Consider the following 99,479-nt stretch of genomic DNA (forward strand, 5'->3'; position numbering starts at 1 on the left):
TTTACAAAGAGTGCCCAACATGAGCGTTCTGCGGCCTAAGTTCATCACCTTCGACTGCTACGGCACCTTGACCAACTTCCAGATGAGCCATATGACGCGGGAATTTTTCGCCGACCGTGTATCAGGCGAAAACATGGACACATTCATCAAGGATTTTTCTGCCTATCGCCTGGATCATGTAATGGGCAGTTGGATACCTTATGACGAGGTGATCAAAACGGCCCTGGCCCGTACTTGCAAGCGCTGGGGCGTGGAATACCGCGACGAGGGCCAGCACCTGCATGAGGCGCTGCCGACCTGGGGCCCCCATGCGGATGTGCCCGCCGGGCTTTCCAAGATCGCCGATAAAATCCCCCTGGTGATTTTCTCCAACGCCAGCGACAGCCAGATCATGTCGAATGTGGAAAAACTGGGTGCCCCTTTTTATAAGGTATTCACGGCTGAGCAGGCCCAGGCGTACAAGCCACGCTTGGCGGCCTTCGAATTTATGCTCGATAACCTGGGCTGCGGCCCGCAAGACGTGTTGCATGTATCTTCGAGCTTTCGCTACGACCTGTTCTCTGCCCACGACATGCACATCAAGCACAAGGTGTTCGTTGCCCGCGGCCACGAAGCGCCTGCCGATGCCTCGTACAACTATCACCAGATTCAAGATATCAGCGGCTTGCCAGCGCTAGTCGGCCTTTAAACGCGCTTAATACGGGCTGGCGGTGGGCCGCACCACGATCTCGCTGACGTCCACGTCGTCCGGTTGTTCGATGGCGTAGGCCAGGGCCCGAGCGATCGCGTCTGGGGCCAGGGCGACTTGTCGAAAGCTATTCATTGCCTCCCTGGCAGCGGCGTCGGTGATGGTGTTGGCCAACTCCGAGGTGACTACCCCTGGGCACACCACGGTAACCCGCAAGCGGTCGGTTTCCTGCCGAAGGCCATCGGAAATCGCCCGTACCGCGAACTTGGTGGCGCAGTACACCGCCGCCGTGGGCGAAACCGACAGGCCGCCAATGGACGAGATATTGATTACATGGCCCTGCCCCTGGGCCTGCAGGGTGGGCAGCACCGCGGCGATGCCGTACAACACGCCGCGCACGTTGACGTCCAGCATCCGGTCCCATTCGTCGAGCTTCAGGGACGCAAGGGGCGACAAGGGCATTACCCCGGCGTTATTGATGATCACGTCGATCTTGCCAAAGGCGGCCTTGGCGAAATCGGCGAAACCTTGCATGTCGCTGGCGTTGGTCACATCCAGTGCGCGGAACCTGGCCGACCCGCCCTGGGCGGCGATGTCCGTAGCCAGTGCCTCCAGCCGGTCGACCCGGCGAGCGCCCAGTACCACATGGGCGCCCTTGGCGGCGATCAGCCGAGCCGCCGCTTCGCCGATGCCGCTGCTGGCACCGGTGATCAGTACCACTTTGCCTTGCATGTTGGACATGGTGCCTTGCTCCTTGTGCGGTCGAGGGCCCCCTAAAGGGGACGTTTCGAATGCTAGAGCAAGGCCTGCGCCAGCAGGTGTCCATACCTGCTCGGCGCTTGCCTATTACTGCCGGGCTGCAGTGCGGTTGGCAACCAGGCCAGCGGCCTTCCCTTAGACGCTATAGGTAAAGCCGGCCGGCCGGCCCGGCGCAAGCGTTGCGTTTAGCTGCCTCAGCAACGTTAAGATAGTTCCGCCAGCCTCACCGCCGCTGCGCTTCTACATAAGCCGCCGCTTGCCGCTCCAGCTGATCAAGCCGGTAATCCCGCTGTTTTTCAGCCTGCACCATGGCCCTGCGGCCCAGTTGCTTGAGCAGGTAGGTATGGATCTGCTGCACCTCCAGGGTGCGGTAGAGCGGGGCTACATCCAGCAAGCGCGCCTCGCCCAAGGCGTGCACAGCCCGTGTGTTGACCACCACCTGCGGCCCCCGCGCACTCAAGACGTACCAGCCCTGCATCTCGAACCAATCCACCACCGCCAGCGCGCAGGCCGCTTCGGTATGGGGGTAGCGCGCAGTCACGCCCTTGAGCAACGCCTTGCCAATGCCCCGACCACGGTGGTCAGCAACCACCACCAGATAGAGCAAGGTGCAGGCACCCGCACCGCCCTGCGCGGGCAGGTAAAGGACAAACCCCAGCACCTTGGCAGGCTGTGCCTCGTCCAGCGCCAGCAGCAATTCAACTTGCAAACCCGTATCGCCACTCATGGCTTGCAGGTAATGATGCACTTCCAGGCCCAAGCCGTACTGATACAGGGGATACAGCGGGTTGCTTGGAGCAAGCGAAACGCTGCCGAGCAGGGTGAGGTGATCGATCGCAAGCTTTTGAACTTGACTGGCGAAAGCTTCCGGGGGAGGGGTAAGCAGCAAGCTAAGGCTGAACATGGGCGCGCCGATAATCAAAGGGCGGCATCATAACCCAGTAAGCCATACAGGAAGAGCGGCCCACGCAAACCAAACCCGGCTCAAGGCCGGGTTTTGTCAGGCTAACGCAAGCAGGGTAGGTGGGTTAAACCATCCGGTTAATGCTGCGATCCGAGCCATCTTGGGCAACGCTGTTCAGGCTGCGATCCGAACCATCCTGAGCAACCGCCGCGGCCGGTGCCTGGGTTTGGGCTACATCGTGGGACAGGCTACGGGCTTGAGCGCTTTGCAGGCCAAGGGTGCCGATCAGGGCAATGGACAGGGTGAGAGCGAGTTGAGTGCGTTTCATGGTCGAGTACTCCGTAAGGGTTGTTTGGCTACAGGCACGAGTGTCGCGCGATGAGCTTGGCCGGAGAACTCGATTGGGGTGATGGTAGGGATTGATGGCATTGATCGTGGGGTGGTTGAGCAGGGTCAGGTTTTTGTAGGAAATGAATTCAGCATTTCACTGATTTTGTGGGCAATCGCGTCGAGGGCGAAAGGTTTGGTAATGAGTTCCATATTGGAAGCTAGATAGTCGCTCGCATTGGAGCCCTCGGCATAGCCCGTAACGAAGAGCACCTTCAGGTTAGGCCGGCTCGACTGGGCAAGATCGGCCAGCTGCCGTCCATTCATACCGGGCAGGCCGACATCAGAGACCATCAGATCGATGCGCTGCTTGCTTTCCAGAAATGGGATGGCCTCATGGGCATTTGCTGCCTCAAGCGCCTGATAACCCAACTCGCCCAATACCTCCATGATGAGTGAGCGAACCACGGTCTCGTCTTCGACGACCAGAACAGTCTCGCCCCTGCCCAGAGGCGCTGCACTATTTTGCTCCGGCAGGATGCTTTCATCGCCTTCATAGCAGGGCATGTACAGTTCGATACAGGTGCCTTTTCCGGGTTCCGATAGGATCTGGATAGCCCCTTTAGCCTGGCGCAAGTATCCGTACACCATGGAAAGTCCCAACCCCGTTCCCTGGCCTATGGGCTTGGTTGTATAAAAGGGCTCGAATACCTTGGCCATAACGTCGGCGGACATTCCCACGCCGGTGTCCGTCACCGTCAGCTTTATATAGTCCCCTTCCTTGAGGTGAATCAACTCGCTTTGGTCGCGTTCTAGCCGAACCAGGGCGGTCATGATGGCAATCGTACCGCCTTGCGGCATTGCATCGCGTGCGTTGATAACCAGGTTGAGCAAAGCACTTTCGAGCTGATTGGCATCCATGCGGGCCAGCGACAGGCCGGCCGCCAACCGGGTGGAAATCTGGATATTTTCCCCGGTTGTGCGCTGGAAAAGGTCCTCAAGCGAGGCCACGAGCTGGTTGACGTCAATCGGCTTAAGGTCAAGCGTCTGCCGGCGGGAAAACACCAGCAGGCGCTGAGTGAGCGCTGCCGCTCGTTGAGCCGAGGTCACCGCTGCGTTGATGTAGCGTTCGTCATCCATGGTGTTACCGGCACGATGACGTCGTTGCATTAGCTCAAGGCTGCCAATAATGCCGGTGAGCAGGTTATTGAAGTCGTGCGCAATTCCCCCTGTGAGCTGACCGACCGCTTCCATCTTCTGCGCCTGATGCAGTGCATGTTCAACCTGCGTGCGCTCGGCTACTTCAGCAGCCACTCGGGCTTCCAGCGTCTCGTTGAGTTCGCGCAGTGCCTTCTCGGCCTGCTTGCGGGCGCTGATATCTACGCACGTACCGGTCACATAGGAAGGCGTGCCCGCGGCATCCCGGAATACCTCGCCCTTGCACATCAGCCACTGTTCTTCTGTACGTCGATGGAGTCGGAACTCTACGGTAAAGGGCTTTCCGTTAATGCACTCAGCCAGTGACAGACGTACCTGCTCCCGGTCATTGGGGTCCACGTAGTCGAGAAAGCGTTCGACAGGGTTGGACGTTAGTACATCCGGCAATCCGAAAAGCTGCTGCAGCGCATTGTCGAAGTAGAGCCGATCCTCATCGATATACCAGTCGAAAATCCCCGCTTCCGAAGCCAGTAGCGCGGCGCGGAAGCGTTCATCGGTGGTTTTCAAATTGGCGCGCTGTTGGTCGAGCACCTGCTTGGTTACATCTTCGGTCTGGTGAATGATACAGGTGACCTCACCTCTGTCATCGAGCACCGGTGTGTTCAAGGGGCTCCAGTATCGCACTTCGAAACCGCCCCCCTCGCTGTCCGGGCGAGGGATGTCATATTTGGTAACTGCCATACGGTCCGGCTTACGTGTGTGTACTACGCGCTCCAGCGAGGCGCGTAATACACCGGCACCGAATTCTGACTGCTCATCCGGGTTGCTACCGAATACTTCAAATATCGAGTAGCCGATGCAATCCTCTCGCCGGGTATTGGTACCGCGCAAGCGCGCTTCATTGGCCGCCAACATGATGAAATCGGGGCCGGTAGACAGCACCAGCACAAGGTGGGGAAGGGATTCGAACAAGACCTGAAAATTGAGCTCTTGAATCATCGGTGCCTGCATATGTCCGTATCCGCGGTTAGTAAGCCAATGTTCAACACCGAGAAGCAGTAGGTATCAGATCGATGCACCTGGCGAAGTAGAGGGTGCATTGCGCTAATGGCTTATCTATCGATGATCAGACACGGACATCAGTTCAATTGGGCAACGGACGGGATTGTGCTCGGCATGTAGAGCGTTATACAGGGGCCTCATGACAAGCGTATCAGCAGGCCCTGCCTGGTGCTCGCGGAAAACGTCTCTGGTGTAAGCTGCCTTTGTCCCTACACTCCGGCAAAAATCAACGTATGTAGGGTTCCAACCGGTACACCAGCACGGCTCTCGAGCCGCCCACCGAGCTGAGTAGCCAGGGCCCGAGTCAACTTTTTACCCAAGCCCCCTTGACGCGGTTTCATAGCCTGAGGCGTTTGCTCTGTCATCCCGATACCGTCATCCGCCACGGTGAGGCAATAGCCTGCTTCGTTGTGAATGAAGGTAATAGTAATGCTGCCTGCCCTGTTATCCGGAAACGCATGCTTAAGCGCATTTGTTACCAGTTCGTTGGTGATCAAACCGACAGGGCCGGCGATGTCGAGGGGAAGGGTATGAGGTTGAGCCTCAACGAACAAGCTGATAGGCCGGGTTCCTGCCATGGTGGATTTAAGCCCTAAGACAAGATCATTTAAATAATCGCCCATGGCAACGGCCACATCGCCGTCTCGGTGAGCAAGCCGGTCATGCATGGAAGCGACTACATTTATCTGGTTGGCAGCTTCCTTCAACGCTGCTGCCACCTCGGGTGTGGATTGCGCTGCCTTGAAGCCAAGCGTAGCGATCGTACGCTGCATGTCATTCTTGACCCGATGGCCAAATTCAACCAGCAAAAGCTCGCGCTCCCGCTCCCCCGCTTCAGCTTCCAGTCGCGCTTCATTGGCCCTGATATAAGCAGCGGCAGTCGCGCGCTGCAGTTTTTCGGCGTCACGGTAGGCGCTGCGTAGGGCCGAACCCATAAGGCTAATGAGCAGCCCGGTTGACAGAAACAACAGTAGGCTAAGCACCGCATTGGGCGCTGCAATAGCAAAGGATTTCATAGGCGGGAGGAAAAAATAGTCCGCTATAGCACCGCTGAGTACTGTCGCCAGTACCCCAAACCCCATCCCGAAAAAAATGGCGGAGAAAAGAATCGCTGGGAGGAAGAATAACAGTGGGAGGGGGGGAAGCGAGGTAAAAACCTCCGCTCGTAGAAGATAAGCGATCGCTACCACTATAAAAGTGGTACACAATTTGAAGGGCCAAGGAAACCTGCGAAGTATCAATGATCGAAGGCTGAATTTTTCTGGGCTCATCGGTATTCCTATGGAAATGGGTAGCACTTGAATTTTTAAAGCCCCACCTGAGCTTCAGCCTGCCTATAAACTATCGGTAGAGCGTGTAGTGGTCTACTAACCCGGACACCTTTTTAGGCGAAAATGATCGCCCCATAAAGGGGTTCGATGAGCAGACAACGACGTACCTTCACCACGCAGAGCAAGCGCGAGGCTGCCTGCCTGGTGCTTGAATACCCGTCTGCCAGGTACTGGCCGACCAAGCCGTGTTCCATGGGTGACTGGAAAACCGGACCGGCTAACGATTACGGGTATAGCCCGCTGCCCCAAGCCTCTATTTGCAGCGTATACCTCGGCGACATACGCGCTGCCCGTTTGGCGTCAAATTGTTGCACCTTAGAAGCAATACTCCTATGGTAAATGGCAATTGGGCGAGTACGTTGAGGGAAGGAAAATGAGCCAGGCCACACCCGCTTCAGTCACGTCGGGGACCGCAACGCTTCACGCTTCAGTCATGCTGGATGACAAACTTCTGGAGTTCGTACCAGGTGCGGTCTGCGTTTGTGATCTGGATGGGGTGGTCGTTCGCTACAATCGGCGCGCTGGCGAGCTGTGGGGGCGTCTTCCCATTCCGGGAGACCCGAAGGAGCGGTACTGCGGCTCTTATCGCCTCTACAAAGCATCTGGCCAATTTATGCCCCATGATGAAACGCCCATGGTCGATTCGCTACGCCAAGGTAATAGCTATCGCAACCTTGAGGTACAGGTGGAGCAGCCAGATGGTCGTCGGCTTTGGGTGCTTGTGAATATTGACCCTTTGCGAAACGAGGCTAACGAGATTGTAGGCATCATTAATTGCTTTCAAGACATCAGCGAAAAAAAAATAGCTGAGGAGCGTCAGAAAACGCTGATCAACGAATTAAACCATCGGGTCAAAAATACCTTGGCCACCGTACAGTCAGTTGCCACGTATACATTCCGCAGTGAAAGTGGAACTGAAGCGATCGAAAAGTTCGAAGCTCGCCTCATATCCTTGTCAAGGACACACAACCTCCTCACTCAAACGAATTGGGATGGCGCAGACCTGAAAAGCATTGTTCGGGATACGGTCGACACTGTTACCAAAGGGTCTGATCGGCTTTATTGCAGCGGCCCTTCAGTGTATCTTAAACCACAACTCGCCCTCTCTATCGCTACTGTGTTGCATGAACTCTGCACAAATGCTGTGAAGCACGGCGCACTTTCTTGCATCAATGGGTGTGTAAACCTAACATGGCAGTTCCTAGGCACTATACCGGAACAGACATTACAGCTCAAATGGCAGGAGAGTGATGGCCCTGAGGTAGTTGCACCCCTGCGTAAGGGTTTTGGCAGCCGTGTAATTGAGCATGCCCTACTGCATGAACATAACTCTCGAGTAAAACTGAATTTTCTGGCAACAGGCGTTCACTGCATTATTGAAATTCCAGTGCGAGAGGTACAATAGCTTGAAGGTCATGCTGGTCGAAGATGAGTTCATCATATCGATGTTAACCGCGGAAATGCTCGCTGAACTAGGATATGAGGTAGCCTTGCTGGCATCAACACTTGAGCAGGGGCTTCAGTACGCCATGGAAGCAGACTTCGATTTAGCCGTATTAGATATCAATCTTAATGGCGTTACGTCATATCCTATAGCCGATGTATTGCAAGAGCGATCTATTCCTTTTGTATTTGCCAGTGGTTATGCCGCGGAAGGCATTGAAACCCGCTATACAAATGTCAATAAACTGCAAAAACCTTTCACGCTTTCTGGGCTTGAATCCATTCTACTTAAACTATTTTTATAAAAGTCTGGAAGTTCTTTCTTGTCTTCTGACGTCTTGGTTCCGGTATTATGAGGCAGGCAGATAAAAAATTGACTCATGAGTAATAAAAAGTCGTAGAGCGCTATAAACAATAAAATACTATGCCGTGTGCTATCTGGATCCACCAGCAGAGGAGGATCGATGCCGATGTCCGGCCAACCCCCCTCCCTTCAGATACAGGACTCGACCATGACTGCTGCTTTCAATGTGAAGGACTACGGTGCCAAAGGTGACGGCATCACTGACGACACCTACGCCATCCAGTTGGCCATAAACGCAGCCTTCAAGGCCGGCGGTGGCGAAGTGTTCGTCCCGCAAGGCACCTTCGTGGTCAGCGGCACCAACGCCGACGGCGGCGCGCTTACCCTCAAAAACTACGTAGACCTGGTGGGCGATGGCCAGGGGCGGACCACCTTGAAACTGGCCGACGGCTCCAGCGATGACATCGACGGCATTGTGCGCACTTCAGCGCAGTTCCAGACCAGAGGTGTAACGGTACGGGACCTCACCATCGACGGTAATCAAAGCCACACCACAGGCACCGTGCATGGCTTGGTCAGTGGAACCGAAAGCAACGCCAAGGCCCTGGCCCTGTCGCTGACCGTGGATGCAGTGACCTTGACCAATTGCAGCGGCTCAGGCCTGGTGGCCGACCCGCTCACGGCCCTGCTCACGGTCAAGGACAGCCTGGCCACCTACAACGGCGGCGACGGCTTCAGCACGCGTTTTGCCAATGACGCCTCCGCGGTTTACGGGGACAGCGTACTCTTCTACGACAACGAAGCCGCGCACAACGGCGGTGACGGCTTTGATGTGCAGTACACTGACGCGTCCATGTTGATTGGCAGCCGGTCCCATGACAACGCCGGTAACGGCTTGCTGCTGGAGCGCCTTGCCCCGCCCAACCCCAACCGCTACGCCGGGGATGTGTCCTATGGCGTGGTCTATGGCAATGGCGGCGCTGGTATCATCGAACGCGGCTTGATCGGCACCGTCGACGGCGTGGTTGTTCACGACAACCAGGGCCCAGCGATCATCCTCGAAGGCGGCACGGGCGCTTTTATCACCCACAGTACCCTGTCGCAGAACGCACTCGCCGGCACAGGGCCGCAAGTGCTGGTCAAAGGCTATCTGGATGCAAAGGGCGTATTCCACAACGCCGACGATGCCTTCGAGATTTCCCACAACCGCATAAATGCTCAGCCCAATGCAGGGGCGGCCATCGTTGAGCAGGACAACCCGCCCGTTGAGCAACACCTGATTGAAGATAACCTGTTCACCGGGTTCGGCTCCGCGCAAAGCGGGGTGGGCGCCCTTGAAATTGACGCCCGCCCGCCGAACCGCCAGTACGGTAGCGAGGCAGCAGATACCCTGACGGCCACCGCAGGCGCCACGGCGTTGTTCGGCGGCGGCGGTAATGACAGCCTGTTTGGCAGCGCCGGGGCTGATCGCCTGGCAGGCGGTGCCGGTGCTGATACCCTTACCGGTGGCGCCGGGCGTGACACTTTTGTGTTCACCCAGGCCAATGAAAGCACCGGCGGCCGCCTGGCGACATTCGACATTATCCGCGACTTCCATGCAGGTGTGGACCGCCTCGATATGACCGGGCTAGGGCTGTCGGATATCGGCAGCGGCTATTACGAGACCCTCGCATTGAGCTATGACGCCGACACAGGGCTGACCCACCTGCGTTACCTGGATAACACAAGGGCAGCCCGCGGCTTCGAAGTAGCGTTGCAGGGCGACTACCGGGGCGTACTTAATAGTCAGGATTTCGTGGCGCTGCACCAGGGCAACAGCGCGGCAAACACCCTGGATTTTTCCGGTACCACCGATGATGCCGCCCTGGCAGGGCTGGGGGGAGATGACCTGCTAATCGGAGGCAGCGGCGATAACCGCCTCGAAGGCGGGGCGGGCGCCGATACCTTGACCGGCGGCGCCGGTGCTGATGTGTTCCAGTACAGGTACATGGGTCACAGCATGGCCAGTGCGTCAGGCGGGGGCGATAAAATCACCGACTTCAATTACAGCGAGGGTGATCGCATTGACCTTAGTGCCCTGCCGTTCACCGGCCTGGGTGATGGCTATGACGATACCCTTGCCCTGAGCCGCGCCGCCGATGGCACCTACACCCTGCAAAACTTCAAGACTGATAGCAGCGGCAATCACTTTTCCTTGGACATCACCACACCCACGCCAGAGTACCTGGCCTTTGCCCAGATTGCCGACGGCCTGGTGCTTGGGCCTACTCTTAGCCTGGCGGGAGAGGTGGATTACGCCCAGGTCACGGAGCAGTTTCACCAGGCTTATGGAACTGACGGCGCCAGTTACCTGATGGGCGGCGATACGGACGACATGCTCTATGCGCGTGCCGGTGACGATGTGCTCAACGGCGGTGGCGGCCGCGACAGCCTGACCGGCGGTACCGGCGCCGATACCTTCGTGTATGACAGCCCCCTCTCAAGCTACCGAGGCGCCAATGACCAAATCCTGGATTTTTCGCCAGCAAAGGACGTGATTGACGTCAAAGCCCTCGGTTACTCAGGTTTGGGCGATGGCATGGGCGGTACCTTGAAAGTGGCCTACAACGCCGACACCGACCGTACCTACATCAAGGACCAGGATGCCGACGCTTCCGGGCATCGCTTCGAAATTACCTTAATGGGCGACCTCAGCCATCAGCTTGACGACAGCAATTTCCACTTCGCCCCCAGCACCCCAGCTGCCGCTGACACAGAAGTGACGCTGCTGGGGCATAACGGCCTGGCGGCCTGAGGTAATAACAGTTGCCGCGCAAGGCCTGAGTGCGCTGGCGGTCTTAAGCCCCCAGCGCACTCTGATCAAGGGTACCGCAGCACGGCCTTGATCCGCGCGAGATTGCGTTCGACCCAACCACGGTCGATTGCGCCCCAGTCGCGGATCCGGTAGTGGCCGATATGGTTACGCTCGCCCTCGGCCTGCTCGAACGCACACACGATATCCAGCTCCGCCAGCGCTGCCACGGTGTCCTGGGCGGTGCGCCTCGGCATGCCGGTCACCTCGGTCAAGGCGGGGATGCTGCTGGCCAAGCCGCTGTCGATCAGGTAAGCCACGTACAGGCGGCGATAAAAACTGGTGCGGGTTTTGCTGACATCCATGGACAACTTCCGGTCAGGTGGCAAGGTCACGCCAGGTAAGGTAGACCCGCAGGTCGAATTCCAGTTGGTGGTAGCCGGGCTGCATATACTCGCAGAGTTGGTAGAACGCCTTGTTGTGGTCGGATTCCTTCAGGTGCGCCAGTTCGTGCACCACGATCATTTTTAGAAACTGCGGCGCGGCCTCCTTGAACAGTGAGGCAATACGAATTTCTTTCTTGGCCTTGAGTTTGCCGCCTTGCACACGGGAGATTGCCGTGTTCAACCCTAGCGCGCGATGGGTCAGGTCGAGCCGGCTATCAAACAACACCTTGTCGGGGCTAGGCGCGTTACGCAGATGCTCCTGCTTGATGCCCAGTACATAGCCATACAGCGCCTTGTCGCTTTGTACAGTGTGTCGCTCTGGATAGCGTTGCTGCAGGTAATCGCCCAGGCGTTGCTGCGCGATCATCCACTGCACTCGGGCTTGTAGATCGGCGGGGTAGGCTTGCAGGTATTTAAGCGCAGGCATGATGGTAGCGCGTTTGAAGAGGCAGCCGGCAGTGTACCTCAGTTGATGACGCGAGGCCTCCAGCTGCCGCGCTGATGAACGACCACTAAGTAAAAGCCTGGGCCGCCCAGGCTACCCAGGGTTGCCTACGGCGGTTAACCTATAAACCGAACCGCCGCTCAACCTTTCCACGGCTCAAGAAACGTCAGCAGCAGCCTGTTCACTTCTTCCGGCTGCTCTTCATGAGGCAGGTGGCCGCAGTCTTTGATGGCATGGGTTTCTAGGTTGTCAGCCATTTCAGCCCAGATGGTGGGCATGTCGAACAACCTGGCAACCGCAAGGAAATCCGCGCCCCACAAAGACATGGTCGGCACGGCAATCTTCGTGTCTTCGTCTTCGAGGTCTTGGGCGACGTCTGTGGCGTTGGCACGGTAGTCGGCCATAGCTCCACGCACTGCGCCTGGGGCCTGATAGGCCTTTACATAAGTGTCGAAGGCCTCGCCGATAATCGCTTGTGGATCGTGGCACCAGTCAGAGAAGAAGTGGCGCAGCCAAATATGCTCGCGTCCGGCAATCAATGCCTCTGGTAGATCTGGAACGAGGTGGAACATAAAGAACCAGTACGCTTTCGCAATCTTGGCATCCAGGTCACGGGCAACAACACGGGTTGGCACGTTGTCCATCACCACCAGACGATCGAGCAACTCCGGAAAGTCCTTGGAAAACCGTGTGGCCACCCGCGCCCCCCGGTCATGGCCCACCAGTGCGACTTTTGGAATGTCCAGCGCCCGCATCAGCTCGCGGATATCCAGGGCCATGTTGCGTTTGTCGTAGCCTGTGGCAGGCTTGTCGGTCTCGCCATAACCCCGAAGGTCGGGAACGATGACTCGGTAGCGTTCGGCGAGCACCGGGATCTGAAAGCGCCACGCGTAGCCGGTTTCCGGGAAGCCATGGAGCAGGATAACCGCCGGGCCTTCGCCGGCTTCGACGATATGCTGGCGAATGCCGTTAGCGTTAACCGAGTAGCTCTTTAACTTGGACACGACGCCCCCTATGAGCACTGTGAAACAGTGATTGCAATCCAACGGTCGGCGATCGAATTGGCCTCGATCAAGCCACGATAGATGCCGATCATGATGATCCCTACGACGGAAACCCGGATGGGATCGTTCAGTAAAATCTTTGTGGGCCGCGCCACGGTGCTTGGCGCCGACTACCTACGCACGCTGTGCTCCTAGCTGCCTTACCCACCAGTCATAACCCCCATTAGCCCATTCGTCTGGCGGTAGCTGCGTTTTCAGGAAGAAGTGGCAAGATGCCATCTTCCTTGACTCATCCTGGTTTTTCCATGAACACCTACGATGCAAAGCACCTTCAACTCCTGAACCTTATCGACGCGGGTCAACTAGAGCAGCTGTCCGAAAACGACCTGCATGAGCTGCGGGTACTGGTGGTGTGCAAGTACGTGTCTCTGAGCGAAGCCAAGGACGGTAAGCCTTTGATCGCCCTGAATCAAGAAGGCCGCCACTACCGTCGTCAGTTGGCCCAACTGACCGCGCTTAAGAGCGCAAATCAGGCTCAGCCCATGGCAGCTACGGCTTAAACCGCCCTAAAACGCCAAAGCCCCGACCAAGTCGGGGCTTTTGGTTATAGCGGCAGCAGCCGATTTAGCCATTGGCGTTGTCGTCGTAACCGCCTTCTTGCAGGTACTGGAGCTTGTGCAGGGCGCCTTGGCTGTCTTGATACACCATGGTCACCGGTACTACGCCGCTCTTGTTGCTGACATCGGTTTGAGAGATGACTTTCTTCACGTCCAGCTTCATGCCGTAGTGGTAGGTTTCCACCGGTAGGGTGCTGGCCACGCTGCGGTCGGCGCCATCTTGGGCGAAAGCACCCGTGGCGATAACGGCGGTCAGGGCGGCAAAGGCAAAGCGGGCGTTCATTTGAGTTCCTCGGGGTAGGTCAGTGGTGTGCTGTGGGTTCAGTAGACGCCCATCGTCACTGCACGAGAAATTGATAGTCATGCTGCCGTGCATCATCAATTTCGATAGTTGCCTACCGGCCCGGTTAACTACCTACCACTCGTGCAGGCTTTACTGCCGTTTTGCGCCCGATCACCACCGTGCCTACCACTGCCGCGGCGAACACCCAGGTGAGCGTGTCGATCTGCTCGCCGAAAAAGGCCGCCGAGAACGCGATGGTGAAGAAAATCTGCAGCAGTTGCACCTGCCCCACCCGGGCAATGCCGCCCATGGCCAAGCCTGCGTACCAGGCAAAAAACCCAATAAACTGCGAAAACAGCGTGGTGTAACCAAAGGCCCACCATGCCTGCGTGGAAATAGGCCCTTCTTGCCGCCACGTTAGCCAGGCCACGGGGCCCAGCAGTAATGGACTGGCGATTACCAACGCCCAGCAGATCACCTGCCAGCCGCCCATCTCCCTGGCCAGGCGCCCACCTTCGGCATACCCCAGCCCGCCCAAGGCGATGGCCAGCAGCATCAGCAAGTCCCCGGCGCTGATGCTGCCCGCGCCTTGTATGACCGCATAGGCCAGCACTAACAGGCTGCCCACGCCCGCGCATAGCCAAAATTCACGGGAAGGGCGCTCGTGGGACAGCCAGGCGGCAAACAGGGCCACCACCAAGGGTTGCAGACCGTTGACCAAGGCGCCGTGGGAAGCGGGCAGGGTTTGCATGGCCCAGGACGACAATACCGGAAAGCCTAGGATCACCCCCAGCACCACCAGGCACAGGCCTTTGAACTGGATGAGGGTAGGCCGCTGTTGCTGGCGCCAGAGCAAGAGCGCCGCCGCCGGCAATGCCGCGAGTAATGCTCGCCCGAGGGCGGCCAACACAGGGTTGAGGTCCTGCACCACCACGCGCGTCATGGGCAGGCTAAGGCTGAAGATCATAACGGCCAGCAGGCCGAGGGCCATGCCTTGGTTTTCGCGAGGGGTCATGGGATTCGCTTAAGTTATTTTTGCGCCAGTGTGGCATGCCGAGGCGCCAAGCCAGTGCTACAGCTTGGGGCAGGATAAGCCGTACAGTTCAAGCCTGCCCGCAACCAGCCTCACGACTGAGTTAAACCCGGTCGCGGGCAAGCCCTGCTGCTACGGGATGTATGGCTCCACTTGTGAGGTGAGGATCAAAACGGTATCTACGGGGCAGCACAGCATACGGCGTGTGGGGGTACCAGGGAATAAACCGCCCCCAGGGCACGTCAGGCTGGCTCACTTCTCACCCCCGGAGCGCCGCGCCATGGCAAAACCCCCACCCCTGAGTAGAGCGGCTGCATTCGGCCGGTTTGGTTTGATTGGCGTTGTGGTCGTGATACTAGCGGTTGCCTTCGCCTATGTGCGCGCTTGGCTCGACCCTGGCCGCATCACCCCTACACGGGTGGTGGACACCCTGCAGATCAACGGCGGCGAGCATGTGGGTTACCGCCGTAACCATGCCAAGGGCGTGTGCGTCAGCGGGTGGTTCGAAAGCCGTGGGCAGTTGGCTGGGGATTCGAAAGCTGCAGTCTTCGCTCCAGGGCGCACCCCGGTGGTGGGGCGTTTCGCGTTGCCCGGGGTTAACCCTTACGCGCCAGACAGCAGCGTGCCTATCCGCAGCCTGGCCCTACGCTTTACCCAAGCCGATGGCCAACAATGGCGCACCGGCATGAACAGCATGCCGGTGTTCCCGGTGGGTACCCCTGAGGCGTTTTTCGCAAGCCTGCAGGCCAGCCGCCCCGACCCAGCCACAGGTACACCCAACCCGGCGGCCCAGCAGGCCTTTTATGCCGGCCATCCAGAGGCTGGGCCTTTCCTGGCCTGGGTGAAAACCGCCAAGCCTTCGGCCAGCTATGCCACCGAAGCCTATAACGGCCTCAATGCGTTTTACTTGGCGACCGCCGATGGCCGCCGCCAGGCCGTGCGCTGGGCGCTGGTGCCCATAGGCCAGAGCGCTGCCGCCAGCGCCGGAGAGGGCGCCGACTATTTGGCCAAGGATCTGCGGCAGCGGCTGTCGGTTGGCACCTTAAGCTGGTCGCTACGGATGACCTTTGCCAACCCTGGGGACCCGGTGGACGACGCCAGCAAGCAATGGCCTGAGGACAGGCGCACGGTCGAGGCGGGCACCCTGGTGCTGGATAAGGCCGCGCCGCAAATGGATGGGCCCTGCCGAGACATCAACTATGATCCGACCATAGTGCCAGACGGGATCGAAATCTCTGGTGACCCCCTGCTGCCGGCGCGTTCGGCGGCTTATGCCGATTCGTACCTGCGCCGCACCCGTGAAGTCGATGCCCTGCACGCCCCCCAGGAGGCCCGCCCATGAGCAAGCCATTGCAACATTTCGTTCCCCTGGCCCGCTGGCTGCATTGGTCCATGGCCTTGGCGCTGCTGGCCATGCTCTTTATTGGCGCGGGCATGGTGGCGTCAGTCTCGGCCCGGCACCAGTGGTTGGTGCAACTGCATAAGCCGCTAGGCATCGCCCTGCTGGCATTGGCGGTAATCCGCTTGGCGGTACGCGTGTCTACCCGCCAGCCGCCGTTACCGGCGGACCTGCCCTTGGTTCAGGTGCTGGCGGCCAAGGGCTCTCATAGGTTGCTCTATGCCCTGATGCTAAGCCTGCCTTTGCTGGGCTGGGCGATGCTGTCGGCGGCAGGTGACCCGATCGACCTGGGCGCGGGGGTACGCTTGCCGCCCTTGCTGGCACCCGATGCCAGCATTTTTGCCTTATTGCGCAGTACCCACGGCTACCTGGCGTATCTGCTGTTCTTGACCGTACTGGTTCATTTGGCCGCGGCGCTGTACCACGGCTTGATCCGCCGTGACGGCGTGTTGCGCGGCATGGCCCGCGGGCGCTGATAATCGGGCGCGGGGCCGTTGGCCGCTGCGGGGCATTGCACTGAACCCCTCACGCGGCCCCCGGTCTGCTGCTCTGTCATTTGCCCGGAGCCCACGTTATGTCCCCGCATCAAAGCCTCGTTATCTTGGCGCGCACCGGCTATGCCGCCCGAGGCGTCATTTACCTGATCATCGGCATTTTTGCCTTACTGGCTGCCCGCGACTCCAGTAACCCAAAAGACAGCCATAGCAGCTTGACCGCCTTGTTAAGCCAGCCCTTTGGCCACACCCTGGTGGGCCTGGTGGTCGCCGGGCTGCTGGCGTTCGCCGGCTGGCGCGTGCTGCAAGCCACCCGGGACGTGGACAACCACGGTACTGAAGTCAAAGGCCTGGTCATCCGCGCAGGGTTGTTCGCTGGGGGAATCGTCAATGGTGCTTTGGCCTTCTTTGCCTTGGGGTTGTTGATCAGTGGTTTGAACAGCTCAGGCGGTTCCGGTGGCGGGCAAGCCCAGGACCTGCTGGCCCGCCTGTTGTCCTGGAAACACTCGAACCTGCTGGTGTACTTGGCGGCGCTGGTTCCGCTGGGCGTGGGTATTGCGCATATTTTCAAAGGCTGGAAAGCCTCGTTCGAAAAATACTTCGAGGCAGACGACGAGGTGATGAAGTACGTGCGGCCCGTGTCGCGCTTTGGGCTGATCGCGCGCGGGGTGGCTTTTATCGAGATCGCCGTGCTTTTGGCTATCAGCGGTTCAAGCTACCAAGCCATGCACCCACCGGGGATGAAAGAGGCGCTCAATGCCTTGCAGGGTCTACCAGCCGGTGGCCTGTTGCTGATGGTGATGGGCTTGGGGCTGATTGCGTTTTCGGTATACAGCTTCGCTGAAGCGGTATTGCGCAGGATCAATATGGACGTACCGGGTTTGGCACTCAACCGGGGCTGACACCTGTTGTCATCGCCATTTGTCGACGCAAGTTAAAAAAATTTTTACCCACCTATAGGGCCTGTCTGTTTAGTTAGAAAATTTTATAAAGCGTTTTCAAATCAACGATTTGATAGGTTGGTAACAGCCTGTTGCTGGACCTGCTTTGTAGGAATTATCTAATAGCGTTTTGTACTAACCCTCCATTTTTAGTTTGCTTCCCCTGCAAAATTCATGGTTATTATCCGTCGCGCGCCGGGCCACAAGCCTGGCGCCAATGGATCGCCGACCGTGCAACAGCGCGGTGATCACAGCCGAATGGGTCCACCCTAGCGCTGACAGGCGCATAGGTTGCGCTCGCGGTTAACCCTCAAACTACAGGGGAAGTTGTAATGATCGCGCGGTACGCACGCTTGACCGTCGCCCATGGGGCGCATGCATCTACCCTAAGTCTTGCCGGCGTTAAAGCTGGTACTTCCATCCTCTGTTCAACGGCACCCTCATGCCTTTTCGGGCGGCTGCCCAGTGGCCCCCACGCGCGCATTGCCTCATCTCCCTGATGGTGCCCGCGGGCCAACCTTGGCCGCCACCTGATACCTGCGCCTCGACACACTTTTAAAAATAACCTGGTCATGGACGGGATACGCCGATGCTCGACCGTTTTTCCTTGAAAGGGGCGACGCCGCGCGCTCACGCCGCTGAATCCACCCTGTCCACTCACCCACTAGGCGCTGATCACTTGGCCCTCTGGCGGCAGGCTTTGGTTGGGGCACCGGCACTGTTGAGCCTGCCGTTAGATCGGCCTCGGCCCGCGCAACGTGACGGGCAGGGTGCGGCAATGGCGATCACCCTGGCTCCTGCCCTTAGCCAAGGTCTCATGGCCCTGGCCCAGCGCGCGCAAGTGGGCCTAGATACGGTGCTATTGGCCGCTTGGGCTGTGGTGTTGGCCCGGTTGGCCAGTCAACCTGAGGTTACCCTCGCGGTGTTTGCCGCTGAGCATGGGCAGGGCTTGGCGGTGAACATACCCTTAGGGGATGCCGCTTCACTCAGCGGTAAGCAGATGCTAGAGCGGGCCGCCCAAGCATGGCATAACGCAGAGCGGCTTCAAGGCATGCCGTTCGAGCAGTTGATCGATACCCTTGGATTAGACACCAGCCCTGCCTATCCACCCCTGGCTCAGGCGGCCTTTGCGTGGAATGGCGGTGGCCGGCGCCCCGAGGCCTTCGAGCTGAGCCTGAGCCTGGCCGAAACCGGCGGGCAGGTCAGTGGGCAGGTGCATTACGCCTCGGCCTTGTTTAACCCACTGACCATCGAGCGCATCGCAGGCTACTTCACCCGCCTGCTCAGCGCCTTGGTCGCCGAGCCTGAGCGCTCGGTGCTAGCGCTGAACCTGCTGAGCGAGGCCGAGTTCCAGCAACTGGTTCACGCGCGCAACGCCGCCCAGCTACCCTTTGACGCAAACCTTTGCGTACATCAGTTGTTCGAGGCCCAGGCGGCGCGGCAACCGGGCGCCGTGGCCGTGCGCATGGGCAGCGAAACCCTAAGCTACGCCGAACTCAACAGCCAGGCTAACCGCTTGGCTCATCATTTGCGCAGCCTGGGTGTAGGCCCAGACAACCGGGTAGGGCTGTGCTTCGAGCGCTGCCCGCAGATGCTGGTCAGTGTATTGGCGGTGCTTAAAGCCAGCGCTGCCTATGTGCCGCTGGACCCGACCTACCCGCGGGCGCGCCTGGCCCATATGCTCACCGACAGCGCGCCACCCGTGGTGCTGACCCACGGGCCGGCCCACGCACCACTGGCCGCGGCCTTGGCCGACACCCCGCTTGAGCCTGCGCTGTTGACCCTGGACGATACTGGCCCATGGGCAGGCGCGCCCGCCAGCAACCCCGAAACCGAGGCGGTGGGCCTAACGTCCCGGCACCTGGCCTATGTGATCTACACCTCAGGTTCCACCGGCACGCCTAAAGGGGTGATGGTAGAGCACCACGGCCTGGTGGCGATAAGCGCGGCCTGGGCGCAGTTGTATTCCCTTGACCCGCCGCTGAATCACCTGCAAATGGCCGGGTTTTCCTTCGACGTGTTCAGTGCCGACCTGATTCGCTGCCTGGGTTTTGGCGGCACCTTGGTGCTTTGCCCTCAGGCCGCCTTGCTTGACCCGCCAGCACTTTACCGGCTGATGCAGGAGCAGCAGATCGGTTTCGCCGACTTTGTGCCCGCGGTGCTCAACCCATTGCTCGGCTGGCTGGAGGAGACCGACCACCGCCTCGGCTTTATGCGCACCCTGGTGTGCGGCTCGGACGTGTGGACGGCCCACAGCGCCGAACGCTTGCGCCAGCGTTGCGGCGAGCATGTACAGATCGTCCAGGCCTACGGCGTGACCGAAGCAAGCATCGACAGCACCTGCTATGTGCTGGGCAGCGGGGAGATCAACGACGGCGTGCTACCCATTGGCCAGGGCTTGCCCAACTGCCGGGTGTACCTGCTCGACGCCCTGGGCGCCCCTGTGCCCAGCGGCGTGGTTGGGGAGTTGTACCTGGGTGGCGCCGGGGTGGCGCGGGGTTACCTGAACCTGCCTGAATTAAGCGCCGAACGCTTTATCGATAACCCCTTCGTGGCCGGTGAGCGGTTGTACCGCAGCGGCGACCTGGCTCGCTATCGCGCCGATGGCAACCTGGAGTTCCTCGGCCGCAATGACTTTCAGGCCAAGTTGCGTGGGTTGCGCTTGGAGTTGGGCGAGATAGAGGCCCAATTGGCGCGGTTGCCTGGCATCGCCCAAAGCCTTGTAGTGCTGCGCCAGGATGGGCCGGGCGAGCCGCGGCTGGTGGCCTATTACCGTGAACGCCCGGGCGCAGGCTCAACCCCTCGCAGCCTGCGCGAGCAACTGGCTGAACACCTGCCCGGCTACATGGTGCCCACCGCCTTTGTGCGCCTGATGGCCATGCCTTTGACCGCCAACGGCAAGGTAGACCGTACCGCGCTGCCCGAGCCCGGCGCCGATGCCTTCGATCAGCGTGAGTACCACGCCCCCAAGGGTGAGCTGGAAACGCAATTGGCAGCCATCTGGGCGCAGGTGCTAGGGGCCGAGCGGGTAGGGCGCGAGGACCATTTTTTCGACTTGGGTGGCCATTCGCTGCTGGTGATGCGCGTGTTGGCTCATGTGCGTCAGCAGTTGCACCTGGAGGTGGCACCGGCGGCCCTGTTTACCGCGCCTACCCTGGCAGGCTTTGCCCAGCAGTTAGCCAACGGGCGGGGTGCGCAAGCCCAAGCCCGTGACCGCGCGTTGGAGGTGATCCCCCGGGGCGAACATGACGGCCCTCAGCCGCTGTCATCGGCTCAGGAGCGGCTCTGGTTCCTGGCGCAAATGAAGGGCGGCAACGCGGCCTATCACATGCCCTTGAACCTGCGCCTGCGCGGCCCTTTGCACCAGGCTGCGCTAGCCCAGGCGTTCGAAGCCTTGGTGGCCCGCCATGACGCCCTGCGTACCACTTTCATTGAGGTGAAGGGGGAAGGGCGCCAAGTAGTCGCACCGCTGACGCCCGGCTTCTCGCTGCCATTGCTCGACCTGAGCGGCCAGGCAGACGCCCAGGCGCGCTTGGCGCGGTTGATTGCCGAAGAGGCCGCCAAGGCCTTCGACCTGGGCCAAGGCCCCCTGCTACGTGCCAGCCTGGTACGCCTGGATAGCGACGACCACGTGTTGTTGCTCACCCAGCACCACATCATCTCCGATGGCTGGTCGGTGGGGGTGCTCACCCGTGAACTGGGCCTGTTGTACCAGGCCGCGGTGGACGGTAGCCAGGCTCACTTGCCGCCGCTGCCCCTGCGTTACCTGGATTACGCCGCCTGGCAGCGGCAGTGGTTGGCCGGGGCGGAGCTGGCGCGGCAGACGGACTACTGGCGCCAAGCCCTAAGCGGCGCGCCGGTATTGCTGGAGCTGCCCACCGACCACAAACGCCCGCCCACCCAGAACTACCAAGGCGGTTTCGTGCCCCTGGTGCTGGACCAGGCCTTGACCCGTCAACTCAAAGCCCTGTGCCGTGCCGAGGGTGTGACCTTGTTCATGACGCTGCTGGCGGCCTGGGCGCTGGTGCTGCAGCGGCTGTCTGGGCAGGCGGATGTGGTCATCGGTGTGCCGTCGGCCAACCGGGCGCAACCTGAGCTGGAAGGCTTGCTCGGGTTTTTTGTCAATACCCTGGCCCTGCGCATGACTGAGCACGGTAACCCCTCGGTCAGCAGCTGGTTGCACCAAGCCCGGCAAGTGGCCCTGGACGCCCAGGCCCACGAAAGCTTGCCCTTCGAGCAGGTGGTCGAAGCCCTTAACCCGCCCCGCAGCCTGGCCCATAGCCCGGTGTTCCAGGTGCTGTTCGCCTGGGAACAGGACCAAGGCCCTGATCTTACCCTGGCAGGGCTTGAGGTGAGCCCTGTTACGGCTACCCAGCACGGGGCCAAGTTCGACGTGCAACTGGCCCTGAGCGAACGAAACGGCCAGATCGTCGGCGGCCTGGAGTACGCCTCCAGCCTGTTCGAGGCGGCCAGTGTGGAGCGCTTCGGCCAGTACCTGCGGCGCACGTTGGCGCAAATGGTCGAGGACGCCCAGCGCCCCCTTGGCAGCCTTGAGCTGCTTAGCGCCGAGCAGCGTCAGCAGGTGCTCTATCAATGGAACGACACCGCGTGGGACACCTCGGCCTGGCTTGGCTGCGTGGCAACCTTCGAGGCGGTTGCCGAACGCACCCCTGAGGCCCTGGCCTTGATGGCCGGAGAAGAACGCTGGCGGTATACCGACCTGAACCAGGCCGCCAACCGCCTGGCCCATCACCTGATTGCCTTAGGGGTTGGCCCGGAGCAGCGGGTAGGGGTGTGCCTGGAGCGTTCCCCGGCCATGGTCATTGGCGTACTGGCCATCCTCAAGGCTGGCGCGGCCTATGTACCCTTCGACCCGGCTTACCCGCGCGAGCGGCTGGCGTTTATGTTCGGCGATGCCGCGCCCCAGGTGTTACTGACCCAGGCGAAGCTGCTTGATGGCCTGCCCTTGAACGAGGCCCTGGTGAGCGAACCGGCCAAGGTGTTGTGCCTGGACAAGGGCACCGCGGCCTGGGCCCACCAGCCTGGCCGCAACCCCCAGGTCGCGGTAACCCCCGCCAACCTGGGCTACGTGCTGTATACCTCCGGCTCCACGGGCCGGCCCAAAGGGGTGGCGCATAACCGCGCCGCGCTGGACAACCTGATCGCCTGGCAATTGGAGAGCGCTGCCCAACAGGGGCCGCGGCCCGCGCGGGTGCTACAGTTTGCCTCGCTGAATTTCGACGTGTCCTTCCAGGAAATCTTCAGCACCCTCTGCCAAGGCAGCAGCCTGGTATTGATGACCGAAGCCAGCCGCAAGGATTTAGCCGCGCTGCCGGCCATGCTGGTGGCTGACGGCATTCAACGGGCGTTCCTGCCCTTTGCCGTGTTGCGGCAACTCGCCGGGCTGGGCAACAGCTTTGCGCCCGCTGGCGGCTGCGAGATCATCACCGCCGGTGAAGCCTTGCAGGTCAATGATGAGCTGCGCGCGTTCGTGCGCGGCCTGGGTGGCGCCTACCTGCACAACCAGTATGGGCCCACCGAAACTCACGTGGTCAGCCAGTTCAGCCTGGCCTGCGGCGCGGCTGAAGACTGGCCCGAGGCCCCACCCATCGGCCGCCCCATCGCCAATGCTCGCCTGTATGTGCTGGACGCGTACCTCAACCCGGTGCCCGTGGGTGTAGCAGGGGAGCTGTATATTGGTGGCGCCTGCGTGGCCCGGGGTTACCTGAATCAACCCCAGCTTACCGCCGAACGCTTTATCCACGACCCGTTCAACAGCACCCCCGGTGGCCGCCTGTACCGTAGCGGCGACCTGGCCCGCTTCAGCCCTGACGGCACGGTGCATTACCTGGGGCGTATCGACCAACAGGTAAAGGTGCGCGGTTTCAGGGTGGAGTTGGGCGAGATCGAGAGCCTGCTGCAACGCCAGCCCGGCGTGAACGAGGCTGCGGTGTTGTTGCGCGAGGACGTGCCTGGCGACCCGCGCTTGGTGGCCTATGTAGTGGGCAATGCTGCCGAAGGCCCACTGCGCGCAGCCCTCATGCAGCACCTGCCTGAACATATGCTGCCCAGCGCCTGGGTAAGCTTGGCACGGCTGCCACTGACCACCAACGGCAAGCTCGACCGCCGCGCCTTGCCGGCCCCGGAGCGTGCCGCTGGCGCCGATTATGTGGCCCCGGCCAACGAACTGGAGCGGCAGATGGCGCAGATCTGGGCCGAAGTGCTCAAGCGCGAGCGGGTAAGCCGCGAGGACAACTTCTTCGACCTGGGCGGGCATTCGTTGCTGGCAACCCGCATGGTCTATGCCATCAACCAGCGTCTGGGCGGCCAGGTGTCCTTGAGCGACCTGTTCGAAGCGCCGGTGCTCAAGGACCTCAGTGCTCGGGTGGTAGCGGCTCCGGCGGGCACGGAGGGCGAACAGGCGCCCTTTGCCCTGGTGCCGGACGTCGACGCGCGCCACGCGCCGTTCCCTTTGACTGATATCCAGCAGGCCTACTGGTTTGGCCGCGAGGCCACGGTAGGGCTGGGGGGCGTCAGCGCTCATGGCTACGAAGAGCTGCGCATTCCTGCCTTGGACGTGCCGCGTTTTGAAGCCGCTCTCAACCGCATGATCGAACGCCACGACATGTTGCGGGTGGAGTTTCGGGGTGACGGTACCCAGCAGGTACTGGCCCAGGTGCCGCGCTACCGTATGCCCTGCCATGACCTGCGCGGCATGGCCCCCGGGCAGGCACGCCAGGCCCTGGAAGCAATCCGCCAGCGGCAGTCGCACCAAGTGCTGGACGCCAGCCACTGGCCGCTGTTCGAGTTTGCCGTGAGCCTGCTGGATAAAGGCGTAAGCCATCTGCACATCAGCCTGGATGCGTTGATCGTCGATGCCGCCAGCACCCAGATCCTCGCCCGAGAACTGATGGCCTTTTACAGCGAGCCGTCCCTGGTGCTACCAGCGCCTGGGTTGACCTTCCGCGATTACGTGCTGGCCGAGCAGCGCCTGCGCGAAGGGGCGCGCTACGAGCGGGCCCTGGCTTACTGGCGCGAGCGGGCCGTGGAACTGGCCCCGGCCCCGGAGCTGCCCCTGGTGCGCCAACCGCAAAGCCTGACCAACCCGCACTTTACCCGGCGTGACCGGGAACTGCCCGAGGCCCAGTGGACGCAGCTCAAAGCGGTGGCCAAGCAGTTCGCGGTCACCCCTTCGGTGATGTTGCTGACCGCCTTCAGCCAGGTGCTGGCGCTGTGGAGCCGCCAGCCGCGCTTTACCCTGAGCCTGCCGCTGTTCAACCGCCTGCCGCTGCACCCGGATGTGGATGCGATCATCGGCGACTTCACCTCGGTGGCGCTGCTGGAAGTGGCCATCGAAGGCCAGGGCAGCTTCAGCGACAACGCCCGGGCCGTGCAGGCGCGGTTGTGGCAGGCCATGGACCACTCGGTAGTCAGCGGCGTACGCGTGCTGCGCGAGCTGTCCCAGGCCCGTGGGGTTCAACAAACCGCCATGCCTATCGTGTTCAACAGCACCTTGTCAGAGGCCGCGCCTGAGCTTGCCGAATTCAACCTGGCCCAGGCCTTGGATGCGACCCACGAACACAGCATCACCCAAACCCCCCAGGTGTGGCTGGACCACACCCTGCTCGAACTGGAAGGGCGCTTGCTGTTCAACTGGGACAGCATCGACGATCTATTCCCCACGGGGATGGTGGAGGCCATGTTCACCGCCTACAACCAACTGCTGGACTGCCTGGCCGAGCCTGCCAGTTGGGGCGCGAACACGCCCGCGCTGCTGCCGGTGGCGCGCCTGCCCGCGGCCGAAAACCACCCCGCCACCTGGCCTTTGATGCACGAGCTGTTCGAGCGCCAGGCCCAAGCCACCCCTGGGGCTGTGGCCGTAATCGACCCGCAACGGCAGCTGAGCTACGGCCAATTGCGCCAGGAGGCCCGCGCCCTGGGCGCTCGGTTGCAAGACTTGGGCGTGGTGCCCAACCAGTTGGTAGCCGTGACCATGAACAGGGGCTGGGAGCAGGTGGTGGCGACCTTAGCCATCCTCTACGCCGGTGGCGCCTACCTGCCGCTGGACCCCAGCGTGCCCGCCGAGCGTAAGCGGCATATCTGCGAGCGCGCCGGGGTAAGCCTGGCGCTGACCCAGCCGACCTTGCTGAGCACCCTGGAATGGCCGGAGGGGCTCACCCCCCTGGCGGTGACACCTGCTGCCGAACACCAGCGCAGCGCTGATAGCCTGCGCCCGGTGGCCCTTGCCCCCAGCGACCTGGCGTATGTGATCTACACCTCCGGCTCTACCGGGCTGCCCAAGGGCGTGGCCATCGACCACCGAGGCGCGGTCAACACCTTGCTGGACATCAACCAGCGCTTCGCGGTAACCCCGGAGGACCGGGTGCTGGCGATGTCCTCCTTGAGCTTTGACCTGTCGGTGTACGACGTCTTTGGCACCCTGGCCGCGGGCGCGGCGGTGGTGCTGCTTGAGCCCCAACTGGCCTTGGACCCGGCCCACTGGCAGGCCCAGGTACAGCACCACGGGGTGAGCCTGTGGAATTCGGTTCCCGCGTTGTTCGGCATGTGGCTGGAGTACCTGGAAAGCGAAGGCGCAACGCTCCCGCCACGCCTGCGCCTGGTCATGATGTCCGGTGACTGGATTCCCCTGAACCTGCCCCAGCGGGCCTGGGCCCTGGCGCCTGAGGTGCGGTTGATCAGCCTGGGCGGCGCCACGGAAGCGTCGATCTGGTCGATCTACTACCCCATCGAGCGGGTCGACCCGGCCTGGCGCAGCATCCCCTATGGCGTGGCCCTGGACCGCCAGCGCTTCTATGTGCTGGACAGCGCCTTGCAGCAGCGGCCCACCTGGGTGGCGGGGCAGCTGTACATCGGCGGCATCGGCCTGGCCAAGGGCTATTGGCGGGACGAAGCCCTCACCGCGGCCAGTTTCTTCCCCCACCCGCTGACCGGGGAGCGGCTGTACCGCACCGGGGACCTGGGCCGCCTGTTGCCCGACGGCAATATTGAGTTCCTTGGCCGGGAGGACAACCAGGTCAAGGTGCAGGGTTACCGCATCGAGCTGGGCGAAATCGAGGCTGTGCTCAATCGCCACCCCGGTATAGACAGCGCGGTGGTGCGGGTGCTGGGCCAAGCGCTGGAGGAAAAGCGCCTGGCCGGTTACGTGCTCACGGCCGACCCTCAGTTGCAGGCCGGTGACATCAGCCGCTACCTGGCAGGCAAACTGCCGCCGTACATGGTCCCAAGCAGCTTCACCTTCGTGGACAGCTGGCCGCTCTCGGCCAACGGCAAGGTGGACAAAAAACGCTTGCCCGAGCCGGCCTTGCAAGGCAGCGAAGGGCTTGAGGCTGGGGCGGCCATGGCGGTCGAAGGGCCGCAAGAGCAGGCGCTGGTGACCATCGTGCAGGGCGTGCTCAAGCGCGAGCCCATTGCGGCGGACGCCAACCTGCTGAGCCTGGGCGCCACGTCCATCGACATCGTGCGCATCAGTAACGCGCTCTCCAGTGCCCTGGGCTTCCGCCCTCACGTGGCGCAGTTGTTGGCCCAGCCCAGCGTGCGCCAGTTGCTGGCCATGTACCGGGCGCAACGGGCAGCGGAGCCCGGCACGCCGCCCGCCGTAACCCCGGCTGCGACAACAGTGATCGAGGACCCGGAGCAGCGCGCGCGCTTCAAGGCCGAACAGCGGGGCCGCCGTCGTTTCGAGGGGGCCCCTGCCGAGGTGGCCTTGAGTCTCCCCTCGACGCCAGCGTTCGCTCAACGTTACAGCGACTACCGCTCGGTGCGCCAGTATGCGCCCGAGCCCATCGCCACCCAGGCCTTTGCCGAACTGCTGGCGCCGTTGGCCCAGGCGCGGCTGGGCGGTGGCGGCAAGTATCAATTTGCCTCCGCTGGCGGGCTGTATCCCCTCCAGGCCTACCTCTATGTGAAGCCTGGGCGGGTCAGCGGGGTAGCGGGTGGGGCCTATTACTACGACCCGCAAGCCCACCGCCTGCTGGCCTTCGAACCGGCGCCCGAGGGCAAAGGTGGGCTGGACCCCGACGCCTATGACTACTTCGTCAACCGGCCGATGTACGAGGGCGCGGCCTTCGCGCTGTTTTTGATCGCCGACATGGCGGCCATCGAGCCGCTGTATGGCGAGCGCAGCCGGGACTTTTGCCATATCGAGGCTGGCGCCATGGCGCAACTGCTGACCATGGCCGCCGCGCCTCACCAGTTAGGCCTGTGCGGCGTGGGCACGCTGGAAGACCAAAGCCTGACCGAACTGTTTGCCCTAAGCCCCAGCCACCGTTTGATTTACTCGCTGGTAGGTGGCCTGCGGGGCCCAGACCAGGCGCCAAGGGCACAAGCCGAACGCTTTGCCCCGGCACGCCCGCGGCAGAGCGCCGAGCCTGCGCCCGGTGACGACAGCGACATGGAGGAGATCGAGCTATGAACCCCACTCAACTGCTGGAACGCTGCGCTCAGCATGGCGCCACCCTGGAAGTAGACGGCGACAAACTGCGCTGCAAGGCGCCCAAGGGGTTTCTCGACGAGCCAACCCTGGCCGCGCTCAAGGCCCACAAAGAGGCCCTGATTGCCTTGCTCAATGAGCGGGCGGGCCATGGTCAAGGGGCCATCTTGCGGCGGACTGGGCAGGGGCCGTGGCCGCTGTCGTTTTCTCAGCGCCAGCTGTGGTTCCTCGACCGTTTAGAACCTGGCAATGCGTTCTACAACGTGCCCACGGCAATAACCCTTGAAGGCGAGCTGAACGTTAGCCTGCTGGAGCAGGCGCTGAACCTGCTGGTGCAGCGGCATGAGGTGCTGCGCACGCGCTTTTGCGACCAGGACGGCGAACCGGGCCAGGTGGTGCTCCCGGCCATGCCGCTGGCGTTGCCAGTGGTGGACCTGCGTGGTTTGGCGCCCCAGGCACTGGAGCAAGAGGTGGCCAGGCGCGTGACCGACGAGGCCCGGGCGCCCTTTGACCTGACCACCGGGCCCATGCTGCGCGCCGCGCTGCTGCGCCTGGCCGATGACCGCTACCTGTGGCTGTACACCGTGCACCACATCATCGCCGATGGCTGGTCCATGGGCATTGTGCTGCAGGAAGTGGCCCACCTGTACACGGCCTTGGCCGAGGGCGCGCCGGCCCAGTTACCGACTTTGCCGGTGCAATACGCGGACTACGCCGCCTGGCAGCAGCAGCGCCTGGCGGGCGACGCCCTGGAACGCCAACTGGACTACTGGCGCCAGGCCTTGGCGGGTGTTCCCGCGCTGTCCACCCTACCTGGAGACCGGCCACGGCCGCAGGTGCAGCGCTACGCAGGCGCTACCTTCAGCCGCACGCTGGAGGGGACCACCTTGCGCGAGGTACAAGCCCTGGCCCGCGACACCCAAAGCACCCTGTTCAATGTGCTGATGGGGGCGCTGGCGGTACTGGTGTGGCGCCATAGCGGCCAGGCCGACCTGTGCCTGGGCACGCCTTTCGCCAACCGCGGCCATACCGAGCTTGAGCCGTTGATTGGGCATTTCGTCAACACCTTGGCCATTCGCCACCGGCTGGCGCCCGAGCAGCGCTTTGCCGAGGTATTGCGGGACCTGCGTCAACAGATGCTGGACGTACACGCCCACCAGGACGTACCGTTGGAGCGCGTCGTAGAAGCGGTCAACCCGCCTCGGGATACCGGGCATTCACCGCTGTTCCAGGTGATGATGGTGTTGCAGAACACCCCAGGCGGCGCGGTGCACATGCCAGGCCTGAGCATCAGCCCCTATGCCACCAGCAGCGCCACGGCCAAGTTCGACCTGGCCTTTGAATGGGCCCAGCGTGACGGCCAGTTGAACCTGCTGGTGGAATACAACACCGACCTGTATGACGCCGCCACCATCGAGCGCGTGAGCGGCCATTACTGCCAACTGCTGGCAAGCATCGCCCAGGCCCCGAAGCAGCCCATCGGCGCACTGTCGCTGTTATCGGCGACGGAGCGCGAACAGGTGCTGGTGGAGTGGAACCGCGGCGCGCCGCTGCCGCAACCGGCCGGCTGCGTGCACCGGCTGGTGGAAGCCCAGGCTGCCCGCCACCCTCACGCGCTCGCGGTGGCGTTCGAAGACGAAGGCCTGAGCTATGCCGAACTCAACGCCCAGGCCAACCGCCTGGCGCGGCACCTGCGCCAGCTGGGCGTGGGCCCGGATCTGCGGGTGGCGGTTTGCGTAGAGCGTTCGCTGCCCTTGCCGGTGGCGTTGCTGGCGGTGCTCAAGGCCGGCGGCGCCTACGTGCCCCTGGACCCTAACTACCCGGTGGGGCGCCTGCGGCATATGCTCGGCGACAGCGCCCCTGTGGTCATCCTCACCCTGGGCACCGCCCGTACGGTACTCAACGAGGCCCTGGAGGGCCTGGCAGGTACCGCGCCTGTACTGGATCTGGCCACTGATGCGCCGACCTGGGCAGGGTATGCCAGCCATGACCTGGACCCCGGAGAGGCGCCAGTCAACCCAGACCACCTGGCTTATGTGATTTACACCTCCGGCACCACCGGCGTGCCCAAGGGCGTGATGGTGGCCCATCGCGGCCTGAGTAACCTGCTGCTGTGGTGCCTGCAAGTGTGCGGGGAAGCTGGGGCCATGCTGCACAAGATCCCCTTCGGCTTCGATGCCTCGGCCTGGGAAACCTTCTGGCCGCTGGCTACCGGCGGGCGCCTGGTGATCGCACGGCCCGGCGGGCACTTCGAGCCGGCCTACCTGGCCCAGGTGGTGCGCGAGCGCGAGGTGACTGCCATGGTCTTCGTGCCCGCCATGCTGCAGTTGTTCCTGGAAGAGCCCGAGGTGAGCCGCTGTACCTTCCTGGTCAATGTGTTCAGCGGCGGTGGCGAATTGCCCCCTTCCCTGGCCCGGCGCTTGCGTGAACGCCTGCCCCATGCGCGCCTGCACAACGTGTACGGCCCCACTGAAACCACGGTAATCAACAGCTTATGGACGCTGGAGCCCGGTGCCGAGGTGCCGCCGCTGCACGTGCCTATCGGCCGCCCCATTGCCAATAACCGCTTCTATGTGCTCGATGAACAGGACGCGCCCGTGCCCGCCGGGGTAGCCGGGCAGTTGCACATTGGCGGGGTGGGCGTGGCCCGGGGCTACCTGGGCTTGCCGGAGCTGACCGCCGAGCGCTTTATCGATAGCCCCTTCGTGCCGGGGGATCGGCTGTACCGCAGCGGTGACTTGGCTCGCTACCGCCCCGATGGCCAACTGGTGTTTTTGGGCCGCAACGACTTCCAGGTCAAGCTGCGCGGGGTGCGCCTGGAACTGGGCGAAATCGAAGCCCGGCTGGAAGCCTTCTCCGGTATTCGCGCGGCCGTGGTGCTGATGCTCGGCGATGCCGCGCAGCACCAACGGCTGGTGGCCTGCTGCGCCCTGACCACGGAGGTGGCCGAGGCGGCGGTGCACGCTCACCTGGCGCAAACCCTGCCCATGGCCGTGCTGCCCAATGCCTACCTGTGGCTCGACAGCCTGCCGCTGACCGCCAATGGCAAGGTAGACCGTACCGCCCTGGCCGCCCAGGCCGACGCCGACCTGGCCAATCACCAGGTGAACCTTGCCAGCCCCCGGGACCATATCGAGCTGGCGCTGTACGGCATCTGGAAGGACCTGCTGTTGGCGCCGCAGATCGGCATCCGGGATAACTTCTTCAGCGTGGGCGGTACTTCCATCGCCGCCATTAAAATGGCCCACCGCATCGGCCAGGCGTTCTCGGTAGAGGTGCCGGTACGGGTGGTGCTTAGCCACCCCACCATCGAGGCCTTGGGCGGCTGGTTGCGGGCCGGTGCCACGCCCCCCGCGGCCCAGAGCAACCTGATTGAATTCCGCCCCAGCCAAGGCGGGGCATCGGTGGTGTGCATCCACCCGGCCGGCGGCACTGCCTTTTGCTACCTCTCCCTGGCCAAAGTGCTACCCCAGGCGGTGGGGGTATACGGCGTGCAGGCCCCAGGTTTGAACCCTGGCGAGGCCACCGAGCCCACTGTAGAGGCGATGGCCGAGGCCTACCTGCGGCTGATCGAGCCGCTGGCCGACAAGCCACTGGTATTGACCGGGCTGTCCTTCGGCGGTCTGGTGGCCTATGAGATGGCGCGGCGGCTGGAAGCGGCAGGGCACACCCAGGTAAGCCTGGTGCTGCTCGATACCCGTGGCTCGGACGACCCAGGTTTTCGCGAGCAGATCGGCACCGTGGACATGGCGGAGTTTCGCGACAAGCTGGTGCGCTTCAACGGCATGTACCCCGGCATCGAAGACGCCCAGATCGAGCGTTATTTCAACCTGTACAACCACAACCGCCTGGCCATGGCCGCCTACCCCTGCGCGCCCCGGGCCGGGCGGGTGGTGTTGATTCAAGCGCGGGAAGACTTCACTCGGGTACAACTGCAGGCGCTACGGGGCTTTTGGCGCCGACGCGCGGGTAACTACCTGGCCAAGCTGGTCAACGGCGGCCACTGGGACATGCTTGAAACCACGGAAATCCAGCGGGTATCGCAGATCATCGAGGGCGAGCTTCAGCGCTTGCAGCCCGTCGATACCCGCCACGCGTTGCCTCAGGAGGCACAATGATGGGTGCGTACACCGCAGTACCCGGCCAGCCGCTGACCCTGCTTGGGCGTTTTGCCCAGCAAGTAAGCCACGCCCCCGACGCCTTGGCCGTGATCGACCCAGCGCGCAACCTGACCTATGCCCAACTGGCCGAGGCCAGTGAACGTATCGCCCGTGGCCTGCTGGCCCAGGGCGTGACCTCAGGCCAGGCCCTGGCGCTGTGCCTGCCCCGCGGTTGGCAGTGGGTGGTGGCGATCCTCGGCGCCCTCAAGGCCGGTGCTCGGGTAGTGCCCTTGGACCGCGCCAGCCCTCTGGAGCGGCGCCAGCGCATGCTGCAAGACGCCGCCTGCGTAGGCCTGTTGGGCCTGGATGACGACGCGCCCTGGCCGCTGCCCGCGCCCTTGTGGTACGCCAGCATCGACGCGTTGCTCGACCACCCGGCCGGCCCGCCACAGCCCCAGGCCAAAGACTGTGCCGAGGTGATGTTCCTGTTCTACACCTCTGGCAGCACCGGGGTGCCCAAGGCTGTGGAGGTGGGCGAGCAGGGCCTGTTGCGCCTGGCCGAGCCTGAAGGGTATATCCAGATTCGCCCAGGCGAGCGCTTCGCCTGCCTGTCCAATACCGCCTTCGATGCCTGTAGCTTCGAGCTGTGGGCGCCACTGCTCAACGGCGGCGCCTGCGTGATCATCGATGACCAGGACCTACTGGACGCCGAGCGCTTTGCCCGCGTGCTGGAGGCGCAGCGGGTGGATACGCTGTTTATGACCGTGGCGCTGTTCAATACCCTGGCCGCGCAATGGCCCGCCTGCTTTGCCAGCCTGCGCCAGGTGCTGATCGGCGGTGAGCAGGTCAGTGCCGCGGCGGTAAAGGCCTGGTATGCGGCCAACCCGCGAAGCGCCTGCCAGCTGTTCAACGTTTACGGTCCCACCGAATGCACCACGTTCGCCCTGAGTTACCCCATCCCGCGAGCATTCGAGGGCACTGTGGTGCCCATTGGCAGGCCGCTGCCGGGCACCGGCGCGCGGGTACTCGATGCCCAGCAGCAAACAGTGCCCGCAGGGGAGGTGGGTGAGCTGTACTTGAGCGGCAGCGGCGTTGCCCGGGGGTACCGCCTGCGCCCCGAGGAAACCGCCCATGCCTTCGTACACCTGCCAGGCCGGGAAGACCTGCATTACCGCACCGGCGACTTGGTGCGCCAAGGCGCTGATGGGCTGTTCGACTACGTGGGTCGGCTAGACCGGCAGGTAAAGGTGCGCGGCTTTCGTATTGAGCCGGGCGAGGTGGAACAGTGCCTGGAGGCTCACCCGGCGGTGGCTCAGGCCTATGTGTGCACTGCCCGTCGGGCTGCCGAAGATCACCAGCTGCTAGCGTTTATTGTGCCGGGCCAAGGCTTGGACCATTCCCGCTTCAGCGCCCACCTCAAGGCCACCCTGGCCCCCTATATGCGGCCCCACCGGGTCTTTTTGGTGGAGCGCTTGCCGTTGACCGCCAACGGCAAGGTGGACCGCCAGGCATTGCTGGCACAGCCCCTGGAGCCCTGGCATGGCGACGCTCAGGCCGGCGAGGTGAGCGACATGCCTGTGGACAGCGCACTGGGGTGGCTGTTGCACGAGGCCCGGGCACGGCTGGCGCAGCCTGCGCTTACGGCCCAGGATGATTGGCTTGGCAGTGGCGGGGATTCACTCAGTGCCTTGCGCCTGCGCTCGGCGATTCGGGAGCGGTGGCAGCATGAGTTAGCTGTTACGGCCCTGCTCAACGAACCCTTCGAAGCCTTGGCCAAGCGGCTAGAGGGCGCCGGCTCGGGGGGTGCTTCGGCGTATCCGCCGGCCCCAGTCGAGCAAGCGACCCTGCGCGCCCCGGCCACCGCTGAACAGCGGCGGCTGTGGCTGATCCAGCAACGCACGCCCGCGGCTACGGCCTATAACGTGCCGCTTATCGTGCGCTTGCCCAGCGTGACTGACCTGCACGCACTGGCCGCGGCCCTGGACCAGTTGGTGCAGCGCCACCCGGCCCTGCGTACCGCCTTCGTACCTGGGGCGGACGGCCTGGATCAGGTGATCGCCCAGCAGGGCAGCGAATGCCAGCTGTTCCCTGCGGGCAGGTTCGATGAAGCCAGTTGGCCGGCCTTTGCTGAACTGCTGTTTGCCACGCCTTTCGATCTGGCCCAGCCGGGGCTCTTCCAGGCTTATGTGCTGCCGCTCAGCGAGGGCGGGGCGGTGATGTTGCTGCACCTGCACCACATCATTATCGACGGCTGGTCCATGAACCTGCTGTTCGCCGACCTGGCACACCTGTATGCAAGCCTACAAGCGGGCACTCCAGCCGTGCCCGCTCAAGCGCCCCTGACCACCCTGGCCTTCGCCCTCTGGCAGCAGCAATGGCGGGGCAGCGCGGCCTACCAGGCCCAGTGCCAGGCCTTGGTTCAGTGGCAACGCCAGCAGCCCCAGGCCTCTTCGGCGCTGGTTCCGGTTCTCGCCAGCGCGCCGACGGCCCGGCTGTCTCGCCATGCCCTGGGTACCCAGCGCGGTGCCCAGTTGGAACAGTTCTGCGCCCAGCAACGCCTGACCCGCTTCGAAGTGCTGCTGGCCGCGTTCAGTTGGAGCCTGTACGCGGTCACCGGGGTGGAGCGCCCGCGCATCGCCAGCCCGGTGTCGAACCGCCCATTGGCGGCCTTTGAGTCCACCTTGGGAATGTTGGCCAATACCGTGCTGGTGCCTGCGGCCCTGGACCCCGCCTTGACCCTCGCGGCCCAGTTACGCCAGCAGGTGGCCACTGTGCGCCAACTGCTGGCCTGGCAAGACATTGCCCTGGGGGACCTGCTGGAAGCCTGGGGCGACGAGGCCCGGCTGCCCTCCGGCACGGGCCTGTTTGACTTTATGTTCGTGCTGGAGAACACCGATTACGCCGCCTTGGGCGCCGGCCCGCTACACGCCAGCCTGGCCCTGCCAAGCGTGGTGGAGAGCAAGTGCCCCTTGACCCTGACCATGGTGGGCGAGGGTGGTGAGGTGGAAAGCTGGTGGGAATACCAGTGCAGTTACTTCACCGAGGCACAGATAACGGCTCTGGACCACCAGTTGCGCCACGGGCTGGACCTGCTAATGGCTCAGCCTACAGCCACCCTGGCGCGGTTGATCGGCCCTTACCGCGCGGCCCTGCCCGCGGCCAGCGAAGGCGCGCCTGCCCAGTTGCCCTTCACCGCTGTGGCAGAGTGGTTCGAGTACCAGGCCCGGTGTGCCCCAGCCGCGCTGGCGGTGGTAGGCCGCGAGCGGCAAGTGACCTACGCCCAGCTCGATACCCTGGCCAACACCCTGGCCAGCCACCTGCTGCGACAGCACCCTGGCATAAGCCAGTACAACACGCCGCTGCGCATGCTGTTGTTGCTCGAGGCCTCTCTGGAACATGTGGTGGCGCTGCTGGCCCTGGCCAAGCTCAATGTGACCGCGGTGCCGCTGGACCCAGCCTACCCCCTGGCCGTGCAGCGCCAGGTGCTGGAGCAGGCCCAGCCTGAGTGCGTGCTGTTCCATGGCCCGACCGAAGCGGCCTTGGAACGTTTGGACGGGGCGCGGTTTACCTGCCATCGGGTAGACCTGCGCCTGCCCGAAGCGCCCTTGCGGCGCCCAGTTAACCAAGGCCAGCGGCCGCTCTATACCTTGTTCACCTCCGGTTCCACCGGCACCCCCAAAGGCGTTCAGGTGTTGGACCGTACCCTGTGCAACCTGCTGCACTGGCAGCGCGGCGAGGGCGGGCTCGGCGCCAAGGCGACCACCTTGCAGTTTTCCATGTTGTCGTTCGATGTGGCCTTCCAGGAGCTGTTCAGCACCCTGTGCGGTGGTGGCTGCTATCACCTGATCACACCTGCCTGGCGGCAGGATGCCGAGGCGCTGCTGGGGTATTTGATGCAGGCGCGCATCGAGCGGCTGTTCCTGCCCTGCGTGGCCCTACAGCACCTGGCGCAAACCGCGGTCAGCCGCGGGCTATACCCCAGCGCACTGCGCGAGGTCATCACCGCCGGCGAGCAATTGCTGTGCAACCAGGCCCTGCGGCAGTGGTTCGAGGGCATGCCCAAGGCCCGGCTGTTCAACCACTACGGCCCCACGGAAACCCATGTCATCAGCGCCTATGCCTTGCCCGCTATCCCCGCTGACTGGCCACTGCGGGCGCCCATTGGCCAGGCAGTGAGCAATACCCGGCTGCTATTGGTCGACGCCCACGATCGCCCGGTACCCGTTGGTCAACAGGGCCAACTGCTGGCGGCGGGGCCCATGGTCTTTCACTGTTACCTCAATGACCTGGCGCTGAACGCGGCGCGCTTTCTGGATTACCGAGAGGCTGACGGCAGCCAGCGGCTGTATTACCGCACCGGCGACCTGGCCTGGGCCGATGGCCAAGGTTGCCTGCACTACCTGGGCCGGGACGACCAGCAGGTCAAGCTCAGCGGCCACCGCCTGGAGCTGGGCCAAGTGGAAGCGGCGCTGCTGCAAGTGGCTGGGGTCGTTAACGCGGTGGTAGGCCTTGACGGTGAGCCCGCCCGGCTGATCGCTTACTTGCAATTGGGCAGCGCCGCGGTGACCCCCGAGGCCCTGGACCGGCAGGTGGCCCAGCACCTGCCTACACAGGTGCGTATCGACCAATACCGCCAGGTAGAGCACTGGCCACGCACGCCCAGCGGCAAGGTAGACCGCAAGGCGTTAAAGCAAGGCGGTGAACCCCTTGCCCGGCCCCAGGCCAGCGCGCCATTGGCCGAAGCCAGCGCTCTGGAGCGGCAGCTGTGTGGGTTGTTCAGCGAAGTGATCGGGCGTGACATCGGCCTGGATGACACCTTCTTCGAGGCCGGCGCCACAAGCCTTGGCTTGATGCGTTTGCAGGTGCGCTTCAATCAGGTACTGCCCACGCCGGTGGCCATGGCCGCCTTGTTCGAGCACGTTACCGTTCGGCGCCTGGCGGCTCACCTGAGCGCCAGCCCTGAAGCCAGCGCCACGGGCGCCGCGCCAGCATCCGCTCAGGCGCTGCCAAGCGCTGCGCCTATCGCCATCATTGGCATGGCCGTGAATGTGGCGGGTGCGCCGAACCTTGGCGAATTCTGGAGCCTGGTGCAGCAAGGCGAGCGGGGTATCGAGCACTTCAGCGCCGCCGAGGGTTTGGTCGGCGCGCGCAGCCAACTGGACGGCCTGCTGGCCTTCGACCCGGAGTACTTCGGGCTCAGCCGCCAGGAAGCGCGCCTGATGGACCCACAGCAGCGCCACTTGTTGATGGCCTGTGTGCAGGCCTTGGAACATGCCGCCATCGTGCCCGGGGGCGAGCAACGGATTGGCCTGATTGCCAGCGGCGGCGAAGCGACGTACTTCCAGCAGATGCTCAAGGGCGCCGCTGAAGGCGACCTGCCCGATGGCTTTCAGATGGCCTTGCACCACGACAAGGACTACCTGGCCACCAAAGCCGCCTACCACCTGGGCCTGACCGGGCCGGCCATTGCTGCCCAGGCGGCCTGTGGCAGCTCGTTGATCGCCACCCACCTGGCCAGCGCCTTGCTGCGCCAGGGCGACAGCGATGTGATGCTGGCCGCCGGCGTGTTGATCGACCCCACCCTGACCGAGGGCTATCGCTACCGCCCACAGCATATTTTTTCCAAGGACGGCCTATGCCGCCCGTTCAGCGAAGATGCCAGCGGCACCATTGGCGCCAGCGGTTACGGCGTGGTGGTGCTCAAGCCCTTGGCCCAGGCCCAGGCGGACGGCGACCGGGTGTACGCGGTGCTGGAAGCCTCGGCGCTGAACAACGATGGCGGCGACAAGATGAGCTATACCGCGCCCTCGGTGGCCGGGCAGCGCGCGGTCATTGGCCAGGCCTTGAGCCGGGCAGGGCTGCGCGGGGCAGACATCGGTTACGTGGAGGCCCACGGCACCGGCACCTTGCTGGGGGACCCTATCGAAGTGGCCGCCTTGCGCGCAGCCTTCGGCGAGGCCCCTGCCGACAGTTGCGCCTTGGCCTCGGTCAAGAGCCAAATTGGCCACCTGGGCGCGGGGGCTGGCGTGGTGGGGCTGATCCGCGCGGCCTTGGCGGTGTATCACGGTGTGATACCGCCCAACCTGGGGTTCTCCCGCCTCAACCCGCAGGTAGACCTGAACGGCTCGCCTTTCTATATACCCACCCAGGCCCGCCCTTGGGCCGGGGAACGGCGGCGCCGGGCAGGGGTGAGCAGCTTCGGCATTGGCGGCACCAATGCCCATGTGATCATCGGCCAAGCTCCGGTGCCACCGGCCACAACCCGTGCCGAGCCTTGCGCGTGCCTGCTGGTCTCGGCCCACAGCCGCACGGCCTTGTTAAAGGATCTAGAAGCCATCGCACAGTACCTGAACGCTTACCCCGAGCGCCGCGATGAGCTGCTGCGGTACCTGCAAGGCGGGCGGCCACAACAGCGCTGGCGCTTCGCGATGCCCTTCACAGTGGGCAGTACCGTGCCCGAGGCGCCGCAGGTGCGGGAGGTTACGCCTACCAGCGTGCGACTTAACCCGGCCGAACATGCCGTTGCCGAGCTGATCGAGGGTTGGTATGGCGGGGCCAGCCTTCACTGGCCTGGCCATGCGGCCCCGCCGCCATGGGACCTGCCGCCGTCGGCGTTCGACCTGGACACCTTCCGTTTCCAACCCTCAACCGCCGCCGCGCCAGCGCCTGCCACCGCCGAAGCCCTAATGCGCCAGCCCCTGACGCACTGGTTCTACCAACGGCAGTGGCAGCGGGTCAGCCGTTTGAGCCGAGTGGCCGCTCACCACCGGGAGCTGTTGGTGGTGTGCGCCCATGGCCCCCTGGAGCCTTCGCTGGTCGCGCAACTGGCCGGTGTTTACCGCCGGGTGGTACAGGTGCGCGCGGGTAACGGGTGGCAGGCGTTGAGCGCGGATCATTACCAGCTCGACCCACTGGACCCTGGCGCCATCGCCCGGTTGCTGGATGCGCTAGCCGCCCCCGCCGGTAGCGAGCTGGACTGGCTGCATGCCTTGCCCTTGGCGGTGACCGGGGCGGTGGATGAACGCAGCCTGGCCGCCGCCCAATGGGCGTGTTTGGACACCACCAGCGCCCTGCTGCAAGGCTGGGGCCAGCGTGCCCGTGGCGCGCGCCTGCGGCTTTGGCTGATGTCCTGGCAGGCTTGCCCGGTGCAGGGTGACGTGGCGCGGCCCGAACTGGCGGCCCTGGCCGGGCCTACCGAGGTGGTGCCACAGGAATACCCGGTGCGCTGCCATTGGTTGGACTGGCCAAGCCCGAACCTTGCCGAGCAGGGCGCGGAACTGGCCGCGTTGCTCGCGGCCCCTGACGCCTTGCCACGGCGCCTGGCGGTACGCGACGGCTACCTCTGGCAACCGCGGCTGCTGCCTAGCCCGTTACCGGCCCGAATGCCAACAGCTCAGGTGCTACCCGAGGAAGGCACGTTCCTGGTGCTCGGCGGCAGTGGGGGGATTGGCCGCACCTTGTGTGACTACCTGCTGCGCGAACCTGGGCGGCGGGTGCTGCTGCTCTCCCGTACCGGTGAGGTGCCGCAGGCGTTGGCCCGCCATGGCGAGCGTGTCGAAGCCATTCGCGCAGACCTCGGCGACCTGGCGCGCTGGCCCTCGGTGCTCGATGCCTTGGCCCAGCGCCACCCTCGCCTGGCTGGGGTGGTGCATGCCGCCGGGGTAGGTGCAGGCAGCCCGATCCGCCAGCGCGACCCTCGCGCCCTGGGCGATGCCATGGCCGCCAAGACCCGCGGCATGCTCGCGGTGGAAGCGCTGATCGCCCGCCTGGCGCCCTCGGTGGTGGTGTATTGCTCGTCCATGTCGGCGCTGTTCGGCGGCGCCGGGCACATGGACTACGCCGCCAGCAACGCGCTGCTCGATGGCTTTGCCCACTACTCAGGCCAGCCAGGGCGGCGCTGTCAGCGGCTGTGCATCGATTGGGACATTTGGCGTGAGGTGGGCATGGCGGTGGGCGCCAGCGCCGGTGATGCCGCGCACCAACAGCACCTCACCCTGGGCTTGACCGTAGACGAAGGCTGCGAGGTGTTCGAGCGTGCGCTGGCTGCCGGGCTGCCCCAGGTGCTGATTTCTACCACGGCCCTGGAGGTTGCCCGGCGCTTCTATCCCGTGCGCCATGCCGGGACGGCCGCCGCCGAACCTGATACAGCCCCGGCGGTGGAGGGGCTGGAAGAGACCGCCAGCGCCGAACCTTTGCAGGCCCGTTTGCAAGCCAGCCTGTGCAAGTGGCTGGGAATCGATGCGCTGGCGCGAGAGGATAACCTGTACGACCTTGGCGCGGACTCCCTGACCCTGCTGGACCTGATCGACGAGCTGCAAGCGGCCACTGGCCAGGCCTTCCAGCTGTCTCAGTTCAGCCACCAGGTCAGCCTTGCCGAGGTGCTGGGTTTGGTGGACGCAGCCAGCCAGCGAGCGCCAGTGGCGGCCAGCGACGATTGGGCCAGCGCGGTGTTACTCGATCCTTGGCATGCCGGGGCCGGGAAGCAATGGCTTTACTTGATTCACCCGGTGGGTGGCGATGTACAGGCGTACCGGGAGCTGGTTGCGGCCTTGGCCCCGGACATTGGCGTGTGCGTGATCGCCGACCCCGCCCTGCGCCTGCCCGAGCTGCCGGCCATCAGCCTGGAAGCGCGTGCCGGCTTTTACCTGAAGGCCATCCAGGCACGCCACCCCCAAGGCGCGCGCTGGCAGGTGGCGGGATGGTCGTTCGGCGCCTGGGTGGCGCAATCGGTGTGCGCCCAGGCGGCCCAGGCCGGGCTCGAATCACCCAGGCTTTACCTGATCGACCCACCGGCGCCCGACGCAGGTGCCGAGCTGGCGCAAATCGACGAGCAAGCCATCGAGCAGGTATTCCAGCGCGAGTTTGCCCTGCGCTGGCCAGGCGCCGTGGACGGCACGCTACCGACCGACCTACAGGCCTACCTGCAACGCTTGACCCATTGCTGCCGCAATAACATCGCCAGCATGGCGGCCTTCCAACCCCCAGCCCTGGCCGCTACCCCGGCCCAGGTGTTTGTCGCCCGCCAGGCAAACCCCTATGGCATCGGCAACGCCTGGCAGTTGGAGGCGCTACGGGCCGCCTGGCAGGGCCTGCTACCCCAGCTGCAAGGTTGGCATGCCCTGGACACGGACCACTACGGCATTGTCACCGGCCCCTGGGCGCGGGACATCGCCCGGGTAATCAGCAGCGATGCCAAGGGCCATGCAGCGGAGGGCGCCCATGCCTCACAAGCCTGAGCGAGTTTCTCACGCCGTTGAACCCCCGTGGATGTGGCCGCTGGCCGAGGCGTTGGCCGAGCACGCCAGCAGCGAGGAGGCCGAGCGCTTGCGTTTAGCCACCGCTCGCGTGCAGTGGCCGGTGCCGGTTGGCTTGGGGCCCATTCACCGCTGGTGGGCTGACGGGGTATTACCGATGCTGGCCGATACCCTAGCGCCGCAGCGGCCAGCCTTGGCGCGGCTGCAACAGCTGCACCAGCGGGCTGCCCTGGGGGTAAGCGGGAGCCTGGGTGAGTGGCGGGCCGCGTTGGCGCTGGTATTGTAACCGGTGTACCGGCGGGCCTATGCCTATGACGCGGCCTACGCCCAGGCCCATGCCAACGCGGCCTTGGAGCTGGCCGCGCGGGCCTATGCCACCGGTGATGGCGTGGCGTATGCCAGCCTGGCTGGCCCCCTGGCGCGGGTATGCGTTTGGGCGTGCAGCCCCGGGCAGCACGCACGCCCCACGGTTTACGCCCACTTGGCCAAGCAACTGCTGGCAAGCCTTGTACCCAATGTTTCGAACCGCACAGCACACCCTGATGCTGGCGCGACTTTCCCACTCAAGAGGTGAAGGACCATGGACCAACTGGCACTTGACGCCATTGCACGTATCGCGGGCGAAACCCGTGCGCCCTATCGCAGCCTGGCGGTGGAGCGCTTGACCCCGGTGATTGGTGCGCAGATCAGCGGCGTTGACCTGGCCCGGCCGCTGAACGATGGGCAACTGGCGGAGATCCACCGGGCGCTGCTGGAAAACCATGTATTGGTGTTTCGCGACCAGCACCTAAGCGTTGAGCAACACAAGGCCTTCGGCCGCCTGTTCGGCACGCTGCGGGCGCTGCCTCTGGAAGACATTGACGGTGACGACCCGGAGCTGGTGGTGATCCGCGCCAACGCCCAGTCCCGCTATGTGGCCGGCGAAGCCTGGCACACCGACGGTACCGCCGACCGGGAGCCGTCCATGGGCTCGATGCTGTACGTCAAGGAAACCCCCGCCATTGGCTGCGGTGGCGATACCCTGTTCGCCAACATGCACCTGGCGCTGGACATGCTGTCCCCGGCGATGCAGCGCTTTCTCGAAAGCCTGACCGCTATCCACGATGGCGAGCTGCCCTGGAAAGGCTTTACACCGCCGCCGGGCCTGCCCAAGACCGAACATCCGGTGGTAGTACGCCACCCGGACACAGGGCGCAGAACCCTGTTCGTCAATTCCGGGTTTACCTCGCACATCGTGCAACTGTCGGCGGGCGAAAGCCAAACACTGCTCAAGATGCTGTTCGACCTGGTCTCCCACGAGCCCATCCTGCATTGCCGCGTACGCTGGGCGCCCAATACCTTGGTGGTGTGGGATAACCGCTGTACCCAGCACCATGCGGTATGGGACTACTTCCCCCATTCCCGCTATGGCGAGCGCGTCACCGTGCTGGGCACCCGGCCCGAGGCCTGAGCGGGCGTAGGCCGCGACCGGGTTCAACACCGTGGCGTGGCTGGTCGCGAGCAAGCTCGGCTGCTACGCCGCGATCGGGTTCAACACCGTGGCGTGGGCGGTCGCGAGCAAGCTCGGCTGCTACGCCGCGATCGGGTTCAACACCGTGGCGTGGGCGGTCGCACAACCCGTAGCAGCAGGCCTTGGCCGCGACTAGGTCAACACCGTGGCATGGCCGGTCGCGAGCAAGCTCGGCTGCTACGCCGCGATCGGGTTCAACCGTGGCGTGAGCGGTCGCACAACCCGTAGCAGCAGGCCTTGGCCGCGACTAGGTCAACACCGTGGCATGGCCAGTCGCGAGCAAGCTCGGCTGCTACGCCGCGACTGGGTCAACACCGTGGCGTGAGCGGTCGCACAACCTGTAGCAGCAGGCCTTGGCCGCGACTGGGTTCAACACCGTGGCATGGCCGGTCGCGAGCAAGCTCGGCTGCTACGCCGCGACTAGGTCAACACTGAGTCAGGTAGTAGTCTTAGGAACCCAAGCGCCGGGGTCGGCGCTGTGGTGTCTTGTTTCAGCGCACCGCCACTGCCGCCGCCTGCGGCTGACTACCGCGCAACACCCGATACCCCACCAGGCCAATGGGCACACAGCTCAGCGCCAGCAGGGCGAACCAGAGCGTGCCGCCGAAGTGGGTGATGGCCAGGGCGCCGAGCCAGGGCGCGAGGGCCGAGCCCATGCCGGCGAGCATGGAGATGCCGATAAAGCTGCCGCGCATGCCGGGAGGCGCCAGGCGGTCAATCAGGGTACCGAATAACGGCATGACCACGATCTCGCCCAGGGTGGCGAACATCACCGCGACGACCCAGCCGACCCACCAGGCCTGTGTATTGGCGGCAATCAGCCCGTGGGCGATCAGCATGCAAGCCAGGGCCAGCAGGTAGGCGGTTTTGTCGGCCATCGCGATCAGCCTGGGCATCAACCACAGGTGCGCGACCAGCACCACGGCGGCGTTGGTCACGCTCATCATGGCGATCAAGTGATTGATGTCCTCGACCTTGAGCTGCAACAGGTAAAAGGTTAGCGGTTCATCCAGTTGCGCGTAGAGCAGCACCAAAAAGAAATTCATCAGGATGATTGCCAGCAGTAGGCGGCTGCCCAGCACGGCGCGCCATACCGTTAGCAAGGGGGCGGAGGCGGGCTTGGTGGCTTGATCGTGACGGCGGGTCGCGGCCTTGAAAATCGCCCAGGCCAGCAGGGTATTGGCCGCTACGGCAATGGCGAACACGCCGTCGTTGGCGTGGTTGGCGAACCACAGGCCGATCAGCGGGCCCAGGGCGGCGGCGCAGTTGACCACGTAGTAGCGGATATGAAAAACGAAGGTGCGCTGGCTGTCGTCGGCCACCGTATCGCTGAGCAGCATGCGCAGCAGGGGTTCGAGAATGCTCTGGGCCAGGGCGAAGATAATGATCGCCACGAAATAACTACCTTGGGCCGGCCACAGCCCCATCAACCCATACCCGCACACGCAGAGTGCGCAGCCGGTGAGCATCAGGTTGCGGGCATCGAAACGGTCCCCTAGTAGGCCGCTGACCGGCGAGAGCGCGATGGAAATAGTCGCCCCCAGCGCTACTTGGGCGCCGATCTCGGTAATGGGGGTGCCGAAGCGGGTGTTCATCGACACGGCAATGAACGGCCAGATCATAAAAGACGCCACCCGCGCGACCCCCATGACCAGCAACAGCCGCAGGGTGGAAGGGGGCAGGGCGCGGAGGGCGGCCCAAGTGCTGGTCAACGGCGGCTGATTCATCGAGCCTCGCGGCGGCTAGGGGGGGCGTGGCCGAGCCAGGAACGTCGCGGCTCACAGGCTGTAATGGTAGATCAGGTCGTCGAACCACTGTTCGCCGATCTGATAGGCCCGGGGTTCGCGGCGGGCGAACACAAAGCCGCATTTCTCCAATACCCGGCATGAGGCGATATTGCCGTCGGTGACCGTGGACTCCAGTGAGGTAAGGCCTAGGCCGCGGGCGTAGTCGATGATCACCTGACGGCAGTCGGTGCCGTAACCGCGGCCCTGATGCTCAGGCAGCAGCAGCGTACCCACTTCGGCATGCCCTGGGGACATGATGCGTAAGCCGGTCACGCCCACGGCCGGGCCGGTGTCAGTCAGGCTGGCGACCAAGCACAGCCAGTGGTCCGAGTTCGGGCCCCACGCGGGAAGACGATGCTCGAAGCCACGGCGGATCTGGGCTTCATCAATCTCGCCGAACACGTATTGCATGGTCTTGGGCTCCTGATGAAGCCGCAGGAACAAGGGCCAGTCGGTGCTTACCAAGGTGCGAAAGCGTAACCGTTGAGTGTGTAGCTCCAGCATCCGACGCCTCCCGTTGTGCTTTAACAAGAACAAGGGTTGTAAGCGTTGGGGCGAGAAAGATCAATGGCCTGGCTGCTACGGCTGCACAGGCACCTATGATGTTCTGTTCGCCAGCTTTGCTGGCTCCTACGGCAGTTGGAGCATCACCGGCTATTTCATCGCCGCCACCAGGGTGTCGACGTTGTGCCGGAACATCGCGATATAGGTAGGCGCGGGCCCGTCTGGTGGGCTTAGGGATTCGACATACAGCTCACCCCCAGGCCGCGCGCCGCTGGCCGAGGCGATCTGCTTGACCAGGCGTGGGTCGCTGGAGTTTTCGAAGAAGTACGCGCTGACCCGCTCCTGCTTGATCTGGCGAATCAGGGTGGCTACCTGAGCGGCGGACGCTTCATTCTCGGTGGAAAACCCCAGCGGCGCGAGGAAGGCCACCCCGTAGGCCTCACTGAAGTAGCCAAAGGCATCGTGGGAGGTCAGCACCTTGCGCCGTTCCGGCGGGATGCTTTGCACTTGCGCCCGCGCATACTGGTCCAGCGCGCTCAGCTCGGCCAGGTAAGCCTGGGCGTTGCGCTCGTAATCGGCCTTGTGGGCTGGGTCTGCCTGGTCCAGGGCCTGGGCGATGTTGCGCACGTACTGCATGGCGTTGCTGGCGCTGTTCCAGGCATGGGGGTCGACCACCTGCTGGCCGTCCTCGCTCATGCCGCGGGTCGCGATCCCGCGGGTCAGTACCACGGGTTCGTGGGCGTACCCCGAGGCCTGGATCAGCCGGTCCATCCAGCCTTCCAGGTGCAGCCCGCTGACAAAGGCAATGTCCGCCTGGCCCAGGGCTTTGGCATCGGCGGGGGTAGGCTCGTACACATGGGGGTCGCCGTTGGGGCCGATCAGTGAGGTGACCTGCACATGTTCGCCGCCCACCGTGCGCACCATGTCGGCAATCACGGTGAAGGATGCCACGGCCTGCACTGGCTTGGCCTGGGCCAGAAGGGGCGTGCCTGCCAGCGCAAGGCCTGCCAGCAGGGTTAACAGCGGGGGAAGGTTCATAGGGTCAGCTCGTTAAATGGGCGCAGGGAAGGGCCCGGCGCAGCACGCCGGTACGGCCGAACAACAGTGACAAGGCGTAGAAAGCGCTGGCGCTGAGCACGATGGCCGGGCCCGACGCCACGCTCAGGTGGTAGGAAACGATCAGGCCGATCAGCCCGGAGAGGGTCGCGATCAAGGTGGAGGTCAGCATCAGGCCAGCCAGGCTGTGGGCCCAGAAGCGCGCGGCGGTGGCCGGCAGCATCATCATGCCTACAGCCATGAGCGTGCCGAGGGCTTGAAAGCCTGCTACCAGGTTGAGTACCACCATCAGCAGGAACAACACGTGGTACACCGACCCACGCCCGCCTACCGAGCGCAAAAAGCCTGGGTCGAAGCATTCCATCACCAGGGGCCGATAGATAAGCGCCAGCAGTAACAACGTAAAGGAGGCAATGGCCGCTACCAAGGTAATGGCGGGGGCGTCGATGGCCAGGATGCTGCCGAACAGCACATGCAGCAGGTCTACGCTTGAGCCATGGGCCGAGACGATCATCACCCCGGCCGCCAGGGAGGTAAGGTAAAAGCTGGCAAAACTTGCGTCTTCGCGCAGCGCGGTAAAGCGGCTTACCAGCCCCGCCAGCAAGGCCACTGTAAGCCCAGCGACCAACCCGCCGAAACCCATGGCCGGCAATGACAGGCCGCCGAGCATAAAGCCCACCGCCGCACCGGGCAGCACGGCGTGGCTCATGGCATCGCCAACCAGGCTCATGCGCCGCAGCATCAGCAGCACCCCCACCGGGCCCGAGCCCACCCCCAGGGCCAGGCAGGCCACCAAGGCGCGTCGCATAAAGCCAAACGCCACAAAAGGCTCCAGTGCCAGTTGATACAGGGTCATGGCGCCACGCTCGCCAACACCTCGGCCGAGCAGGTCACCGCGCCTGGGCTCCAGTGCTCGGCCATGACCTGTGCCCGACGTAGGTTTGCCTCACAGAGCACGCTCTGGGTGGGGCCCCAGGCGATGGTGGTGCGCGCAAGTAACAGGGTGCTGGGAAAATGCTCACGCACCTGTTCCAGATCGTGCAGTACCGCGATGACGGTGCGGCCCTGGTGGTGCCAGCCGTGTACCAGGCGCAGCAGGTCGGCGGTAGTTCGCGCATCCACCGCAGTGAAGGGTTCGTCCAGCACAATCACCGGCGCGTCTTGCAGCAGCAGGCGGGCGAACAGCACCCGTTGCAATTGCCCGGAGGACAACGACCCCACCCCTCGCGCCTCGAAACCGGCCAACCCCACTGCCTGCAGACAATCCATGGCCCTGGCGGCAAGGCCCTCGCTCAACCGGCCCAGGCTACCGATGCGCTGCCAGGCGCCCATGGCCACGGTATCGAACACCGTAAGAGGAAAACTACGGTCCAGCTCGGCGGCCTGGGGCAGGTAGCCCAGGCACTGCCGGGGTAGCCCACCCAGGTCCACCCGGCCCTCGGCCGGGCGAAGAAAGCCTGCTAGCGCCTTGAGCAGCGTCGACTTGCCGGCCCCGTTGGGCCCAACGATGGCCGTAAGGCTGCCTGCGGCAAAGCAACCGGTCACATGGTGAACAGCCGGGCGCCGGTCGTAAGTGACGGTGAGGTTCGATAGGTTCAGGTCAGCGCTCATGGAATCAGGGTCGCCCAATAGACAGCCGCCCATAATGGCGCCAGAGCAAGCATCGCGAGCAGCGCTCGCTGGCCGGCCGACGCAGCCATTAGCGAAAACGGGCGGGGCTTTATATCAGCCATAAACGGCGGGCTCCAAGGCAAGAGGCAGCAAGGCTAGCACTAAATGTTATCTTATAACATTAAAAAGTGTTTACCTTGTCGCGCTTGGAGCCTTTACTTGGGTAGGGGTACCTGGGTGGCCGCTAGAACGCGCCAGTCAGCGGGTATTCAACGGCCAAACGTAGCTGATCGGCATCCAGTTCGGCCTGGGCAACGTTGCCCCGGTGCACGTTGTGCCGCACCGAAAACGTGGTGCCCTTGGCGGCGCCGCTCTGCACCACATAGCGTGCTTCAAGGTCCCGTTCCCAGTGCTTGCCGCCTTCGCCGTAGCCCAGGTAGGCATAACCACCACGTGGGTCCACATGGCTGCCGTCGATCTGGCTGCCCCTGATATAGGCCGCGCTCAACACCAGCCCTGGCCAGCCCCAGTTGGCCATGGACAGGTCATAACGGGCCTGCCACGAGCGCTCGTTAGGGGCGTTGAAGTCCGACAGCTGCACCGCGTTGGCCAGGTAAATAGCCCCACGGCTTACGTAGTCAAAAGGCGTATCCCCGTTCACCGCCTGGTAGGCCAGGCTGAAGCTGTGGGCCCCCTGGGCGTAGGTGGACATCAGGCTCCAGGTGGTGTTGTCAATCTGCCCACTGAGCGCCTTGCCGGTATCCTGGGTGCGGTAGAGGTTAAGGTTCAGGGTGAGTGAGCGGTCCTGGTCCAGGGCGTTGACGAAGGTGCCGCCCAGGTAATGCTGCTGCCAGCTGTCTTCATAGCGGGAACTGTAAAGGCTTGCGCTTATGCCTTTGCTGGGTGACCACACCACCCCGGCCAGGTCCAGCGTATCGCCCTTTACCGCATTGGAATAGTTGACCACCAGGCCCCGGTTATGGCTGCTGGCATTGCGGTCGGCGCTTTCGGTGAAGTGGCCGCCCACGAACTTAAGCCCTTGCAGTTCGTTGCTGGTCAGAAACCACCCGGTAGCGGTCTCCGGCAGCAGGCGGCTGTCCGAGGCGCTGAACACCGGAGTTTTGACTCGCTGTTCACCATACGTCAGCACGGTGGAGCTAACTCGCAGCTTGGCCGCCGCGCCCCCGCGGCTGTACTCGGTTTTGGGGTGGCCGTCGTTATCCAGGCCGAGCAACCTAGCCTTGCCTGCTCGGCCACCCCCACTGTCCAGCTGGGCGCCCAAGTAAGCATGGGCGTCCAGGCCAAACCCCACCAGCCCCTGGGTAAAGCCGGACTGATAACTCCCCATCAGGCCATAGCCCCATTCCTCGGCGAAGCCATTGCGCTGAGCGCGGGGTTTATAGGCATTGCGCGCGCCGCTGTTGCGGCCGCCATGGCGGTACTCACGGCTGTCATACACGCTGCGGTTAAGCAGGCTCCAAGTGCTCTCTTCGATAAACCCTCGGGCGTTGGACTGGGCCGAATCGGCCAAGGCAATGGGGCTCACCAGGCTGGCCAGGAGCATCGAACGAATAGGCAATACGGTCATAAGGGTCTCGGTTCAGGCTTGCGCGGTGGCGTGAGCAGGGTGGGCGAGGGCAGAGGGTTGTGCGCAGGTGGGCGTGGTATCGCCCAGGGCAATGCGTTGATCGGACACCGCCTCGATCAAGGCCTGGTCGTGGCTGACCAGCAGCACGGCGGTCTGGTGCTCCCGGGCCGTTTCCACCAGCAGCTCAATCATTTCCTTTTGGGTAATCAGGTCCAGCCGCGAGCTGGGTTCGTCGGCGAAAATAAACAGCGGCTTGAGCAACAGCACCCGCAGCAACGAGAACCGCTGCAACTCCCCACCGGACACGTTCCCAGGCAGCCGCTCCAGCAGCGCAGGCTCCAGCCGCAAGCGCTGCATCAGCCTGTGGATACCGCTGGCGTCCAGGCGGTGCAGGCGTACCAGGTCGGCCAGGTTGCGCGCGAGGGTAATGGTGGGTGGGAAGGCCGCCACCGGGTCTTGATACAGCTTCTGGAAGGCCACTCGTGGCGCGTCGCTGGGCTTGACCACGCTGCCTTCGCTGGCGGGCAACAGGTTCAGCAACACGTCTCCCAAGCTGGATTTGCCGCAGCCGGACGGGCCGGTCACGCCGACGATCTCGCCCCGGCGCACGTCGAAGGACAACCCCTTAAACAGCGTACGGCCTCCTCGTTGCGCGGCCAGGTCGCGGACCTTCACCACGATTTCGGCCTGGGAAGGCGGGCGCGGCCGCCGAGGCCAGCGGCTAGGGTCGGCGTCGATCAGCCGGCGGGTATAGGCGTGGGTGGGCCGCTCCAGTACGTCCTCGGCGCTGCCGCTTTCGATGATTTTGCCCTTGAGCATGATCATCACCTGGCCGCCCAGGCGCCTGGCCACATCGATGTCGTGGGTAATGATCAGCAAGGCGCCGCCATGGGCAACGCCGGCTTGCAGCAGGCTGATAATCTCGCCGATACGGTCGCGATCAAGGCCCTTGGTGGGCTCGTCGGCAATCATCAGCTTGGCGCCCCCGGCATGGGTGGCGGCGAAGGCCAGGCGCTGGGCCATGCCGCCGGACAGCTCAAAGGGGTAGCGTTGGGCAGCGTGGCCCAGGCCCAGTGCGTTAAGGGCCTGGCCCGCGGCGCCCCGCGCCTGGGGCCAAGGCTTGCCGGCCACATAGTGATGGCTTTCGGCGACCTGCGCGTGGGCCTGCATGGTGGGGTTCAGGCTCAGCCAGGGCTCTTGGGGCAACACAGCGATGCTCCGGCCCCACAAGCGATGCCGCCCGCTGGCTTGGCCGTCTTCGCACAGGCCGTCCCCGAACTCGACCTTGCCCTGGGCGTGCAGGCCGGGCGGCAGGTTGCCGACGATGCCCTGGGCGAACAGGCTTTTACCCGAGCCGGTTTCGCCAATGATGGTAAGCACTTCACCGGCTCGCACTTCTAGGGACAGCGGCTCTACCAACTGGGCATCTTGGGTGCGAATGTGCAAGGCATGGGTTTTAAGCAGAGGTTTCACGGCTTGCGCCCTCCGGCAATCAGCATGAGCGAGAGCACAATCAGGAAAATCACCACAATAGGCAGGGCAATGATCAAGGGCGCTTCGGCAAAGTAGGGGAGCAGTTCGGTGATCATCAGGCCCAACTCGGCGGTGGGCGGGCGCACGCCCACGCTGACGAACCCAAGGGCGGCGATGGCCATGATGGCCGAGGCCGCGCCAAAGGCGGCGAGGGTCAGCAGTACCCGGGCAAGCGCTGGCCACAGGTGCCGGCGCACGATGTACAGCGGGCCAAAGCCCAGCAGCCGGGTAGCGGCCACCGCAGGGGAGGCCAGCACCGTACGGGCCAGGGCGCGGCTCATGCGGAAGTACTCGATCCACAGCACCAAGGCCACGGCGCCATACAGGGCCACAAACGAGCCGGGGAAGATCGCCACGATCAACAGCACCAGCAACAGCCCCGGCAGCGCCAAAAAGGCCTCGGCCACCAGCCCCAGGGCTTTGTCGGTCAAACCGCCTTTCCAGGCCGCGAGGATACCCAGCAACACGCCCGGTATCGCGGCGGTGGCCACGCTCACCAATGCCAGGCCCAGTGACAGGCGCACGGCAGCGGCCAAGCGGGCGAGCATGTCCCGGCCCAGGTGATCGGTACCCAAGGGGTGCTCCGCGCTGGGTGCGGCTAAAATGGCGCTGTAATCCTGCTTGGCCAGGTCCAGGTTCCACAGCAGCGGCACGGCGATGGCGAATACGGCCAGCACCATCAGCAGTGCCAGCCCCGCCAGCCGGGGCAGCGCAGGGTTGGGCGCACGGGTGTACGCCACGCTAGCGTCCAGGTTCATGCGTCGCTCCGGCGTGGGTCGATAACGTGGTTAAGCACGTCTACACAGGTGTTGAGCAGCACGAACATCAAGCCCATGGCCAGGGCCGCACCTTGCACCATGGGCACGTCGCGCTGAACGATGGCGTGTACCAGGCCGTGGCCGATGCCAGGCCAGGCGTAGAGGGTTTCCACCACCACCACGCCTTCGATCAGGTACACCAGTTGCACCCCCAGGTAGGTCACCACCGGTACGCTGATATTGCGCAGGCCGTGGCGCAGGAAGAGCGTTGCGCCCTTCAGGCCCTTGAGCCGGCCAAAGGCGTAGTAAGGCGAGGCGGCCACCGCCAGGGTGGCATCCCGCGCCACCCGTGAGGACACTGCCGCCAAACCCAACGCCAGGGTGACCGTGGGCAGCACGGTGTGAGCGAAGGTGCCGTGCCCGGCCGAAGGCAACAGCGCCAGTGAGACCGAGAAGATCAACACCAACATCACCCCCAGCACGAAGTGGGGCACGGCGCGGGTGGCCAGGCTTAGCAGCAGTAGGCTCCGGTCCAGCAGGCTGCCTGGGCGCAGGCCGGCGACGATCCCCAGTGGCGGGCCAATCAGCAACGACAGCAACACCGCGCCGATGGCCAGGCGTACCGAGCTGCCCAGCTCATGGGCCACCACCGCCGTGACCGGGTTGCCGGACACCAGCGACGTGCCCAGGTCCAGGGTCAGCAAGTCACCGATCCAGCGTAAAAAACGGCCTATCAAGGGCTGATCCAGGCTCAATTCGGCGCGTACCGCATCAGCCGCGGCACCGCTGACCATGTCATAGCCGTAACGCCCGGCAGCGATGCGGTAGGCCGCGTCCCCTGGCAGCAAGGCCATCAGCGCGAAGGTCAGCGCGCCGATCAGCACGGCCACCATTACCGCCTGAAACAAGCGAACCCCCAATAGCCGGATCATGGCGCCCACCGCAGGTCAGCCAGGCCGAAGGTCCGCTCGAAAGGGTCGATGCGCGCGCCTTCAACACCCGGCGCTACCGCGATGGATTGCCGGTACCAGGCAATAGGGATCAGCGGCAATTGCTCCTGCACCAGGCCGATCAGTTGATGGCGCAGCCGTTGCTGTTCAGCAGCGTCATCAGTGCCCACCAGCGCGGCCAGGCTTTGGTCGAAAGCCGGGTTGCGCCAGCCCATGGGGCCCCATTCGGTACCGCCTTGGCCAAAATCACCCAGGAGGGTCACCAGCGGATCTGGCGCGAGGGCGTAGTTGCGCCCATACAGGGCCAACTGCAGGGTGCCGTCATTGTGCGCGGCCGGAATGGCACTGGCGTTCTCCACCGCTACCTCGACGCCCACGCCCACTTCGCGCAACTGGGCCTGCACGGCCGTGGCGATCAGCGGAAGCTCAGGTCGGTCGGAATAGGTCAACAATTTGAGCTGAAGCTGTTGCCCGTTTTTTTCTCGGATGCCGTCGGCGCCAGGCACCCAGCCTTCAGCGGTGAGCGCTTGCCTGGCGGCCTCTGGGTCGTAGCCTAAAGGCGGCAGCGCAGGGTTGTGCCAGGCCGGTACGCTGCTGGCGAACATCTGGGTCGCGCCGGTGCCGGGGGCGCGCAGCACGGCGGCGGCAATGCCTTCTCGCTGGATGGCCAAGCTCAGCGCCTTGCGTACGGCTACCGGTGCGGTGGCGCCACTGCCGGCATTAGCGGCCAGTACTACAACGCGAGGTACAGGCCCGATCAGCACTTGGGAGCGTTTGGCCCGCTGCAGGCGCGCGATGCTGGGTGGGTCCAGTTGGAACACCAGCTCGGCACCGCCGCTTTCGGCCATCAACGAGCGGGTTTCGCCTCGGCCAGCGCCCAGGTAGGTAACCTTCTCGAGGCTGGGCTTAGGGCCCCAATAGTCGTCGAAGCGCTCGGCGGCCAAACGCTGTGGCGGCTCCAACAGGGTCAGCTTATAGGGCCCAGTGCCAATGACCTTCTGCACATTGCCTTGGCTGTCGTAAGCCGCGCTGGCCAGAATGTTCGTGGAGGCGTGCGCCAACAGTGCCGCTAGCGGCTTGAATGGCGCGCTCAAGGCAATGATCACGTCGTTACCCTTGGCGGTGATGGCCTCCACCTTGGCGTTGCGCAAAAGGCCGGGCTTCTTCAGCGCCGCGTTCAGCGAGTGAGCGGCCACGGCGGCGGTCAGCGGGCTGCCGTCGTGGAACGTCACCCCTTGGCGCAGGGACAGCGTCCACTGCTTGCCATCACCAGACACTGTCCACCGCTCGGCCAACGCCGGTAGTGGCTGGCCATTGGCATCGGCTTCGAGCAGGGTTTCGGTGATTTGCATGCGCTGGAACACAAAACCCGAAATGGCCGGGTCCAGCCCGCCGATCTCGAAAGGCGCGACCACGTCGAACACGCGGTCATCCGCGAAAGCAGGAGCGCTCGCCAACGCGAAGCAGGCAGCCACGGCGGCGGCAAAGGGCAATAAGCGGGGGGGTTTAACAGGGGGCATGGCAGTCCTTGGTCAGTGCTCGCCAAACGCCTTTGCTGTGCCTTGGTTGCGCTGCGTGTGGGCAGGCTGCGCGTAAAGGCCCGGCGCAAGGCAAGGCGTACGAAGGGCCGCATCATAAAAGCGTTATGATATAACGTCTATAAAGTACATACCTTGTAACATTCGCTGTCTGAGCAAAGGTGACTCTGGGTTAGCACCACCATGCCCCACCTGAGCCACGACCTTTCCCACACGGTGCTGGCCCTGCGCCCGGGTACCCCTGCCACGAAGCAGCCGCACCCGCGCATAAGGGCCCAGGATGACTAGGCCACAGCAAAGTGAGCTAACAGTGAATTATTTCACAGCCGTCACCTCTGACAGTCATCCACACGTCACGGCAGGAGCCGGCGTTCGTGATAAAGACTGACCAGGTACAAGGTAATTTGCATGAAAATAGGTAAAAGGCGCGCCAAACCCTTCGGTTTGAAGGACATCACCATTGTCGATGATGTGAAAATGCGCAAGGCCATCACGGCTGCCGCATTGGGTAATGCCATGGAGTGGTTCGACTTTGGCGTGTATGGGTTCGTGGCCTATGTGCTAGGTAAGGTGTTTTTCCCCAGCGCCGATCCTAGCGTACAGATGATCGCAGCGCTGGGTACGTTCTCGGTGCCGTTCTTGATTCGCCCCCTGGGGGGCCTGTTCTTTGGCGCCGTGGGGGACCGCTATGGGCGGCAGAAGGTATTGGCCGCCACCATTGTGATCATGTCGCTGAGTACCTTTGCCATTGGGCTGATTCCGTCCTATGCCTCCATTGGCATCTGGGCACCGATCCTGCTGCTGCTGGCGAAAATGGCCCAAGGCTTCTCGGTGGGCGGTGAGTACACCGGCGCGTCGATTTTCGTGGCCGAGTACGCGCCTGACCGCAAGCGGGGCTTTTTGGGCAGTTGGCTAGACTTCGGCTCCATCGCAGGCTTTGTGTTCGGCGCGGGCGTGGTGGTATTGATTTCCACCGTGATGGGCGAGGAGACATTCCAGGAATGGGGCTGGCGCTTGCCGTTCTTCCTGGCACTGCCCTTGGGCTTGATCGGGCTATACCTGCGTAACGCTCTGGAAGAAACCCCTGCCTTCCAGCAGCATGTGGAAAAGCTTGAAGCCGGTGACCGCGAAGGCCTGGCCACAGGCCCACGGGTGTCGTTCAAGGAGGTGGCCACCAAGCACTGGCGCAGCCTGATCACCTGTGTGGGCGTGGTAGTCGCCACTAACGTGACCTACTACATGCTGCTCACCTACATGCCTAGCTACCTGTCCCACAACCTACACTACGGTGAAAACCGCGGCGTGCTGATCATCATCGCCATCATGGTGGGCATGTTGTTCGTGCAGCCGGTGTTCGGGCGCTTGAGCGACAGGTATGGCCGGCGGCCGTTTATCATCATCGGCAGCGTGGGCCTGTTCTGTCTGTCTATCCCAGCCTTTATGCTGATCACCAGTGGCAAGCTGGGCCTGATTTTCGGCGGCCTGCTGATGCTGGCCGTGCTGCTCAACTTCTTTATTGGGGTAATGGCTTCCACGTTACCCGCGATGTTCCCGACCCATATCCGTTACAGCGCCCTGGCCAGCGCCTTCAATATTTCGGTATTGATCGCAGGTGTGACCCCGACCGTGGCGGCCTGGCTGGTTGAAAGCACCGGCGACCTTTTTATGCCGGCCTACTACCTGATGGTGATTGCCCTGATAGGCCTGGCCACCGGTTTGACCATGAAGGAAACCGCCAACAAGCCCCTGCGTGGCGCGGCCCCTACGGCGTCAGACCTGGACGAGGCCAAGGAGCTGCTGCAGGAGCACCACGACAACATCGAGCAGCGCATCGAAGACATCGACGCTCAGATTGTTGCCTTGCAGGCCAAGCGTGAAGAGCTGGTGCAGCAGCATCCGCGTATCAACTAAACCGAGGGGGTCGGCAAGGTCCAGAAAACTTAGCGCGCTGGCCGGCTGCCACGCGCTTTCGGCTAAACTGAGGGCACTTAGATGCCGGTGAGCCCTGAAGGAGCCCCAATGAACCAACCTCTGTCCGCCAGTACCATCGCCACGATCAAATCCACCGCCCCTGCCTTGCAGCAACACGGCGTGGCGATCACCACCCGTATGTACGAGCGTTTATTCGTAAACCCCGAGCTGAAGGCATTGTTCAACCAGGCGGCGCAAACCTCAGGTGAGCAGCCCAAGCGCCTGGCTGCGGCCATCCTGGCCTTTGCCAACAATGTGGACAAGATCGAGGCCCTGGAAGGCGCGGTGAACAAAATCTGCGCCCGGCATGTGGCTACCCACATCAAGGCCGAGCATTACCCCGCCGTGGCCGAGGCGCTGTTGCCTGCTATCAGGGATGTGCTCGGGGAGGCGGCCACTGACGAGATTCTTGACGCCTGGGGCCAGGCTTATTGGTACCTGGCCACTATTATGATCGAGCGTGAGAAAACCCTGTACGCGCAGGCCGAGCTCAACTAGCGCCCATGTTGTGTTTGAGTGTTTGTTCCGCGAATCCCAAAAAGCCCTCCGCAAACTGCTGTACCAAGCCATGGGCGGCGCCATTACCAGGGCGAATCACCAGAAAGCTGGCGTCGATGCGCGTGCTGAATGGGCGTACCGCTACACCCTGATCCGAGAACTGCCGGGCAGTGGGCGGGTCGACCAAGCTGATGCCCAAGCCCTGGGCCACCAGCGCGCAGGCGGTATGGGACAGGCCGGCCTCCAACCGGGTCAGTCGAGGTACCTGGGCCAAGGCCAGGGCTACGCCCGCCGCGAACAGTGACCCCGGGGCCACGCTGATCATGGGTTCGTCGGTGAGGTCTACGGGGCGAATCACCGCACGCGCAGTCAAGGGGTGGCCGCTGGGCAGCGCCACCACCGCCTCCATGGGCACGGCCTGAATAGCCAACCCATGGCGGTTGAGCGGGCCTTCGGCGTAACCGACATCCGCCTGCCCCGATGCAACCATCTCCGCCACCAAATGCGAAGGCACGCCCAGCACACTGACTTGCAGCTGAGGCCTGTGGGCCAAAAAACCTGCCAGAAACTCAGGCAGCAGGGTGTTGGCCACCGCCGGCATGGCGGCGATCCGCAACGAACCGGCGGTGTGTTCACCAATACCCTTGGCCACGCGGGCGATGCGCTCCAGGCCAATGAAGGAGCGTTCGATTTCCGGCATCAGCGCAGTGGCCTGGGGTGTAGGCAGCAATTGGTTGCCCCGTCGCTCGAACAACGCAAAACCCAGCGCATCTTCCATGTCGCGCACCAGCCGGGTTACCGCCGGTTGGCTGACCGCCATCAGGTCGGCCCCGGCGGTCATGCCGCCGGTGCGCATTACCGCGTGAAAGGCTTCGACCTGCCGCAATGTCAATCGCATGGCCATAACACCTGGTTATGTGGAATAAGGGAAAACTGATTATGGATTATGCCTGCGTTATGCGACATTGCCTCCAAGCATTTGAGGCGACGCCATCGAAGCATCGCCCACGTCACATGTAGTCCTTTATACCTGCCCTCGTTCAAGCAGCCATCCTTTCGGGGGCATCTATGACGTTTTGGCAAACCATGGGGTTCGGTGACCAGGGCTGGGCAGCCGATATGCTGCTGGCCACGGTCATGACCTGCGCCATCGCCTTTTGTGGCTTTGCCGCAGGTACGCTGATTGGTGGCCTTGGCTGCTGGGCCAAGCTATCGCCTTACCCTGTGGTGCGCGCCTTGGCTGACGCCTACACCACGCTGATGCGGGGCGTACCCGACCTGCTGATCATTTACCTGTTTTATTTCGGCAGCAGCCTGGTGTTGACCCAAGCCGCTCACGCTATTGGCCTGGACAGTTTCGTCGGCTTGCCGGCCTTTGTGGTCGGGATGCTGGCCATCGCCGTAGTGTCGGGTGCCTATCAGATCGAAGTATTGCGTGGGGCCATGGGTAGCGTGCCACGGGGCACCTTGGAAGCCGGCCGCGCCTTGGGGTTGACGGGTTTCAAGCTCCTGATGTTGGTCATCGCGCCCCAAGCGCTGCGTTTTGCCTTGCCGGGTTTGGGCAACGTATGGCTGTTGGTGCTCAAAGAATCAGCACTGATCAGCGTGGTGGGGATGGTGGAACTGATGCGCCAGGCTCAGATTGGCGCGGGCGCCACCCATCAGCCGTTTTGGTTCTACGGCACCGCGGGGGCGCTCTACTTACTGGTCAGCGTTAGCAGCAGCCATGTGCTGGGGCGGCTGGAACGCCGCCTGGCCTTGCCCACGAGGGCGCGATAATGGATTGGGCCTTCCTGCTCGACTGCGCCGCAAAACTGCTCAAGGGCCTGCCATTGACCCTGAAGCTTGCGGCGTTCGCCTGCCTGGCAGGCTTCGCGCTGGCCTGGCTGCTGTGTGCATTGCGCCTGTCCGGGCGTCCTTGGCTGGATTGGCCTGCTCGTGCCTTGATCGAAGTGCTGCGCGGCACGCCCCTGCTGGTGCAGCTGTTTATCATTTATTACGGCCTGGGCCAATTCCCGTGGTTGCGGGAGAGCGCGGCCTGGCCTTACCTGCGCGATGCCTATTGGTGTGCTTTGTTAGCCCTGGCCCTCAACACCGCCGCCTATACCAGTGAAATCTTACGCGGCGGCCTCCTTAACGTGGCTGCCGGGCAGCGAGAGGCCGCCGCCGCCCTGGCCCTGAACCGCTGGCAAGCCTGGTGGCTGGTGGTATGGCCCCTGGCATGGCGGCAAATGCTGCCGGCCTACGGTAACGAGATCATCCTGATGGTCAAGGCCACCTCTCTGGCGTCGATCGTCACCCTGATGGAGGTGACCGGCATCGCGGCGCGCCTGGTGTCTCAAAGCTACCGCCCGGTGGAGGTGTTCGTCTGCGCCGGGGCCCTGTACTTACTGATCAATTTCGTCATTACCCGCGTGGTGCGCTGGCTCGAGCGCCGCCTGCACCAGGATCGCAAGGCACGCGCGGGTTCTGTCTAACCGAGGGGAAACGCCAATGTTGAACAAGTGCTTGTTGGGCACCCTAGCGTGCTTGTCGTTGGGTAGCGCGCTGGCTCATGCCGAAGACGCGCGCGTGCTTAAAATCGCTACGGAGGGGGCCTATGCGCCCTGGAACTTCGTCAAGCCTGGTGGGCAGCTCGATGGCTTCGAAATTGAACTGGCTCACGATCTGTGCGCACGCATCCAGGCCAAATGCGAGGTAGTGGCGCAGGACTGGGACGGGCTGATTCCTTCGCTCAACGCTGGCAAATTCGACGCCATCATGGCGGGAATGAGCATCACCGCCCAGCGTCAGCAGGTGATCGGCTTTAGCCGGCCCTACGCCGCGCCGCTCAATGGTTTGTTGGTGATGAGCAATGGCCCGCTGGCAGCCTTGAGCGCTGCCGGCACCCTGGACCTGGACCAAGACGAAGCAGGCGCCAAGGCGCAGGTGGAGAACATGGCGCCGCTGCTCAAAGGCAAGGTGCTGGGGGTGCAGGGGTCCACCACCGCTGCGGCCTTCGCCGAGAAATACCTGGGCGAGTTGATGGAAGTGCGTGAATACAAAACCGTCGATGCGCACAATCTAGACCTGCTCAGTGGCCGTATCGACGCGGTACTGGCCAATGCCGTGGTGCTTAAGCTGGCCACCGAGACACCCGCCATGCAGGGAGCCCAACTGGCCGGGCCGATCTTTGCCGGCGGCGTGTTCGGCCCTGGGATCGCCATGGGTTTGCGCAAGGGCGACACCCGCCTGAAGGCTCGCTTCGATCAGGCCATTGATGAGGAAATCGCCGATGGCAGCTTGAAAAAGCTCTCGGAAAAATGGCTGAAGCTCGATGTTACCCCTACCAAGTAACGGCCTGTATGCCAGCGGGAGCCTGTGTCGATGACTGCAGCGAAGGTGTGCGTGGTGGGTGGCGGGCTGGTGGGTATGGCGATCGCCTATGGGTTGGCGCGCAGCGGCGCTTCGGTGTGCCTGCTGGATCAGGGCGACGTGGCCTGGCGCGCCGCGCGGGGCAATTTCGGCCTGGTGTGGGTTCAAGGCAAGGGCTATGGCCTACCTGCCTATGCACGGTGGACCCTGAGCTCGGCGGCGCTATGGCCCCGGCTGGCCCAGGACCTGCTGAGCGAGACCGGCATCGACGTGCAACTGCGCCAGCCCGGTGGCTTTCAGCTGTGCCTGGACGACGCAGAGCTTCAAGAGGAAGCAGGGCGCCTGGCCTGGTTGCGTGAGGCGCTCGATGGCGCCTATGCCTACCAGGTGTTGGACCTGCCGGCGCTTCAGCGGCGTTTGCCAGGCGCTGGCCCGACCCTTGCCGGGGCCTGCTACTGCCCCAGCGACGGCCATGTGAACCCGCTGTTGCTGCTGCGCGCTCTGAGCACGGCCATGCAGGGCCGGGGCGTGACGCTGTGCACCAATGCCGATGTGCAGCGCATCGAACGGGCCGGGGAGGGTTATCGGCTGCTGGGGCCGAACCAGGCGTGGCAAGCGGAGCGAGTGGTGCTGGCGGCGGGCTTGGGTAACCCGGCACTGGCCGCTCAGGTAGGGCTGCATGTACCGGTGCGGCCTAACCGTGGGCAGATTCTGGTCACCGAGCGTATCGCGCCTTTTCTGGATTACCCCACCAGCTACGTGCGCCAGACCGCCGAAGGCAGTGTGCAGTTGGGCGACTCTCACGAAGCGGTCGGCTTGAACGACGGCGTAAGCCGAGGCGTGATGGCCGAGCTGGCGCAACGGGCGGTCCGGTGTTTCCCGCGCCTGGCCGGGGTGCAAGTGGTGCGCACTTGGGGTGCGTTGCGGGTACTGAGCCCCGACGGTTATCCCATCTACCAGGAGGCGCCTGGGGCGCCGGGTGTGTTTGGCATTGCCTGCCACAGTGGGGTCACCCTGGCCGCTGCCCACGCCTTTACCTTGGCGCCCTGGATCGCCGGAGAATCGGCCCCGGCAGAAGTATCGGCCTTCACCGATCAACGTTTTACGGAGCCTCGTCATGAGCAGCACGCCCTTGTTCACTAGCCTGGGTAGCCTTGACCGACCACGGGTACTGATCGAATTGGACGGCCAGCCCTTGAGCGTGCTGGCAGATATTTCCCTGGCTGCGGCTTTGCTGGAAGCGGGGGTAGGGCATACCCGCCGCACACCGGTCAGCGGCGCGGCGCGTGGGGCCTATTGCCTGATGGGGGTGTGCTTCGATTGCCTGATGCATATCGAAGGCACTTCCCAACGCGCCTGCCAGGTACTGGTACGCCCTGCCTTACGGGTACAGCGGCATCTGATAGCCACCGCCGCAGGTGAGCGGCATGAGTGAAGCATGGCAGGTGGTGATCATCGGCGCGGGGCCAGCGGGCATGGCCGCGGCGTTAACCTTGAACGGCTTAGGGCTGCGGGTACTGGTGGTGGACGAGCAGCCTCACCCTGGAGGGCAAATCTACCGTGGCGCCCACCTTGCGCCTGAAGAACGGGCCAAGGTGCTGGGGCCGGACTACCAAGCCGGGGCAGCGAGGGTAGAGGCCTTCCTGGCCAGTGGCGTGGCCTATGTGCCCCAGGCTTCGGTATGGCTGGTCACCGCGCAGCGCGAGGTGCACTACCGCGCCGCTGGCCAGGCCTATCGCGTTCAGGCTCAGGCGGTATTGCTGTGCTGCGGCGCGTATGAACGGCCCATGCCACTGCCGGGCTGGACACTGCCTGGGGTAATGACCGCAGGCGCCGCGCAAATTCAGCTAAAAGGTGCCGGGCTGATTCCGGCAAGCCCTGTAACGTTGGCCGGCAGCGGCCCACTGCTGTACCTGCTGGCCTGGCAATACCTGCGCGCTGGGGTAGACATCGCGGCGCTGGTAGACACCGCCACTACCGACGATGGCTTCAAGGCGTTGCGTTACTTGCCCCAGGCGTTGGGGAATGCCCGACAACTCTTGAAGGGCCTTGGTTTGTTGCAAGCCATACGCCGAGCCAGGGTTCCCTGGTACCTGGCGGCCAGCGATTTGCGTATCGACGGCCAGAACCATGCCGAAGGCCTGCGGTTTTTCAGCGCAGGGCGCGAGCATCAGGTGGCTAGCCGCCTGATTCTGCTGCACCAAGGCGTAGTGCCCAATACCCAGCCGACCCAGGCCTTGCAGGCCACTCACCGTTGGGATGAGCGCCAGCAGTGCTGGGTAGCCGAGCAAAACCTGTGGGGCGAACTGAGCGTAGCGGGCTGTTTCGTGGCTGGCGACGGCGCTGGCATCGAAGGCGCGCAGGTCGCCGAACTGCAGGGGCGCGTGGTGGCCATTGGCATTGCCCAGGCGCTGGGGCGACTCAGTGCCCGTGCGGCTACAGCCCAGGCCAAGCCATGGCGGCAACGCCTGGCACGGCAGCGTAGCGCACGGGCTTTTCTCGATACCGTGTACGCGCCGCGCCCGGCGTACCTGGCACCGGCCGACCGCACCATTGTCTGCCGCTGTGAGGAGGTCACCGCCGGAGACGTTCGCCACTACGCCGCTTTGGGCTGCCTGGGCCCGAATCAAGCCAAGGCCTACGGGCGCTGCGGCATGGGCCCGTGCCAGGGGCGCCAATGCGGCCTGAGCGTCACCCGCCTGCTGGCCGATGCCCACGGCCTTAGCCCGGCACAGGTGGGCTATTACCGTATCCGCCCACCGCTTACCCCAATCACCCTGGCCGAATTGGCCAGTGAGCAATCACCTTTCCAGTCACCTTAATGAGGTATTACCCCCATGACCGAGATTACCCGTCACCAACCCAACGCCCGCTTGAGTCGGGTGGTGGTTCACAATAACGTCGCGTGGCTGGCTGGGGTGGCGCCTGCCGATTGCACTCAGGACGCGGCAGGGCAAACGGCGCAAGTGCTGGCCCGTATCGACGAGTTGCTCGAACAAGCAGGCACCGACCGCAGCCGGTTGCTCTCGGTACACATATGGATGGCCCAGATGGCCCGTGACCTGGAGGCAATGAATGCACAGTGGTCCCAGTGGCTGGGTGACGCTGGGCGCCCGGCTCGCGCCACCTGCCAAGTCGCCTTCGACGACCCTGACCTGCTGGTGGAAATCATCGTCACCGCAGCGGTGTAGGCTGTACCTTAACGTTCTTTATTTCGCCGTGAGCACCTGTCCATGGAAACCAAAGCCGTACTAGGGCAACTCGAAGCCCAGCAAATCCTCACTGCCGCCAGCACCCATGCCCAGGCCCAGGGTTGGGCGGTCGCCATCGCCGTGGTAGACGACGGTGGTCACCCCCTGGCTTTTTTGCGCCTGGACGGGGCAAGCCCCATCGCTTCGTACATTGCTACTGAAAAAGCCCGTAGCGCGGCCTTGGGGCGGCGTGAAACCAAAGGCTATGAAGACATGGTCAATGGTGGGCGCAGTGCATTCCTAAGCGCGCCATTGCTCACCTCCCTTGAAGGGGGCGTGCCAATCCTGTTCGAGGGTCAGGTGGTGGGCGCGGTAGGGGTGTCGGGTGTAAAGGCCGACCAAGACGCACAAGTGGCCAAGGCAGGCGCCGCGACCCTGGGCGGTTGAGCGTTCACAGGTGGGCAGTGGCCGTGCACGCCAGGCGTTGCGCTCAAGATTTGGCCTTTGCAGCCGTTAGGGTGAACTCTGGGTGCTGTTAGCACCGCCCCAACGGACTGCTTACCTATGAACCTACGCGCTCTGAATATCGCCAAACGCAGCATTCTCTGCTTTGGCTTAATTTCTGCGATTGTCGCCGTACTCGGCCTGTCAAGCCTGTACCAGGCCTCGAAGATGCATACCGAGGCCCAGTACCTCTCTACCGAGAATATCCCTGGCATCCTCGCCAGTAACGCCCTCGCCTTACAGTTGACCAGGGTGCGTATCGAAGTGCTTCGAATGATCGCCGTGCCAGCAACCGTTGCGCAAACCCAAGAGGGCATCCATAAAATGGGTGGGCTGGTAGAAGACCTGCTTGTTCAATACCAGCCCATGGTCGGCCCCGACAGTGAGCGGGCCAATTTCGAAGAGTTGCGCCGGGTGTACAAAAGTTACGCCGATGGCGCCGACCGGATAGCCGCCATGGTAAGCACCGGGGACATGGAGGGCGCGCGCGACTTGGTGAGCCAGGGCATGGCCGTGGACGGTCGCAAGATGTACGAGCTGGCCAACGCGCTGCGCGAGCAGAACCTGGCCGAATCCAAGGCTCATGACGCCCTTGGCAGCGCGATCTACGTTGAAACCCGCAACGTGATCATCGTGACCATTCTTATTGCCCTGGGCCTGACCATCCTGCTGTCCTGGGGCATGACCCGTAGCCTTACCGGCCCAATCCAAACCGCGGTGGCAGCGGCGCGGCGCATCGCCGGGGGCGACCTTACAGGTACCCTGGATGCCTCTGGCAAGGACGAGCCCGCCCAGTTGCTCGGTGCCATGGCGGCCATGCAGGCCACGTTGCGCAGCACCCTGGACCAGATCAGTAACTCTGCCCAGCAACTGGCCTCGGCCAGCGAGGAAATGAGCGCGGTCATGAGCGAAAGCGCCAGTGGCCTGGGTCAACAGAACCAGGAAATCGAAATGGCCGCCACTGCCGTGACTGAAATGACCCAAGCCGTGGAAGAGGTGGCGTCCAATGCCGTGTCGGCGTCGGCGGATTCGCGCATTGCCAGTGATTCGGCCCGCACCGGCCAGGCGGAGCTGGACGCGACCCTCGGCGCCATCGGCACACTGACCGATAACGTACTGGACGCCTCTGGCCAAGCCACTCAGTTGGCCGAGCAAACCCATAGCATCAGCAAGGTGTTGGATGTGATCCGCGCCGTGGCCGACCAAACCAACCTGTTGGCGCTCAATGCCGCCATTGAAGCTGCCCGCGCCGGTGAAGCCGGCCGTGGCTTTGCCGTGGTAGCCGACGAAGTACGCTCCTTGGCGCACCGCACCGGTGAGTCCACCCGTGAGATCGAAGCCATGATCGGTACCATCCAGGTGGGCACTACCCAAACCGTGGACGCATTGCTCACCAGCGCCGATCAGGCCCGCTCGACCCAGGCCCAGGCCCGGGAAGCCAACGAAGCGCTGCGGATCATCTCCCAGGCGGTGGCTGGCATCGACGAGCGCAATAGGGTCATCGCCAGCGCCGCCGAGGAACAGGCAAAAGTGGCCCGTGAAGTGGACCAGAACCTGGTGCGCATCCGCGACCTGTCCATCCGCACCTCTGCTGGCGCCGAGCAAACCCATAGCGCCAGCCAGGAACTGGCGCGGTTGGCCAGCGACCTGGGCGGCCTGGTGAAAAACTTCAAGGTCTAGCAGGCCAGGAACAAGGGGTTATAAATGCACGGCGGGCGAGCCTACACTGGGCGCCCACCCAGCCCTACAGGAACGCCCCGTGATTGGCCCCGTTAGCATTGAAAGCCCCCACCCCGACTCGACCGACGAGGTGCTACAGTTCCTGCTAGCGGCGCGAGCAATCACCTTCCCCCAACTTACAGGCACGCCTGTCCCGGCCGACTTGGCAGCCTTCGCGCAGGTATACCTGCGCGGCGAAGGGCGCTTGCGGATAGCCCGCGATCAGGAGCGTGTAGTGGGGGTCATCGGCTACCTGCCGTATGACCGGCGCTTCCCGGCCTTGCCTTACCCAGGCCTGAAGGTGGTGGAGATCGTACGTTTGTTCGTGCTGCCGGCCTATCGCAGGGCTGGCGTGGCGCAGCAGCTATTGAGCGCGTTGCAGGCCCAGGCGGTAACGGATGGGGTGCAGGTGCTGTACCTGCATACCCACCCGTTCCTGCCCGGCGCGGTGCGGTTCTGGCAACGCCAGGGCTTCGAGGTAACCCTGATAGACCCTGACCCGCAGTGGCAAACCACCCATATGCAACGGGCGCTGGCTAGCCTTGGTTGAAGGTAGCGTCGTGGGTGTTCACATACAGCGCGTACACTGAGTGTGAGCTGGCCATAAACAGGCGGTTGCCCTTGGCGCCGCCGAAGCACAGGTTAGGGCAGCGTTCGGGCAGGTGAATGTGCCCGATGGCTTTGCCCGCGGGGTTGAACACCTTGACCCCATCCAGTGCTTCGGGCTTGGCTTCTTTGGCACCCGAGCTGCCCCAGCCACACCACAGGTTGCCGTCTTCATCACACTTGATGCCATCCAGGGCGCCGTACTCCAGCGCCTCGATATGTTTGCGGCGCTCGCCCAGGGTGCCATCGGCGTTTACCCCATAGGCCCACACCAAGCGGTTGGGTTTGGCCCGGGCTTCGACCACATAGAAGGTGCGCTCGTCCGGTGAGAAGCAGAGCCCATTCGGCCCGGCCAGGTTCTCGATCACCCGCGTAACCTTCAGGGTTTCGCCATCAATACGGTACACCGCGTCGGGCAGCTCCGGGGTGATTTTATGCCCCTCGTAATCGTTGGTTTGGAAGGGCGGGTCGGTGAACCAGATCGAACCGTCGCGCTTCACGACCACGTCGTTGGGCGAATTGAAACGCTTGCCCTCGTACTGGTCCGCCAACACGGTGATGCTGCCGTTGTACTCGGTACGGGTCACGCGTCGGCCTTCGGTGCCAGTGGTCGACCCTTCACAGACGATCAAGCGCCCCTGGCGGTCCATCGTCAGGCCGTTGGAATAGTTGGAGTTCTGCCGGTACACCCCAAGGCTGCCGCTGATCTCGTCCCAGCGCATGATGCGGTTGTTGGGTATGTCGCTGAATAACAGGTAGCGCCCCGCCCCGGACCACACCGGGCCTTCTGGCCAGTCCAACCCGGTGCCCAGGCGCTGCACGCTGGCGTTGAACACCCGGTAGCGGGCAAAGCTGTCATCGAGTATTTCGATCAGTGGGTCTGGGTAACGCTGGCTCAGGATCTCCCCTGCGCCGCTAGCCCGTGGCAATGCGGAGGTGGCCAGGCCAGTGATGGCGCAGAACACGGCCGAGCGCTGCAAGAACAGGCGACGGGAGGTGCCTACTGCAGGCGTAGTGGGGGTGTGGTGGTTACCCATGGTGGTCTCTCACGATTGTTTTTATGGTTTGCGAGGGCATGGCAGGCGAATAAAGCACGCGCCAACCTCCGTAGCTTGGAGGGCCAGAGCGGCACACTAGCATGATTTTAGAGTGATGAGACGTCGTATCTCTTAAGCCTGATTTTCCTGATCAGATTTTCTCACTGCCCCTTGCATCGCTGGAGTGACCTTCTACATTAGCCTCAATACGTAATATGTCGTCATATTTTTATGGCGGCTGTATTGATAGGTTTACCGCCAAGGGCGTGGACGTCAGCCACCTGCGCCAAAAGCCTGGCATCACCGCGCAAACCTTCGTGGAGCTGCATGGTCGTGACCGGGTGCTGGCAGCCTGGCCTACGATGGCCAGCGTTTCTACCGTCAAACGGCCCAGCCGGTAGAGGTGGTCGACACCATGGGCGCCGGGGATGCCTCTATCGCGGCCTTTCTCTGCGCCATTGCCCGGGGTTTTAGTATCGGCCAGCCCATGGAACAGGGCGCCTTTGGCGCGGCATTGACGTTGCGGTGTCAAGGGGCTTGGGCTAGGCGCTGCCGGGTGTGAGGGTTAGGGCTGCCAGCAACAGCCGCCACCCGTATACTGGCGGCCGTTTTGGTATTCAACGAGGGTGGTTCATGCCTGGCCTGCAGCGCAATTCGTCCCAGCGGCTCTATGCCATGGTTCGCCAACGCATCCTCGACGCCATTGAGCAGGGCGTGTACCCGGTGGATGGGCAAATCCCCACCGAGCCTGAGCTGTGTGAGCTGCATGGGGTAAGCCGCATCACCGTGCGCAAGGCAATCACGGATCTGGTGAAGGACGGCACCCTGACGCGCCTGCAAGGCAAGGGCACCTTCGTGCAAGGGCGCAAGGTAGAAAACGCCCTGTTGACCGTCAGTGGCTTCACCGATTTCGGCATCGCTCAAGGCAAGAACACCCGTGAAGAAGTGATCAAGCAGGCGCTGATCCCTTCCGAGGATTACCAGCAGCGCCTGGACGTACCCGCGGGCGGGCACGTGTTCAAGCTGGTGCGGGTGATGTACCTGGAAAACGAGCCGTTGTTCATTGACTATTCCTACATCCCGCTGGAGCGCTACCCAGCCTTCGACCAGCGCTATACCCCTGGGCGCTCCAGTTACCAGTTATTCCAGGAGGCCTATGACACCCGCGTGGTCAGTGACCGCAAGGTGATCGACGTGTACACGGCTACCAAGGCCGAGGCCAAGTGGCTGGGCTGCGAACTGGGCGAGCCGCTGTTTCGCATCGGTAAGGTCGCCTACGACCAAGAGGGTCGCCCGGTGCATTGCTCGGAGTTGTTTTGCCGCGCTAACCGGGTGAGCCTGACCATCGACAATACTCGCACATGATCGACGGCCTGTAACAACCGCGCCTTACCCTGCGTTTAACCAGAGTAAACGGGGCGGCTCAGATGCAGATGGATTACGCGGTACCTACCACAGCACCTCAAGCCGACGGGCGAACCGCGCCTTGGCGGCCGGGGCCACGGGTATGGCGTTCGGCCCTGGCCGCGGCCTTGGCCCTGGGCGCCTGGATGGCCTGTGCGCAGTATTTTTTGCCGCAGCAGGTGTATGGGCATTGGCTCAGCGCCCGTAACGCCCAGATGGCCCGCCAGCAAGGTATCGGCCTGGGTGACTACGCCGTGACCATCGACGCCAAGGTGGTGGACCCGGCACTGAAAAACCTCTCCGCCATCACCTACGATTACGATCAGGACCGCCTGCTGGCCGTCACCAATGGCGTGCCCATGGAGTTGCTGGCACTGAGCAAAACCGGCGAGGTGCGGCAACGCTTCCCTCTGGTAGGTTTCGGTGACGCCGAGGGCCTGGCGTACCTGGGCGAGGGCCGCGTGGTCATCGCCGATGAAAAACAGCAACGCTTGAGCTTGGTTCACCTGCCTGCCGAAGGCGCTACCCTTAATGCCGGGCATGGCCAATACCTGACCCTGCAACTGGGCGCGCGCCACAATAACAAAGGCTTCGAAGGGGTGACCTACGACGCGGTCAAGGACCGGCTGTTCGTGATCAAGGAGCGCGACCCCCGGGCCCTGTATGAAGTCAGCGGCCTGGTACGCTCGGCCGACGCCCATGCCCTGGGTATTACGCTACGGGACCTGGCCCCCTGGCTAAGCCGTAGCGTGTTCGCCCGGGACCTCTCTGACGGTTACTACGATGCCGCCACCGGGCACCTGCTGCTACTCAGTGATGAGTCCAAGAACATCACCGAGGTCGACGCCGACGGTAACCTGGTCAGCCTGCGCTCCCTGCGCGCGGCCTTCAGCGACCTGCGGCACGATGCACCCCAGGCCGAGGGCATTACCCTGGATACCGCCGGCAACCTCTATGTGGTCAGCGAGCCCAATCTGTTCTACGCCTTTAAAAAGGCGCGTTGAGCTTCAAACCAGGCGCTAAGCAGGCCTTATCACGTGTAGGAGTGAGCGCAGCTCGCGAAGTGACGCCCTGGGCAACCCATAACGTTCCCTTCGCCAGCTTTGCTGGCTCCTACACGAGATGCGTGCCCTCGGGCCATTGACACCCTTCACCTCTACGTTTACGTTAACGTAAACCTGCAACGATGACATGCCATGCCCACCACCTACACCATTTCCGAACTGGCACGTGCCTTGGACGTTACTCCGCGCACCATTCGTTTCTATGAAGAGCAAGGCATGCTGGCCCCCGAACGGCGGGGGCAGGAGCGGATTTTCCACCCGCGGGACCTGGTCACGTTAAAGCTGATTTTGCGGGGCAAGCGCATCGGCTTTTCCCTGGCTGAATGCAAAGAGTTGATCGACCTCTACGACCCCGCGGGTAACCACAAACAACTCAGCCGCTTTTTAGAAAAGATCAGCGAGCGTCGTGCCCAACTGCGCCAGCAGATGCTGGATATCGAACAGATGCACTTGGAGCTGGACACCGCCGAAGAGCGCTGTCGCGCCGCGCTCATTCAGGTAGAGGCTGCGCGCTAACCCTACAACCTCCAAACAATTACAACAGAGAGAGCCTTCGTCATGACCCCCTTGCCCGGCCTGAATTTTTTCCTCGGTGAAGAGATCGACATGCTGCGCGATTCAGTGGCGGCGTTCGTGGCCGACCGGGTCGCGCCTTTGGCCGCCCAGGCCGACCGCGATGACGTCTTCCCTGCCCATCTGTGGCGGCAGTTCGGCGACATGGGGCTGCTGGGCCTGACCGTGCCAGAGGAATACGGTGGGGCGGGCATGGGTTATCTCGCCCATATGGTGGCCATGGAGGAAATCTCCCGAGGCGCCGGGGGCATCGGCTTGAGCTACGGTGCCCACTCCAACCTGTGCGTCAACCAGATCAACCGCAATGGTACCCCCGAGCAAAAACTACGCTTTTTGCCCAAACTGATTTCTGGCGAGCATGTGGGCGCGCTGGCCATGAGCGAGCCCAATGCCGGGTCGGATGTCGTTTCCATGAGGCTGCGGGCCGAGCGAATAGGGGACCATTACCTGCTCAACGGTACCAAAATGTGGATCACTAACGGCCCGGACTGCGACGTGCTGGTGGTCTACGCCAAAACCGAACCGGCGGCAGGCGCCAAAGGCATCACGGCGTTCATTGTGGACACGACCGCCGCCGGTTTCTCCGTGGCCCAAAAACTGGACAAACTAGGCATGCGGGGCTCTCATACGGGCGAGCTAGTGTTCAATAACGTGCAGGTGCCGGCCGAAAACGTGCTGGGGCAGGTGAACCAGGGCGTGAGCGTGCTAATGAGCGGCCTGGACTACGAACGGGCGGTACTGTCAGGTGGGCCCCTGGGGTTGATGCAGGCCGCCATGGACGCGGTAGTGCCTTATTTGCACGACCGCAAGCAGTTCGGCCAAAGCATCGGTGAGTTCCAGCTGATCCAGGGCAAGGTGGCGGACATGTACACCACTCACCAGGCCTGCCGAGCCTACCTCTACGCCGTGGGCAAACACCTCGATGCCCTGGGCACCGGCCATGCCCGCCAGGCCCGCAAGGATTGCGCCGGGGTCATCCTCTATGCGGCGGAAAAAGCCACCTGGCTGGCCGGGGAGGCAATTCAGATCCTGGGCGGCAACGGCTATATCAATGAATTCCCCGTGGGCCGTATCTGGCGCGACGCCAAGCTCTACGAGATCGGCGCGGGTACCAGCGAGATCCGCCGGATGCTGATCGGCCGCGAGCTGTTCAACGAAACCCGTTAAGGGGAGGGCGCACCGTGAGCATTCTCAATAGCACCCTGGACGGCCAGGCACGGGACGTTCTGGCCAACCGTGCCGCCTTGCTGGAGCAGGTAGACGAACTGCGACGGCTGCTGCAACAGGTTCACGAAGGCGGCGGGGCAAAGGCCCAGGCCCGGCACACCGGCAAGGGCAAGCTGCTGCCGCGTATGCGAATCGACCTGTTGCTGGACCCCGGCTCGCCCTTTTTGGAGATCGGCCAACTGGCGGCCCACCAAGTGTATGACGAGCCGGTACACGCGGCCGGGCTGATCGCCGGGATCGGCCAGATCGAAGGCGTGGCCTGCATGGTGATCGCCAACGACGCCACGGTCAAAGGCGGCAGCTACTACCCGCTGACGGTCAAAAAGCACCTACGAGCCCAGGCGATCGCCCAGCAAAACCGCTTGCCCTGTGTGTACCTGGTGGATTCGGGTGGGGCCAACTTGCCCCGCCAGGATGAAGTCTTCCCGGACCGCGAGCACTTCGGCCGGATTTTTTTCAACCAGGCCAACATGAGCGCCCAAGGCATTGCCCAGATCGCGGTGGTGATGGGCTCCTGCACCGCTGGGGGCGCCTACGTGCCAGCCATGAGCGATGAAACCATCATGGTGCGCGAGCAGGCGACGATCTTTCTCGCCGGCCCGCCCTTGGTCAAGGCCGCCACTGGCGAAGTGGTCAGCGCCGAAGACTTAGGCGGCGCCGACGTACACTGCCGTACCTCAGGCGTTGCGGACCACTACGCCGAGAACGATGAACACGCACTGGCCCTGGCCCGGCGCTGCATCGCCAACCTCAACCAGCCCACGGCCCAGGCCCTGCGACCCGCGGCCCCCGTCCCCCCACGTTACGCCGCCGACGAGCTGTATGGGGTGATCCCCGCAGACCCGCGCCAGCCCTTTGATGTGCGCGAAGTGATCGCTCGAGTGGTGGACGACTCCTGCCTGGATGAATTCAAGGCCCTGTTTGGTACCACCCTGGTGTGTGGCTTTGCCCGCATCCAAGGCTACCCGGTGGCGATAGTGGCCAATAACGGCATTCTGTTCGCCGAAGCCGCGCAAAAGGGCGCGCACTTTATCGAGCTGGCCTGTCAACGCAAGATCCCCCTGGTGTTCCTGCAGAACATCACAGGTTTTATGGTGGGCCAGAAGTACGAAGCCGGCGGCATCGCCAAGCACGGCGCCAAGCTGGTGACCGCCGTGGCCTGTGCCCAGGTGCCCAAGTTCACGGTGATCATCGGCGGCAGTTTCGGTGCCGGTAACTACGGGATGTGTGGCCGCGCCTATGACCCTAACTTTTTGTGGATGTGGCCCAACGCCAAGATCGGCGTGATGGGCGCGGCCCAGGCCGCCGGTGTGCTGGTGCAGGTCAAGCAGGAACAGGCCGCGCGGGCGGGGCAAGCCTTCACCGACAGCGACGCCCACGCCTTGCGCGCGCCCTTGGTGGCGCAGTACGAGCACCAGGCCCATGCGTTTTATTCCAGCGCGCGGCTGTGGGACGACGGGGTGATCGACCCCGCGCAAACCCGCGACTACCTGGCCTTGGGGTTGGCCACGGCGGCCAATGCGCCCATTCCCGACACCCGCTTCGGTGTGTTCCGTATGTAAACCCGTGGCCCCGCCTATTGAGAGCCCAACAATGACAATCTTTACCACGGTTGAACTCGAACGCTCGCCCCAGGGCGTCGCCACCCTGTGGCTGAACCGCCCAGGCAAGAACAATGCCTTTAACGCCTTGATGATCGCCGAGCTGACCCGGGCCCTGGCCCAGGTGCGCGAGGAGGGTGCCTTGCGCGTGCTACTGCTGCGCGGCCGAGGCGGGCACTTCAGCGCTGGCGCGGACCTGGCCTGGATGCAGGACAGCGTGAACCTCACCCTGGAGGAAAACCTGGCCGATGCGCGCAGGCTGGGCGACCTGATGCAGGCCCTGCATACCTTGCCCCTGCCCACCCTGGCGGTGGTGCAAGGGGCTGCCTTTGGCGGCGCGGTTGGCTTGGCCAGCGCCTGTGACCTGGCCATTGGTACGGAGTCAGCGGTGTTCAGTCTGTCTGAGGTGCGCCTGGGCCTGGCCCCGGCGGTGATCAGCCCCTATGTGGTGCAGGCCTTGGGCGCCCGGGCGGCCCGGCGCTATACCCTGACCGCCGAGCGGTTCGATGCGAGCCGCGCCCAGGCACTGGGCCTGCTCGCCGAGGTGTACCCGGCCGAGGGCCTTGAGGCCGCCGTGACCCAATGGACCGAGTTGCTGTTAAGCAACGGCCCAGTCGCCCAACGCGCCACCAAGGGCCTGTTGCTGGAGGTGGGGGATGGCCAGGTCACCGATAGCCTGCGCCGTGCCACCGAGCAGGTGATCGCCCAATTGCGCGGCGGTAGCGAGGGTCAGGAAGGCATCCGCGCCTTTTTGGACAAACGCACCCCCAGCTGGCGGGGGGACGAGGCATGAGCCGCGTCGACACCTTATTGATCGCTAACCGGGGGGAAATCGCCTGCCGGGTGATGCGTACCGCCCAAGCCCTGGGCATCAGGTGTATCGCGGTCTACAGCAGCGCTGATCGCAACGCCCGCCATGTGCGCGAGGCCGACGCCGCCATTGCCCTGGGGGGTACCAAACCCCAGGACAGTTACCTGGCCATCGATAAAATCATCGCCGCCGCCCAGGCCAGCGGTGCCCAGGCCATTCACCCCGGTTATGGGTTCCTCTCCGAGAATGCCGAGTTCGCCCACCGCTTGGCCCAGGCTGGGCTGACGTTCATCGGCCCCCCGGCCAGCGCCATCGAAGCCATGGGCAGCAAAGCGGCGGCCAAGGCCCTGATGGAGGCAGCCCGGGTACCCGTGGTACCGGGGTACCACGGCGAAGATCAACAACTGGCCGCCTTCCAGAGCGCCGCCCAGCGCATCGGCTACCCGGTGCTGCTCAAGCCCAGCGCGGGGGGCGGCGGCAAAGGCATGAAGGTGGTCGAGCAGGAAGCGGACCTGGCCGAAGCGCTGGCCTCGGCTCAGCGGGAGGCGCTTTCTGCCTTCGGCGATGGGCGCATGCTGGTGGAAAAGTACGTGCTGGGGCCGCGCCATGTGGAAATTCAAGTGTTCGCCGACCAGCACGGCCAGTGCCTGTACCTGCATGAGCGGGACTGCTCTATCCAGCGCCGCCATCAAAAAGTGATCGAAGAAGCACCCGCCCCGGGGCTGCCCATGGCGCTGCGCCAAGCCCTGGGCGAGGCGGCGGTGCGGGCGGCCCAGGCCATCGGCTATGTGGGGGCCGGCACCGTGGAGTTTCTGCTCGATGCCCGGGGCGCGTTCTACTTTATGGAAATGAACACCCGCCTGCAGGTGGAGCACCCGGTCACCGAGGCCATCACTGGCCTGGACCTGGTCGCCTGGCAACTGCGAGTCGCCCGTGGCGAGCCTTTGCCTTTGACCCAGGCGCAGGTGCCATTGCACGGCCATGCCATCGAAGCGCGGTTATACGCCGAAGACCCCAGCAGCGGCTTTTTGCCGGCCAGCGGGCGGCTGGCACTGTATGAGGAACCTCAGGCCGGGCCTGGGCGGCGGGTGGACAGCGGGGTGGCTGAAGGCGATGACGTCTCGCCCTTTTATGACCCCATGCTGGCCAAGCTCATTGCCTGGGGTGAAACCCGTGAAGAGGCCCGCCTGAGGTTGCTGGCCATGCTGGCGCAAACCCAGGTGGGCGGGGTCAAGACCAATCGCCCGTTCCTTGAGCGTTTGCTGGCACACGAAGATTTTGCCGAGGCGCGGCTGGATACGGGTTTTATCGCCCGCAACGAGGCCCAATTACTGCCACCTGCCGGGCCGCTAACTCAGGATTTTTGGCAGCAGGCCGCGCGGTTGTACCTGGCCACCCGCGCGCGGCAGCCAGGCACCTGGGGCCAGGTGGCTGCCTGCGGTTGGCGTGGCGTGGCGCCTGCCCAGGCCGTGCTGCACCTGACCTGTGGCGACGCCCGCCAGCAGGTAATCTTTGCCCCTCAGGCCAGCGCGCCCTCGACCATGACAGGTGCGCGCCGGGGCGATGTGCTGTATGTGAACTGGCAAGCCGCGGCTTATCAGGTGCGGGCAGTGGACCCACTCAGCGCCGCCAGTGCCCAAGCCGCGCCTGGCAGCCTGGCGGCGCCGATGAACGCCAGCGTGGTGAAGGTACTGGTGACCCTAGGGCAGCAGGTGGCCGCCGGCGAGCCCTTGCTGGTACTCGAAGCCATGAAGATGGAACACAGCGTGCGCGCCCCGAGGGCCGGCCGAGTCACGGCGGTGCGCTGCAAGGCCGGCGACTTGGTGAGCGAAGGTACAGTGCTGGCCGCCGTGGACGAAGAGGTACCCGCAGATGCTTCCTGAACAGGTGCGAGTCGTCGAAGTGGGCCCCAGGGACGGCTTGCAGAACGAAGCCATAACGGTACCTACCGGCGCCAAGGTGATGTTGGTCAATGGCTTGGCTCAAGCAGGCCTCGGTTATATAGAGGTGGGCAGTTTCGTTTCGCCCAAGTGGGTGCCGCGGATGGCCGATACCGCCGCGGTGTTCGCTGCCCTCGAACAACGCCCAGCGGTGGTGTATGCCGCGCTTACCCCCAACCTGCGCGGGCTGGAAAGCGCCCTGGCCTGCGGCGTAAAGGAGGTGGCCGTATTCGCCGCCGCCTCCGAAGGCTTCTCCCAGCGCAATATCAATTGCTCCATTGCCCAAAGCCTGGAGCGCTTTGAGCCGGTGCTGGCCTTGGCCCTGGCAGAAGGGGTGAGGGTGCGGGGTTACGTGTCCTGCGTGCTGGGTTGCCCCTATGACGGCAAGGTTGCGCCCGAGCAGGTGGGTGCCGTTGCACAGGCCCTCACGGCCATGGGCTGCTACGAAGTATCCCTGGGCGACACCATCGGCGTTGGCACTGCGCAAGAGACCCGGCGGCTGATCGAGGTGGTCAGCCAGGCGGTCCCGATCACGCAACTGGCGGGGCACTTCCACAATACCTACGGGCAGGCCTTGGCCAATGTGTATGCCAGTTTGCTCGAAGGCGTGCAGGTATTCGATAGCGCCCTCGGCGGGCTAGGAGGTTGCCCCTATGCGCCGGGCGCGGGCGGTAACCTTGCGACCGAAGACCTGGTGTACCTGCTACACGGCCTTGGCATCGGCACTGGCGTGGACCTGGAAGCACTGGTACAGCTAAGCCAAGGTTTTAATGCCCAATTGGGCCGCTTGCCAGATTCCCGAGTGACCCGGGCAATGGCCAGGGCCAGTGTGTCGGGTGACCTCGAAGGCGCGCTGTCCCACCGATAACCTCATTACGCGTTAGGGATGAGGCTCGCGCATACGCCGCTGCCGTGGCCCCGGCGGTTTATCGGCGTGCTCGTCGGTAGGGTGATCGTCCAAGGCGCTCCAGTCTGCCTCTTCGGGCGGGGTGGAGGGTTTCGTCGCCGGGTGAGTGGGTGGTTTTGCCCGGGGGCGGCGGAGTTCGCCAAACACCACCATGCTCGCGGCCACCGCCGCCATCACCATCAATACCAGGCCGCCGCCCACTTTATAGCCACGGCGGCGCCCGTGCCCGCCACTTTCGTGGCCCTCGTCGCCGCTGGCGAACGCGCGCCCGCCAATGGCGACCAGCCCGAGCACGAACAGGCCGCGCCGGGTCAATACGTGTTTTTCCATAGAAACTCGATACATGCCGCCACCGCGGCTGATGCTATGCAGCCATCATGCTACCGCACTGGAGCATGGAGTGTTAGCGGCCAGACCAAACGCGCACCTACGCTGCTGACACAGGCTGTTACTCTAGGGGCCAGGATTACTGACTTAGGATTAGCCGCTCGATGCACGATCGCGATGGTCTTCCCCGCCACAAAATGATTGCCGCTGTGATCGCCGTGTGCCTGGCGGTCGGCATGGCCACCCTGGATACCGCCATCATCAACACCGCGCTGCCGACGGTCGCCAGCGGCATTGGCACCGATTCGGCCTCGGTGATCTGGGTCGTCAACGCTTATCAGCTAGCCATGGTCGCCACGTTGCTGCCCTTTGCCTCCTTGGGCGAGGTGGTAGGGCCCCGGCGGGTGTACCTGGGTGGGCTGCTGGTGTTCGTAGTGTCGTCGCTGTTTTGCGGGCTGGCCTGGTCGTTGCCCAGCCTCGCGCTGGCGCGGGTGGTGCAAGGTGTGGGCGCGGCGGCACTGATGAGCGTGAACGCCGTGCTGCTACGGCATATCTACCCCTCGGCGCGGCTGGGGCGAGGCATGGGTATTAACGCTTTGGTGGTGGGCCTGGCCTTTACCCTGGGCCCCACCTTGGCCTCGGCCATTTTGTCTGTGGCCAGCTGGCATTGGCTGTTCTTGATCAACGTACCTTTAGGCCTGCTGGCCATGTGGATGGCCAGCCGTAACCTGCCGCGGATCGAGCCGGCCACCCACCCCTATGACCGCGGCGCCGCCGTGCTCTGCGCCGGGTTGTTCGGCTTTTCCGTGCTGGCCCTGGGCACTGCCGCTCAGGGCGGGCAAGGTATGCTGGCCTTAGGGGAGCTGGCCGTGGCGGCGATGTGCGGGCTAGTGCTGGCGCGGCGCCAAGCAGGCCACCCCGCGCCCATGCTGGCCAGCGACCTGTATCGCCTGCCGTTGTTCGCCCTGTCGTCGCTTACCGCGGTGTGTGCCTTTTGTACTCAAGGGCTGGCATTCGTGGCCTTGCCGTTCCTGCTTCAGGAACAGTTGGGCCATACCCAGGTCGCGACCGGTTACCTCATTACGCCCTGGCCCGCGGTAGTGGCAGTGATGGCGCTGATCGCTGGGCGCCTGTCCGACCGTATCGCCCCTGGGTTGCTAGGCGGGCTGGGCTTGCTGATATTAAGCGCCGGTATGGCGGCTCTGGCTTTGCTAGAGCCTGGCGCTGGCGCAGTGGACATTGGCTGGCGCATGGCGCTGTGTGGCGCGGGGTTTGGTTTCTTTCAATCCCCGAACCTCAAGGCCCTGATGACCAGCGCGCCGGTCAGCCGCAGCAGTGGCGCCAGTGGTGTGGTAGCAACCTCGCGGTTGGTCGGGCAAACCCTAGGCGCGGCGTTGGTGGCGTTGTGTTTCCACTTGGTAGGTGCTCCTGGCGCGCAGGTGTGCTTGTGGCTCGGCTGTGGCTTTGCCTTGGTGGGGGCAGTGGCCAGCGGGGCCAGGCTGTATGCCAGGCCCCTGGGCGTTTGAAAGCGGGGTTTAGCTTTCCTTCAGGGGTGGGCCACGGAAGTGGTCTAGCCCTTCCACCGGTGCCAGCTTCACCGGTTGGCCGGTGCGCGCGCTTTCGTAGATGGCCTCCATCAACTTATGGTCCTGTACGCCTTCTTCTCCTGGCGTCCAGGGCTCGCGCCCGGTCAGCACGCACTCGGCCATGTGGTCGATTTCCTGGGCGAATTGGTCCTTGCGTTCGAGGGTCAGTTCGCCATTTCGCGTAGCGTTGTCGTCTCGCTCGATCACCGACAGGCGCTGGCCCTCGTATAAGAAGGCATTAGGCATATCGAGGGTGGCGCCCTCCAGGTTCAAGCGCTGGTACTTATCGTCCCGCCCACCATAGCTGGTCAGGCAGTTGGCAAAGGTGTTGGAGGGGAAGCGCAGGGTGAACTGCACGGTTTCTTCTACGTCCGCGTAACGCGCATCCCCCGGGGGCGAGTAGGTATGGGCGAACACTTCGATAGGTTCTTCGCCGGTGATAAACCGCGCCGTATTCAGGCAGTACAGGCCAATGTCCACCAGCGAACCGCCACCGGCCATATCCTTTTTGTGCCGCCACTGGCGCTCGCCATCCTGGGCGACCGTTTGAGTGTTTACGCCATGGTAAGCCACCAGCCGCCCATACTGCTTGCCGCGTACCAGCTCCCTGGCGTGCTGGTTATAGGGCTCATACTGAATCCGGTAAGCCACCATCAGTTTTACCTTGGCCTGGCGGCAGGCCTCCACCATGGCTTGGCCGTCCTTGGAACTCACCGACATAGGTTTTTCGGTCAGTACATGTTTGCCGGCCTTGGCTGCCCGTTCGCAGAACGAGCGGTGCATGGCGTTGGGCAGCACGATGTACACCGCTTTTATATCCGGGTTATCACGAATGCGGTCAAAGTCTTCGTAGCTGTAGCAGGCCGTATCGGCAATGCCGTACTGCTTGGCTACCGCCTTGAGTTTGGCTGGTGTGCCGGACACCAATGCAACCGGCTTGGCCTTGAGGCACTTGCCGAATGCCGGCAGCACTTCTTCAAGCGACAGGCGCCCCAGGCCAACGATGGCAAAACCCACACGATCTTCAGGAGGCAAAGGCGCCGGTGGCGGCGAAGAGGGGGTGTCAGCCGGGCCACGCCATGGCGGGAAGGTCACGCTGCCGTCCTTCACTTGGCCAATGTCTACCGGCGTGGGGCTGGCCAGTTGCGCGGCCATGGCCTGGGGCGCTACGGCGGCGGCGGTCGCACCGGCAGCCATAAGTTTGCACAGCGTGCGGCGGTTAAGCGGGGGGAGTGGGGTGGTCATCGTCAGGCCTCCTGGCGTTCGCTGATACCAAGGCGGACCTGGCTAGGCGAACGGGAGTTCCCTGCACTCGACCCAACGCGGCGCCTGGCAGCGCCGGTGGTAAAAAACGCCCGGCCAGCGAAGGCCGGGCTTTAGCGGTTATGCCAAGGCAGGGCGCCGAGCGTACCAGCCATAGGTGGCGATGACCGCGTAGCACACCGCAGGGACTGCCAGGGACAGGCCCAGGGTGCTGAGGTCGGCTGCAAGGCCGGTGAGCGGCGGCACTATGGCCCCGCCGACGATGGCGCAGCAGATCAGCCCTGAACCTTCGGCGGCGCGTTTGCCCAGCCCTTCGCACGCCAGGGCGAAGATGGTCGGGAACATCACCGAGTTGAACAAGCCAATGGCCAGGATTGACCAGCCGGCAACCGCCCCATGATTGGTGGCGGCGCTGAAGATCAACGCGATCACTGCCAATGCGGCGCAGGCCAGTACCTTGCCCGGGGCGAAGGCGCGCAACAGGGCCGCGCCGATAAAGCGGCCTACCATGGCGCCGCCCCAATAGTAGGCCACGTGTTTGCCGGCCAGCTCAGCGCTAAAACCGAAGGTCGAATCCTGCATCAGGAAGTTGGTGAGCAGGCTGCCAATGGCAACCTCGGCACCCACGTAGCAGAAGATGCAGGCCGCGCCGAAGGCAAAGCGTGGCTGCTTGAGCAGGCCCAACGCCGATAGCGGGTTGGCCCCTGCGTTGGCGCCAGAGGCTGGCAGTTGCTTGCGCTGCTGCCACACCACCAAGGCCACCAATACCAGCGCCACAGCGATACCCACATAGGTATTGCTGATGACTTTGGCCTCTTCGGCCAGGAACGCGGTCAACGCCGACCCCGACAAAGTGGCCGGGTCCAGCTGGCTTAGCGAGCCCAGGATCAGCATCGCACCCAGGTAAGGGGCCACGGTGGTGCCCAGGGAATTGAACGCCTGGGCGAAGGTAACCCGGCTATGGGCGGTGTGTTTTGGCCCAAGTAGGGAGATCAGCGGGTTGGCGACTACCTGCACCACGGTCACACCAATGGCCAGTACGAACAGGGCCACCAAGAAGGCGCCGAACAGCCCAACCAGCGCGGCGGGCACAAACAGCACGCAGCCCACGGCCATGGTCAACAGGCCGATGGCCGCGGCACGCATGTAGCCGATACGGGTGATCAACAGCGCCGCTGGGATAGAGGCAATGGCATAGGCCAGGAAGAACGACGACTGCACCAGCATTGCTTCAGCGTAGCTGAGGTTGAACAGGCTTTTGAGTTTAGGGATAAGAATATCGTTAAGGCTGGTGATCCCGCCAAAGATGAAAAACAACGCAAATACGAACAAGCTCAACCGCTGGACGTTGGCGATGCCTGGTGTGGTCTGTTCCGGGGGTACTGCAACGGTGCTATCCGTCATGGCCGCGTCCTGTTTTTTGTCGGGCAATAAGTCAGTTTTCTACGATTCAACGCGGGCAAGGGCCGGTCGTTGGCATGCGCATGCCAATGCCCGGAGCGTCTTGGGATGAACAGAAACCAGCGAAGCGGGAAAGTTCAGGAAACGCCGACGAGAAAGGGCTTTGGCACGCGCTTTGTGCGCCACTCGACAGGTACGTGGTCGAGGTGTACTGGAGCCAGAGCTGAATCGCGGCGGCGTTATAGCAGTCAGGCGGAAAAGGAGTCAATCAAACGAAGCGGCAAGAGTGCGAAGCGGGGCAAGTTCTGTAGGGCAGGCGGCGCTGATTCTAATGGAAAAGGGCAGTATGCACTGCTCTTGTCTACACACAGCCTGCTTAGCTTTTGCGCGTTCCGGGCGTGGCTTTTTTAGTGTATGGCCCCATAACCGCGCTTTATCCATGCCAAGTATCGGGATCCGATAGAAGGTTAATTGGGGTTAAAAAAGTTCAATGGCTTAATATCTAGCCGCTTATAGCTTTGCTGCCAGACTGTTCGCATACTTATTAATGCCTATTGGGAAGAGTGCTGAGCCTGGCAGTAGGCACCTGCATTTACCGCTCGGGTTAGTCGCCAATTGTCACCTAAAAAAAAGCCCGCCGAAGCGGGCAAAAAAACCTCTGCGCTTAGGCAGCACTCAGGGTATCGATAATCGTCTGGTTGAAGGCTTCAAGGTCCTTAGGGGTACGCGAGGTGATCAAGTCCCAACCATTGGCGGGGCACTTGAACACATCTACATCTTTCCAGCCGGCTGCTTTAGCGTTCAGCAAGTCAGTCTTGACGCTGGCGTAAGAGGTCAGGGTTTTACCCTCGATCACGCCTGCATCAATCAGCAGCCAAGGGCCGTGGCAGATGGCGGCGACCGGCTTGCCAGCCTGGGTAAAGGCTTTTACCAACTGCTGGGCCTCGGTGTCCTGGCGCAGGGTATCGGCATTGACCGTACCGCCGGGGATAACCAGCACATCAAAGTCACTGGCTTGCAGGTTCGCCAGTTTGGTGTCGGAATTCACGGTGCGGTCTTTTTCGGTGTCTTGCATAAAGGTCTGGGCTTGGCCGCCGTCAACCGTGGCGTAGGTCACTTGCGCGCCGGCCGCCTTCAAGGCTTCCCACGGCTTGAGCAACTCGTCGCGCTCAATACCGGTATTGGAGGTAATGATCAGTACTTTTTTACCTTGCACTTGGTTAGCCATGTGGGTTCCTTATGAGTGAGTATGCCGTCGGCCTGTTACAGGCCTTATGAAAATAAGAAGGCAAACGCACCGGCAAAGTTCAGGAACGTTGCGATGCCGGCTTTAGCACAGTGTGCGAATCCGGTGACCTTCCAGGGGTTTTGCGCATAAGGGCATTAACGGCTGGCTGGCTTCGCCAACCGCCGACGCTGTTGCGGTGTGTTCATTGCCTGCCCAAGACGTCAACGCGATCAGCGTTAACAGGAACGCCATGGCCAAGGTAGATACATTGTCGAGTTTGCTCATAGCCACACCCGCGGGCGGTAAAGGGGCGGTAAAGGTAAGTAAAATTACCCATACGAATATAGATGGGGCAGGGGAATGCCCGATGGGTTCACTATAGATGCTCACGGCGCGCTCGCCGGTGATTCTTGTAGGAGTGAGCGCCAGCTCGCGAAGAGAGACGGCACAGGCAGTCAATGACCCACTGTTCGCCAGCTTCGCTGGCTCCTACGACCCCCTCTCTTGGAGTGAGCGCCAGCTCGCGAAGATCCGGCACAAAGGAGCCCGCTCATGGAGTTACTTTTTCTTGGCACCTCATCCGGCACCCCTACCCGTCAGCGAAACGTCAGCGCCCTGGCGGTACTGCCAGGACAGGGCAAGGGTTGGTACCTGGTTGATTGCGGCGAGGCCACCCAGCACCGCCTGTTGCGCACGCCATTAAGCCTGCATGGCCTGGCCGGGGTATTTATCACCCATGTGCACGGGGACCATTGCTACGGGTTGCCAGGCCTGTTGGCCAGCGCCGGCATGCAAGGGCGAACCCAAGCCTTGGACATCATTGCCCCCGAAGGCCTCGAGGCCTGGCTGCAGGCCACCTTCAGCCTGACCCAAACCCAGTTGCCATACGCGCTGCGCTTTCATGCCACCGAAGCCTTGCTGACCGGCGGTGCATGGGAGGATACCCACATGGCAGTGTGCGCAACGGCCCTGGCCCACCGGGTACCGTCCTATGGCTATCGCTTTGTGGCCAAGGCCGCCTCCCCACGCCTGAATATCGAAAAGCTGGAGCAGGCACAGGTCCCCCGTGGCACGGCGTGGGGCGAATTGGCGCGGGGCCAGGATGTATGGCTGGAAGGCCAACAGCTGCGCAGCGCGGACTTTCTTCACTACCAGCAACCGGCCCAGTGCATCGTGGTGGCCGGCGATAACAGCGAGCCGCAACGCCTGGCCCAAGCCTGCATCGGGGCGCAGGCCTTGGTTCACGAGGCCACCTACACCGCTGAGGTGGCCGAAGGCAAAGCCCATCACGGGCACAGCAGTGCCGCGGCAGTGGCAGCCTTTGCTGCCGAGGCGGGCCTGCCGAACCTGGTATTGACACACTTTAGCCCGCGCTATCAGGCCAAGGGCCAGCGTGGCTTGTCCATAGAGGACGTATACAATGAAGCGGCGGCGCGCTATGACGGGCAGTTGATACTGGCAGCCGATTACGACCGCTTTCGGCTAAGCCGGGAGGGGGTATTAGTGCGTGTGGCGATGGGCGGGTAGGGCAGGCGGTTCATACCACAACCCCACGCCACAATTGGGCGTCCAACAACATTCCCGCGCCCACGCACAGGCAGAGCATTGCCCACTGGGCTCCAGACAGGCGCATCAGTCAGGCTGCCCACAGCCAGGCCAGGGAAACCGCCCACGCACAGATGGCAGTGCCCGCGAACGCTAGCAGGCAGCGGTCGGGATGGAAGAGGCCGGTTGCGCGTGGGGCAGGGGTGTAATGGTCATTGCGGTGCATGATTCGATATCTCCCTCTCTGTTATGAGGCATATCGGCGCTGACCAAAACTTCTTAACCTGGGGAGGGAACTTTTAGCGTAATAAAGAATGGATCCTTAATCAGGCCTGGCTTCCCTATCCAGACAGCGTTGCAAAGGGGCTGGAATGGCGCTGTAGCCCCCCTGCGAATACCTCGGCAGCAGCATGATTGCAGGCTCACCAAGGGTCGGCACTCACCGATGCCGCCGAGCGTAGGGCCAGCAGGCGGCGATGGGACACATCACTGATACGCTCGGCCATGGCCTTGCGTTGGCCCAGGTTCACCAAGCCGAAATCGGTCAGGCAACTTAGATAACCAGTGGCGCGGGCAGCGCTTTCGCGGATTTCCACGTAATCCGTGGCGGTGTTTACGCGGTCGAGCATCAGGCGCCAGGTAGGCGCGTGAAGGTCGTCGAGATGGGAAGTCGGCAAGGGCGGGCTCCTCTTCTTCTTGTGGCCGATAGGCGGGGCCTTGGGCCCCAGTCGTAGTACCGCTGTAAAGTACCTAGACCCATCCCTTACCCGATGATTCCCCAACATGCCCTTCAGCGCCGCCACATGACGAGTGTTTGAGGCCGAGCAGAGGCCACCAGTTGTGCTGCTATCCCCATGCCTAGCAGGAACGCGATCAACAACCCAATCAGTATCCACCCCCGCCGCCTGACCCGTGGCGCCGGGCTTAGGGGTGCTTGCCGTGGCGCTGGCCCGGCGGGTGAGGGTGCCAGTTGCTGTTCTTGCTGAGCGATCCAGGCATCGTGGCGCGCCCGTTGCTCAGGGTCGTTGAGCACGGCGTAGGCTTCATTGAGCAACCGTACAATGCGTTCGGCCTTGGCATCACCGGGGTGACGATCAGGGTGGTGCTTTTGCATCAGCGCCTTATAGGCCGCGCGGATGACTTCCGGTGGCGCGTTGCGGGCCACGCGCAGGTTGGCGTAGTGGGTAGGCACTTCTGACATCGATAAGGGTTTCCATGCGAGCCTGCGGCCTTATGATCGCCTGTGACGTGAAGTCGCGCAAACGAGGCCCTGGTCGGTTATCGGCGCGGGCCGTGCAAACTTGACCGGCCCCTTGCTATTCCCCCAGCGACACCGCCCCGCGAATGGCCTCCAGCAGCATCAGGCAGGCAGGGTTGTCGTTGTCCGAACGCCACACCAGGTGCAGCTCGCTCTGCACCCCTTCCCCCAGCGGCAGCTCGCGAAACGCCACCTGCTTGAACACCACATTGGTGGCGCACTTGGGCACCAGCGCCAGCCCAAGGCCTGCATTGACCAGCGCCAGTATGGTCAGGGACGAGCCCAGCCATTGCACGTAGTCCGGGGTAACCTGGGCTGAGCGGAACATCCCGGTCAGCAACTCGTTGAACGGAGCGTAGGCAGAGTGGGAATACATCAGAAAAGGCTGCCGGTGCAGGTCGCTTACCCGCACCTGGGCTGCGCTGGCCAAGGGGTGCCCTATCGGTACCGCAAGCACGAAGGGTTCGCGGACCAATAGCTCGCTGGCAAAGCCTGGGGCATGCAGAGGTGCCCGGGTGATGCCTAAGTCGATGCGTCGCGCCCGCAGGGCTTCCTGCTGCTGCGCGGTGTTCATTTCAGTCAGCGCGATATTAACGTTCGGCTGTTGCTCCCGCGCCTCGGCAATCACCTTGGGCAGAAACTCGTAGACCGCGCTGCCTACAAAGCCCAGGGTGACCGAGCCGATGTCCCCGGCCGCGAAGCGCCTGGCCGAGACGGCGGCCATTTCTGCCCGCTCCAGCAGGCTTTGTGCTTCCAGAAAAAACGCCCGGCCCGCGGCAGTCAAGGCCACGCTGCGGGTGTTGCGGGTAAACAACGCCACGCCTAACTGATGCTCCAGCAACTGAATGTGCCGGCTTAGTGGCGGCTGGGTCATGTTCAAGCGCTCGGCGGCCCTACGGAAGTTAAGTTCCGAGGCCACGGCGGTGAAGCAACGTAACTGGGCGAGTTCAAACACTGATTCATTCCGGGTATCAATCGAGAGCAAGACTAGATTAGACCGCAACAATCCCTGCGTCCATGATCGGGTTTGCATCCACGGGGTGCGGCCTGCCCCAGAACAACAAAATCGGGAGATGCCCAGTGAACCAGCCCCTCAGCGCGGTACCGGCTGACGTGCTCGCCCGGGCGGCGAGCAAAGTGAAACGCCATGTGTTGCCACTGTTCGTGGTGATGTTCATCGTCAACTACATCGACCGAGTCAATATCGGTTTCGTGCGCAGCCACATGGAAGCGGACCTGGGTATAGGCGCGGCGGCCTATGGGTTGGGTGCTGGCTTGTTCTTCGTGGGCTACGCGCTATTCGAGGTGCCGTCCAACCTATTGCTGCAACGCTACGGCGCTCGCGCCTGGCTGACCCGCATCATGTTCACGTGGGGCCTGGCCGCCATGGCCATGGCCTTTGTACAGGGTGAAACCAGTTTCTACGTGCTGCGTTTTATTCTAGGTGCCGCCGAGGCGGGGTTCTTCCCAGGGATCATCTACTATTTCACCCAGTGGCTGCCTGCATCCGAGCGGGGCAAGGCCATGGCGGTGTTTCTCAGCGGCTCGGCCATCGCCTCGGTGATCTCAGGGCCGGTGTCCGGTGGTTTGTTAAGCCTGGGCTTGCCGGCGCTGCACAGTTGGCAGTGGATGTTCCTGATCGAGGGATTGGCCTCCATCGTGCTTTGTGCTTTTGTGTGGTTGCATTTGCAGTCTCACCCCAGCCAGGCCAAGTGGCTGACCGTTGAAGAGCAGCAGGCGCTAATTACCGCCATCGCCAACGAACAGGCGGCCCGCGAAGCCCAGCAAGGCGCGAGGGTGTCGGTATGGCGCCTGTTGGCCGACCGGCAGATCATCCTGTTCTGCTTTATCTACTTCTCCGTGGCGCTGACCATCTATGGCGCGACCTTCTGGCTGCCCAGCATGATCAAAAAGATGGGCAGCCTGGGGGACTTTCAGGTGGGGCTGCTTAATGCCATCCCGTGGTTGATTTCCATCGTGGCCATGTACGGCTTCGCGGCCTTGGCCGCCAAGTGGCGCCATCAGCAGGCCTGGTGCGCGCTTACCCTGCTGATTGCCGCCCTGGGCATGTTTATGTCCACCACCGGCGGGCCGGTGTTCGCCTTCGTTGCCATCTGCTTTGCCGCTATTGGCTTTAAGGCCGCCTCGGCGCTGTTCTGGCCGCTGCCCCAGGGCTACCTGGATGCGCGTATCGCTGCTGCGGTTATCGCCTTGGTCAATTCCATCGGCAACCTGGGCGGTTTCGTGGCACCCACCGCGTTCGGCTTTTTAGAGCAAACCACTGGCTCCATCCAGGGCGGCCTGTATGGCTTGGCAGCTACTTCGGTGGTGGCAGCGGTGGTGGTCATGTTCGCCAAGGGCAAGCCTGGGGCGGGTCAACGCACATTGGGCAGCGGCAAAGCCGCGCCTGTGGCTGCCTGAGGCGGCCGTTATCTTACTGGACCGGGAGTTTTGCTCGTGAAGATCATTCGTGTGACCGTTACCCCCATCGCTTTTCGCGACCCGCCGCTGCTCAATGCCAGTGGCATCCATGAGCCCTATGCGTTGCGCTCGATCATCGAGGTAGAAAGCGACAACGGCTACGTGGGGCTGGGCGAGAGCTACGGCGACGCCCCGGCGCTGGCGATCCAGCAGGCGGTGCAGGGGCAGTTGATCGGGATGGACCCGTTCAACCTCAATGGCTTGCGTCAGGTAGTACAAGCCACGGTCGCTGCCCACAAGCCTGCCAGCCTGGCCGGTGCCGAGCTGGCGCCGGGTTCCCATGCCAGCAAGGCCGTCAGCAACGCCTACTCGGCTTTCGAAGTGGCCTTCCTTGACCTGCAAGCCCGTTCGTTGAACGTCCCCCTGGTGGACCTGCTCGGTGGCGCCCTGCGAGATAAAGTACCCTTCAGCGCGTACTTGTTCTTCAAGTACGCAGAGCATGTGGACAGCCCTTATCCGGCAGACAATTGGGGTGAGGCGCTGAGCGAGGCGCAAATCGTTGCCCAGGCCGCGCGGATGATCGAAGCCCATGGCTTTAACAGCATCAAGCTCAAGGCCGGCGCGCTACCACCTGAGCATGAGGTAGCCTGCATCAAGGCCCTGAAAAAGGCCTTCCCCCAGCACCCGCTGCGCATTGACCCCAATGGCAACTGGTCGCTGGAAACGGCCATTCGCATGGCCGAACTGCTGGGCGATGACCTTCAATATTACGAAGACCCCACCCCCGGCCTGGACGGCATGGCCGAGCTGCACAAGCGCACGGGCTTGCCGTTGGCCACCAATATGGTGGTGACGGACTTCGACGAATTCCGCCGTAGCGTGGCCCTGAACAGCGTGCAGATCGTACTGGCCGACCATCACTACTGGGGCGGGCTGCGCGATACCCAGGTGTTGTCGAAAATGTGCGACGTGTTCGGCCTGGGGGTGTCCATGCACTCCAACTCCCATTTAGGCATCAGCCTGATGGCCATGACCCATGTGGCCGCGGCCGTGCCGAACCTGGGCTATGCCTGCGATACCCACTACCCTTGGCAAGAGCCGGACGAAGAAGTTATCAAGGGTGGCAAGCTCGCCATCGAAAGCGGTTGCGTGGCCATCACGCGCGCCCCTGGCCTGGGGGTGGAGCTGGACCAGGAGCAACTGGCCAAGCTGCACGATCAGTTCTTGAGCTGTGGCATCCGCCAGCGTGACGACGTGCGCCAAATGCAACGCTACAAGGCCGATTGGAAGGCGCTCAAGCCTCGCTATTGACCGCTAAGGCTCCAACAGCGCCTGGGCCTGCCTGATCGCGGGGCCAGGCGCTTGCACGTTCAGCTGGCAGGGGTATCTTCAGCTTGGCCAATCTGAGCTACCATGCGAACGCTTCCCTTCTATAACAACAAAACAGGAATGTTCGATGCAGCCGATTCGTCTTGGCCTGGTGGGCTACGGCAAGATTGCCCAGGACCAGCATGTGCCAGCCCTGCGCGCCAACCCAGGCTTCGAGCTGGTAGCCGTGGCGACCCAAGGTCAGCCCTGCCCAGGTGTGGTCAATTTCACCTCCTTGGCCGAGATGCTGCGCGAGCTGCCGGGGCTGGACGCCATTGCCTTTTGTACCCCCCCGCAAGGCCGCTACGCCTTGGTGCGTGACGCCCTGGCCGCCGGTAAGCATGTACTGGTGGAAAAGCCGCCCTGTGCCAGCCTGGGCGAAGCCATGGCGTTGGTCACCCAAGCTGAAACGGCAGGCGTAAGTGGGCTGTTTGCCTGGCATTCGCGGTTTGCTCCTGGCCTGGAAGCAGCACGTACCTGGCTGGTCCAGCAACGGCTTAAGGCCGTGCGGGTGCAATGGAAAGAAAGCGTGCGCAAATGGCACCCGGGCCAGGCGTGGATTTGGCAAGCCGGCGGCCTAGGCGTGTTCGACCCGGCCATTAATGCATTGTCCATGGTCACCGAGCTGCTGCCTGGTACGGTGTTCGTAGAGCAGGCCCGGCTGAGCGTACCCGCCAACTGCCAGTCACCCATCGCCGCTAGCCTTAGCCTGCGCCACGAACAGGGGGTGGCGATCAGCGCTGAGCTGGACTTCGACCATGGCGAGAATGAGCGCTGGCGCATTGAATTCGAGGCCGAGGGCGGCCTATTGCGGCTAGACCAGGGTGGCGCCAGCCTGACCATCAATGAGGTGCCCCAGCCGGTTCTGGAGGAAGGCGAATACCCGCGGCTGTACAACCATTTTTTACAACTGATCCAGCGCCGCGCCAGTGATATGGACACCCAGCCGTTGCGTATCGTCGCGGATAGCTTTTTCGCCGCCGAGCGTACGACCGTCGAGCCCTTTTACGAATAAGGCCAGCGTATTGGGTCGAACTTGAGGGGTGGGTTAGCTTCAAACCTGTAGGTTCATCACTTACGAGGAACAACCCCATGCCAACCACCCCCAGCAATGACACCTGGCCTACCAAGGATTCCGACGGCGATGCTCGTGGCTTGCCGGGCTACCCCAAAGGCCCTGATAGCGAGAGCACCGGGGGCGCGGGCGGTAAAGCCACCACCTCAGACGACCTGCAAAAAGAGCGGCCCGAGCGCGATGGCGGTGAACACCCGCTGAGCTGAAGCCCAAGTCGGCCAGCATTGCCCGATAAAAGGGCACTCTGCTGAAGTAGAACCTGTGTTCCTTATTAAAGAGCTGCGTTGAGATAAACCCTTCGGCGAGGCCCGCAGCCATGACAACACGCCGATGCAACAGCCTTTTCCAAGGCTGAAAACAGCCTATATACCGTCGGTGAGCAACGTGAGCGCTACCTTAGCTCATGGACCCCTACAACACGCTTACCTCCCGCGCGCGCCTGACCTGTAGAGAGCCTGAAATAAGCGATTCACTTGGGGTTGATAGCCGTCGTCTAAATCGTGACCGTGCTGACCTCACTTCGCTTGCTGGCCAGCACAACATTTGTTAGCGGAAAATGGCGAAACCCGAAGCACTGGGCGCCGCTATCGACCCCTGGCAGCCTGTCCGTCTATTGGCGCTTGGCGTAGTCGAACTATTTATGAGAGTAGTTCTACAGACTTGCTAATCAGTCAGCGCATCCACATCATAATTTTTCGCCCAAGCGTTTTTTTCACCTAGGAAAATCTCCTTAATGAAAAAGAAGCGATCCCAAAATGCGGTTTCTCGAAGCTTTTCGCAGAAAAGCTGGTAGCTCTCATGATCTCTGGCTTCAATCATCCAGATGTCAGTAACTGTGGCTGTGTAAAACTCGGTATCATACCAGTTCAGTTTCACTCCGCTGGCGAACTCTTCAATGATAGGTTGGAACGTGCCTCTTGCATGAGCGAGCCGTTCTTCGAATGAAAAGCCCAGCCATTCCGGTGAAGTTTTGACAAGAAAGAATGAAGTGAATTTAGGTTCAAAAGTTACGCGTTTTAGATTCATTTTTTAACCTGTTAAGCGGTGGGAACGGATATAGTATGCAAGTCATCACATATTTTTCGCCACTCGCATTCTTCTACCTATGCCATCCACTCCGAAAAATCGCCCTCTACCCCGCAAACGTCCAAAGCAGTCGCGCTCAACCGAGACCGTGAGTGTGATTATCGAAGCAGCTGCTCGCATTTTGGAAGTGGAGGCCCACAGTGGCTTCTCCACCAACGCTATTGCAAGCAAAGCCGGGGTCAGCATCGGCACCTTGTACCAATATTTCCCCAATAAAGAAGCAATTTTGGGCGCGCTCCTTGCCCGAGAAACGGCGCGGTTTGTCTCACAAGCTACGGCTGCGCTTGAGCAGTCTGTTGCTGAGGAGGCTCTAGCAGCTTTAATCTCGTCAGCCATTGAACACCAATTTAAGCGCCCGAGACTTGCAAGGATTCTGGACTTTGAAGAGGCACGTTTGCCTTTCGATTTAGCCACTCAGAATATCAGTCAAGGCATTACTGAAGTTGCTTTACAAATACTCAGGCGGCTTGGCCTGAATTTTCAAGAGGACATACATGTAGTTGCTGGAGACGTTATCGCAATCATGAAAGGAATTGTTGATGCTGCGGGTTGTCATGCGCAAGCCAATCCAGTTGCGGTGGAAAGGCGAGTTCAACGCGCAGTATTTGGTTACCTTTCACTCACTGATAAAAAGGAATAACCGAACAGAAGTGCCGCGGCCAGTGTTGAATGAGTTAGTTTTTTTGACCGGCCGCTTGGGGCCTTCAGACGCCCTGGCCGACGGCTGCCCGCAATCAATAAGCTCACCAGCATGAGCGAATTAGATTCTATGTAAATTTTCATTGTGGTGGTATCGGTCAGTAGGTCAAGCATTATTGGTTTTAAGCCCTCAATAAGCATCAAGCTGATACGCGTTTACCTCACTCAAACGGATGTCGTCATTTCGACGGTCATAGAACTGTGTAGTGCGGGTCGAGGAGTGATTTGCCATGGCAGCAGCACGCTCAAGGGTGCCACCATTCTTGAGGTAGGCGGTGATACCTATTGCACTAAAGGAAAACAATACAGTGAAGAGGCTAAGCAATTGAACCAGAGCCAAGGCTTGGTCAGCCTCGTCTAGCTTCAAGAGGTCTGTCATGGATGACCCCTCAGCAAACGCGGCTATGTATGATAAAGGGCATTATCAAACATAGGCCAGTCGCTTTCGTGGTCCGAAGAGCCCAGCTTTTGTTCGAAGCACCTGGCCCGAAGTGGACAGACGACCGTATCGGATTAGTAGCTCGTACTTCCAGTGCATTCAGGGGCAAAGGGTTGCCTTGATGCCTTGGCGCTTGGTTAGGACCGAGCCGACGAGTACGGCGATAGTAAATCGTTCGGATTGGGCACAGGTTCCAGGTAGAAAGGATTTATCCAGCGTAGGCTGGTTGCGGCCCTGTGGAAGTCTGCAACAGCCGGCGAAAGGGCCAAGCCACGCCCCGCCAAAACTGGCCTGCACGGTCGCGTCACGTTACGATACGCCCTCTCGATCCAGGCGCATTCCCATGCCATCGAAGCCCCCAACCTGTAGACACACCGGCGGCGTCACCCTCATTGAGGTCGCGCGCCTTGCCGGTGTTGCGCCCATGACCGTGTCTCGGGTGGTCAACCAGCCTTCGGCGGTACGCGAGGTGACTCGGGACAAGGTTCTCAAGGCCATTGAACAGACCGGCTACGTACCCAACCGTGTAGCCGGCGCGTTGGCATCCAACCGCAGCCGGCTGGTGGCGGTGATCGTGCCAATGCTCACCAACCCGATCTTCGGCGACACCTTCCAGGCGGTCGGCGAGCAGCTTGCCAGCGCGGGCTACCAGGTATTGCTTGGTATCAGTGGCTACGAAGCAGAGCGGGAGCAGGAATTGCTCGACGTCATTCTCAGCCGGCGCCCCGATGGTGTGATCCTCACTGGCACGCTGCACACCGAAGCCAGCTGCCGACGCTTGAAAGCCAGTGGCGTGCCTGTGGTAGAAACCTGGGACCTAACCGATGCGCCTATCGACATGCTCGTAGGGTTCTCCCACGAGCAGGTGGGGCAAAGCCTTGCGGCGCATCTGCTAGGCAAAGGCTACACGCGTTTTGCCACGCTCAAGGTCGGCGACCCTCGGGGTACCCAGCGAAGCCTGGCTTTCGACCAGGCGCTTGCGGCGGCCAGTATTGCGCGGGCCACCACGCTGACCTTCGAAGGCTTGCCCAGCCTTGCGCAAGGTCGTGACGGCCTTGCCCAGCTGCTGGCGGCGGGCCTAGGCGAAGGAGAGGGCCCGCTGATGGTCGTATGCACTTCGGACACCATCGCCCACGGCGTGCTCACAGAAGCAGTCTCCAGAGGCATCAAGGTACCAGAACAGCTCTCGGTGATCGGTTTCGGCGACATGAGTTTCGCGGCTCATACGCTACCGCCGCTGACCACCGTAAGGATCGATGGCCGGCGGATGGGCGAAGCGGCGGCCAGCTTATTGCTTGCGCGCCTGGACGGGCAGGGAGCAGGCGAAACGCGCCAGGACATCGGCTTCGAGTTGATCGACCGGGGCAGCACCCTCTGACCGGTCTGTTCCGTGCCCCGCCTTGCCATCCACGCAACAATAACCTAACGTTGGTAACGCGATTGGTTGCGCTACCAAAGCTTCGCTTCAACGTAGCGTCTGAGAATAAATACAATATCCAGTAGGGTAATCCCATGACCCAAGCAATTTCGGACGCCACAGCGTCCAGAAATGGTAACGGTACCATTGGCGTAGAGCGTGCACAGGCGCTCAAAGCCACGCGTGTCCGCTACGGCATGATGGCAATGCTATTCATGATGACCACCATGAACTATGCCGACCGGGCGACGCTATCGATCACCGGCGTGGCAATTCAGCAGACACTCGGCATTTCCTCTATCACCCTCGGCTATCTGTTCTCGGCGTTTGCCTGGACCTACGTGTTGGCACAGATCCCAGGCGGCCGCCTGCTCGACCGCTACGGCTCCAAACGCGTATACGCCATCAGCCTGGGTTTGTGGTCCGTGCTGACCTTCATCATGGGGTTCGTAATGGGCTTGCCCGCTGCCTTGGGCATTACCGCGCTCTTCGTGCTGCGCATTCTGATCGGGCTGGTGGAAGCGCCCGCATTTCCGGCTAATAGCCGTGTGGTCGCCACCTGGTTTCCGGCCTCGGAGCGGGGTACCACGTCGGCGCTGTTCACGTCGTCGTCTTACTTTGCCAAGGTCGTGTTCGCACCTCTGATGGGCTGGATCACCCAGATGTACGGCTGGCACTACGTGTACCTGCTCATGGGCACTTTAGGCCTGGTGATGACGCTGATTTGGCTCAAAGTATTCCATTTGCCGCGCAAGCACCCGCGCATCAACCAGGCGGAACTCGATCACATGATCGAAGGTGGCGCTGTGGTCGACATGGACAGCCCCGAGAATACCCAGCGCAAGAAGGGCGAGGAGGGCAGTGTTCGAACCTGGCCAGCAGTTTGGGAGATCATCAGCAACCGCATGATGGCCGGCATCCTCCTAGGCCAGTATTGCGTGACTACCCTGACCTATTTCTTCCTCACATGGTTTCCTATCTATCTGGTGCAGGACCGCGGCATGTCGATCCTCAAGGCCGGTATCATCGCAGCCGTTCCCGCCATTGCAGGCTTCATCGGCGGCGTGCTGGGCGGCGTGTTTTCGGATTGGCTGCTGCGACGCGGCTTCTCGCTGAGCGCGGCACGCAAGATCCCGCTGGTGGCCGGCATGCTGCTGTGTACCACCATGATGATCTGCAACTACATCGACACCGAGTGGCTGGTGGTCGCGATCATGGCGGCCTCGTTCTTCGGCAAGGGCTTCGGGGCCCAGGGCTGGGGGGTGATGAGCGACGTGGTGCCCAAAGAGGCGTCAGGCCTGGCCGGCTCGCTGTTCAACGGTTTTGGCAACATTGCCGGGATCGTGACCCCTATCATCATCGGATACCTGGTGAGCGATGCCGGTAACTTCTCGATCGCCCTAATGTTCATTGCTGCCCATGCCTTGGGGGCCATCCTTTGTTACCTGGTGCTGGTGGGCAAGATCCAGCGGCTGCAACTCAAAACCTCTCTCGTTGGCACGGCACGGTCCGGCCAGCCATGAGAACAGCAGGAGAACCCATGAAAATCGTAATGGTTGGCGAAGCCGCAACACACCGGCACGAGCTGGAAGCTGAACTGGACGCGCCTGCAACCTTTATTGCCCTGCCTCGCGAGGCACACGAATCCCCCGAATGGGACGCGCAGATCGAAGGTGCCGACGTGCTAGTGGCCATGCGCTTCAAGCGCACCACCCCAGCGCCCGGTTTTCGGCTGCTGCACGCACCTGGTGCTGGCCTGGACGGCATAGATTTTACCGCGCTCCCCGCAGGCAGCACCGTTTGCAACGTGTTCGAGCACGAGATCCCCATGGCGGAATACGCCATGGCATGCCTGTTGGATCATCAGGTGGCGCTGGCCCAGGTGAGTGCACGCTTTTCTAGCGACAGCTTCGCGAGCGCTTACCTTCAGCGAGCCCCAAGAGGCGAGTTGTACGGCAAAACCCTGCTGATCATCGGCTTTGGCCGTATCGGCCAGGCGGTGGCCGTTCGCGCCAAGGCTTTCGGCATCCGGGTGATTGCCATTTCCAGCCGAGCCCGGGATGGGCGTGTGGAAGGCCCCATGGACGAAGCCTACACCGAGGCTGAGTTGCAAGAGCAGTTGCCCCGGTCGGACTTTGTGGTGTTGAGCTGCCCGCTGAACGAGCGCACGCGTGGTTCGTTCGACTGTGCGCAGTTGGGGGCCATGAAGCGCGACGCCGTGCTGATCAACATTGCCCGCGCCGCCGTGGTGAATCAGCATGCACTGTATGAAACGCTCGAGGCGGGGCGCATTGCCCGCGCTTACCTTGACGTGTGGTACCAGTACCCGGCCGGGGAAAACGACCGGGTACTGCCCGCCACTCACCGTTTTGAGCACCTCCCCAATGCGGTGTGTACGCCCCACGTCTCGGGCTGGACACACGGCCTGTTCGAACGCCGCTACCGCTTCATCGCCGAAAACATCAATCGCCTGAGCCGTGGCGAACCCCTGCTCAACGTCGTTGGCGGCAACGCCTGAGGCCAGCAAGATGAAAATCACCAAGATCCAGACCACCCGTGTGAAGTCCATGCCCAACCTGCTATGGGTAGAAGTTCACACCGACGACGGCCTGGTCGGCCTGGGCGAAACCTTCCGAGGCGCGGAGGCGGTAGAGGCCTACATCCATTCCATCAGCGCCGGCATGCTGATGGGCAAGGATCCGCTGCAGATTGAGCGCCACAACAAGGCGCTGCTGCGGGGGTACCTGGGCTTCAACGGCTCCGGTGTGGAAACCCGTGCCGCCTCGGCCCTGGACATTGCCCTGTGGGATGTCTTCGGCAAGGCAGTCAACCAACCCGTGTGGCAACTTCTGGGCGGCCTGGCTCACGACCGCATGCGGGCATACAACACCTGCGCCGGCGGCAACTTCAATACGGGTGGCGAACAGCGGCGCACCATCGCTAAGGGACAAGCGCAGGTCAGCGGGCGTTACGACGACCAGGTAGCCTTCATCGAGTGCCCTGACGAGCTGGCCATCAGTCTGATCGAGGAAGGCTACACCGCCATGAAGATCTGGCCTACCGACAGCTTCGCGCTGCCCACGGGGGGCCAGTTCATTTCCAGCGCAGACATCCGCACCGCGCTGGAGCCGTTCGAGAAAATCCGCCGTGCCGTGGGCAATCGCATCGAGGTGATGTGCGAATTCCACTCCCTGTGGAACACCACCAGCGCCCTGGCCATTGCCCGTGAACTAAAGCAGTACGATATTTTCTGGGCTGAAGACCCGATCAAGATGGACAGCGTGCAGGGCCTGGCCGATTACCGAAGGCTTTCGGGGCTGCCGGTGTGCGGTAGCGAAACACTAGCCACCCGCAGCGCTTTCCGCGATTTGCTGGCGGCCGATGCGCTGGACTACGTGATGCTCGACCTGTCTTGGTGTGGCGGCATCAGCGAAGCGAAGAAGATCGCCGCCATGGCCGAGGCTTACCAAAAACCCATCGCTCCGCACGACTGCACCGGCCCCGTGGTGTTGATGGCGTCGCTGCACCTCGGACTGTCATCGCCCAATGCGATATTCCAAGAAGTGGTGCGTGCCTATTTAGCCGGGTTCTACCAGGAGCTGGTCACCGACTTGCCGGTGATGGACAACGGCTTCCTGCTGCCGCCTACTGCGCCAGGGTTAGGCACCTGCCTGAGCGATGCGCTGCGTACCCGTGAGGATTGCGTGACGCGAATTTCGCAGTAGATTCCAAACGAATCGCCCCCTGCCCCTATGCAAAAGGGGAAGGGGTCGAGGTCGCAGAGGTATCGAAAAGGCAAAGCGCTGGTTAGCGCCGTTACCTCACCAGGCAAGGCCGCTTGTTGTCTAGCGTCCAACCCAACACCAAGTACTGCATTGCTACCGCATCGTTGCGTTCCACTAATCCCATGCCCTTGTAGGTTGAATGTTAGAAGCAGCAGATGAACAATGCCTAAGTCGAGCGGGATCGTAAGCGTACCTCGCGCCTAAACCATTGGAGCGAACCATGAGCCTAGTTAAACCAGCCTCTACCGATGCCAACACCACACTTGTCGGCACTAACGGCCCAGACGTGCTAAAGGGCACCGCCATTAGCGAGAGCATTCATGGCGCAGGCGGCGATGACCACCTCTACGGCAACGGGGGCAATGACCGCCTATACGGCGACAATGGCAGCGACGTCATCTCTGGCGACCTAGGCCGCGATGCGCTCGCGGGCGGCGCGGGTGCCGACACCTTCGTTTTTACCCAGATCAGCGATAGCTACGAAGGCGGCGGTAGGAGTTTTTCCGACTTAATCTTGGATTTCTCGAGCGATGACCGCGTCGATGTGTCCTTCCTGGGGTTCAGCGGATTGGGCAATGGTCATAACCATACGTTGAGGGTCGAGGTCAACGACGCGGGTACCCGCACTTACCTCAAGTCCTACGCGTACAACGAAGGCGGTGACCGCTTTCAGCTCGCCTTCGACGGTGATGTCAGCCAGTACCTCACTCAAAATTCGATCATCGGCAACGCAGGAGGAGATGTCATCAGCAGTGGCCAAGGCGCCAATGCCCTCAGGGGCGGCGCGGGTGCCGACACTTTCATCTACGACAAAATCACTGACAGCTATCAACGGGACGGCCTTAGCCAATCCGATTTGATCCTGGACTTTTCGGATCAGGACCGTATAGACCTGTCTTTACTGGGGTTCACTCGATTGGGCAACGGCCATGATCATACGCTGAGGGTCGAGGTCGACGACGCGGGTACGCGTACCTACCTCAAGTCTTACGATTCCGATGAAAGCGGCAGCCGCTTTCAAGTGTCGTTCAAGGGGGATGTAAGCCAATACCTTGCCGGCGACGGCATCGTATTTGGCAGCACAGCGGCCATGGCGTCGAACGACGACACAGCAGCACCGGTGCCCGCAGGCGACGCGGTTGCAATCGATTTACTCGGCATTGCCGAGCACCATGTTTCCAGCGCGGCGTGAGTCGCGTGCCTTGCCAAGGACGGAATGCCTAACGGCGAGGGCTGTCCAGGTAATGGGTGGCCTCCTTAACGACGGCGTTCTCACCACTGGGCTATACGCCAATAAGCAGCGTGCGGTTGCAGATCGCTCGTCTTTACTATCGCCTGGACGGCGGCGTTTGAGGCGCCGGTATCACTCAGCCAGTCAGGTGTAGAGTCGATGTCGGATTCCGGCCGATAGCCGCCTGATGCGTGACCGCTTTGGGTCGATTTTGTTGAAAACGTTGGTCCTTCCAGGCGGCCCGCATACTGATCGCAAAAAATGCCCTGTTTGCGCGCTGCTACGCGAAATCTGAGCCTGGAATCCTCTGCTCAAAGTGAGAATTTCAATCTCAAGCGCGTACTTTTTTGCCGTGGAAGCCATAGCCGACTGAATCGAACCCGGTTTTCTAGACACTCCCCAAGCTCAGGAAATAACGTTTCTCATACTCCACCGGGGAGAGTTGCATAGCACTGCTGTGCCGGCGTTTAGGGTTATAGAACATTTCGATGTAATCGAAAATATCGCTTCGAGCTTCTTCGCGTGCTCCGTAGATCTTTCGTCGAACGCGCTCTCGCTTCAACAGCTGGAAAAAACTCTCTGCAACGGCGTTGTCATGGCAGTTACCGCGTCGGCTCATGCTGCTGATCACGTTGTTGGCTTTCAGGAAGCTTTGCCAATCGGAACTGCCAAATTGACTACCTTGGTCTGAGTGAATCATCACTTGCTGATGGGGTTTACGTCGCCACACAGCCATCAACATCGCGTCGATAGCCAAGTTGCTACACATCCTGGACTTCATTGACAAACCGATCACCTTGTAGTGGTCTACTAACCCCGGACACTTTTTTAGGCGAAAATGGTCGCCACACAGAGGTGTTCGATGAGCAGACAAC

General features: G+C 62.7%; 83 protein-coding genes. 49 read left to right on the top strand and 34 right to left on the bottom strand.

The window, feature by feature from the left end; translation table 11 throughout:
* Window positions 1-19: 19 nt before the first annotated feature.
* On the top strand, window positions 20-688 hold the full coding sequence (locus tag ACWKV4_RS09630; protein WP_483831844.1) for a haloacid dehalogenase type II: 669 nt from the start codon (window positions 20-22) through the stop codon (window positions 686-688).
* A gap of 6 nt (window positions 689-694) precedes the next feature.
* Here ACWKV4_RS09630 and ACWKV4_RS09635 read toward each other — a convergent pair whose 3' ends face one another.
* The 5 genes from ACWKV4_RS09635 to ACWKV4_RS09655 all read right to left on the bottom strand — a co-directional run bounded on the left by ACWKV4_RS09635 (window position 695) and on the right by ACWKV4_RS09655 (window position 6,169).
* Window positions 695-1,429 carry an SDR family oxidoreductase gene (locus ACWKV4_RS09635; RefSeq protein WP_483831845.1) on the bottom strand — a complete coding sequence of 245 codons (735 nt, stop codon included), beginning with the start codon at window positions 1,427-1,429 and terminating at the stop codon, window positions 695-697.
* A 241-nt stretch (window positions 1,430-1,670) separates the two neighbouring features.
* Window positions 1,671-2,351: a GNAT family N-acetyltransferase gene (locus ACWKV4_RS09640; RefSeq protein WP_483831846.1), complete on the bottom strand. Its 681-nt coding sequence runs from the start codon at window positions 2,349-2,351 to the stop codon at window positions 1,671-1,673.
* Between the two features lie 124 nt (window positions 2,352-2,475).
* Complete coding sequence (locus ACWKV4_RS09645; RefSeq protein ID WP_483831847.1) at window positions 2,476-2,679, bottom strand: hypothetical protein; 204 nt, start codon at window positions 2,677-2,679, stop codon at window positions 2,476-2,478.
* A 125-nt stretch (window positions 2,680-2,804) separates the two neighbouring features.
* Window positions 2,805-4,835, bottom strand: coding sequence for an ATP-binding protein (locus tag ACWKV4_RS09650; RefSeq protein ID WP_483831848.1), 2,031 nt, complete (start codon window positions 4,833-4,835; stop codon window positions 2,805-2,807).
* A gap of 272 nt (window positions 4,836-5,107) precedes the next feature.
* Entirely contained in the window at window positions 5,108-6,169 is a 1,062-nt protein-coding gene (locus tag ACWKV4_RS09655; RefSeq protein ID WP_483831849.1) for a DUF4118 domain-containing protein, read from the bottom strand.
* A gap of 493 nt (window positions 6,170-6,662) precedes the next feature.
* Here ACWKV4_RS09655 and ACWKV4_RS09660 point away from each other — a divergent pair, with 493 nt between their 5' ends.
* From ACWKV4_RS09660 to ACWKV4_RS09670, 3 genes are all read left to right on the top strand, one after another.
* Window positions 6,663-7,634 carry a PAS domain-containing sensor histidine kinase gene (locus ACWKV4_RS09660; RefSeq protein ID WP_483831850.1) on the top strand — a complete coding sequence of 324 codons (972 nt, stop codon included), beginning with the start codon at window positions 6,663-6,665 and terminating at the stop codon, window positions 7,632-7,634.
* A gap of 10 nt (window positions 7,635-7,644) precedes the next feature.
* Entirely contained in the window at window positions 7,645-7,977 is a 333-nt protein-coding gene (locus ACWKV4_RS09665; RefSeq protein WP_483831928.1) for a response regulator, read from the top strand.
* A gap of 207 nt (window positions 7,978-8,184) precedes the next feature.
* Window positions 8,185-10,770: a M10 family metallopeptidase C-terminal domain-containing protein gene (locus ACWKV4_RS09670; RefSeq protein WP_483831851.1), complete on the top strand. Its 2,586-nt coding sequence runs from the start codon at window positions 8,185-8,187 to the stop codon at window positions 10,768-10,770.
* A 65-nt stretch (window positions 10,771-10,835) separates the two neighbouring features.
* On the opposite strand, the gene ACWKV4_RS09675 is transcribed toward ACWKV4_RS09670, so the two are convergent.
* The 3 genes from ACWKV4_RS09675 to ACWKV4_RS09685 form a co-directional block, all read right to left on the bottom strand.
* A complete protein-coding gene (locus ACWKV4_RS09675; RefSeq protein WP_483831852.1) occupies window positions 10,836-11,132 on the bottom strand; it encodes a winged helix-turn-helix domain-containing protein in 297 nt (98 codons plus the stop codon).
* A 13-nt stretch (window positions 11,133-11,145) separates the two neighbouring features.
* Entirely contained in the window at window positions 11,146-11,640 is a 495-nt protein-coding gene (locus tag ACWKV4_RS09680; protein ID WP_483831853.1) for a YgjP-like metallopeptidase domain-containing protein, read from the bottom strand.
* A gap of 158 nt (window positions 11,641-11,798) precedes the next feature.
* On the bottom strand, window positions 11,799-12,662 hold the full coding sequence (locus tag ACWKV4_RS09685) for an alpha/beta fold hydrolase (RefSeq protein ID WP_483831854.1): 864 nt from the start codon (window positions 12,660-12,662) through the stop codon (window positions 11,799-11,801).
* Window positions 12,663-12,967: 305 nt separating this feature from the next.
* Between ACWKV4_RS09685 and ACWKV4_RS09690 the strand changes: the two genes are divergently transcribed.
* Window positions 12,968-13,222, top strand: coding sequence for a hypothetical protein (locus tag ACWKV4_RS09690; RefSeq protein WP_483831855.1), 255 nt, complete (start codon window positions 12,968-12,970; stop codon window positions 13,220-13,222).
* A gap of 64 nt (window positions 13,223-13,286) precedes the next feature.
* Here ACWKV4_RS09690 and ACWKV4_RS09695 read toward each other — a convergent pair whose 3' ends face one another.
* Complete coding sequence (locus tag ACWKV4_RS09695) at window positions 13,287-13,562, bottom strand: DUF2790 domain-containing protein (RefSeq protein ID WP_483831856.1); 276 nt, start codon at window positions 13,560-13,562, stop codon at window positions 13,287-13,289.
* Window positions 13,563-13,686: 124 nt separating this feature from the next.
* Window positions 13,687-14,577, bottom strand: a complete 891-nt coding sequence (locus ACWKV4_RS09700) for a DMT family transporter (RefSeq protein ID WP_483831857.1) — start codon at window positions 14,575-14,577, stop codon at window positions 13,687-13,689.
* Between the two features lie 298 nt (window positions 14,578-14,875).
* Here ACWKV4_RS09700 and ACWKV4_RS09705 point away from each other — a divergent pair, with 298 nt between their 5' ends.
* The 10 genes from ACWKV4_RS09705 (at window position 14,876) to ACWKV4_RS09750 (ending at window position 42,879) form a co-directional block, all read left to right on the top strand.
* Window positions 14,876-15,937, top strand: coding sequence for a catalase family peroxidase (locus ACWKV4_RS09705; protein WP_483831858.1), 1,062 nt, complete (start codon window positions 14,876-14,878; stop codon window positions 15,935-15,937).
* Window positions 15,934-16,470 (top strand): cytochrome b, encoded by a 537-nt coding sequence (locus tag ACWKV4_RS09710; RefSeq protein ID WP_483831859.1) that lies wholly within the window; start codon window positions 15,934-15,936, stop codon window positions 16,468-16,470. The genes ACWKV4_RS09705 and ACWKV4_RS09710 overlap by 4 nt, the downstream gene beginning before the upstream one ends.
* Before the next feature lie 98 nt (window positions 16,471-16,568).
* Window positions 16,569-17,390, top strand: a complete 822-nt coding sequence (locus ACWKV4_RS09715; RefSeq protein WP_483831860.1) for a DUF1206 domain-containing protein — start codon at window positions 16,569-16,571, stop codon at window positions 17,388-17,390.
* A 628-nt stretch (window positions 17,391-18,018) separates the two neighbouring features.
* Window positions 18,019-27,861 carry a non-ribosomal peptide synthetase gene (locus tag ACWKV4_RS09720; protein WP_483831861.1) on the top strand — a complete coding sequence of 3,281 codons (9,843 nt, stop codon included), beginning with the start codon at window positions 18,019-18,021 and terminating at the stop codon, window positions 27,859-27,861.
* Window positions 27,858-31,997, top strand: a complete 4,140-nt coding sequence (locus tag ACWKV4_RS09725) for a non-ribosomal peptide synthetase (protein ID WP_483831862.1) — start codon at window positions 27,858-27,860, stop codon at window positions 31,995-31,997. Before ACWKV4_RS09720 ends, ACWKV4_RS09725 begins: the two co-directional genes overlap by 4 nt.
* A complete protein-coding gene (locus ACWKV4_RS09730) occupies window positions 31,994-41,215 on the top strand; it encodes an amino acid adenylation domain-containing protein (protein ID WP_483831863.1) in 9,222 nt (3,073 codons plus the stop codon). Before ACWKV4_RS09725 ends, ACWKV4_RS09730 begins: the two co-directional genes overlap by 4 nt.
* Window positions 41,199-41,519 carry a hypothetical protein gene (locus ACWKV4_RS09735; protein ID WP_483831864.1) on the top strand — a complete coding sequence of 107 codons (321 nt, stop codon included), beginning with the start codon at window positions 41,199-41,201 and terminating at the stop codon, window positions 41,517-41,519. The genes ACWKV4_RS09730 and ACWKV4_RS09735 overlap by 17 nt, the downstream gene beginning before the upstream one ends.
* A 3-nt stretch (window positions 41,520-41,522) precedes the next feature.
* Window positions 41,523-41,807, top strand: a complete 285-nt coding sequence (locus tag ACWKV4_RS09740) for a hypothetical protein (RefSeq protein WP_483831865.1) — start codon at window positions 41,523-41,525, stop codon at window positions 41,805-41,807.
* Window positions 41,808-41,813: 6 nt separating this feature from the next.
* Window positions 41,814-42,683: a TauD/TfdA dioxygenase family protein gene (locus ACWKV4_RS09745; protein WP_483831866.1), complete on the top strand. Its 870-nt coding sequence runs from the start codon at window positions 41,814-41,816 to the stop codon at window positions 42,681-42,683.
* Between the two features lie 31 nt (window positions 42,684-42,714).
* A complete protein-coding gene (locus ACWKV4_RS09750) occupies window positions 42,715-42,879 on the top strand; it encodes a hypothetical protein (RefSeq protein WP_483831867.1) in 165 nt (54 codons plus the stop codon).
* 355 nt (window positions 42,880-43,234) lie between these two features.
* Here ACWKV4_RS09750 and ACWKV4_RS09755 read toward each other — a convergent pair whose 3' ends face one another.
* From ACWKV4_RS09755 to ACWKV4_RS09800, 10 genes are all read right to left on the bottom strand, one after another.
* Window positions 43,235-44,470, bottom strand: a complete 1,236-nt coding sequence (locus tag ACWKV4_RS09755) for an MFS transporter (RefSeq protein WP_483831868.1) — start codon at window positions 44,468-44,470, stop codon at window positions 43,235-43,237.
* 51 nt (window positions 44,471-44,521) lie between these two features.
* Window positions 44,522-45,034 carry a GNAT family N-acetyltransferase gene (locus ACWKV4_RS09760; protein WP_483831869.1) on the bottom strand — a complete coding sequence of 171 codons (513 nt, stop codon included), beginning with the start codon at window positions 45,032-45,034 and terminating at the stop codon, window positions 44,522-44,524.
* Between the two features lie 150 nt (window positions 45,035-45,184).
* Window positions 45,185-46,072 carry a metal ABC transporter substrate-binding protein gene (locus tag ACWKV4_RS09765; RefSeq protein WP_483831870.1) on the bottom strand — a complete coding sequence of 296 codons (888 nt, stop codon included), beginning with the start codon at window positions 46,070-46,072 and terminating at the stop codon, window positions 45,185-45,187.
* 4 nt (window positions 46,073-46,076) lie between these two features.
* Entirely contained in the window at window positions 46,077-46,946 is an 870-nt protein-coding gene (locus ACWKV4_RS09770; RefSeq protein ID WP_483831871.1) for a metal ABC transporter permease, read from the bottom strand.
* On the bottom strand, window positions 46,943-47,701 hold the full coding sequence (locus ACWKV4_RS09775; protein WP_483831872.1) for a metal ABC transporter ATP-binding protein: 759 nt from the start codon (window positions 47,699-47,701) through the stop codon (window positions 46,943-46,945). The genes ACWKV4_RS09770 and ACWKV4_RS09775 overlap by 4 nt, the downstream gene beginning before the upstream one ends.
* Window positions 47,702-47,945: 244 nt before the next feature.
* Window positions 47,946-49,289 (bottom strand): OprD family porin, encoded by a 1,344-nt coding sequence (locus ACWKV4_RS09780; protein WP_483831873.1) that lies wholly within the window; start codon window positions 49,287-49,289, stop codon window positions 47,946-47,948.
* A 12-nt stretch (window positions 49,290-49,301) separates the two neighbouring features.
* Window positions 49,302-50,762 carry an ABC transporter ATP-binding protein gene (locus tag ACWKV4_RS09785; protein ID WP_483831874.1) on the bottom strand — a complete coding sequence of 487 codons (1,461 nt, stop codon included), beginning with the start codon at window positions 50,760-50,762 and terminating at the stop codon, window positions 49,302-49,304.
* The gene (locus ACWKV4_RS09790; RefSeq protein ID WP_483831875.1) at window positions 50,759-51,580 is read right to left on the bottom strand and encodes an ABC transporter permease; all 822 of its coding nucleotides are present in this window, start codon (window positions 51,578-51,580) and stop codon (window positions 50,759-50,761) included. Before ACWKV4_RS09790 ends, ACWKV4_RS09785 begins: the two co-directional genes overlap by 4 nt.
* Window positions 51,577-52,512 carry an ABC transporter permease gene (locus ACWKV4_RS09795; protein WP_483831876.1) on the bottom strand — a complete coding sequence of 312 codons (936 nt, stop codon included), beginning with the start codon at window positions 52,510-52,512 and terminating at the stop codon, window positions 51,577-51,579. Before ACWKV4_RS09795 ends, ACWKV4_RS09790 begins: the two co-directional genes overlap by 4 nt.
* Window positions 52,509-54,050, bottom strand: coding sequence for an ABC transporter substrate-binding protein (locus ACWKV4_RS09800; RefSeq protein WP_483831877.1), 1,542 nt, complete (start codon window positions 54,048-54,050; stop codon window positions 52,509-52,511). Before ACWKV4_RS09800 ends, ACWKV4_RS09795 begins: the two co-directional genes overlap by 4 nt.
* A 426-nt stretch (window positions 54,051-54,476) precedes the next feature.
* On the opposite strand from ACWKV4_RS09800, the gene proP reads away from it, so the two are divergent.
* Together proP and ACWKV4_RS09810 are read left to right on the top strand one after the other, a co-directional pair.
* Window positions 54,477-55,979 (top strand): glycine betaine/L-proline transporter ProP, encoded by a 1,503-nt coding sequence (gene proP, locus ACWKV4_RS09805; RefSeq protein WP_483831878.1) that lies wholly within the window; start codon window positions 54,477-54,479, stop codon window positions 55,977-55,979.
* A 108-nt stretch (window positions 55,980-56,087) separates the two neighbouring features.
* Window positions 56,088-56,537, top strand: a complete 450-nt coding sequence (locus tag ACWKV4_RS09810) for a globin domain-containing protein (protein WP_483831879.1) — start codon at window positions 56,088-56,090, stop codon at window positions 56,535-56,537.
* Here the strand turns inward: ACWKV4_RS09810 and ACWKV4_RS09815 are convergent.
* Window positions 56,530-57,435, bottom strand: a complete 906-nt coding sequence (locus tag ACWKV4_RS09815; RefSeq protein WP_483831880.1) for a LysR substrate-binding domain-containing protein — start codon at window positions 57,433-57,435, stop codon at window positions 56,530-56,532. The genes ACWKV4_RS09810 and ACWKV4_RS09815 overlap by 8 nt on opposite strands.
* A 170-nt stretch (window positions 57,436-57,605) precedes the next feature.
* Here ACWKV4_RS09815 and ACWKV4_RS09820 point away from each other — a divergent pair, with 170 nt between their 5' ends.
* The 10 genes from ACWKV4_RS09820 (at window position 57,606) to ACWKV4_RS09865 (ending at window position 65,855) form a co-directional block, all read left to right on the top strand.
* The gene (locus ACWKV4_RS09820) at window positions 57,606-58,316 is read left to right on the top strand and encodes an ABC transporter permease (protein ID WP_483831881.1); all 711 of its coding nucleotides are present in this window, start codon (window positions 57,606-57,608) and stop codon (window positions 58,314-58,316) included.
* Complete coding sequence (locus tag ACWKV4_RS09825) at window positions 58,316-59,014, top strand: ABC transporter permease (RefSeq protein ID WP_483831882.1); 699 nt, start codon at window positions 58,316-58,318, stop codon at window positions 59,012-59,014. The genes ACWKV4_RS09820 and ACWKV4_RS09825 overlap by 1 nt, the downstream gene beginning before the upstream one ends.
* 16 nt (window positions 59,015-59,030) lie before the next feature.
* Window positions 59,031-59,873, top strand: coding sequence for a transporter substrate-binding domain-containing protein (locus ACWKV4_RS09830; protein WP_483831883.1), 843 nt, complete (start codon window positions 59,031-59,033; stop codon window positions 59,871-59,873).
* Between the two features lie 30 nt (window positions 59,874-59,903).
* Complete coding sequence (locus ACWKV4_RS09835; RefSeq protein WP_483831884.1) at window positions 59,904-61,034, top strand: NAD(P)/FAD-dependent oxidoreductase; 1,131 nt, start codon at window positions 59,904-59,906, stop codon at window positions 61,032-61,034.
* Window positions 61,009-61,326: a (2Fe-2S)-binding protein gene (locus tag ACWKV4_RS09840; protein WP_483831885.1), complete on the top strand. Its 318-nt coding sequence runs from the start codon at window positions 61,009-61,011 to the stop codon at window positions 61,324-61,326. Before ACWKV4_RS09835 ends, ACWKV4_RS09840 begins: the two co-directional genes overlap by 26 nt.
* Complete coding sequence (locus ACWKV4_RS09845) at window positions 61,319-62,713, top strand: FAD/NAD(P)-dependent oxidoreductase (RefSeq protein ID WP_483831886.1); 1,395 nt, start codon at window positions 61,319-61,321, stop codon at window positions 62,711-62,713. The genes ACWKV4_RS09840 and ACWKV4_RS09845 overlap by 8 nt, the downstream gene beginning before the upstream one ends.
* Before the next feature lie 15 nt (window positions 62,714-62,728).
* Window positions 62,729-63,082 carry a RidA family protein gene (locus ACWKV4_RS09850; RefSeq protein WP_483831887.1) on the top strand — a complete coding sequence of 118 codons (354 nt, stop codon included), beginning with the start codon at window positions 62,729-62,731 and terminating at the stop codon, window positions 63,080-63,082.
* A 42-nt stretch (window positions 63,083-63,124) separates the two neighbouring features.
* Window positions 63,125-63,529 carry a heme-binding protein gene (locus ACWKV4_RS09855; protein ID WP_483831888.1) on the top strand — a complete coding sequence of 135 codons (405 nt, stop codon included), beginning with the start codon at window positions 63,125-63,127 and terminating at the stop codon, window positions 63,527-63,529.
* A 117-nt stretch (window positions 63,530-63,646) separates the two neighbouring features.
* Window positions 63,647-65,266, top strand: a complete 1,620-nt coding sequence (locus tag ACWKV4_RS09860) for a methyl-accepting chemotaxis protein (protein WP_483839546.1) — start codon at window positions 63,647-63,649, stop codon at window positions 65,264-65,266.
* A 79-nt stretch (window positions 65,267-65,345) separates the two neighbouring features.
* Window positions 65,346-65,855: a GNAT family N-acetyltransferase gene (locus tag ACWKV4_RS09865; RefSeq protein WP_483831889.1), complete on the top strand. Its 510-nt coding sequence runs from the start codon at window positions 65,346-65,348 to the stop codon at window positions 65,853-65,855.
* On the opposite strand, the gene ACWKV4_RS09870 is transcribed toward ACWKV4_RS09865, so the two are convergent.
* Entirely contained in the window at window positions 65,842-66,948 is a 1,107-nt protein-coding gene (locus ACWKV4_RS09870; protein ID WP_483831890.1) for an SMP-30/gluconolactonase/LRE family protein, read from the bottom strand. The two genes, ACWKV4_RS09865 and ACWKV4_RS09870, sit on opposite strands and share 14 nt — an antisense overlap.
* Window positions 66,949-67,163: 215 nt before the next feature.
* Here ACWKV4_RS09870 and ACWKV4_RS09875 point away from each other — a divergent pair, with 215 nt between their 5' ends.
* From ACWKV4_RS09875 to ACWKV4_RS09920, 10 genes are all read left to right on the top strand, one after another.
* Entirely contained in the window at window positions 67,164-67,349 is a 186-nt protein-coding gene (locus ACWKV4_RS09875; protein ID WP_483831891.1) for a hypothetical protein, read from the top strand.
* Between the two features lie 2 nt (window positions 67,350-67,351).
* Window positions 67,352-67,510, top strand: coding sequence for a hypothetical protein (locus tag ACWKV4_RS09880; RefSeq protein ID WP_483831892.1), 159 nt, complete (start codon window positions 67,352-67,354; stop codon window positions 67,508-67,510).
* Window positions 67,511-67,581: 71 nt separating this feature from the next.
* Complete coding sequence (locus ACWKV4_RS09885) at window positions 67,582-68,313, top strand: GntR family transcriptional regulator (protein ID WP_483831893.1); 732 nt, start codon at window positions 67,582-67,584, stop codon at window positions 68,311-68,313.
* Window positions 68,314-68,375: 62 nt separating this feature from the next.
* Complete coding sequence (locus ACWKV4_RS09890; RefSeq protein ID WP_483831894.1) at window positions 68,376-69,356, top strand: SdiA-regulated domain-containing protein; 981 nt, start codon at window positions 68,376-68,378, stop codon at window positions 69,354-69,356.
* A gap of 192 nt (window positions 69,357-69,548) precedes the next feature.
* The gene (locus ACWKV4_RS09895) at window positions 69,549-69,932 is read left to right on the top strand and encodes a MerR family transcriptional regulator (protein WP_483831895.1); all 384 of its coding nucleotides are present in this window, start codon (window positions 69,549-69,551) and stop codon (window positions 69,930-69,932) included.
* 42 nt (window positions 69,933-69,974) lie between these two features.
* Window positions 69,975-71,156, top strand: a complete 1,182-nt coding sequence (locus tag ACWKV4_RS09900) for an isovaleryl-CoA dehydrogenase (RefSeq protein ID WP_483831896.1) — start codon at window positions 69,975-69,977, stop codon at window positions 71,154-71,156.
* 20 nt (window positions 71,157-71,176) lie between these two features.
* On the top strand, window positions 71,177-72,778 hold the full coding sequence (locus ACWKV4_RS09905; RefSeq protein ID WP_483831930.1) for a carboxyl transferase domain-containing protein: 1,602 nt from the start codon (window positions 71,177-71,179) through the stop codon (window positions 72,776-72,778).
* Window positions 72,779-72,809: 31 nt separating this feature from the next.
* Entirely contained in the window at window positions 72,810-73,610 is an 801-nt protein-coding gene (locus ACWKV4_RS09910) for an enoyl-CoA hydratase-related protein (RefSeq protein WP_483831897.1), read from the top strand.
* On the top strand, window positions 73,607-75,511 hold the full coding sequence (locus ACWKV4_RS09915) for an acetyl/propionyl/methylcrotonyl-CoA carboxylase subunit alpha (protein WP_483831898.1): 1,905 nt from the start codon (window positions 73,607-73,609) through the stop codon (window positions 75,509-75,511). The genes ACWKV4_RS09910 and ACWKV4_RS09915 overlap by 4 nt, the downstream gene beginning before the upstream one ends.
* Complete coding sequence (locus tag ACWKV4_RS09920) at window positions 75,501-76,436, top strand: hydroxymethylglutaryl-CoA lyase (protein WP_483831899.1); 936 nt, start codon at window positions 75,501-75,503, stop codon at window positions 76,434-76,436. Before ACWKV4_RS09915 ends, ACWKV4_RS09920 begins: the two co-directional genes overlap by 11 nt.
* A gap of 12 nt (window positions 76,437-76,448) precedes the next feature.
* Here the strand turns inward: ACWKV4_RS09920 and ACWKV4_RS09925 are convergent, their stop codons facing one another.
* Window positions 76,449-76,805, bottom strand: coding sequence for a hypothetical protein (locus ACWKV4_RS09925; protein WP_483831900.1), 357 nt, complete (start codon window positions 76,803-76,805; stop codon window positions 76,449-76,451).
* A gap of 161 nt (window positions 76,806-76,966) precedes the next feature.
* On the opposite strand from ACWKV4_RS09925, the gene ACWKV4_RS09930 reads away from it, so the two are divergent.
* Entirely contained in the window at window positions 76,967-78,328 is a 1,362-nt protein-coding gene (locus ACWKV4_RS09930; RefSeq protein ID WP_483831901.1) for an MFS transporter, read from the top strand.
* Between the two features lie 9 nt (window positions 78,329-78,337).
* On the opposite strand, the gene ACWKV4_RS09935 is transcribed toward ACWKV4_RS09930, so the two are convergent.
* The 4 genes from ACWKV4_RS09935 to ACWKV4_RS09950 all read right to left on the bottom strand — a co-directional run bounded on the left by ACWKV4_RS09935 (window position 78,338) and on the right by ACWKV4_RS09950 (window position 82,565).
* Window positions 78,338-79,633 carry a Gfo/Idh/MocA family protein gene (locus ACWKV4_RS09935; RefSeq protein ID WP_483831902.1) on the bottom strand — a complete coding sequence of 432 codons (1,296 nt, stop codon included), beginning with the start codon at window positions 79,631-79,633 and terminating at the stop codon, window positions 78,338-78,340.
* Between the two features lie 138 nt (window positions 79,634-79,771).
* Window positions 79,772-81,055 carry a sugar MFS transporter gene (locus tag ACWKV4_RS09940; protein WP_483831903.1) on the bottom strand — a complete coding sequence of 428 codons (1,284 nt, stop codon included), beginning with the start codon at window positions 81,053-81,055 and terminating at the stop codon, window positions 79,772-79,774.
* A 661-nt stretch (window positions 81,056-81,716) separates the two neighbouring features.
* The gene (locus ACWKV4_RS09945; protein WP_483831904.1) at window positions 81,717-82,280 is read right to left on the bottom strand and encodes a type 1 glutamine amidotransferase domain-containing protein; all 564 of its coding nucleotides are present in this window, start codon (window positions 82,278-82,280) and stop codon (window positions 81,717-81,719) included.
* A gap of 102 nt (window positions 82,281-82,382) precedes the next feature.
* On the bottom strand, window positions 82,383-82,565 hold the full coding sequence (locus tag ACWKV4_RS09950; RefSeq protein WP_483831905.1) for a hypothetical protein: 183 nt from the start codon (window positions 82,563-82,565) through the stop codon (window positions 82,383-82,385).
* Window positions 82,566-82,832: 267 nt separating this feature from the next.
* On the opposite strand from ACWKV4_RS09950, the gene ACWKV4_RS09955 reads away from it, so the two are divergent.
* Entirely contained in the window at window positions 82,833-83,807 is a 975-nt protein-coding gene (locus ACWKV4_RS09955; RefSeq protein WP_483831906.1) for an MBL fold metallo-hydrolase, read from the top strand.
* A gap of 109 nt (window positions 83,808-83,916) precedes the next feature.
* Here the strand turns inward: ACWKV4_RS09955 and ACWKV4_RS09960 are convergent, their stop codons facing one another.
* The 4 genes from ACWKV4_RS09960 to ACWKV4_RS09975 form a co-directional block, all read right to left on the bottom strand.
* Window positions 83,917-84,051, bottom strand: coding sequence for a hypothetical protein (locus tag ACWKV4_RS09960; protein WP_483831907.1), 135 nt, complete (start codon window positions 84,049-84,051; stop codon window positions 83,917-83,919).
* 196 nt (window positions 84,052-84,247) lie between these two features.
* On the bottom strand, window positions 84,248-84,502 hold the full coding sequence (locus tag ACWKV4_RS09965; protein ID WP_483831908.1) for a hypothetical protein: 255 nt from the start codon (window positions 84,500-84,502) through the stop codon (window positions 84,248-84,250).
* A 113-nt stretch (window positions 84,503-84,615) separates the two neighbouring features.
* On the bottom strand, window positions 84,616-85,026 hold the full coding sequence (locus tag ACWKV4_RS09970; RefSeq protein ID WP_483831909.1) for a J domain-containing protein: 411 nt from the start codon (window positions 85,024-85,026) through the stop codon (window positions 84,616-84,618).
* A gap of 115 nt (window positions 85,027-85,141) precedes the next feature.
* Window positions 85,142-86,038: a LysR family transcriptional regulator gene (locus ACWKV4_RS09975; RefSeq protein WP_483831910.1), complete on the bottom strand. Its 897-nt coding sequence runs from the start codon at window positions 86,036-86,038 to the stop codon at window positions 85,142-85,144.
* A 125-nt stretch (window positions 86,039-86,163) separates the two neighbouring features.
* On the opposite strand from ACWKV4_RS09975, the gene ACWKV4_RS09980 reads away from it, so the two are divergent.
* The 4 genes from ACWKV4_RS09980 to ACWKV4_RS09995 all read left to right on the top strand — a co-directional run bounded on the left by ACWKV4_RS09980 (window position 86,164) and on the right by ACWKV4_RS09995 (window position 90,153).
* Window positions 86,164-87,504 (top strand): MFS transporter, encoded by a 1,341-nt coding sequence (locus ACWKV4_RS09980; RefSeq protein ID WP_483831911.1) that lies wholly within the window; start codon window positions 86,164-86,166, stop codon window positions 87,502-87,504.
* 36 nt (window positions 87,505-87,540) lie between these two features.
* Complete coding sequence (locus tag ACWKV4_RS09985; RefSeq protein ID WP_483831912.1) at window positions 87,541-88,815, top strand: glucarate dehydratase family protein; 1,275 nt, start codon at window positions 87,541-87,543, stop codon at window positions 88,813-88,815.
* 145 nt (window positions 88,816-88,960) lie between these two features.
* On the top strand, window positions 88,961-89,887 hold the full coding sequence (locus ACWKV4_RS09990; protein WP_483831913.1) for a Gfo/Idh/MocA family protein: 927 nt from the start codon (window positions 88,961-88,963) through the stop codon (window positions 89,885-89,887).
* Between the two features lie 77 nt (window positions 89,888-89,964).
* Complete coding sequence (locus ACWKV4_RS09995) at window positions 89,965-90,153, top strand: hypothetical protein (RefSeq protein WP_483831914.1); 189 nt, start codon at window positions 89,965-89,967, stop codon at window positions 90,151-90,153.
* A gap of 457 nt (window positions 90,154-90,610) precedes the next feature.
* Here ACWKV4_RS09995 and ACWKV4_RS10000 read toward each other — a convergent pair whose 3' ends face one another.
* On the bottom strand, window positions 90,611-90,973 hold the full coding sequence (locus ACWKV4_RS10000) for a darcynin family protein (RefSeq protein WP_483831915.1): 363 nt from the start codon (window positions 90,971-90,973) through the stop codon (window positions 90,611-90,613).
* Between the two features lie 148 nt (window positions 90,974-91,121).
* On the opposite strand from ACWKV4_RS10000, the gene ACWKV4_RS10005 reads away from it, so the two are divergent.
* A complete protein-coding gene (locus tag ACWKV4_RS10005; protein WP_483839547.1) occupies window positions 91,122-91,673 on the top strand; it encodes a TetR/AcrR family transcriptional regulator in 552 nt (183 codons plus the stop codon).
* Between the two features lie 189 nt (window positions 91,674-91,862).
* Here ACWKV4_RS10005 and ACWKV4_RS10010 read toward each other — a convergent pair whose 3' ends face one another.
* The gene (locus ACWKV4_RS10010) at window positions 91,863-92,111 is read right to left on the bottom strand and encodes a hypothetical protein (protein WP_483831917.1); all 249 of its coding nucleotides are present in this window, start codon (window positions 92,109-92,111) and stop codon (window positions 91,863-91,865) included.
* A gap of 403 nt (window positions 92,112-92,514) precedes the next feature.
* Between ACWKV4_RS10010 and ACWKV4_RS10015 the strand changes: the two genes are divergently transcribed.
* The 5 genes from ACWKV4_RS10015 (at window position 92,515) to ACWKV4_RS10035 (ending at window position 98,565) form a co-directional block, all read left to right on the top strand.
* Window positions 92,515-93,549 (top strand): LacI family DNA-binding transcriptional regulator, encoded by a 1,035-nt coding sequence (locus ACWKV4_RS10015; RefSeq protein WP_483831918.1) that lies wholly within the window; start codon window positions 92,515-92,517, stop codon window positions 93,547-93,549.
* Between the two features lie 134 nt (window positions 93,550-93,683).
* Complete coding sequence (locus ACWKV4_RS10020; protein ID WP_483831919.1) at window positions 93,684-95,111, top strand: MFS transporter; 1,428 nt, start codon at window positions 93,684-93,686, stop codon at window positions 95,109-95,111.
* Between the two features lie 17 nt (window positions 95,112-95,128).
* Window positions 95,129-96,106 (top strand): 2-hydroxyacid dehydrogenase, encoded by a 978-nt coding sequence (locus tag ACWKV4_RS10025; protein ID WP_483831920.1) that lies wholly within the window; start codon window positions 95,129-95,131, stop codon window positions 96,104-96,106.
* Window positions 96,107-96,116: 10 nt separating this feature from the next.
* Window positions 96,117-97,313: a mandelate racemase/muconate lactonizing enzyme family protein gene (locus tag ACWKV4_RS10030; protein ID WP_483831921.1), complete on the top strand. Its 1,197-nt coding sequence runs from the start codon at window positions 96,117-96,119 to the stop codon at window positions 97,311-97,313.
* Between the two features lie 280 nt (window positions 97,314-97,593).
* Window positions 97,594-98,565, top strand: a complete 972-nt coding sequence (locus ACWKV4_RS10035; protein ID WP_483831922.1) for a M10 family metallopeptidase C-terminal domain-containing protein — start codon at window positions 97,594-97,596, stop codon at window positions 98,563-98,565.
* Window positions 98,566-98,992: 427 nt separating this feature from the next.
* Here ACWKV4_RS10035 and ACWKV4_RS10040 read toward each other — a convergent pair.
* Window positions 98,993-99,479: IS3 family transposase (locus ACWKV4_RS10040; RefSeq protein ID WP_483831923.1), on the bottom strand; the 487-nt coding region annotated here is incomplete at its 5' end.

The sequence above is a fragment of the Pseudomonas artemisiae genome (genome assembly GCF_057128685.1).

Coding starts and splice junctions, on each gene's coding strand:
- ACWKV4_RS09630 (WP_483831844.1), top strand. CDS start 20: ATGAGCGTTCTGCGGCCTAAGTTCATCACCTTCGACTGCTACGGCACC.
- ACWKV4_RS09635 (WP_483831845.1), bottom strand. CDS start 1,429: ATGTCCAACATGCAAGGCAAAGTGGTACTGATCACCGGTGCCAGCAGC.
- ACWKV4_RS09640 (WP_483831846.1), bottom strand. CDS start 2,351: ATGTTCAGCCTTAGCTTGCTGCTTACCCCTCCCCCGGAAGCTTTCGCC.
- ACWKV4_RS09645 (WP_483831847.1), bottom strand. CDS start 2,679: ATGAAACGCACTCAACTCGCTCTCACCCTGTCCATTGCCCTGATCGGC.
- ACWKV4_RS09650 (WP_483831848.1), bottom strand. CDS start 4,835: ATGATTCAAGAGCTCAATTTTCAGGTCTTGTTCGAATCCCTTCCCCAC.
- ACWKV4_RS09655 (WP_483831849.1), bottom strand. CDS start 6,169: ATGAGCCCAGAAAAATTCAGCCTTCGATCATTGATACTTCGCAGGTTT.
- ACWKV4_RS09660 (WP_483831850.1), top strand. CDS start 6,663: ATGCTGGATGACAAACTTCTGGAGTTCGTACCAGGTGCGGTCTGCGTT.
- ACWKV4_RS09665 (WP_483831928.1), top strand. CDS start 7,645: ATGCTGGTCGAAGATGAGTTCATCATATCGATGTTAACCGCGGAAATG.
- ACWKV4_RS09670 (WP_483831851.1), top strand. CDS start 8,185: ATGACTGCTGCTTTCAATGTGAAGGACTACGGTGCCAAAGGTGACGGC.
- ACWKV4_RS09675 (WP_483831852.1), bottom strand. CDS start 11,132: ATGGATGTCAGCAAAACCCGCACCAGTTTTTATCGCCGCCTGTACGTG.
- ACWKV4_RS09680 (WP_483831853.1), bottom strand. CDS start 11,640: ATGCCTGCGCTTAAATACCTGCAAGCCTACCCCGCCGATCTACAAGCC.
- ACWKV4_RS09690 (WP_483831855.1), top strand. CDS start 12,968: ATGAACACCTACGATGCAAAGCACCTTCAACTCCTGAACCTTATCGAC.
- ACWKV4_RS09695 (WP_483831856.1), bottom strand. CDS start 13,562: ATGAACGCCCGCTTTGCCTTTGCCGCCCTGACCGCCGTTATCGCCACG.
- ACWKV4_RS09700 (WP_483831857.1), bottom strand. CDS start 14,577: ATGACCCCTCGCGAAAACCAAGGCATGGCCCTCGGCCTGCTGGCCGTT.
- ACWKV4_RS09705 (WP_483831858.1), top strand. CDS start 14,876: ATGGCAAAACCCCCACCCCTGAGTAGAGCGGCTGCATTCGGCCGGTTT.
- ACWKV4_RS09710 (WP_483831859.1), top strand. CDS start 15,934: ATGAGCAAGCCATTGCAACATTTCGTTCCCCTGGCCCGCTGGCTGCAT.
- ACWKV4_RS09715 (WP_483831860.1), top strand. CDS start 16,569: ATGTCCCCGCATCAAAGCCTCGTTATCTTGGCGCGCACCGGCTATGCC.
- ACWKV4_RS09720 (WP_483831861.1), top strand. CDS start 18,019: ATGCTCGACCGTTTTTCCTTGAAAGGGGCGACGCCGCGCGCTCACGCC.
- ACWKV4_RS09725 (WP_483831862.1), top strand. CDS start 27,858: ATGAACCCCACTCAACTGCTGGAACGCTGCGCTCAGCATGGCGCCACC.
- ACWKV4_RS09730 (WP_483831863.1), top strand. CDS start 31,994: ATGATGGGTGCGTACACCGCAGTACCCGGCCAGCCGCTGACCCTGCTT.
- ACWKV4_RS09735 (WP_483831864.1), top strand. CDS start 41,199: ATGCCTCACAAGCCTGAGCGAGTTTCTCACGCCGTTGAACCCCCGTGG.
- ACWKV4_RS09745 (WP_483831866.1), top strand. CDS start 41,814: ATGGACCAACTGGCACTTGACGCCATTGCACGTATCGCGGGCGAAACC.
- ACWKV4_RS09755 (WP_483831868.1), bottom strand. CDS start 44,470: ATGAATCAGCCGCCGTTGACCAGCACTTGGGCCGCCCTCCGCGCCCTG.
- ACWKV4_RS09760 (WP_483831869.1), bottom strand. CDS start 45,034: ATGCTGGAGCTACACACTCAACGGTTACGCTTTCGCACCTTGGTAAGC.
- ACWKV4_RS09765 (WP_483831870.1), bottom strand. CDS start 46,072: ATGAACCTTCCCCCGCTGTTAACCCTGCTGGCAGGCCTTGCGCTGGCA.
- ACWKV4_RS09770 (WP_483831871.1), bottom strand. CDS start 46,946: ATGACCCTGTATCAACTGGCACTGGAGCCTTTTGTGGCGTTTGGCTTT.
- ACWKV4_RS09775 (WP_483831872.1), bottom strand. CDS start 47,701: ATGAGCGCTGACCTGAACCTATCGAACCTCACCGTCACTTACGACCGG.
- ACWKV4_RS09780 (WP_483831873.1), bottom strand. CDS start 49,289: ATGACCGTATTGCCTATTCGTTCGATGCTCCTGGCCAGCCTGGTGAGC.
- ACWKV4_RS09790 (WP_483831875.1), bottom strand. CDS start 51,580: ATGAACCTGGACGCTAGCGTGGCGTACACCCGTGCGCCCAACCCTGCG.
- ACWKV4_RS09795 (WP_483831876.1), bottom strand. CDS start 52,512: ATGATCCGGCTATTGGGGGTTCGCTTGTTTCAGGCGGTAATGGTGGCC.
- ACWKV4_RS09800 (WP_483831877.1), bottom strand. CDS start 54,050: ATGCCCCCTGTTAAACCCCCCCGCTTATTGCCCTTTGCCGCCGCCGTG.
- proP (WP_483831878.1), top strand. CDS start 54,477: ATGAAAATAGGTAAAAGGCGCGCCAAACCCTTCGGTTTGAAGGACATC.
- ACWKV4_RS09810 (WP_483831879.1), top strand. CDS start 56,088: ATGAACCAACCTCTGTCCGCCAGTACCATCGCCACGATCAAATCCACC.
- ACWKV4_RS09815 (WP_483831880.1), bottom strand. CDS start 57,435: ATGCGATTGACATTGCGGCAGGTCGAAGCCTTTCACGCGGTAATGCGC.
- ACWKV4_RS09820 (WP_483831881.1), top strand. CDS start 57,606: ATGACGTTTTGGCAAACCATGGGGTTCGGTGACCAGGGCTGGGCAGCC.
- ACWKV4_RS09825 (WP_483831882.1), top strand. CDS start 58,316: ATGGATTGGGCCTTCCTGCTCGACTGCGCCGCAAAACTGCTCAAGGGC.
- ACWKV4_RS09830 (WP_483831883.1), top strand. CDS start 59,031: ATGTTGAACAAGTGCTTGTTGGGCACCCTAGCGTGCTTGTCGTTGGGT.
- ACWKV4_RS09835 (WP_483831884.1), top strand. CDS start 59,904: ATGACTGCAGCGAAGGTGTGCGTGGTGGGTGGCGGGCTGGTGGGTATG.
- ACWKV4_RS09840 (WP_483831885.1), top strand. CDS start 61,009: ATGAGCAGCACGCCCTTGTTCACTAGCCTGGGTAGCCTTGACCGACCA.
- ACWKV4_RS09845 (WP_483831886.1), top strand. CDS start 61,319: ATGAGTGAAGCATGGCAGGTGGTGATCATCGGCGCGGGGCCAGCGGGC.
- ACWKV4_RS09850 (WP_483831887.1), top strand. CDS start 62,729: ATGACCGAGATTACCCGTCACCAACCCAACGCCCGCTTGAGTCGGGTG.
- ACWKV4_RS09855 (WP_483831888.1), top strand. CDS start 63,125: ATGGAAACCAAAGCCGTACTAGGGCAACTCGAAGCCCAGCAAATCCTC.
- ACWKV4_RS09860 (WP_483839546.1), top strand. CDS start 63,647: ATGAACCTACGCGCTCTGAATATCGCCAAACGCAGCATTCTCTGCTTT.
- ACWKV4_RS09870 (WP_483831890.1), bottom strand. CDS start 66,948: ATGGGTAACCACCACACCCCCACTACGCCTGCAGTAGGCACCTCCCGT.
- ACWKV4_RS09875 (WP_483831891.1), top strand. CDS start 67,164: ATGTCGTCATATTTTTATGGCGGCTGTATTGATAGGTTTACCGCCAAG.
- ACWKV4_RS09885 (WP_483831893.1), top strand. CDS start 67,582: ATGCCTGGCCTGCAGCGCAATTCGTCCCAGCGGCTCTATGCCATGGTT.
- ACWKV4_RS09890 (WP_483831894.1), top strand. CDS start 68,376: ATGCAGATGGATTACGCGGTACCTACCACAGCACCTCAAGCCGACGGG.
- ACWKV4_RS09895 (WP_483831895.1), top strand. CDS start 69,549: ATGCCCACCACCTACACCATTTCCGAACTGGCACGTGCCTTGGACGTT.
- ACWKV4_RS09900 (WP_483831896.1), top strand. CDS start 69,975: ATGACCCCCTTGCCCGGCCTGAATTTTTTCCTCGGTGAAGAGATCGAC.
- ACWKV4_RS09910 (WP_483831897.1), top strand. CDS start 72,810: ATGACAATCTTTACCACGGTTGAACTCGAACGCTCGCCCCAGGGCGTC.
- ACWKV4_RS09915 (WP_483831898.1), top strand. CDS start 73,607: ATGAGCCGCGTCGACACCTTATTGATCGCTAACCGGGGGGAAATCGCC.
- ACWKV4_RS09920 (WP_483831899.1), top strand. CDS start 75,501: ATGCTTCCTGAACAGGTGCGAGTCGTCGAAGTGGGCCCCAGGGACGGC.
- ACWKV4_RS09925 (WP_483831900.1), bottom strand. CDS start 76,805: ATGGAAAAACACGTATTGACCCGGCGCGGCCTGTTCGTGCTCGGGCTG.
- ACWKV4_RS09930 (WP_483831901.1), top strand. CDS start 76,967: ATGCACGATCGCGATGGTCTTCCCCGCCACAAAATGATTGCCGCTGTG.
- ACWKV4_RS09935 (WP_483831902.1), bottom strand. CDS start 79,633: ATGACCACCCCACTCCCCCCGCTTAACCGCCGCACGCTGTGCAAACTT.
- ACWKV4_RS09940 (WP_483831903.1), bottom strand. CDS start 81,055: ATGACGGATAGCACCGTTGCAGTACCCCCGGAACAGACCACACCAGGC.
- ACWKV4_RS09945 (WP_483831904.1), bottom strand. CDS start 82,280: ATGGCTAACCAAGTGCAAGGTAAAAAAGTACTGATCATTACCTCCAAT.
- ACWKV4_RS09950 (WP_483831905.1), bottom strand. CDS start 82,565: ATGAGCAAACTCGACAATGTATCTACCTTGGCCATGGCGTTCCTGTTA.
- ACWKV4_RS09955 (WP_483831906.1), top strand. CDS start 82,833: ATGGAGTTACTTTTTCTTGGCACCTCATCCGGCACCCCTACCCGTCAG.
- ACWKV4_RS09960 (WP_483831907.1), bottom strand. CDS start 84,051: ATGCACCGCAATGACCATTACACCCCTGCCCCACGCGCAACCGGCCTC.
- ACWKV4_RS09970 (WP_483831909.1), bottom strand. CDS start 85,026: ATGTCAGAAGTGCCTACCCACTACGCCAACCTGCGCGTGGCCCGCAAC.
- ACWKV4_RS09990 (WP_483831913.1), top strand. CDS start 88,961: ATGCAGCCGATTCGTCTTGGCCTGGTGGGCTACGGCAAGATTGCCCAG.
- ACWKV4_RS09995 (WP_483831914.1), top strand. CDS start 89,965: ATGCCAACCACCCCCAGCAATGACACCTGGCCTACCAAGGATTCCGAC.
- ACWKV4_RS10000 (WP_483831915.1), bottom strand. CDS start 90,973: ATGAATCTAAAACGCGTAACTTTTGAACCTAAATTCACTTCATTCTTT.
- ACWKV4_RS10010 (WP_483831917.1), bottom strand. CDS start 92,111: ATGACAGACCTCTTGAAGCTAGACGAGGCTGACCAAGCCTTGGCTCTG.
- ACWKV4_RS10015 (WP_483831918.1), top strand. CDS start 92,515: ATGCCATCGAAGCCCCCAACCTGTAGACACACCGGCGGCGTCACCCTC.
- ACWKV4_RS10020 (WP_483831919.1), top strand. CDS start 93,684: ATGACCCAAGCAATTTCGGACGCCACAGCGTCCAGAAATGGTAACGGT.
- ACWKV4_RS10025 (WP_483831920.1), top strand. CDS start 95,129: ATGAAAATCGTAATGGTTGGCGAAGCCGCAACACACCGGCACGAGCTG.
- ACWKV4_RS10030 (WP_483831921.1), top strand. CDS start 96,117: ATGAAAATCACCAAGATCCAGACCACCCGTGTGAAGTCCATGCCCAAC.
- ACWKV4_RS10035 (WP_483831922.1), top strand. CDS start 97,594: ATGAGCCTAGTTAAACCAGCCTCTACCGATGCCAACACCACACTTGTC.